The following is a 104,224-nucleotide window of genomic DNA, read 5'->3' as shown; positions in this document are numbered from 1 at the left end:
CAGGTTGGCCTCGCGGCTTCCCCCTTGCGTTTCACTACAGTTCTCGTCACTCATTCTGGTCACCACTTTTCAGGTGACTGGTTTTGGCCCATGCCGGGCACACTGGGAGCGAGCTTGCTCGCGATGGCGGTGTGTCAGTCAGCATCATTGCTGAATGTGAGACGGCAATCGCGAGCAAGCTCGCTCCCACATTTGTTTTGTGCGGGACCGAAAAATCGGGTTCGCCACCTCTTCTTGAAAAACTCCCCTCGATAGCTCTAGCTCAACACTTCCAATAAAAACGCCCCTGCTGACATTTCGTCTTTTCAGATTTCTTTGAAGATTTAGCTTGCGCGCTAAACATTAGCGCGATACATTCATCTCGCACTTACTTAGCGCGCAAACATTTAGCGCAAACAAACCAAACCTGAACGAGGCTTTCACCATGCAAACTCTCTACACCGCAATCGCAACTTCCACCGGTGGCCGTGACGGTCGTGCGGTTTCCAGCGACAACATCCTCGACGTCAAACTCGCCACCCCGAAAGAACTCGGCGGTGCCGGCGGCGCAGCCACCAACCCTGAGCAACTGTTCGCCGCCGGCTACTCCGCCTGCTTCATCGGCGCCCTGAAATTCGTGGCCAGCCAGACCAGGCGCAGCATCCCGAACGACGCTTCGATCACCGCCCATGTCGGCATCGGCCAGATCCCTGGTGGCTTCGGTCTGGACATCGACCTGCACATCAGCCTGCCGGGTCTTGAACAAGCCGACGCACAAGCACTGGTCGACGCGGCCCACCAGGTCTGCCCGTACTCCAACGCCACCCGTGGCAACGTCGATGTGCGTCTGCACGTAACCGTCTAAGCACTGACTACCCAGGCCCGAACAGGAAACGAACATGAACACTTTCAGCAAAGTCTTGACCGGTACTCTTCTCGCCTTGTCCATCAGCAACGCGTTCGCAGGTACCGGGGTTGAACACAACACCCAGGCATTCCTCGACGTTCTGAACGCCGGCACCGGCAAGCCGATGGAGCAAATGACGCCCGCCGAGGCCCGCGCCGTTCTGGTTGGCGCCCAGGCCGGGGTGAAGCTGATGCTGCCAAAAGCCGATGTCAGCCAGAAGACCATTCAAGTCGACGGCCAACCGATCAGCCTGACCATCGTCCGGCCGGCCGGGGTCAAGGGCGAGCTGCCCGTGTTCATGTTCTTCCACGGCGGTGGCTGGGTACTGGGAGATTTCCCGACCCACGAGCGGCTGGTACGTGACCTGGTGACGGGTTCGGGTGCAGCGGCTGTCTTCGTGAACTACACGCCGTCGCCGGAGGCGCATTACCCGGTGGCGATCAACCAGGCTTACGCGGCGACCCGATGGGTGGCCGAGCACGGTAAAGAGATCAACGTCGATGGCAAGCGCCTGGCGGTAGCCGGCAACAGTGTCGGCGGCAACATGGCGGCGGTGGTCGCGCTGATGGCCAAGGATAAGGGTACACCGGCGATCAGGTTCCAGGTGCTGCTGTGGCCGGTGACTGATGCCAACTTCGAAACGGCGTCCTATAACCAGTTTGCCGAGGGGCACTTCCTCACCAAAAACATGATGAAGTGGTTCTGGGACAACTACACCACCGACGCCAATCAACGGAACGAGATCTACGCCTCGCCACTGCGTGCGACCACCGCCCAGTTGAAAGGATTGCCTCCAGCGCTGGTGCAGACCGCCGGAGCCGACGTGTTGCGCGACGAAGGCGAAGCCTATGCCCGCAAACTGGATGAGGCCGGTGTGCCGGTGACCTCGGTGCGCTATAACGGCTTGATCCACGACTACGGTTTGCTCAACGTGGTGAGCCAGGTGCCGGCGGTACGTTCGGCGATGTTGCAGGCTTCGCAAGAGCTGAAGCAACACCTGAAGAAATAACACCGCCCCACCCTGTAGGAGCGAGCTTGCTCGCGATGGACTTGAAGGCGACGCGTTTCATCGAGAAATACGCGTTATCGTTAACCTCCATCGCGAGCAAGCTCGCTCCTACAGGGGGCGTGTTCCAGCAGGCACAAAAAAGCCCGACTCAATGGTCGGGCTTTTTCATTCCTCAAGCGGTGCTTATTTGGCACGGCCTTTGTAGGAACCGCCTTCGCGGGTATCGATCTCGATCATGTCGCCGATTTCGATGAAGTCAGCAACCGACAGCTCGGTACCGTTCTTCAGTTTGGCAGGCTTCATCACCTTGCCGGAAGTGTCGCCGCGAGCGGAACCTTCGGTGTAGTCAACCTGACGCACGATGGTGGTCGGCAGCTCTACGGAAACCAGACGCTCGTCGAAGAACACGGCTTCGCAAACGTCAGTCATGCCTTCTTCCACGAATGGCAGAACGGCTTCGATGTCTTCAGCGTTCAGCTCGTACATGGTGTAGTCGGTGGTGTCCATGAACGTGTAGGAATCGCCGCTGATGAAGGACAGGGTCGCTTCCTTACGGTCGAGGATCACGTCGTCCAGCTTGTCGTCCGCACCGTATACGGTCTCGGTCTTGTAGCCGGTCAGCAGGTTCTTCAGCTTGGTCTTCATGATCGCGCTGTTACGACCGGACTTGGTGAATTCAGCTTTCTGAACCAGCCAAGGATCGTTGTCGATACGGATCACGGTACCGGGTTTGAGTTCTTTACCAGTTTTCATTGCGAATATCCGAATTTGGATGGGATTTACAAAAATCTAGGCCGCATATCATATCCAATTTCCATAAAACTGTACCAGCGCCGTGGCAAGATCGGGCTGCAAGGCCTGTTCCAGACACCACGCTTCGGCGTGTTTTTCCAGCTCTGGCCAGTGTTTACGGGTGGATTGCCAGTGGTCGGCCATTTTTTCACCGGCGTTCCACGCCCGCCAGAGACCGCTGATCGCCTCCCGCGCAGGGTCCGAAAGCCCCTTTATATAGACCTCGAGGAAGGCTTCGAGTTTGTCCAGATGGATATCTTCTTCCTGCCGGTAGATGTGCCAGAGAAATGGCCGGCCGGCCCATTGAGCGCGCACAAAGGAGTCTTCGCCGCGCACGGCATTGAAATCGCAACACCATAGCAACAAGTCGTATTGGTCCTGGCGGACGAACGGCAGCACTTGCACGGTCAAGGCATCACGCACATGCACGGCACCGGCCGCCAGACCCTCCACACCGAGCCAACGCTCTACGTCGCCGAGAATCCGCCCTTCCGGCACCAGCAGATGAGTGGCCGAAGAATCGCCTGCCATCCCATCGAGCCAACTGGCCAGCCCGGTGTTTTCGTAGGCAAACAATGAGATCAACTGCGCACGGGGTGCACGATCAATCCCCAAACCGTGCAGGAATTCTCTTTGAGCCTGCGGGTTTTGCTGAAATTGCCGACGACGCTCAAGCAACCCGCGCTCACGTAACAACCCGCCGGTGCCCTTCTGGAACCCCGGGAAGAAAAAGAACTTCTGCACGTTTTTGTACTTCACCGAGGGCAAACCGTGGCAGCCGATCACCCAGTCTTCGGCACTCAGGTAATCGAGGTTCATCCACAGCGGTGTCTTTTCCCGTTCGGCCATGGCGTCCATATAGGCGCTGGGCAACTGGCAGGCAAATGCAGCAATCACCACATCGGCGGCTTCGGTCGGCGGCCATTCGGCGGGCCATTGGCGCACTTCGACGTCTTGTTGCCATTGCTGCGCGGCGTGGATGTCGATTTCCGGGCACAGGCGCTCGAACGCTCGCAGATCATCGACCCACAGGCGCACCACCACTCCATGCTCGGCCACCAGTTGCCGGGCCAGTCGCCAGGTCACACCGATGTCGCCGAAGTTGTCGACCACAGTGCAAAAAATATCCCAGCGGGTTTTCATTTCAGGCATTGCAGGCTCCCGTTGGCAAAGGCGCCGATTGTCCGCATAAATTACCCCGTGCAGAAGAGCCGACGGCGATTATTCTTCATGCGACAATCGCCACTCGCCAGTGACCTTTCGCCAGGAGGCAACCATGCCCCATCGCCCCACTCCGCGCCGTTCTTTCCCAATCAGCCTCAACGCCCTGCAACTGGCCGGCAGCATCGCCCTCGGCATGTGGCTGGGATTCATTGCCATTGCGCTGACCTGCTGGCTCGCTTCGCGCCTGCTTTTCAGCGAACAATTGGCATCTGTGGCGGCAGCTGTGGAACAACTGGCCAAACCACCGGTGGCAGCGCAACCGGTGCCGGACATTGCGCCACAGAGCCCGCTGTTCGAGCAATATGAAGAAAACCTGCGCAAGAACGAGCAGCAGCAACGGCTCGATCAGGCTCGTAACAGCGGTCGCAACCTGTCCAACCCAAGCTGTCAGTTCTGGCAGCAACAGGACCGGACCGCACCCAGCGAAAAAAGCCGCGCCAACGTCCTGCAATTCTGCGATTGAACATGAATAAGCACACCGTCCACCAACTGATTCTCGACAAGCTGCGGATCGATCTCGACATCGCCGAACGAGCCGCGCAAACCGCTTACGAAACGGCGACACATGAAGAAAACATCGCCGAGAACAAGTACGACACCCTGGGGCTGGAAGCCTCCTATCTCGCGGCCGGACAAGCCAGGCGGGTCGAAGAAATTCGCCAGTCGTTGAGCCTCTGCCAGAACCTGGCCCTGCGCCCGTATGACGATCAGCGGGGCATCGAAGTGGGCGCGCTGCTCGGGCTCGAGGATGAAAAGGGACGCGAACAATGGCTGTTTCTCGCCCCCGATGCAGCCGGATTGAAGGTCGATCTGGTGGGGCAGCTGATTACTGTCATCACCCCCCGCTCACCGCTGGGCAAAAGCCTGCTGGGCAAGTTCGAGGGCGATGAGGTGGAGATCATGGTGGCGGGCGCTCGGCAACAGTTCGCTGTCACCGAGGTGATTTGACCGGCAGGAAACGCTATCAGTGAACGGGCAGCTCGACGCCGTCGAACAGCTCTTCCAGTTCCTGCTTGTTGTGGCATTGAATGGCCTTGGCCATGACTTCGCGGGTCAGGTGCGGCGCGAACTTCTCGATGAAGTCGCACATGAAACCCCGCAGGAAGGTGCCGCGACGGAAGCCGATCTTGGTCACGCTGGACTCGAACAACTCACTGGCATCGAGCACGACCAGGTCGCTGTCGAGTTTGCTGTCGACGGCCATTTTCGCCACGATGCCCACGCCCAGCCCCAGGCGAACATAGGTCTTGATCACGTCGGCGTCGGCGGCGGTGAACACCACTTTGGGCGTCAGGCCGCGATGGCTGAACGCTTCGTCGAGTTTCGAACGACCGGTAAAACCGAACACGTACGTCACGATCGGGTACTCGGCCAGCGCTTCGAGGGTCAGTTTCGACAGTTTGGTCAACGGGTGCCCTTGAGGCACGACCACGCAACGGTTCCAGCGGTAGCACGGCATCATCACCAGATCACCGAACAGCTCGAGCGCTTCGGTGGCAATGGCGAAATCCACGGTGCCATCAGCGGCCATTTCGGCGATTTGCATCGGCGATCCCTGATGCATGTGCAGGGCAACGTCCGGGTATTGCTTGATGAAACTGCTGATCACCGGCGGCAACGCATAACGCGCCTGGGTGTGGGTGGTGGCGATCGACAGGGTGCCTTTCTTCTCGTTGGAGAACTCCTGGGCGATCTGCTTGATGCTTTCAACCTTGCGCAGGATTTCACCAGCGGTGGTGATGATGCGCTCACCGGCCGGGGTCACACGGGTCAGGTGCTTGCCGCTGCGGGCGAAAACCTCGACGCCCAACTCGTCTTCCAGCAGACGGATCTGTTTACTGATGCCTGGTTGAGAGGTGTAAAGACTTTGGGCTGTAGCGGAAACGTTGAGGTCGTGGTGCGCCACTTCCCAGATGTAGCGCAATTGTTGAAGCTTCATATGAATCCCTCAAAGCAGGTAGACGCCACGGGCATCAGCGACGGTATATAACTATATTAATGGCACGAAGAATAAATCTAGAACTTTTTTGTCAGATTGCCACTATTCGTGTTCTAGCGATCCCCTTGGCGACGACGTTGCACCAGGGGCACCATATAGACCGGCACCGTGGACAGTTGCAGCACACGGGCGGCGGTTCGTCCCAAAGGCGTTTCCGCACCCGCACCGTGGCTGTGACTTCCTACGATCAACAAATCCACGGAGAGTTTCTGCGCCTGGTCCAGAATCACCTGCGATGGGTCGCCCTGCAGCACCCGTACTGCCTGAATCCGCTCCAGATCGTGCTCCCCTTCATCCCCCAACTCCTCACGAAAACTGTCGAGCACCCGCTGCTCGATACTGGCAATCACGGTATTCAGGCCCTGGCTGTGAAATTCGTTCAGCGCCTGTTCATCGAGATAACTTTCCAGCACCGATTCGGCAAACAACCCCATGGGTTCAACCGCATGCACCACATACAAGTCGGCATTGAAGATCCGGGCCAGTTCCAGGGCATGCTGCATCACCACGGGCGCGTACAGGCCAAGGTCAGTGGCATACAGCATCGAACGAATCATATGACCTCCTCGACTGCCGACATGGCGGAGATTTGATTCAGCTTAGCAGTGCCTTGACGACTGCGACGTGCGGCGCAACGCATTGAACGCGGGGCTTAAACCTTTTGTTCGTTGCTTATGCCATGGGGCACATGACCGGTGGCGACGACTTCACGGGCCAATTCGCAGTGGCCGGCCTGATCGTCGAAAAACACGTCGGCCGCGAAGGCTTCGAGAAAGGCTGACTTGGTCAGGCCGCCGAGGAACAGCGACTCGTCCAGACGGATGTCCCACTCGCGCAACGTGCGAATCACTCGCTCATGGGCCGGTGCCGATCGTGCCGTGACCAGCGCGGTACGGATCGGACAGGCATCCTGCGGGAACTCACGCTGCAACAGATTGAGGGCGGCGAGAAAACCCTTGAACGGCCCACCGCGCAACGGCTCGCGGGCGGCCTCACGCTCGCTGGCCTGGAACGCCTCCAGACCACCGGCCTGATATATACGCTCCGACTCATCGGAAAACAGCACCGCGTCTCCGTCGAAGGCGATGCGCAATTCGTCGCTGGCCGCACGACTGGCACCGCCCGACAGAATGGTCGCCGCGGCGAACCCGGCGTCCAGTGCACTGCGTACATCTTCGGCGTGGGTCGAGAGAAACAGGTCGCAGCCAAAGGCCTTGAGGTAGGGATACGGACTGCGCCCGCCGACAAAGGCCGCACGGGAAATCGCCAGTCCATAGTGGTCAATCGAGTTGAACACCCGCAGCCCGGTGTCGGCGCTGTTGCGCGACACCAGAATCACCTCGACCCGGGCGCGGCCAAGGCTGTTGTTGAGGTTCAGAAGCTTTTGCACCAACGGGAAGGCATCTCCGGGCTCGAGGATTTCGTCTTCATGTTCGATCTGGTATTGCCGGTAGGCTTCGACGCCACTCGACAGGTAGACCTTGTGGCTTTCGCTCAGGTCGAACAGCGCCCGCGAAGAAATCGCCAGCACCAGCTTGTCGTCAATTGCCTTTGGCATGCCCTTCCCCCTCAGGTCGGTCGACTCAGGTGTTGCGTCGATCAATGAAACTCAAACTGCGATACAAGGCCTCGATGCGCGGCATCTCATACCCGGCCGCCTTTACCGCGGCCAAAGGCCGGGCGTAGATCGCGGCCAGTTCCAGCGGTCGCTTGTGCAAATAATCGTGGTACATGCTCGGCCAGTAGTCGGGCATTTTTTCGGTCACCATGAACAAGTGCTCGGCATACCCCGCCGGTATGTCGTGCCCACACGCGACGGCGCCTTGCACCACTTCAGCCATCAACGCCTTGATCAGTTCGCGACTGTCGGCATCGGCCATCAACGGTGTAGTGCTCGCCCCCAGCAACACCGAGAGACCGTTGTACGGGATATTCCAGACCAGTTTTTGCCAACGTGCCTGATGTAAATTCGCCATGGCCTGTGAGTCGAGGCCGGCGTTGCGAAACAGCCCGACACCCTCCTCGACAATCGCAGTGCGTGCCGGTCCGTCGGCGGGACCGCTGTGATAACCAATGTGCACTGCGCCCAGCGCCTGATGGGTAATGACACCCGGCGCCTCGCGATGGACGCAGATGTAGCAGAGCCCGCCGAGCACATGCAGCGAATCGGGGAGCAACTCGCGCAGGCTGTCTTCGACGTCCAGGCCATTTTGCAACAGCAGTACCCTGGCGTTCGGTGCCGCCGCTTGCAGGATGGCGGGTGCCAGCTCTGCATTGCTGGTGGTTTTCGCGCCCACCAGCAGCCAGTCGCAGAGCGGCATGTCTTGAGCGTTCGAATAAGCCTGCACCGGGTTCAGTTTCAGCGCACCGTGGGGCGCGCTATCGACTTGCAACCCGTGCTCGGCCACAGCGGAAAACTCGCTGCGCAGCAGAAAATGCACATCAAAACCGGCACGCGCCAGCATCACCCCATAGAAACCGCCGATTGCGCCGGTCCCGATAATGCCGATTCTCGGCCTGGCAACTGTCCCCATCATGGCAACTCCTCTGCTGTTCGACTCAACGCCTGGCGCACCGTCCGATTGAGCTCGGTGTCGGTCAGGCGCGATTTCAGTGCTCCGAAGAATTCGCCGTCGCGAACGACAAACAGCGCCGGCAAGTGAAAGACCTGATAACGCTCGACCACCCCGCCGTTGTTGCCGGCATCGATCCAGCACAGTCGATCGACTGCCAGATCGAGTGTCGGCAATTGCTCACGGGCAAAACGGCAACCGGCGCAGCCGACACTGGTGAAAATGACCAGCGACACGCCGCTCATCGCCAGCAGCCGTTGGTCGGCGTCAAAATCGGTCAGTTCCAATTCGACCACTATACTTGGGTGAACAATGTCAGATGGCCGACACATGGAGTCTGTGTTCATGGGACGTTTTATTCCTCACCCTGACGATGTGCCCGTTGAATTAACGTTGCTGAAACCTGAGTGTATTTCGCGACGACAGCTGCACACTATCAGTCTCGGGGGCATGGCTTGCAATTATCACCGCGCGTGGCGCTACGGCACGGCGCTGGAGGTACGCATGCCGACCGTGAACCCGGACATGCGCTACCTGGGCTATGTCGCCTGGTGCCTGCGGCGCAAACGCGGTTATCTGGTGGGCATCGCCTTTGTCGACGAGCAAACGCTGTTCAGCGCCCGAATGGGCGAGCAGGTGTGTCAGATCGAACGCTACTGCCGCCTGCACGACGCCCATGACGACTTGCAGGACATCCAGGCCCTGGCCCTCGAGTGGGTCCAGGAGCATGCCGACGAGTTCTCTCACGATTCGGTGCGCAAGGCTTTTGCGCAACCGGCGCTGGAATAGAGGCGTTCTTGATCGGTTTGCCCCTCGCGGCAGGGAAACTGACTGCAAAACCCCACCAAACCGGTGTCTGCCCATTGTCGAGCCACGGTGTAACGCGCTAAGGTTCGGCTTCCCGACGCGCTTAATTTGCTGTGCTCCGCCGCGCGGGTTCGCTGGCGGCCGGCACCCGTGACCTGACGAGTAAACGATGGCTGATTTACCGATCAACGACCTAAACGTCGCCTCCAACGAGACGCTGATCACTCCCGATCAGCTCAAGCGCGATATTCCCCTGAGCGACGCCGCACTGCGCACCGTCACCAAGGGCCGCGAAGTCATTCGCAATATTCTGGATGGCACCGACCACCGCCTGTTCGTCGTCATCGGGCCTTGCTCGATCCACGACATCAAGGCCGCCCATGAGTATGCCGAGCGCCTGAAGGTTCTCGCTGCCGAAGTGTCCGATACCCTGTATCTGGTCATGCGCGTTTATTTCGAGAAGCCACGTACCACCGTCGGCTGGAAAGGCTTGATCAACGACCCGTACCTGGACGACTCGTTCAAGATCCAGGACGGCTTGCACATCGGTCGCCAGTTGCTGCTGGACCTGGCCGAAAAAGGCCTGCCGACTGCCACCGAAGCCCTCGACCCGATCTCCCCGCAATACTTGCAGGACCTGATCAGCTGGTCGGCCATCGGCGCGCGCACCACCGAATCCCAGACTCACCGTGAAATGGCCTCCGGCCTGTCCTCGGCCGTCGGCTTCAAGAACGGCACCGATGGCGGCCTGACCGTGGCGATCAACGCCCTGCAGTCGGTTTCCAGCCCACACCGCTTCCTGGGCATCAACCAGGAAGGTGGCGTGTCGATCGTGACCACCAAGGGCAATGCCTACGGTCACGTGGTGTTGCGCGGCGGCAACGGCAAGCCGAACTACGATTCGGTCAGCGTTGCGCTCTGCGAACAGGCGTTGAACAAGGCGAAGATCAAGCCGAACATCATGGTCGATTGCAGCCACGCCAACTCCAACAAGGATCCGGCCCTGCAACCGCTGGTGATGGAAAACGTCGCCAACCAGATCCTCGAAGGCAACAAATCGATCATCGGCCTGATGGTTGAAAGCCACCTGAACTGGGGCTGCCAGGCGATCCCGAAAGACCTCGCCGACCTGCAATACGGCGTTTCGATCACCGACGCCTGCATCGACTGGACCGCGACCGAAAACACCTTGCGCAGCATGCATGCCAAGCTCAAGGATGTATTGCCTAAACGCGATCGCAGCTGATCGCTTTTAGCGGACACACAAAAACGCCGGACTGAATCCGGCGTTTTTTTATGCGTTCGTTTTACTGAAGGTCACTGGCTCAGCTTGGCCGCATGCCGCTGGTGACGCTCCATGTAGCGCTCGACGTAGGAGCACGATGGAATGACGGTGTAGCCCATTTCCTCCGCGTACTCCAGGGCCTTCTCGGTCAAGGCTGCCGCAATACCGTGACCACGCAACGCGTTGGGCACGAAGGTGCGATAGATATCCAGGGTCTGCTTCCCCAGATCCATATAGGTGAGATAGGCACGATGACCGTCCACAATGGTCTCGAACTGATGACCAGCCTGGTCATGGTGGATGGACAACGCCTCGCTCATCACTACTCCTCGCGGGTCTGGAATTCCGACCCCTACCTTACCGATGTTTTTCCGGCGAAGGAACATCTACGCCACCCCGTGCCTGAATGGACACCGAGAAGAGCTGCACCGAACTCGCGCTACCGGGCACGTACAAATAGTAGGCACCATTGACAGAAATGCTCAAGGTGCGCTCGTCATCATGCAGGTTGGCAGGTGCTGCTCCGGATCACGCAGGAATGGCTCGACCGAAGATCACTCCGGGTCGATAGCCTGAACATTGCCGGATGTTGAGACTAAGACGAGCGCCCATTGTTAAAGTCACCTGAACATCGAGAAAGATGTTGAGAGGCGCTACGCAAAGCCGAACAAAAGTGTAGACGAATCCATGTAGGCGGCTCTAGCCAGACTGGAGAAAGAGCGGTATGCCGAAGGAACTTTTTCTCACCAGCTGGCTCAGCCACGGGCCTTGCAGCTGGATGTTTTTTAATCAATTCAGTTAAAAGTTGCTCGAAAAAGAATCAACGCCTACAATTTTTTTTGCTTCTTGCGTCACGTCAGTTTTACTTACTACAAGTAATAGGTAGTATGTACGCCGGCTATTTCCTCAATCGGAGGAGATAGCTACTTAATAGAAAGTCCTTGAAGGGGAACACGATGAACAACGTTCTGAAATTCTCTGCTCTGGCTCTGGCCGCAGTTCTGGCTACCGGTTGCAGCAGCGCATCGAAAGAAACTGAAGCACGTCTGACCGCTACTGAAGACGCAGCTGCTCGCTCCCAGGCTCGTGCAGACGAAGCTTACCGTAAAGCTGATGAAGCTCTGGCTGCTGCTCAAAAAGCACAACAGACTGCTGACGAAGCTAACGAGCGTGCTCTGCGCATGCTGGACAAAGCTAGCCGCAAGTAATAATCCTTCGGGATTGTTATCAAGCCGATCCATTTTTTGGGTCGGCTTTTTTATTGCCCGGCGTTTCTCCAGGCAATAAAAAACCCGTCGACGCGGTCCGCGCCGACGGGCCCTTTACAAGCTTACTGCATCGGGTCGACCGGAGTGCTCGACACCATCGGTACGGCGTTGTTGCCCGGCACAGCAATCTCCACCGGCAGGCCGTCTTCAGCGGCAACCACATCACGCACCACATCCCAGTTCATGCGCAGGTTGTTAGTGATGTCTTCACGCTTGAGCATCGCGTTGATGACCGCGGTGTGCTTGTCGACCACCGACGGGTTGCCCTTGTCGTCCAGCGGCGTATGCGCCTCCAGATAGACCTTGCCGCCACTCAAACCAAACTTGTACGGATCGTTGATGATCCGCACCGACGTACCGACCGGCACCATGCTCGCCATTTCCAGCACGTTGTTGTTGAACATGCGGAAGCAACCGTGGCTGGTGCGCATGCCGATACCGAACTTCTTGTTCGAACCGTGGATCAGGTAGCCCGGTGTGCCCAGGGTGAACTTGAACGGCCCCAGCGGATTGTCAGGGCCGGCCGGCACGACGTTGGGTAGCGGATCACCGTCGGCTGCGTGTTCGGCCTTGATCGAAGCCGGAGGCGTCCAGGTCGGATTAGGTGTCTTGGCAATGATGCTGGTGTGGGCAATCGGCGAGCCCCAGCCTTCACGACCGATACCCAGCGGGAACGTGTACACCACGTTTTTGCCTTTCGGGTAGTAGTAGAGGCGGTATTCGGCCAGGTTGATCACGATGCCTTCACGCGGGCCTGGTGGCAGGATGAAGCGGGTCGGCAGGATGATTTCCGTGCCGACGCCTGGCAACCAGGCATCGACACCCGGGTTGGCCGCGACCATTTCCGTGTAGCCCAGATCGTAGGCGGTACCAAGGTCGGCGAAGGTATCTTCGTACTTGGCCTTGATCACCTGCACCTGGCCGATGATGTCTTCGCCGGGCGGTGGCAGGGGAAACTCCAATGCTGCAACGGGACCGGCCACCAAAAGGGCGGCAAGTGTCAGGCAGCGGGTGACGGCAGGAAAGCGCGACAACATCCGGAAAATCCTTCGCATGATCAACTGAGAGTATAAGCGCGCGATTGTACACCGCTGTCCGTTATTTCGGGGAGATGGCCCGATTGCAGGTTATGCAAGGCGATTTTTCGATTGTCCTCGCTCCCGTGTGGGGGTGAGCCTGCTCGCGATGGCTGTGTGTTGGGTGACGTGTTTTTTACGGGTGTACATATCCGTTTCTGCGGATGCGGTTACCTGTGGGAGCGAGCTTGCTCGCGATGGCGGCGTGGCAGGCTTTAACGCGGCGCGGATCAACGTTGGTAGAGGTGCCGATGGAGGTCGTCACAGGTTGACGGGCAGGCTCAGGGCGTGGGGGGGGCGTATCCGAGGCGGCCTACCGGCCGGCCTGGTTACCGGAGTCGTTCGTCTGTGATGTTCCTGGTCGACTGGCAGGCCGCTATCGCGAGCAAGCTCGCTCCCACAGGTGCTGAGTACATCTGTGAGAGATTGGTTGGCTGGCAGGCCGCTTTCGCTGGCAAGCCAGCTCCTACAGTGGATCAGCGTATGTCTGTGAGAGATTGGTCGGCTGGCAGGCCGCCTTCGCGGGCAAGCCCGCTCCTACAGTGGATCGGCGTATGTCTGTGAGAGATTGGTCGGCTGGCAGGCCGCCTCGACTCCCGACGGATCAAAGCTCAAACCGCAATTCAGGCCAGATCGGCGACGTACCCCGCTTCTGCGACTCAAGAATGGCCCGACACAACGAACACAACCGCTGGTCCTGAAACACCCGGCGATCGACACTCGACCAGCGCGGCTGTGCCGGCAACAGGCTGCCACACAAGGTGCGGTCAGCCGAGCCGCCCAACTCCAGTTGACGGGTCACCAGATGCACCCGCACTTCCTGGCAGGCGAACAGATCCAGCTGTTCGTCAGGCTCGATCAGTTGGTAGGCAAATAGTGACCAGGCGGGACGCGGCATCGGGGGCTCCAAATCGGGGGCGCCACCTTAGCCGAAAGCCTGCGTCTAGAAAAGTGTCATAACAGTGGTTTTAGAGTAGGCCAGACATTTTCCAGCAACTTGTCCTGGGCCCCGGCCGCCGGGTGTATGCCGTCAGCCTGCATCAAGTCCGGATGGCCACCCACGCCGTCGAGGAAAAACGGCACCAGCGGGATCTTTTTCTCATCGGCCAGGTTGCTGTAGACCTCGGCGAAGGCCTTGGTGTAGCGGGCACCGTAATTGGGCGGCAGTTGCATGCCAAGCAACACCACCTTGGCACCGCTGGCCCGGGAGCTGTCGATCATCGACGCAAGGTTTTGTTGCAAATTAGCCGGGGGCATTCCACGCAGGCCGTCATTGCCGCCCAACTCGAGGACAACCAGCTCAGGCTTATGCTCTGCAAGCAGCGCAGGCAGGCGTGCCTGGCCTCCCGCACTGGTGTCGCCACTGATGGACGCATTGATCACTTTATCGTCGAAACCCTCACGCTTGAGCCGCTGTTCAAGCAGCGATACCCACCCCACGCGGGTATCCAGCCCGAAACCGGCGCTGATACTATCGCCAACGATCAGGACTGTACCCGCCGCTGCGTTTTGGGCCATGCACATCAAGGCCAGGCCAGCACTCAAAAACCAGACACGCATCGGACTCTCCATGGGCGCAAGCATTCTCATCGCGAAGGACCTTAGCAAAGTGGTTCCCAGCGCGGAAGGTGAACTGACCATCCTGCACCAACTCAGCCTGGAACTGAACAAGGGCGACAGCCTGGCCATCGTCGGCGCTTCGGGTTCCGGCAAGTCCACCCTGCTGGGTTTGCTTGCCGGCCTGGACTTGCCGAGCAGCGGCGAAGTCACTCTCGCCGGGCAAGGCCTGAGCGACCTCGATGAAGACCAGCGTGCGCGCATCCGTGCCGAGCACGTGGGGTTTGTGTTCCAGTCATTCCAGTTGCTCGACAGCCTCAATGCCCTGGAAAACGTCATGCTGCCACTGGAGCTCGATGGCCGCAAAGACGCCCGCGAACGCGCCACCCAATTGCTGCAACGGGTGGGACTGGGCCAACGCCTGACTCACTCGCCGCGCCAACTCTCCGGAGGCGAGCAACAACGCGTGGCGATTGCCCGCGCGTTTGCCGCAGAGCCCGATGTGCTGTTCGCCGACGAACCGACCGGCAACCTCGACAGCCACACCGGCGAGCGCATCAGTGACTTGCTGTTCGAGCTCAACAAGGAGCGCGGCACGACCCTGGTGCTGGTGACTCATGATGAACGCCTGGCCCATCGCTGCCGGCGCCTGATCCGTCTTGAAGCCGGCCTGCTGGTCGCCCCTCTGGAGCCTTGATGGCACGTCTGCCGCTGTTGCGCCTGTTCAGTCTCGCTATCCGCCAATTGCTGCGCGACGCCCGCGCCGGTGAATTGCGCGTGTTGTTTTTCGCCTTGCTGGTGGCCGTGGCCGCCAGCACCGCCATCGGTTACTTTGGCGCGCGCCTGAACGGCGCCATGATGCTGCGCGCTACCGAGTTTCTCGGTGCCGACCTGCTGCTCGAAGGCAGTTCGCCTGCGCGCCCCGAACAAATCAGAAGCGGCACCGAACTGGGTCTGGAACACGCTCAGGTGGTGGAGTTCTCCAGCGTCATCGCCACCGATAACGGCATTCAGCTGTCCAGCATCAAGGCCGCCGATGACACTTACCCGTTACGCGGCAAATTGAAAAGCGCGCCCACTCCTTTCGCCACGGAAACAGTCGGTGGCGGACCGCAACCCGGTGAAGCCTGGGTCGAGGCACGCCTGCTGACCGCCCTGGACCTGAAGATCGGCGATAGCATCGATGTCGGCATGAAAACCCTGAAACTGGCGCGGGTGCTGACTTACGAACCCGATCGCGCCGGCAATTTCTACAGCCTGACGCCGCGGGTGCTGATCAACCTCGACGACCTTGCGGCCACCGGCGTGGTGCAGCCCGGCAGCCGGGTCAGCTACCGTGAACTGTGGCGAGGCAATGCTCAGGCACTCGAGACCTATCGGCAACTGATCAAACCGGGGCTCGCCGCCAACCAACGCTTGCAGGACGCCCGCGATGGCAACCGGCAGATCGGCGGCGCCCTGGGCAAGGCCGAACGCTACCTGAACATGGCCAGCCTGGTGGCGGTGTTGCTGTCCGGCGTGGCGGTGGCGCTGTCGGCAACCCGTTTCGCCACCCGCCGCTTCGATGCCAGTGCCTTGCTGCGCTGCCTCGGGCTGTCACGCCGGGAAACCATGGTGTTGTTCAGCCTGCAACTGACAGTGCTCGGGCTGCTGGCGAGCATCAGCGGCGCCCTCCTCGGCTGGCTCGCACAACTGGGATTGTTTGCCCTGCTGCATGACTTGCTGCCGGCCGACGTGCCTGCGGGCGGGCTGTTTCCGGCCATTGCCGGGATCGGCACCGGACTGGTGGCGCTGGCCGGTTTCGCCTTGCCGCCGCTGGCGGCCTTGGGTCGGGTTCCGCCATTGCGCGTGCTGCGTCGGGATATGCTGCCGATCCCTTCCAGCACCTGGATGGTCTACGGTGTAGCGCTGGGCGCCCTGGGCCTGATCATGTGGCGCCTGAGCCTGGACCTGGTGCTGACCTTTGCCCTGCTCGGCGGCGGCGTGATCGCAGCGCTGGTGCTGGGCGGCTTGTTGTTGCTGCTGTTGGAGAGTCTGCGGCGCATGCTCGCGCGTGCATCCTTGCCCTGGCGTCTTGGACTCGGGCAATTGCTGCGTCATCCGCTCGCTGCTGCGGGTCAGTCCCTGGCGTTCGGCCTGATTCTGCTGTCGATGGCGCTGATCGCCCTGCTACGTGGTGAGTTGCTGGATACCTGGCAAAACCAGTTGCCGAAAAACGCCCCCAATTACTTCGCCCTGAACATCCTGCCCGCAGATAAACAGGCCTTCACCGATCACCTGATCGCCGTGTCGGCGCAATCGGCGCCGTTGTACCCGGTGGTGCCGGGGCGCTTGATCAGCATCAACGGCGAGCCGGTGCAACAGATCGTCACCAAGGAATCGGCAGGCGATCGGGCGATCCAGCGCGACCTGAGCCTGACCTGGGCCGCGGACTTGCCGTCGGGCAACAAACTCACGGCCGGCAATTGGTGGAACGAACAAACGCCGGACGATGTTCCCGGCGTGTCGGTAGAAGGCAAGATCGCCGAAAGCCTGAAAATCAAGCTCGGCGACCACCTGATCTTCAGCGTTGGCGGGGTCAATCGCGAGGCGAAAGTCACCAGCCTGCGAGAGATCGACTGGGACAACTTCCAGCCGAACTTCTTCATGATCTTCCAGCCCGGCACCCTGAAGGATCTGCCGGCGACTTACCTGACCAGTTTCTACCTCGCCCCCGGTCATGACCAGCAGGTCGTCGACCTGTCCCGGGCCTTCCCGGCGGTGACGATCCTGCAGGTCGAAGCCTTGCTGGAGCAACTGCGCAGCATTCTCGCCCAGGTGACCCTGGCGGTGGAGTACGTGTTGTTGTTTGTGTTGGCGGCGGGGATGGCGGTGCTGTTCTCCGGCCTGCAAGCGACGCTGGATGAACGCATTCGCCAGGGCGCGTTGCTGCGTGCGCTGGGGGCGGAGCGACAATTGCTGGTCAAGGCGCGGCGCATCGAGTTCGGTTTGCTGGGCGCCGTCAGTGGTTTGCTGGCCGCACTGGGGTCGGAAGTGGTGAGTTGGGTGCTCTACCGCTACGCCTTTGATCTGCCGTGGCATCCGCATCCATGGCTGATGTTGCTGCCACTGCTGGGTGCCGTGCTCATTGGTGGTGCCGGGGTGTTCGGCACCCGTCGGGCGTTGAACGCCAGCCCGCTGACAGTCCTGCGCGAGGGTTGATAGACTCCTGTCATCCTCACCACAAGAAGCTGTCATGAGCCGTTACCGCCCTCCCCGCACTGCCGGCACCGCGCTGATCACCCCCGAGGGTGAAGCGCGGATGCGTGCCGAGTTCCATGAGCTGTGGCATGTACGCCGGCCCCAGGTTACCCAGGCTGTCAGCGAAGCCGCGGCCCAGGGTGATCGCTCGGAGAACGCCGAATACACCTACGGTAAAAAGATGCTGCGAGAGATCGACAGCCGCGTGCGCTTTCTCACCAAACGCCTGGAAGCGCTGAAAGTCGTCAGCGAGAAACCCAGCGATCCGAACAAGGTCTATTTCGGCGCCTGGGTCACGATCGAAGACGAGGATGGCAAAGAGTCGCGCTACCGCATTGTCGGGCCCGATGAACTGGACCTCAAGCTGGGCCTGATCAGCATTGATTCGCCGTTGGCCCGCGCCCTGATCGGCAAGGCACTGGACGCCGAAGTTCGAGTCCAGACACCGACCGGTGAGCAGTGTGTGTATATCGTGGCAATCGACTACCCATAAAACTCAACGGCGGGTGATCAGCCCCTGCCGGGCAACGCGGGTCAGTTGCCGGATCACTTCAGGAGCATCTTCGAGGCTGGGGGACTGAATCACTGCCAGATCGAAACTGTCGTCGGCGAAACGAACGAGCGACTCACCGTCTTCGACAAACTGGATCAGGAAGGCCGCTGGACCGCCGGTACGACGTGGCCAGCCATCGAGATAACGCAGGAGCGTCGGCTGATGTTTACCGCCAAGCAGGATTTTTGGGTTGCGCTGGGTGAGATGTGCCGTGATCGGCGCGGGACGTACAACGGGGTTTAGTGCATTCATTGTGTCGTGTCTCTGCCTCAAAAGTCTGCATGGCAGGTGAGAGGCAACACCGAACCAGCGCTTTAGCGGTATTTCGAAGCCTGTCCGGCTTCTATCGGCAACTGGATGAGTCACCTGGCGCCCCGCAAGTAGCTGTTTAAATCGGCGCATGGGCAACATCCTAGAGAAGCTGACTGGACAGTGTCAAGAATGACGCTCAACAAAAAAGGCCCGCACAATGCAGGCCTTTTTGTTGAGCCAGAGCGGTCAGCCGGCGATGACACGGTCCGCCGAGAGTTTGCCCGCACCTTCGATCAATACCGCGATACTGCCACCGAGCAACGCCAGGGCGAATTCATAACCGTTGTTGGCCATGAACAGACCATTGCTGATGTGCACCGAGAAAATCGCCACCAGCGACAGGAAGGTCAGGCCAAGCGCGGCCGGGCGAACCAGCAAGCCGATGATAAGGGCCAGGCCGGCGAAGAACTCGGTGCCGCCCGCCAGTGCCGCCATCAGGTAACCCGGTGTCAGTCCGAGGCTTTCCATGTACTGCGCGGTTCCAGCCAGACCATAGCCACCGAATGCCCCGAAGAGTTTCTGCGAGCCGTGGGCGGCAAAGACGATACCGACAACGATACGCAGAACCGTCAGGCCGTAGCCAGCGCGGGTAGACAGTACCTTGTTGATCAGAGTGCTCATGCTGTTTCATTCCTTGCAAGTGTGTGTTGGTTGGCCGCTATATTAATCAATTAATTGCATGTTAAAAGCGCAAAAAGCCCACCATTACAATCAGATTAGTTGATCATTTGCGTGAAGCAACCTTTTGCTCCTGAGGCTCCAACGACGCTCGCTCCCGGTCGAATGCCAGGTAATACTTGTTCACGCTATTAACATAGCTGACAGGCCCCATACCCACTTGCTCCATGGCAACGCGTTCGACCTGGAAGAACCACTGGTTGGGATTCAATCCTCGCCGCCGGGCTTCTGCGCGCATGCCCTGAACCCGCTCCGGCCCGATGTTGTAGGCTGCCAGCACGAAGGCCATGCGTTCGCGCTCGTTGAGTTTCGGGCTGGCAAAAAACTTGCGCCGGATCATCGCCAGGTACTTGGCACCGGCCTGCACATTGCCGTCTACGTCCTGAATATTGTTGACCCCCACCCGCTGCGCCGCAGCAGGCGTGATCTGCATCAGCCCGGTCGGGCCACCGCCACTTCGGGCGGCAGGTTGCAGGGCTGACTCCTTGAAGGCCAGCGCTGCCAGGTTCAGCCAGTCCATGCCCTGTGCATCGGCGTGTTTCTGCAGCACCGGACGAAGTTTCTCCAGGCGCTGCCGGTCCGCCTTGGCCAGTGGGTAGTGCACTTGATAGAGACGCCGATAGATCCGCAGGAACGCGGCGTCCTGATCCGACGGTTTTTTGTAGACGGTGAGGAAGCGATCGATGCTGGCCCGCAGCATCGAGGCATCGCGGCGCACGAACCAGAACTCTTCCCCCGGATCGCTGATGAGTACCTGTTTGTCGAAACGCAGCCTGGGCAGGATCTTGCCCCAGCGTTCGGCAATCGGCTGCTCGACGATGGTCAGGTGGAAGATCCCACCCTGCACCATCTCCAGCACATCCTCGACGGCAAGGCTCGGATCGACCCACTCGATTTTGACCGGTGGCAGTTTGTGCAGGGCAAGCTTCTGATTGATCTGGCTGACAGCATCCCCGGCGGCGCTGCCGGCGGGTAACGCCAGGGTCTTGCCGGAAAGCTGTTCAAGCCGTGTGTAGCCGCGCTCGCCCTTGATGCCCACCAGAACCAGCGGGATGTTGCTGGCAATCGGCTCGCTGGTGCTGACGGCGAAACCCGCTTGCAGATCGAGCAACTCGCCTGGCGCCACCAGATCGCCCTCCCCGCGCTGCAATGCGCCGAGCAATTGATCCTTGGCCTTGGGAATGATCTTGAGGGTGATCTCCTGGCCGTCACGGGCGTGGCCGTTGAGGTATTGCTCGAACGCTCTCAAGCGGTGATATTCGACCCCGATCGCCTGCCCCTGGACTTCGCCGGAACTGTTGCGGCTCTGGTTGACCAACACCCGCAGCACACGACTGCTGCGGATTTGCGCAAGGTCCCGCACCTCGCTGGCCGGTACGACTTGCAGTGGCCCGGGCAGACGCGCGACTGCCGACATCGGCAGTAGCAGCGAACAGCACAGCAGTAGCAAAACCGAGGGACGAATCATCCACTCTCCGGAAAGAATATGAGGCGCGCGTCAATGACGAATGGCATCAAGCGCAGCGACAAAACAGAGCGCCCAAGGCGCAGGCAACGTGTGAAAGACTGGCACAATGATGGCAAAACTACCAACCCGGCCTGCCCCTCGGCTCAAGAGACAGCGTTAACCCGTTGTAGTTCTTGGCTTTTCTTATAAATCCACGGCTCTGATATGCTTTCCGGCCTTTGGGCCGAGGTAGCACCATGCAACTCATCGATATCGGCGTCAACCTGACCAACCCCGTTTTTGCCGACAAACACCAGGCCGTACTCGACCGTGCCTATGCGGCCGGCGTGTGCCAACTGGTGCTGACCGGCACCAGTGTCGATGGCAGCGAACAGGCCCTGGAGCTGTGCCGGCAACTGGACGAAAGTGCGCAGCGCCTGTTCGCCACTGCCGGTATTCACCCTCACTGCGCCAGCGACTGGAACGCCGACAGCGCCCGACGGTTGCGCAGTTTGCTCAAGGAGCCGAATGTGGTGGCCGTGGGTGAATGCGGGCTGGATTTCAATCGTGACTTCTCGCCGCGCCCGCAGCAGGAAAAGGTCTTCGAAGAACACCTGGCCATGGCCGTCGAATTGCAGCTACCCGTTTTTGTCCACGAACGCGATGCCAGCCAGCGTTTGCTGGAGATCCTGCGCGACTTCCGCGATCAACTGCCGGCTGCCGTGGTGCACTGTTTCACCGGTGAACAGAAGGCACTGTTCGGCTATCTCGACCTTGATCTGCATATCGGCATTACCGGCTGGATTTGCGACGAACGCCGGGGCACGCATCTGCATCCGCTGGTCAAGGAGATCAAGCGTGGACGCCTGATGCTCGAAAGCGATGCACCGTACCTGCTGCCGCGCAGCCTGCGCCCCAAGCCGAAAAACGGGCGAAACGAGCCGGCGTACCTGACCGAAGTATTGCGTGAAGTGGCGCTGCATCGCGCAGAAAGCCAGGAAGATCTGGCGGCACACACTACAGCATGCGCACGGGCGTTTTATGGGCTGCCATTGATCTCCTGATAATCATAAATCCCTGTGGGAGCGAGCTTGCTCGCGATGACGGCAACACATTCGATACGGATGTGACTGACAAACCGCAATCGCGAGCAAGCTCGCTCCCACAGGTTTGAATTTGATCTGCATCAAGAATCAGCCACCTGAATACCGGCACAATGATGGCACCCTGCCAAAACTGTTTCCGCTATCAGAGAAGACCTCCATGGGTGCCTGGCTTAGCAATATTTCGCTGAAGTACAAATTCTGGGCGGTCAATGCCGTCGCCTTCGTCACCACGCTGCTGCTGGTGCTGTACGCGGTGCATCTCGAACAGCAGGCCCGCAGTCATGCCAACCAGGCTTCGGCCCAGGCCCAGGCCCGACTGCTCGAAGCCTGGCCCACAGGGCAGCCGCTGCCCAACGCCGCAAATCTGCTGACATACAATCGTGGCCAGGCGCCCACGCTCGGTGGGCAACCCCTGCCGGAACTGGCCGATACGAATGGCTGGGTCGAGATCAACGCGATGCCGCTGTTCGGTGACAACCCGTTGATGGGCGCCGAAGTCTTTTCCCGCATTGGTGGCCAGCAGGTGGCCGTGATTGCCCACGGCCCAAGTCTGAGCCAGGTGTTCAGCGAACGTTTTGCCAACTACGCGTTGGCCGTGCTCATCCTGATGCTGGCAATGCTCGGCGCATCGCAGTTATTGATCCGTTTCCTGCTCAGCCAGCTCAACACCTTGAAAGACGTCATGTTGCACGTGGAGAAAACCGGTGACCTGTCGGCCCGCGTGCCATTGGCTTGCAGCGACGAAGTCGGGCAAATGGCCAACGCCTTCAACGCCATGCAGGCCGGGTATCAACGAGTGGTCAACACCGTCGCCAGCACCGCCCGGCAACTGGATGACGGCGCCGCGCAGCTGGCGGCCAGCATGAATGAAGTGCGCCACGGCATGTTGGGCCAGCAAAGGGAAACCGATCAGGCCGCCACGGCGATCAACGAAATGACCGCTACGGTCTATCACATTGCCCAACACGCGGGCGCCACCCGTGACCTTTCACAATCGGCCGATACCTTGGCCGGCAGCGGGCAGGAGGTCGTGACTCGGGTGCAGCGGTCGATTGCCGGACTGTCTACCGGCGTCCAGCAGACCGCCGAGATGATTCAACGCCTGGCCGAGGACAGCCAGAAGATCAACGGCGTGGTCAACGTGATTCACAGCATCGCCGAGCAGACCAATCTGTTGGCACTGAACGCGGCCATCGAAGCGGCTCGGGCCGGCGAAATGGGGCGCGGGTTTGCGGTGGTTGCCGATGAAGTGCGCAACCTTGCCAAACGCGTGCAGGCCTCCACGGACGAAATCACCATCATGGTTTCGGCGTTGCAGGCCGGCACACGGGACGCGGTGGATTTCATGCAAGAGAGCTCGTTCAAGGCCGACGATTGTGTGCAACAGGCGCAAGACGCCGGGGCCGCGTTAGCCCAGATCACTGGCGCGGTGGCGCAGATGCGTGAAAGCAATACGCAGATCGCGGTGGCGGCCGAGCAGCAGAGTCAGGTGGCGCAAGAGATGAACCGGGCGGTGGTGAGCATCCGTGACGTGACCGAGAACACGGTGCAGCAGACGGTGACTTCGGCGACCACCAGCAATGAACTGGCGGCGTTGGCCGGGGAGTTGAGCAAGGCTATCGGTCAGCTGAAACTTTGAGGGCCTCTTCGCGGGCAAGCACGCTCCTACAGGGGAATGCATTTCAGGTGTAGGAGCGGGCTTGCCCGCGAAGAGGCCGGTACTGACAACCTCAATCCAGACCATGACACCTATCAAGCCAATAGCGAGCCTTGATTCGCCGCCAGCATTGACCGGGCCTATTCTTTATCACATGTGTTCAACATGGATCGAGGATCGGCATCATGGGCAAACGTCACCCCAACCTTCCCGCCTGGCAATGGCGAGCGTACCCGAACAATCATCAGCACCCGACCAATCTGGCGCTGCACCTGATCGCGGTGCCGTTGTTCATTGTGGCGTTTGTGCTGATTGTGTCCGGGGTGTTCAGCCTGACCCTTTCGAACATCGCCATCGGCGTGATCGGTGTAATTGCGGCGCTGGCCTTGCAACGCCACGGCCACAGCCTGGAGGCCCAAGCCGCCGAGCCATTCAGTGACCGCAAGGATGCGATATCGCGCTTGTTGGTCGAGCAGTTCCTGACGTTTCCGCGGTTCTTCCTCAGCGGTGGCTGGTGGCGCGCCTGGCGTGAGCGCCACCGCCGTCACTGATCAGGCAAACACCGTCACCGTCTGTCGGCTCATGGCGATCAACCGGCCATCCGCGCTCCACATTTTTGCGGCGGCATGCCCGTAGCCGTCGGCGGCGTACTCGGTTTCGACGAGGTATTTGCACCAGTCCAGGGTGTTCAGTTCCAGCAGCGGTTGCACGAATTCGATGGTCCAGGTCAGCGTGCTGCCCATCGCCGGCTTCTTCAAAAACGGCATCAGGGCCGGTGGCCAGGCGTCCACCAGCGCCAGGATATGCGCCTCGCTCAAGGCCTCTTCCTTTACGTCACCGCGCAAGCGCACCCAGCCGCCCATTTGCCGGGATGTACTACCGCTGAACGGCAGCCCGCCGACACTCCAGCGCATCGCCAGATGCCGCATGAATTCCGGGATGACGCCTTCGACAAAAGGCAACTCCTGACACTCGTCCCAGTGCTTCATTGCAGGTGCCGGTTCAGCGGCCACCGCCACTTCCGAGGGGCGTGAGGCGCCAAAACTGCCCTGGATCAATGTCACCACCTGCCCCTTCTGCATCACCCGGCCCAACACCTGGCTCACCGCCTTGCCTTCGCGCAGCACGTCGACTTCAAAACTGACCGGAACCTGGGGTTCGACCGGGCCGACAAAGGTGATTGCCAGCGAGCGCACCGGACGATCCGCTGGCACCCGGGCACGCATGGCTTCGTACTGCAGAGCGGCCACCAGGCCACCGAAACTGGCGCGCCCCTGAGCCCAGGAGGCCGGGATAGACAGCTCCCGCGGATAGCTGCGGACAGCGTCGAGCAGTTCGGAAAAGCGCATGAAAACCTCAGGGATCGGAGAAAGATGAAGGGATCTTAACCAGCCAGCGAAGGCTATACAGCACCTATTCCGGCCAAAAGTGCTGACAGAAGAGCCGAACAGGTCTCTCGCCGAACACATAACCCTGTAGGAGCGAGCTTGCTCGCGAAGACGGACTGACAGTCGACATCACTATCAACTGATGCGTCGCTTTCGCGAGCAAGCTCGCTCCTACAGTTTGTGTCTACTGCAGATTCAGGATTTGAAGCAATCGCGACTGAGTTTTTCCAGTACCCGGTCCGCACGCTGTTCAGCCTCGGCCATGGTAGTTTTCCAGACCGCAACACAGGGCTGCAAATCCGCTTCCCGTTCAGCCATGGCCAGCCATTGCACGCAATCGTGCCAGTCGCCCAGCGCGCCCTGTGCCGATTTCAATCGGGGCATGGCCGCTTTCGGCAAACGGTCCAGCTCGGGGTAAGCGTCGATGCCATAGCGCACGCGCTTGATCAGCAGGCGCAGCCGATGACGGTCGTGGGCCGGGTCGTGCAGTGCCTCGTCGAGTTTTTTCCACTGTTTGCCCAGGCGTTTGTCGATGCACTTGCGCAAGCCCTTGAGCAATCCCTGGCGCTGGGCGGCGCGCAGAAAACGCGGAAATGCATCGAGGACGATCAGCAATTGCGCCAGTTCAGGGCTGGCCGCCACGGCCGGGTAGGCCTCGGCCATTTGCGCCGTGCGTCGCCGCGCGGCTTGGGGTTGATGGTGCTGGAGCAGATACGCCGCCAACACTTCGCGATCACGTAACGGTGTAGTCAGGTCGCCCACCCGGGAGGCGGCCGCTTCCAGTTGTTCGACACCGGGCTGCCCGCGCAAGGGGCGCAACAGGCTGCGTAACCGACGCATGGTTGTGCGCAGATCGTGTAACGCTTCCGGGTCTGTACGGTCTTTCAAGCGGGCCTGACAGGCCAGCAGACGAACTTCCAGGCCCAGAACACGAGCCACCAACCGATCGATCATGGGGGTTCACTCCGTAAACAGTGCCATACATCACCTGTAGGCGCTGGCTTGCCAGCGATGGGGGCCTATCGCCAGCAAGCTGGCTCCTACAGGACTAGCAGAGTTTCTAGCGCCCCGCGCGCGACTCACGAATATAGAACCGGGCCTTCTCGGCTTTTTTGGTGCAGCCTTCGAACCCCTCGAATTGCTGCTGGGTCTTGGCCGCGGTCAGCAGCGACAAGGCCTTGGAGTAGCTGACAGTGCCGGCGAAACCTTCGGCCTTGGCCAGGTCCAGTTCATGCCATGCAGCATCCAGGTTACTACCGCAACTGTCGCGATAAGCGGTTTTGCCGGCACAACCGGCGAGCGCCAGGGCAATCAATGGTACGCAGATCCAGGCTTTCATCACTCACTCCTCAAAGATAGGTCAACTGTCGTGCAGGTAAGACGGTATGGCACCTGAAAAGTGCCGTTGGTCCGATGTGCAAACTATAGCCCTGACGAGAATAACCATGTGCCGCCATGGGGTGTCGAAAATACGACGCTCTTGCCCCATCGAACGATCATGGCGATTGAAGCATGCCCCTCGATAGGTGCATTGTTGAACCATTCGAACGAGGGCGATTCATGAAAAAGCGTGTCGCGCTGGTATTGGGCTCGGGTGGAGCCCGGGGTTATGCGCATATTGGGGTCATTGAAGAGATCGAGCGGCGCGGCTATGACATTGCCTGTGTCGCCGGTTGCTCCATGGGTGCGGTGGTGGGCGGGATCTACGCCGCCGGCAAACTCAATGATTACCGCGACTGGATCGAGAGCCTGGATTATCTCGACGTATTACGCCTGGTAGACGTCAGTTTTCGTCTGGGGGCGATTCGTGGCGAGAAAGTCTTCGGGCAAATCCGCAAGATCGTTGGCGAGATCAACATCGAAGACTTGCGCATCCCCTACACCGCCGTGGCTGCCGACCTGACCAACCAGCAGGAAATCTGGTTCCAGGAAGGTTGCCTGCATCAAGCCATGCGCGCCTCCGCGGCGATTCCCAGCCTGTTTACCCCGGTAATGCAGGGCAACCGCATGCTGGTCGATGGCGGCATTCTCAACCCGCTGCCGATCGTGCCGGTGGTGTCGAGCCATTGCGATTTGATCATCGCGGTCAATCTCAACTCCACTAACCAGCGCCAATATCAATTGCCGGTCATCCAGCGTCCGGCCGCCTTCAAGACCCGCTTCGACAGCCTGATCAACTCCCTCGGCTCGAAGCTGCCGTTCCGCCGCAAGCAGGCCGAGCAACTGTTGCTCCTCGAGCAGGAAGCCCTGAGGGCCGAAGGGGCAGACATCAATCCGTGGATCGAATCTGCCCAGCCCGAAGCGCAGCAACCCGCGGCCGCTCCGCAAACCGGTGGCGCGCCTCGCTCAGCCACCGGTTCGTTCATTATCGACAACGTCGGGCCGGCGTCCTTGCTGGATTTGATCAACCAGAGTTTCGAAGTGATGCAGACGTCGCTGGCGCAGTACAAGATTGCCGGGTATCCGCCGGACATCCTGATCAACGTGCCCAAACGCGTGTGTCGGTTTTTCGAGTTCTACAAGGCGCCGGAGCTGATCGCGCTGGGACGGGAGATTGCGCGGGATACGCTGGATCGGTATGAGAATGAGCAGAACTGAACGCCTGAAAGTTCTCGGGTGACTATCAGGGCCTCTTCGCGGGCAAGCCCGCTCCTACAGGGTTCGCGTCGTACACATGATTCGTGACCGACGCGGTCATTGTAGGAGCTGGCTTGCCCGCGAAAGCGCCAGATCAGTCACCACAAAATTTCAAAACTATTCACTCAACAACCGATACCCCACCCCAGCCTCAGTCACGATGAACCGTGGCCGGGTCGGGTCATCCGCCAGTTTCTGGCGCAAGTGCCCGACCACGATGCGCAGGTAATGAGTGTCTTCGGTGTGCGTCGGCCCCCAGATGTCCTTGAGCAATTGCTGCTGAGTGATCACCCGTCCGGAATGCCGCGCCAGTTGCGCCAGCACGGCGTATTCCTTGCGAGTCAGGGCGACCTCGACATCGTCGAGCAGCACTCGGCGATACGCCAGGTCGACCGTCAACGGACCAAAGGTCAGCGCCGCTTGTTGAACCTCGCCGACGGGTGCCTGGCGCAACAACGCACGAATCCGTGCCAGGAACTCCTGAATGCCGAACGGCTTGGTCACGTAGTCATTGGCACCGCCATCCAGGGCTTGGACCTTCTGCCCTTCACCGGCGCGCACTGAGAGCACCAGCACTGGCACCGTCGACCACTCGCGAAAATCGCGCAATACCTGTTGGCCGTCCATGTCCGGCAAGCCGAGATCGAGCACCAGCAAGTCCGGTTTGTTCAACGCGGCTTGTGCCAATCCTTCACTGCCGGTGCCGGCCTCCAGCACTTTATAGCCCTGTGAAGCGAGGCTGATGCGCAGGAATTTGCGGATTTGCGGTTCGTCGTCGATGACCAAAATGGTCGCAGTCTGGCTCATGAATTCACATCAACACAAAGAAGTGGCAAGAGAGTAGCGCAAGCACCATCAGGCTTCACTCTCGTATCCCGGCTGAGCCTGTAGCGGCAGGTGCAACGTGATGCAGGTGCCGCGCCCCTCGATACCGTCGGCAACGCTGATGCGCCCGCCATGGGCACCGACCATGCCCTGACAAATCGCCAGCCCCAACCCTGTACCCTGCCCGCCACGATCACCCCGCGCCGCGGTGTAGAACATGTCGAAAATCTTCGCCCGTTCCTCCTCCGGAATCCCCGGGCCCTCATCGCTGACCGAGAAAAACAGCTCACTTTCATCAGCCCCGGCGCGCAATTGCAAACGTCCGTGGGGTGGCGAAAACCGCGCGGCGTTTTCCAGTACGTTGACCAGTGCCTGTTCGATCAGCGCGGCATGGACGAACAGCAGCGGCAATTGCGCCGGTACTTCGGTACTGACCTGCAGCGACGCGAGTACCGCGCGCAAGCGATTGAGTGCACTGCCGACAATATCGGCCGGCGACACCCAGTCCCGCGCCAGTTTCAGCGCACCGTGGCCGAGCCGGGTCATGTCGAGCAGGTTTTGAATATAGCGGTCGAGACGTTCGGCTTCATCGCGGGTGCCTTCGAGCAACTCACGTCGATCCTCCAGCGGGATCGCCTCACCCAGCGCCAGCAGACTGTCGATACTGCCGCGCATGGAGGTCAACGGTGTGCGCAAATCGTGGGACACCGAAGCCAGCAAGGCGCTACGCAGTTGTTCGGTTTCGCCGTGCAGCCGCGCCGCTTCCAGATCATCGGCCAGTTGCGCCCGGGCCAGCGCCTGGGCCAGCGGCTGGCTCAGCGCGGTCAACAAGCGTCGGCGCTGGCCGCTCAGGGTCTGGCCTTCCCTGGCGCACACACCAAGCAACGCCAGCGGGCCGTCCTCCACCGACAACGGCCACCACCACCAGCGGCCGAACGGCAAGGTGCCGGTGCCTGCGCCCGCCGGTTGATCGTGCTGCCAGGCCCAATCGGCGGCGGCGCGTTCGGCTTCGGTGAACTCCAGGGGGCCACCGGTTTCGATTTTCCAGCCGTTTTGCCCGTCGCGATTGAGCAGACACAATTGCACATCGCTCCAGCCGTTGAGGTGCTGGGCGGCCGCGCTGACCACGGCCTGGCGGTCGGTGGCGGCGGTGAGTTTGCGCGACAGGTCGAGCAATTCGGTGGTCTCTTCCTGGGTATCGCGCAGTGCCTGCAATTGCCTGCGCTGGCGCGCCGCGAGGTTGCCGGTGAGGGCTGCCATCAGCAGGAAGAACAGCAGGGTCAGCACGTCTTCTTCGCGCTGGATGCTGAAAGAGAAATTCGGTGGAATGAACAGGAAGTCATAGGTCAGAAATGACAACGCCGCACAGGCCAGCGCCGGGCCGAGACTGCTGCGCACCGCCACCAGCAATACCGCCGCAAGGAACACCAGGGAGATGTTCGGCAGTGGCAGCACGCTCGCCACGGCCCAGGCCAAGGCGCTGGCCAGAACCGTCGCGACCGTGGCCAATGCGTAGTCGAACCAGACCAGTGAATGCATCGACCGCTGATGGGGTTGATGCGGTTGGTGATCGCTGTCGAGAACGTTGATCTCCAGCCCGCGCGCATTGCGCAGCAGCCGTGCTGCCAGCCCGCCACCGAACAGACGCCGGCGCAAACGCGGTCGGGACTGACCGACCAGCACCAGGCTGGCGCGGCGTTCGGCGGCATGCTGGATCAGGGTTTTCGCCACTTCACCGGCGCGCAGCAACACCACTTCGCCGCCCAGTCGTTCGGCCAGTTGCTGGGCGCTTTGCAGGCGCAGGCGCGACTGTTCGTCACGCACGCGGCCGTTGTCCACGTGCACCAGACTCCAGGGCAGGTGCCGCCGCTGGGCCACGCGGCTGGCATGACGCACCAGGCGCTCAGCCTGGGCATCGCCGTCGACGCCTACCAGCAATCGCCCGCGCACCGCTGGCGCCGCTTGTCCCAACTGACGATACCCTTGGGCCAGATCGTTATCGACCTGAGCTGCCGCAGTTTGCATCGCCAGCTCGCGCAGGGCCGTCAGGTTGGTCTGGGAAAAAAACGCGTCGATGGCCGCCCGCGCCTGCTCCGGTACATAGACCTTGCCATCGCGCAGTCGCTCCAGCAGCTCCCGTGGCGGCAAGTCGATCAGCAGCAGTTCGTAGGCTTCCTGCAACACCCAGTCCGGCAGGGTTTCGCGGACCTGCACGCCGGTGATGCCGCGCACCTGATCATTGAGGCTTTCCAGATGCTGGACGTTGACCGTGGTGTAAACGTCAATGCCGGCGGCAAGCAGTTCCTGAATGTCCTGCCAGCGTTTTTCGTGACGGCTGCCGGGGGCATTGGTGTGCGCCAGTTCGTCGACCAGCACCAGTTTCGGTTTGGCTTTGATCAGACCGTCGAGGTCCATTTCTTCAAGCAACACACCACGGTATTGCGAACGCACCAACGGCTGCTGCGGCAAGCCGCCGAGCAGGGCTTCGGTTTCGGCCCGGCCATGGGTTTCGACGACGCCGGCGATGACTTTCACCCCTTGGCGCAACTGGGTGTGGGCCGCTTGCAACATGGCGTAGGTCTTGCCGACACCCGGCGCGGCACCGAGAAACACTTTGAGCCGGCCACGACCATCGCGGGGCAGGTCTGCTAACAGCGCGTCGGCGCGGCCGGAGTTGCTCATTTTCGTTGCCTTGTCTGACTTGATATTTGGGTGTGGCATTAAAAGATCGCAGCCTGCGCCAGCTCCTACGCCAGATGGCGTACATCCTGCAGGAGCTGGCGAGGCCTGCGATTTTTGCTCTACAGGTTTTCCAGCGCCAGATTCAACTCAAGCACATTCACCACCGGCGGGCCTACCAGTGGTTGCTCGATGTGCGCGTCCAGCAGGTTTTGCAGTGTCGCTACCGGCAGGTTGCGCACCGTCGCGACACGCGCCAGTTGATAGGCAATCGCTGCCGGTGGCAAGTGCGGATCCAGACCGCTGCCGGAGGTAGTGACCAGCGCCAAGGGCACCGGCCCCTGGCTGGGCACCAGCAGTCTGCCGGCATCGTCGATGACCCGCGTGGCCAGCGCCGGGTTGCTCGGCGACAGGTTGCTGGCACTGCTCGACACGGTGGCAAAGGCACCGGCCGAAGGACGCGGATGGAACCAGGCGTCGCCAACGAAATCCTGGGCGATCAGCGAAGAGCCGCGGACCTTGCCCTCGGCATCACGCACCAGGCTGCCGTTGGCCTGATCCGGGAATACGACCTGGGCCACGCCGGTGACCACCAGTGGATAAGCGACGCCGGTGATCAGCGTCATCAGGAAGAGCAGGCTCAGGGCCGGGCGTATCAATGTGGACATCTCAAAATCCTCGAATTCGTAAAAACAACTGTAGGAGCGAGCTTGCTCGCGATGGATCTGAAGGCGCCGCGCTTTGTCAGAAATGGCGCGTTATCGTTAACGCCCATCGCGAGCAAGCTCGCTCCTACAGAGGGCGGTCAAACCAGATGCAACGCCGTCAACAGCATGTCGATGGCCTTGATGCCCACGAACGGCACCAGAATCCCGCCCAGGCCGTAGATCAGCAGATTGCGCCGCAGCAAGGCCGCCGCACTCGCCGCTTGAACCCGCACACCGCGCAGCGCCAGCGGAATCAGCACCACAATGATCAGGGCGTTGAACACGATCGCCGAGAGAATCGCGCTCTGCGGACTGCTCAGGTGCATCACGTTGAGCACACCCAGTTGCGGGTAGATCGCAGCGAACAGCGCCGGCAGGATCGCGAAGTACTTGGCCACGTCATTGGCAATGGAAAAGGTCGTCAGCGCACCGCGGGTCACCAGCAACTCCTTGCCGATCTGCACCACGTCCAGCAGCTTGGTCGGGTCGCTGTCGAGGTCGACCATGTTCGCCGCTTCACGGGCCGCTTGAGTGCCGTCGTTCATCGCCATGCCGACATCCGCCTGGGCCAGTGCCGGGGCATCGTTGGCGCCGTCGCCGCACATGGCGACCAGGCGACCGTCGTTTTGTTCGTGACGAATGCGCGCCAGCTTTTTCTCCGGCGTGGCTTCGGCCAGCACATCATCTACACCCGCCTCAGCGGCAATGGCAGCGGCGGTCAACGGGTTGTCGCCGGTGACCATGACCGTACGGATTCCCAACTTGCGCAGCTCGGCGAAACGCTCGCGGATACCGGGCTTGACCACGTCCTTGAGGTGGATCGCGCCAAGTAACGCGCCATCCGCACACACCAGCAACGGGGTGCCGCCGCTTTGGGCAATCTTGTCGATTTCACGGGACAAGGCCGGTGCCAGATCAGCACGCTTGAGGCCAACGAACGCCAGCAACGAATCCACCGCGCCTTTGCGGTACACGCGCCCCAGATAGTCGACACCGGACAGGCGGGTTTCGGCACTGAATGGCACGGCTGTCAGCATCTGAGCGCAGGGTTCCGGTTGCCGATGAATGCCACGCAGGTACTCGACGATCGACTTGCCTTCCGCAGTGTCATCGGCCAGCGAAGCCAGCAGTGCGCCTTCGGCCAGTTCCCTGGCTGTCACACCTGGTGCGGCATACACCGCCGAGCAACGCCGGTTACCGAAGGTGATGGTGCCGGTCTTGTCCAGCAGCAGCACGTGCACGTCCCCCGCCGCCTCCACCGCTCGACCGGACTTGGCGATCACGTTCAGCCGCACCAGGCGATCCATCCCGGCGATACCGATGGCCGACAGCAAACCGCCGATGGTGGTCGGAATCAACGTGACCAACAGTGCCGCCAGGAACACCAACGGCAGGCTGCCGTTGGCGAAGCGGGCGAACGGTTGCAGGGTCACGACCACCAGCAGGAAGATCAGGGTCAGGCCGATCAGCAGGATGTCGAGCGCCACTTCGTTCGGGGTTTTCTGCCGTTTGGCGCCCTCGACCAAAGCGATCATGCGGTCCAGGGTCGACTCACCGGGGTTGGCGGTAATCTTCACCAACAGCCAGTCAGACACCAGCCGCGTGTTGCCGGTGACGGCCGAGCGGTCGCCACCGGACTCACGAATCACCGGCGCCGATTCACCGGTAATCGCCGCTTCGTTGACCGCCGCGATGCCTTCGATCACCTCGCCGTCACCGGGGATCATCTCCCCGGCTTCGACGCGCACCACATCACCTTTGCGCAGGCTGGCGGCGGGCACCACCTGAAAGCTGCCGTTGCCGGTCTTGCGCCGGGCGCTGAGGCCTTCGCTACCGGCCTTGAGGCTGTCAGCGCGGGCCTTGCCGCGACCTTCGGCCAGGGCTTCGGCGAAGTTGGCGAACAGTACGGTGAACCACAGCCACACAGCGATTTGCGCGGCGACGAAGGTCGGCACGGCCGTGTCGGGCACGAAGCACAGGACGGTCGTCAGGATCGCGGTCAGTTCGACCACCAGCATCACCGGCGCACGTTGCAACTGCCGAGGGTCGAGCTTGACGAAGGCTTGCACCAGCGCCGGGCGCCAGAGGGCCGAGATTGCGGTTTTCGGTTGCTCCGCTGCCTTGACGGCGGCAGGCTTGATTGCAGGCATATTCATGATGGTTTCCTTAGAATCCCATGCTCAGATGTTCCGCGATTGGTCCCAATGCCAAAGTCGGCAGGAAGGTCAAACCACCCACCAGCAAAATGGTCACGGTCAGCAAGGTCACGAACAATGGACCGTGGGTCGGAAAGCTGTTTTGTCCGATCGGCGCGGTTTTCTTCATCGCCAGGCTGCCGGCCAGGGCCAGCACCGGGAGGATGTAGCCGAAGCGACCGATCAACATGCCCAGGCCCAGCATCAGGTTGTGGAAGGGGGTGTTGGCGCCGAAGCCACCGAAAGCCGAACCGTTGTTGGCACTGGCCGAGGTGTAGGCGTAGAGCATCTGACTGAAACCATGAGCACCGGGGTTGCTCACGGCGGCCACCGGGCCTGGCAGGCTGGCGGCGATCGCGCCGAGCACCAGTACGCCAATCGGCATGACCATCAGGGTCAGCACCAGCAATTGCACTTCTTTGGCCTGCAATTTCTTGCCGAGGTATTCCGGAGTACGACCGATCATCAGGCCGGCGAGGAACACCGCGATCAACACGTTGAGCAACATGCCGTAAAGCCCGGCGCCAACACCGCCGAAGATCACTTCGCCGACCATCATGTTGACCAGCGCCACCATGCCGCTCAGTGGGTTGAGGCTGTCGTGCATGCCGTTGACCGAACCGTTGGACGCGGCGGTGGTGGTCACCGACCACAGTACCGTGGCGGTAGTGCCGAAACGTGCTTCCTTGCCTTCCAGCGGCGCGGTCTGTTCGACAGCGACGTTGTTCAACGCCGGGTTCGGCTGGTATTCAGCCCACAGCGAGGTCGCACCACCGATCAGGAACAGCGCCAACATGCAGGCGATGATCGCGCGGCTCTGGCGCAGGTCCTTCACGTAATGGCCAAAGGTGAAGACCAGCGCGGCGGGGATCAGAATGATCGACGTCATTTCAAACAGGTTGCTCCACGCCGTCGGGTTCTCGAACGGATGCGCCGAGTTCACGCCGAAGAAGCCGCCACCGTTGGTGCCCAGTTGCTTGATCGCAATCTGACTGGCCGCCGGGCCAAGGGGAATGACCTGGTCGACGCCTTGCACCGTCACCGCATTCACATACTGCGCGAAGGTTTGCGGCACGCCTTGCCAGACCAGATACAGCGCCAGCAGCAGGCACAGCGGCAGCAGGCCATAGAGGGTGGCGCGGGTCATATCGACCCAGAAGTTGCCAAGCGATGCCGTGGATTGGCGACCGATGCCGCGGCACAGCGCAACCAGTACGGCCAGACCGGTGGCGGCGCTGACGAAGTTCTGCACAGTGAGGCCGACCATCTGGCTCAGATAACTCAGCGACGCTTCGCCGCTGTAGGACTGCCAGTTGGTGTTGGTCATGAAACTGACGGCGGTGTTGAACGCCTGCGTCCACTCCTGGCCCGGCAGATTCTGCGGGTTCAGCGGCAAGTGGCCCTGGAGCATCAGGATCGCGAACAGCAGCACGAAACCCGCGAGATTGAAGGCGAGCAAGGCCAGCGCGTACTTCTGCCAGCTCTGTTCGGCCTGTGGATCGACGCCGGCCAGACGATAACAACCGCGCTCGACCGGGCCGAGAATCGGCGTCAGCCAGGTGCGCCGCCCTTCCATCACCTTGTAGTAGAAGCGCCCGAGAAACGGCGCCGGGACCAATACCAGGGCGAAAAACCCGAGGACCAGCCAATAGTCATAACTGTGCATAGCCGCTCCTGGTTCAGTCCGTGCGCAGCAGCGCAATCAACAGATAAATGAACAGCCCCACTGCCAGCAGCAGTGACACCCCGTCCAGAACGCTCATGGAAGTTCTCCGTGTTACGGCGTATTGCCGCGTGTGGAGTCATTGTCGGAAAGGAGGCTGTAAAGGAACGAGACCGAGGGTGCACACGGGGCATAAAGAATGCGTAAAAAGTGGGTTTACGCAGGGATTACAGGGTGCGGGAGGATGCTCCGGTGCGCAGAAAACCGGACGTGTTGTAATTAGTGCTCCAAATTGTGCGCCAGAGTAGTGAGTGACGACTGCAAGTCGTGGATAATCCAGCCTGATTGGCGCGACGCAACCCTACGGGGTCAAGAACTCTTGCACCTCCCCGCTCGCGCCTGCAAGCTACCGCCATTCGCATTACTGAAAAAGGCTGGCCCAACGTGCGTATCCTTATTACCGGCGGAGCCGGTTTCATAGGCTCGGCCCTTGTCCGCGAGCTGATTCGACACACTGAGCATGAAGTGCTCAACCTGGACAAACTGACCTATGCCGGCAATCTCGAATCGCTGACCAGCATTGCCAACGACACTCGCTACGAGTTCGTTCAGGCCGATATCGTTGATCAGGCGACCGTCAGTGCAGTGCTGGCGCGTTTCCGGCCTCACGCGATCATGCACCTGGCAGCAGAGTCCCACGTCGATCGTTCCATCGACGGGCCATCGGAATTCATCCAGACCAATATCGTCGGCACCTACAGCCTGCTCGAAGCCGCCCGCGCCTATTGGCAAGCCCTGCCGGAGCCAGAGAAAAGCGCCTTTCGCTTTCATCACATTTCCACTGACGAGGTATACGGCGACCTGCACGGTGTCGACGATCTGTTTACGGAAACGACGCCCTACGCGCCGAGCTCCCCCTACTCCGCCAGCAAGGCAGCGTCCGACCACCTGGTCCGCGCCTGGCAGCGAACCTATGGCTTGCCGGTGCTGCTGACCAATTGCTCGAACAATTACGGGCCGTTCCACTTCCCCGAGAAACTGATTCCGCTGGTCATTCTCAATGCCTTGGCCGGCAAGCCGCTGCCGGTATATGGCAATGGCCTGCAAGTGCGCGACTGGCTGTTCGTCGAAGATCACGCCCGGGCACTGCTCAAAGTGGTGAGCACCGGCACCGTCGGCGAGACCTACAACATAGGCGGGCACAACGAGCAAAAGAACATCGACGTGGTGCAGGGCATCTGCGCCCTGCTTGAAGAACTGGCACCGCACAAACCTGAGGGCGTTGCGCACTACGCCGACCTGATCACGTTTGTCCAGGATCGCCCTGGTCATGACCTGCGCTACGCAATCGATGCCAGCAAGATTGAACGCGAACTGGGCTGGGTGCCCGAAGAGACCTTCGCAACCGGCCTGCGCAAAACCGTTCAGTGGTACCTGGACAATATGCAATGGTGCCGCCGCGTTCAAGACGGCAGCTATCAGGGTGAACGCCTTGGCGCCATCAATCCCAAGGAGCGGCTTGCATGATGAAAGGTATCGTTTTGGCGGGTGGCTCGGGCACGCGCCTGCACCCGATTACGCTCGGCGTGTCGAAACAGCTGTTGCCGGTCTACGACAAACCAATGATCTACTATCCGGTGTCGGTGCTGATGCTGGCCGGCATCAAGGATATTCTGCTGATCTCCACTCCGCAGGATCTGCCGCAGTATCGCAATCTGCTGGGTGACGGCAGTCAGTTCGGGGTGAACTTCAGCTTTGCCGAGCAGCCATCACCGGATGGTCTGGCCCAGGCGTTCCTGATTGGCGAAGAGTTCATTGGCGATGACCCTGTGTGTCTGATCCTGGGTGACAACATCTTCCATGGTCAGCACTTTGGCGAACAATTGCAGAATGCGGCAAAACGCTCCTGCGGCGCCACCGTGTTCGGATACTGGGTCAAAGACCCCGAGCGCTTCGGTGTCATTGATTTCGACAGCGACGGCCGTGCTCTTTCGATCGAAGAAAAACCGAAAAAGCCGAAATCCAGTTATGCCGTGACCGGCCTGTATTTCTACGACAACGATGTGATCGAGATCGCCAAGGCGGTGAAACCTTCGCCTCGCGGCGAGCTGGAAATCACCGACGTCAACAACGTCTATCTGCAACGTGGCGATCTGCAGGTCGAGCGTTTTGGTCGAGGTTTTGCCTGGCTCGACACCGGCACCCACGATAGCTTGCTCGAAGCCTCTCAATACGTGCAAACCATCGAACACCGCCAGGGCCTGAAAGTAGCCTGTCTCGAAGAGATAGCCTATGAAAACGGCTGGATCAACCGCGAACAGTTGCTGGAGCGCGCCCGGTACTTCGGCAAAACCGGATATGGCCAGTACCTGGCCAAATTGGCGGGGGAAGAGCAATGAACCTGTGCGAGCCCGACTTGCCCGGTAACGAGACGGAGCTGCGCCCGTGAAAATACTCGTCAATGGCCGGCACGGTCAGGTTTCACATGAGTTGCAACGACGACTGGGGACTGTTGGCGAACTGATCGTATTGGGTCGCGATCAGCTCGATCTCGCGCAACCCGATCAGATTCGCCGTCAGGTGCAAAACCTCCGACCCGACCTGATCATCAACGCCGCGGCCCATACAGCGGTTGATCTGGCAGAAAGTGAACCGCTATCAGCCTTTGCCATTAACGCGACCGCTCCGGGCATCCTCGCCGAAGAAGCGCTGGCTCTCGACATCCCGCTGATACATTACTCCACGGACTATGTATTCGACGGGACGAAAGCCGGACCTTACAACGAGGACGACACGCCCAATCCGCTCGGGGTGTATGGCAAGAGCAAACTGGCCGGTGAGCAGGCCATCAGGAACGTGCAAGGTAAACACCTGATCCTGCGTACCAGTTGGGTCTATTCAACTCATGGCCGTAACTTTCTGCTGACAATGCAACGTTTGCTGCAAGAAAAACCGGAGTTACGTGTAGTCGCCGATCAAATCGGAGCACCTACCTGGGCCGGCACAATCGCCAACAGCACCCTTGCCCTGATTGAACACTGGCAGGCGAACGAAGTTACCAACTGGGGTACCTATCACCTGACCGCTCAAGGTGAGACCTCCTGGTTTGGCTTCGCCCAGGCAATCGGCGAAGCACTGCGACAACGGGGCAAGCCCTGCGCCAACCTGATTCCGATCCCGTCCAGCGACTACCCGACACCCGCCGCCCGACCGCTCAACTCGCGCCTGGATTGCAGCCGCTTGCAGCGCGATTGGGGTGTCAGTCAACCTGACTGGCAAACGGCGTTGCGCGAGTGCCTCACTCTGCAAGCCTGAGCATCAACCGCTGCCCGCACCTGAATTGAAATACCAAACCTGCGCTTTACGGCGGTGTCGGGCAGCGGGCTTGCGGGTTTGCTCGCGAAAGCGGCATTCAAACCCGCGCCGCCCCTGACTGATGCACAAAATTCGCGCATCCTGTGGCGAACATCCCCGATACGACGCCTTTCATCCCATTACGACGCACCATCGTGAAATGGCACGTCCACTGCACTGGCCTCCCCCGAGCTTTCCAAACCACTCAGGGAGCAAAAACATGAACACACAACTCAAGCCCACGCTGGGCACCTTGCACTTGTGGGGCATTGCGGTAGGGCTGGTGATTTCCGGAGAGTATTTCGGCTGGAGCTATGGCTGGGGCGTGGCCGGGACATTAGGTTTTCTGGTGACCTCGTTCATGGTCGCCACCATGTACACCTGCTTCATCTTCAGTTTCACCGAACTGACCACCGCCATTCCTCACGCCGGCGGTCCCTTTGCCTACAGCCGTCGCGCCTTTGGCGAAAAAGGCGGGTTGATCGCCGGGCTGGCGACACTGATCGAATTCGTCTTCGCCCCGCCAGCGATTGCCCTGGCCATCGGCGCCTACCTCAACGTGCAGTTTCCAGCCCTGGACCCGAAACACGCGGCAGTCGGCGCCTATATCGTGTTCATGGGCCTCAACATCCTCGGCGTGAAACTGGCGGCGACCTTCGAGCTGGTGGTCTGCGTGTTGGCGGTCGCCGAATTGCTGGTGTTCATGGGCGTAGTCGCGCCAGCGTTCAGCTTCAGCAATTTCGCCCTCAATGGCTGGGCCGGTTCCGACGTGTTCGGCGCCCCGGCGCTTGCCGGGATGTTCGCGGCGATCCCTTTTGCCATCTGGTTCTTCCTTGCCATCGAAGGTGCAGCCATGGCCGCCGAAGAAGCCAAGGACCCGAAACGCACGATCCCCAAGGCTTACATCAGCGGCATCTTGACCCTGGTGTTGCTGGCGATGGGGGTGATGTTCTTCGCCGGTGGCGTCGGTGACTGGCGCACCCTGTCAAACATCAACGACCCACTGCCGCAGGCAATGAAAACCGTGGTCGGCGAAAGCTCGGGCTGGTTGCACATGCTGGTATGGATCGGCCTGTTCGGCCTGGTGGCGAGCTTTCACGGAATCATTCTTGGCTACTCACGGCAGTTCTTCGCCCTCGCCCGGGCCGGTTACCTGCCCGCGTCCCTGGCCAGATTGTCGCGCTTTCAAACCCCGCACCGGGCAATCGTCGCCGGCGGTGTCATCGGCATTGCAGCCATCTACAGCGACGGCGTGATCAACCTCGGCGGCATGACACTGACCGCTGCGATGATCACCATGGCCGTGTTCGGCGCCATCGTGATGTACATCATGAGCATGCTCAGCCTTTTCAAACTGCGTAAAACCGAGCCGAACCTGGAACGCACCTTCCGCGCCCCGTGCTACCCCCTGGTGCCGTTCATTGCATTGATGCTGGCGGTGGTGTGTCTGGTGGCGATGGCCTGGTTCAATACGTTGATCGGTCTGATCTTTCTGGGCTTCATGGTGGCAGGTTTCGTGTACTTCATGCTCACCGCGCAATTGCGCGCCAATGCGCCGGCGGATGCGATGTTGACCGGACATTAAAAGCGTTCGAGTGAACCTTGAACAACAGGCATAGAATGGGGGTGATAGCGACGGAACTGCGATGAAACCCCATCACTCAAAATGATATGTACGATCGGTTGGCGAACCCTCGTCAACCCGCCTGCTTTTCAAGGAGAGTCCTATGCCCTGGTATGCCTGGCTGATAATGGTCGTTGCCATCGGCTCGATCGTTGGTGGTCTGATGCTGCTGCGCGACACCGCCAACAAGGTCGAACTGACCGAAGAGCAACGCAAGCGCGTCGCCGAACGCAATGCGCAAATGGACGCAAAGGAAGCGCAGGACCGCTGACTGAAAACCCCGCCTGTAACGGCGGGGTTTGTTTTTTTGTGAAGTATCCTTAAATCAAAATCATGCAGCTTTGTAGCCATATCGAAGCATCTGCATGCTTTTTAGAAGTAGAAGTACAGTCACCATGCAATTTTCATTGGTTAATATGGGCCGCATTGATGCGGAGATATCAGATGCGTTACTCGCAGGACCATAAAGCCCAGACCCACCAACGCATAATCAGAGAAGCTTCAGCGCGATTCCGACGCGACGGTATCGGCGCAACCGGGCTGCAACCCCTGATGAAGGCACTGGGTTTGACCCACGGTGGCTTTTACTCACACTTCAAGTCCAAAGACGAGCTGGTGGAGAAAGCCTTGCAAGAGGCTGGCGCACAAGTCGACCAGCTGTGCGCGCAAATCTTCGCCGAGGAACACCCACTCGAAACCTTCATCGACACCTACCTGTCCGAATGGCATCAAACCTCGCCTCACGAGGGCTGCCCGCTGCTGACCATTTCTTCGGAACTGGGGCTGCGTGGTCAACCGAGCCCAACCAGCGACGTCGTGCTCCAGGCACGACTCGATCAGATCCAGCACACCCTTGACGGAGAGTGCACCGCCGAGCGCAGCATCGTCATAATGTCGACGCTGGTCGGCGCCTTGCTGTTATCGCGCAGTGTCGCCGACGCCGAGTTTGCCCAACGGATCCTCGACGTCGCACGCGATCACCTCAAACGTTCACAGGATTAATCCTGCCAACGCTTGAACAGCACACTGGCATTGACCCCGCCAAATCCAAAGCCATTGGAGAGCGCGTATTCGATGGCCATTGGCCGCGCTTTGCCATGAACGATGTCGACACCTTCAGTGGCAGGGTCCGGGTTCTCGAAATTGAGCGTCGCCGGTGCGACCTGGTCACGGATCGCCAGCAGTGTAAAGATCGCCTCGATCCCCCCCGCTGCACCAAGCAAATGCCCGGTCGCCGACTTGGTCGATGTCACGGCAATGCCGTTTTGCGCACCGAACAACGCCTTGATTGCCGCCAACTCACCGAGATCACCCACCGGAGTCGAAGTTGCATGAGCATTCAGATGCTGAACCTGAGCCGGTGAAACACCAGCCTGTGCCAATGCCAACGACATCGCTCGCCGCGCACCACTGCCATCCTCGGGGCCGGCGGTCAGGTGAAAGGCATCGGCGCTGGTGCCGTAACCGACCAGTTCCGCCAGGGGCTTGGCGCCCCGGGCCAGCGCATGTTCCAGAGACTCGATAACCAGCAGCCCGGCCCCTTCTCCCATGACAAAGCCATCGCGACCACTGTCGAAAGGTCGCGAAGCGCGCTCAGGCGTTTCGTTGTAAGCGCTGGACAAGGCACGAGCAGCCGCAAACCCGGCAAGGCTGACCCGATCGATTGCTGCTTCCGCACCACCGCACACCGCGATATCCGCCTCACCCGCGCGAATCAGCCGCGCCGCATCGCCGATAGCCTGAACCCCGGCGGCACATGCCGTGACCGGCGCGCCCAATGGCCCCTTGAAGCCATGCTGGATCGACACATGACCTGCCGCGAGGTTGACCAGAAATGAAGGGATAGTGAAAGGAGACAAACGTTTCGGACCACGGTTATCGGTGGTGCGCACCGCGTCAGCAATCGCACCAAAACCCCCTACGCCTGAACCGATGATGGTGGCTGTGCGCTCCTGGCCGATGACGTCCAGCGCTTGCCAGCCGGCCTGCTCCAGCGCCTGACGCGCGGCTTCCATGGCGAACAGGATGAAGCGATCCATTTTCTTCTGTTCTTTGGGTGGGGTTGCAAGGTCCGGATCGAACCCTGCCTCAGGATCATCAGCCAGCGTCTGCACCGCCCCCCCAACCTTGGCCGGCAGATCGGCAACCACCTCTTGCGCAAGATTGCGCAGCCCGGAACGCCCGGCCAGCAGCCGCTCCCAGACCGCTTCGACACCGCACCCCAGCGGCGACACCAGGCCCATGCCCGTTACAACTACACGACGATGATTCATACCGCTATACCTCAGTCTATTAGGGGCGTTTCATTTGTAACCCGCAGCGGCATTAGTTTTGGAACCATTGGGGGCCATCACATGGCGTGCCGCAACAAAGGCATCCCGGTCGGCGGCATCAGGTAGTGGAGCAATGGTGACCAACTCGCCCTGATCCAAGACCCGAAAATACCACTTCGACCATCTCGCCCGCGTCGATGACTATCTTGGTCGGAATCTGCGAAGCATCCATACCGGAGCGCTCCCGGATTTCGGTTGCGCGTAAATCGCAACGATACTGGAAGAAGCACCAGTGATGAGGGCGGTGCCTTGGGACTGAATGGACGTCATGACTTGGCTCCTGGGAGATGCCAGAGGGTTAGACAAGTGAATGAATCTCAGCCTGCCTGGACGAGCTGCGGGTTTATTATACACATAATTCAACATAGCATATTACGGTCGTAATTTTTCAATTGCCGACAGAAGTCAAAACTCGCTGCAGCCACCAAAAATTAAAAAAGGCCGGTCAATGACCGGCCGCCAAGACGCATTTACAATGCTTGGTTCAACCGGGACTTCTCGCGATTCTTATCTGGAAGGGCCTTGTCGATACCCTTCACTTCGAACAACTCGTCGGACACAAACGGACCAATACTTTCGCGATACGCAACAATCGCCAGAGCTCCGGTCTCCCCCTACACCGGTTAACTCACGCCGTAAAGTCGGCGCATCGGCCCTGCCAAGATCCGATATGCCGGATTGAGCGTTCGCTGAAGCCGTCCATCACCACCGCAACCTTGGCAGATCCGGGCTCGCTGCAGGCTCTGCCTTGGCGGTAAAAGAGGCACTGGTAAGCAAGGCAAAAACCTGGGAGTAGAAATAACCCGTACGCATAAATGGCGCTCCATGACATCGGTTGAAGAAGCAGTATTCCAGAAGCTGCTCCTCAAATCAGGCGCCGTGGCAGAATGTCAAGAATGTGTCTGTTGCGAAAAATGAAACAATCAAAGGCCGAGATGAATAAGTTTGACCAGATAAGATTTTGTCAATGCAAACACCGGAGCTGGCAGTACGATTCCAGCAGCTGCGTGATGAGCGAAGAGTGTCTCGACAAAATTTATTTAAATCACCAATCTTTTCGAATAAATTATCCAGCAATAGTAGAACATTAAATACAAACAGATAGTTTAACTATAAGAGTCGCATACAACTTCTTGAGAACATGCATTATCAATAGGTCAATGACACGATTGAAACCAGGTAGCGCTCCGTGAAAAGGCAGTGGATGGAACTGACTCCGCCCCTTTAGCGTTGCTAAAATGGCTCATTGATTGCCGGGGCACCAACCGTCGCATCTTCCAGGCAGCAAGTTTGGTCAGCCACGGCAGAAACCACAGCTTCCGCCGATCGGTTAGAACTGGAGGACCTTGACTGTAGACAGGGCATTGAAAAAACGTGAAAATCGGCAGCTGCATTATGACCTGCTGCGAAATCTCAATAAATGACTGCGAAGAAAAATATCAGCGCTCTATCCTCTCCAGTGGCTGCGAGTGCTGCAGCCATCATCGGTCGATTTCTCCTGCTTGGTACGGGGGCCCTGACCGGAATGCTACTGCCACTCACTATGAAGCAAGAGTCCGTGGGCTTGTTTTTTCTGTGCCAATCCATAATAGCAGCGCTTGCCACTTTGGGTCAGTTAGGTTTAAGCATTACAGCTCCAGCTATTATCTCCAGAGCCATCGGTGATAAAGACACTGCCAGGATAAAGCAAACTTTACGACGCACTTTAATCATTGGATGCTCAGCGGCAAGTCTGTTCGCGGTTACTTTTTTGATAACTCTAACGGTACTGGAAAACCTGTTGCACTCAGAGTTGACAGGCGCGCTGCAAAAATTAGCACCACTTATCTCTATCAGCATGATGCTAGCTGCCACGGTAACTTTACTATCCGAGCAACACCGGGTTTTAGGACACTTTGTTCAGGCGAGTTTCCTGGTGGTTGGTACTGGTGTCGCCAGCGCTGCTGCCGTCATTATTGCCTGGCAGTCAAAGATAACACTTTCATTGGACACCCTTCTCTTTTCGGGAGTTCTTGGTGTTTTATGTACCGCATTACTGGGTGGATATTCCCTGTGGCGCTGGCATCATACTCATGATGGGGAAACCAAAGAAACTGTAAGATATTCCGAAATACTGTGGCAAACCCTACCTAACCTTACCACTACAAGCGTGCTATTTATCATAGCTCAAGCAGACTTGTGGATCATCGTTTTATTTGGCAGCACCGCTGACGTAGCAATCTATGGCCTGGCATCACGGCTTGCTATCTTGGTGATAATCCCCTTGGCAGTAGTCAATACAGTCATCGCACCATCAATTGGGCGTCTGTGGGTTCGACGAAAAAAACGTTACTTGCAAAAAGTGATGGGTATCGGTGCGGGTGTAGCAACGGGAATGGCAATCACGGGCTATCTGCTATTTGCCATTTTAGGCCAACTCATTATTGCGATAGCTTGGCCAGAAGAGTATTCAGAAGCTTACTTTCTATTTATCATTCTCGGCTTCGCTCAAGTTATTCAGACCTTCGCTGGAACCGCCGGCATGGTCTTGGTCATGTTGCAAAAACAACATATCACCATGCGAATCTCTATTGTCAGCGGTGTACTGATGATCGTCGGGGGAAGTGTGGCATTCATATACTTTGGCATAATTGGATTAGCTATCGTTTATAGCTCGGGCAGTATTATTCAGTCAGCCCTGATGATTCACTATGTAAATCGAATATTCAACTTGAAAACAACCGCCAACTTTAAATCAACAATCAAATTCAGCCAATCCTATTTTCACTAAGAGAATCCACATGGACGATAAAATGACGACACTGCCGAAAGTCACTATTGTCATTCCCACGTACAATACTGCTCGATATTTGCTGGATGCTATTGATAGCGTCAAAAAACAAACGTATCAAAATATCGAACTGATTGTGGTTGATGATGGATCAACCGATGACACTCCGAATTTGCTGAAGAATCATCCTGCTCAGTTTACGCATTTCAGACAAGAAAATGCTGGACAAAGCGCTGCCATGAATTTCGGATGGAAACAAAGTTCCGGCGATTTGTTGGGTTATCTAAGTGCCGATGACAGATTACACCCTACTGCAATCGAGACGATTGTCTCGCGAATGGCGTTGTCACCTGAAGCAGTATTGGCATACCCGGATTTTTGCGTAATCGACGAAGACTCGAATTATGTTAGAACCATTACAGCCCCCGAATATTCTGAAAATCTGCTCATTGCCAATTTCCAATGTTTACCTGGTCCAGGCGCACTATTCAAACGGACAACATGGGCGCTAGTAGGCGACTGGAATACTGGGTTAAGAAACATTCCGGATATGGACTTTTTTTTACGTTTTTGTCAACACGGCCCATTCATCCGCGTCCCAGAGGCGCTAGCAGATTTTCGCATTCACTCTGGGTCAACTACCTATAATCCCTCCAGTGCGCAACGTTCAGATGAGCCTGTTACTGTTATTAAAGATTTTTATAATACAGATGGCTTGCCAAAAAAGTTTCTTCGCTGGAAAAAAAGGGCTATGGCAAACGCCTATCTGCTGTCAGGATTCATGCACGGTTTTTCCGGCCGCTACCTCATCAGTTTAAAGCAGATGTTTCGGGCCGCAATACTAAGCCCCTCATCAATATTTTCTCGCAAGATGATCAGCTACGTAATCGGTATTTGTAGATCCGGATCGGTAAAAAAATGAACAAGATCCCAGAAGGCTATCTTGATAATAAAGCGACAACAACATGGATTGTCGCCACAGCGACTTTACTTAGCATATGGGCAGGCTTCTATTACCCAGGCATGATCGCTTTATTTGCAACTTATTGCGCACTGAGCATCACCATAATATATGCCACAATTAAAAATCGACCGAAAAGCTACTTCATATTTTTTCTATTTTCTTTTTTGACTTTAGGTTGCTGGGCAAAAATCACTTTACACTTGCTCATTGGAAACAATTTCATTGAGCCTATAGGAGGCTTCGATGAATCGCCAGCCGCATGGAACAACGCCATTGTTGTATTGATCACAGCATTTAGCGCCCTGCTTGCCTGCTACTTCATTGTAGTGGCCGGCCTGCAAAAAACAAAAGAACCAGAAACCAATATAAACACAAAGCTCTTATCAATACTTTTGGGCATGGCAATTATCTTCACAATTGTCTCTCTGGTTTTTAACTATTACTATTCGATTATAAAAGTTGGACACGAACCAACTTTAAAGCTAAATAGTTATATTTACGTAGTCTTTTCCTTCATGGTCGCCTGGGGAAACTCTATTGCTCTTTTTACCTTGGCTTACTGGTTGGTAAAAAGCGGAAAATTAACTCCGAACATGCTTTTTTATATCGTCATTATTGAGGGTGCACTGACATCAATTTCGATGGGCAGTCGTGCACAAATGATCCTTCATGTTTCGGCCCCTTTTATTGCTTACCTGATACAAGGGAGAAAATTAGAGTGGAACATATCAAAAATTGGCTGGATAAAGATTTTTTCGACGACCGCTTTATTGTTTGCATTTTCGATAATTTCCGTATCAGTCGACCGCCTTTCTTCGTTTGCAAAGGCAGTACCTTATGCAGAAAAAACCATCGTGAAAGGAAATCTGGAAGAATCCGGGACGTCGTTGAAATCATCCGAAAAAGCTTCAAGACACGACGTCACCCCAGAACCATACGTAGCCCCGCTTCAACTGTCACTCGAACTGAAGTTCAAACGAATCGCAAACGAATTGAGCAAGCTAATCGTAGACCGATGGGTTGGCGCTGAAGGAGTCTTAGCAGTAACGAGCAATCATCATCTGAATTTAGATCTTTTTATGAGAGGCTTAAAAGAAAATCCAGCACAAGGCACACAAGCAATATATCAGCGAATGTCTGATGCGCAGTATGAAAGATTAGAAAATTTTACATTCATGACAATCCCTGGTCCTATAGCGGTACTGTATTACAGCGGCAATCATCTCGTGCTTTTTGTTGGCATGGCACTATTATTCTTCTTGGGTTATAGCATCGAGCTTGCCGCTAAACGGTTACTGAATAATGTAATGACAAGTGCTACTATTGGCGTTGGAATGGCATACTTGACAGTGCAAATCAATTTCCCTAGAGCGTTTCTATTTTTCGCGATTGAGATAACCGCTTTTCTAATAGGGTTAATCATGCTGAGACGGATGCTAAATAAACAAAAGCATCCCATCAACTCTTTACATCAACAAGCACTCTAATTATCCTGAGTAAAATCTTCAAAATAATCGACCATACCAGTTACAATTACATGCCAACTATAATGGTCGATTATAAACGACTTAAGTCGTTGTCCTTTAAGCTTCAAATCGTCGATCTCTGAAAACATGACCTCAAGCCCTCCACTGATACCAGCGGCTGTCGGCTCGACTACTCTTCCCCCGTTGATCGCCTGTACTTCGTCAAAGCCACATGTATTTGTCAGCAATACCGGCAAACCTGTGATTCCTGCTTCCAGAGCAACAAGCGACATGGCTTCCGATCTGGAAGGAATGACAAGCATCAATGCATGTTGATAAGCTTCATTCCGTTGGGCCTCATTGAGAAATCCAATAAAATGAACCTGATGAGCTATGTCATGACCAACCAAAGAGGCCTCGAGCTCGGCTTGCATTCCGAAGTCTGGCCCGGCAAGCACTAAAGGATAATGGTGGGCTGCCTTTGTAGAGAGATAGGCTTTAATAAGCAAATCAGGGCCTTTGACAGGGGCAAGCCTACCCATAAATAAAATATACGGTTCTTCAGGCAGATTCTGCAGTGTACGTATTGGGGTTAACGCGGGCTCCGTCACCCCATTCGGAAACACCGGGATACCATCTGGCAAAAAGCCTGTAACCTCTGCAATCAGTACTCGCTCTAACTGAGTAATTGCAATAAACCCCGACGCCCTTTTTATAAGTGATTTACCAAGCAACAAATGAAACAGTTTCTTAACTGGGCCAGGCTTTCCGATGGAAGCAAATTCACCCGCGGGACAAAGTACATAAGGAGTCCGCGCGATCCAGGCGAGGAAGCCGGTAATAATGCTCAACAAATTCCAATAGCCCATGATATGGATAATGTCAGCGGACTTCACCGCTTTCCACAGACGCATAAAATTGACCAAAGGGATTGGAAAGTGCTGACCAACTTTTCCAGTAATGTAGGTTTTAACACCTCGATTATTAAATTCTGATTGCCAGGAATCACCGGACATCGCGATGACTTCACAACGGCAGCCTTTATCCGCAAGGGTATTGGCTAAATGCCTTGTGCGTTCCGCAGTCCCTCCCCCACGCTGTGCATCAAGAGAAATATTAATCAATAAAACATTCATACCGTAGCCCTCAAGTGACTCAAGTAACCTTTAAGGCGCTCGGTGAACAGTGCAGAATCTGGCAATCCAAGTTGCAACAGTCGATCTTCCCGGAAGCGACGCATTGGATCAGTATTACTAATCCCCCTGGCATTTAATACTAAACGCAGCACTCGCGAGGGGAGGTAAGGAATATGCAATACTGCAGTACGATTAAATATTTCCAGCAAACAATCCTGAAGATAAGCGAAATTATTATTAGCGTCAGCATCTTCAGTCACTACAATAATTTCCCCCTGAATTATTGGTGCCGCCGTTGTAACAAACAATAAAACCTCGACTACTTTTTCAACGCTGACCAAATGCATTCGCCGCGCGCCGTACAATGAACGGCGTAATGCGAGTTTCCAGCCAGGCGCACTCGAAACCTCCCTTACGAATGAAACAACATTTAATCCCCCGACACCAAATACCGCACCAAGGCGCAAAATCAAGGTTTCGAAATGCTCGGCATTGACAGCGCTCACAAACTTCTCGGCAGCGGCATGCTCACGCTCATAAGGCGTGATAGGCACGATCTGTGAAGCCGAAGTACAAATGCTGTCCTGGCTTGCGCCAAAAACGTCAATACTTGAAACATGGATATAGCGTTTAACACGCGCATTGCCACAAGCGCGCAAAATATTCTTGATCGCTGACAAGAACCATCCGGCACCATCTGGCCGCAGCAAATTCAAAACGATGCTGCCACTATTCAAAATTTTCTCTAACGACGCGCTATCTTCCAAGTCAAAATGTCGAACCTGTATAGGCGATTCTGTTAACCAGGATGGTTCCTTTCGATGGACCGCGAAAATAATTTCGAACTCTTTGCTGCAATCAACTAAAGAATTGAGTAAATGCTGTCCAACAAAGCCAGTTCCACCTATCACCACGATACGCTGCATAATGGTAGCGTGGACTTCGCTTTCAGTATCACTTATCTCAAGATTCAAGATGACTCACTCCCTAAATGCACACACAATTCAGGCCCTAGTATTCGAACCAATGCCTTCAAAAATATAAAACAGCTTAAAAATATATAATATACCAATCCTGCAGGCCTATTCTGCTCACCACGAATCCTGGCTTACTTCCAGTAACATCCGTAATATAACCGGCTTAACGATCAAGACGTCGTTGCTCGTAAATCCAATCCACTATCTCTCCTTGAGGGGTGTATCCATGGACTGTTTCTCTCAATAATTGTCGAACGAGGGAGTAATCATCCTCATCAAGCGCTGCAAGCAAATGCGTCAGTTTGACCTTGAGGACATCCCAGGCCAAATAATCTTCGTGAGCACTCATGATCATCGGGTGTTGAGTTGCAACTACATTGTCACCAATCAGCAGTTCTTCGTAGAGTTTTTCTCCAGGGCGTAACCCAGTAAACTCAATGGAGATATCACCGTGCGGATTTTTTTCTGTACGAACACTTAAACCTGACAGATGAATCATTCTCTCTGCCAGTTCAACAATTTTTACCGGTTCGCCCATATCCAGCACGAAAACATCACCTCCCATCCCCATAGAGCCCGCCTGAATAACCAGTTGCGCCGCCTCTGGAATGGTCATGAAGTAGCGAGTGATTTTAGGGTGAGTAACTGTGAGCGGGCCACCTGATTTTATTTGCTTGTGAAATAATGGTATCACCGAGCCGGAAGAACCTAAAACGTTCCCAAAACGAACCATCGTAAATCGGGTTCGATTGACTCTAGGTATGCTTGCAGTGTCATCAAATAGTACTGGTGCTGATTCCTTGCTGAGAGCTTGAAGCGTCAGTTCGGCAAGACGCTTAGTGCTACCCATGATATTTGTAGGCCGAACAGCTTTATCCGTCGAAATCAATACAAAATTAGTCACATTTGCCTGGATTGCTGCTTGAGCCGCATTCAGTGTACCTATTACATTATTAAGTACACCCTCGGCAATATTATGCTCGACCATCGGAACGTGTTTATAAGCCGCAGCATGATAGACGGTCGCTACACGCCACGTTGACATCACATCCAGAATTTTAGCCTTATCACGAACCGATCCAAGGATCGGAAGAATTTTCGTAGACAACGACTCCCGAACAATTCGTTGCTCAAGCTCCGATAAAATACTGTAGAGATTAAACTCACTATGCTCGAGCAATAAGAGGACCGTAGGTTGCAATGACAATATTTGCCGACACAACTCAGAACCTATAGACCCACCAGCCCCGGTAACAAGTACAACCTGTTGCTTGATGCAATGTTCGAGTAATTCATGCTGGGCAGAAACTACGTCACGCCCCAATAAATCGGCGATATCTACTTCTTGAATATCATCGACCTTTACGCGCCCGCTTGCCAAATCCATGAAACCTGGGACAGTACGAACATGAAGGGGATATCCCTCCAGAAAACCAAGTATTTCTCGCCGACGTCCACGAGATGTGGAAGGTATCGCCAATAATATTTCCTGCACACCCGTAGCTTCAATCATTTCCTGGATGTGCTTTGGTTTATAAACTTTCAGGCCAGAAATAACTCGGCTGGCAATACCTCCATCGTCATCGATAAAGGCAACCGGACGCATGACTCGCCCCATTCGCAAAGCTGCAACAAGCTGATTTCCGGCAGCTCCAGCGCCATAAATAGCTACCTTAGGTAATCCGTTATCCCGGTTAGTGAAGGGAACATGTTGCGCTGCGGAAAACCAATCACCGAGGAAGTATTGACGCATAAACAGTCGAAGGCCGCCGACCATGACCAGGCTTAGCCACCAATAATTGAAAATTATTGACCGCGGTACAATATTCTGATGGTTGCTATACCAATACATAACAACGCCGAGAATTAACGATGACAAACTTACCGCTTTGATGATCGCAATAAGAGCATCATTACCAAAATAGCGCGTGACCGTACGATACATTCCAAATTGAAAAAAAAGTGGAATTGCTATAAACGGCGCGCTCAAAAAAAGCCAGAGATGCTGAGTGAACGGGTTGACCATCTCATCGATGCCTAACCGGACAACAAACCCCATCCATAGGGCTAGCCACACCAACGCAACATCAGCAGTAACCTGGATCAGTCGTTTACTGCGGCGCGGAAGACCTAATAACAAAGCCCGGAATCTATCCATAACCTCTTCGAACTCTCCTCCACACCAATTTTTATGACGCTTAGAATGCGTTCATTCCCGTACGGCTATCATTTTACACCAGTAAGGGTCGAACATCCGGGTCAGGTCTGAATTTTTCTTTCTCGCCCGGATGAAACACCTTGGCCAGGACGGCCAATGGAAGATAAGCAATTATATGGCCCACAATGCCATATCGCCATCTTGGCCTGAGCGCACCAAAATATGATTCAGTTGCTTATCCGGCTCAGCAACTGCACGACTCATTTTAATAAGTTCGCGTCGAACATCAACCAGATGTCATAACCTTGGGCACTCAACTGCCCCTTAATAAAGTCCGGTTTCAATAAACGCTCTTTGATACCAGACACATCCAGAAGGACCGCCAAAGCGGAACTATTATCAGGAGCACAATCCAGTCCGGTACCTGACTCAACGATCACGCAGGTCCCTCTCCTCGAAAGGCTGTCATGATTGGGCAACCGGCAGCAAGATGTGATTGGACTTTACTGAATAGTGCGCAGGGCATATCCCCCACCACTTAAACCAATCAAAAAAACCGGGAAATTCTCAAATATTTCTGACATCCAGCCCACAGAACGCCGCGCCGACAATAACAAATCATAAAAATAGTGATTATTTTGTTCTGCACCTGTACCCACTCAAGCACACCACCGCTGCCAAAAGTTAATATTTTCTTGCAATTTTAACAACCCGACAGCATCTATCATCGCGTCCGCAGACTATGCGGCACAAACAGTTCCAGCAAATACCACACCAAGTTACATCTCATTGAAAAGCGAAGCAAAGCAAAGCCAACAGACGCTTCCCTCCTATACTATCGGGAAGCTGCGCTATCTACCGAACTGAAAAAATTGCAGATATAACAAATCGAAAACGATTTACCCATACCTCGAAAAACATCATTAAACCGTCAACCGAACACTCATCTCTTTATAATTTACTTGGCTGACGCCCGAGACACCTTCCTACCCCTAAGCAATAGCCAATACAATAGGGGTCCCAATACCATCCCTGCCAACAACGACAGCACTACAATTACCGACACGGGCAATGCAGGCCCCGTCCATCCAAGAAACACCATCGAAATGGCTTGTTGATTTTCCAGGACGAACACCAGGACCACTAAAATTAATAGCAACAACAAAACCGCAAGAACTACGCGTTTGATATTAGGCATTGGTAACAACCCAAACTCCATTCACTATCACGACACTTCCTCCTCATCCTCATTCACCCGGTCACGCAACTCCTTGCCGGGCTTGAAATGCGGAACGAACTTGCCATCGAGACTGACAGACTGACCTGTTTTCGGATTGCGCCCCACGCGCGGCGCGCGATAGTGCAATGAAAAACTGCCGAAGCCGCGGATCTCGATGCGATCGCCGGTGGCCAGGCATTGGGACATTTGCTCAAGCATGGTCTTGATGGCCAGCTCCACATCCTTTGATGAGAGCAGTCCTTGATGGGTGACAATTCGTTCGATCAACTCCGACTTCGTCATATTTTTCCCTTCTTTTTCAAGCAGCTAGATCAGCGCTTCAAAGGTTTTAGCACGCCCGGACGATTTTGAACAGCCCATTGTATTTACCGCATTCTCTCTCTGCATGAGCGTCCGATACAGAAGCCGCCGCGCGCCGGCACCCTGCTCAGCTACAGAGAACCAACATGGTCCGTGTCAATAAACCCGCAGGATTGAAGCCAAAAAAGTATTCTTCTTCATGCCAGGCATCGTCGGACCTTGCCACCACCTTGCAACCGTCCCCCCCTTACATTCCCTATCGACACGCTTTTGACACCTCCCCCACCCCGATCCCGGTCCCGAGCAATCGATCTCGACGTGACTGATCCCGCGTACCGCATGGGTCCTTGCACTAGTCGCACAACCCGCCAATATCAGTACGGCAATCACGAAAATGAGCCTTTTCATTCACATCTTTATGCCAAGACCTTCGCCTGAGCGTCGTTCGCCTTCAGGCATAAGACTAGCTGCAAATAAACGACTGATCCGATTAAAGAAAGAGACAATCTGAAGAGCCTTGGGTTTCTGCAATCCTCCCTGGGAACCAATATCCTGTTCAACCCGAGTGGTAGCACAGGAGCATCAGTAGCTAGTGGCCTGTCGCGCAGGTTCTGGACTACTTTTGGAGCGGCAAGGCCATCGTTTCGTACGCTACGCCGATGATGCGAACATTTATGTGCGCAGCCGTTGTACCAGTGAGCGAGTGATGGCTGGCGTCCAACGGTTCTTGAGGCAGCGTCTGAAACTGATGCTGAACCAGGAAAAGAGCCAGGTAGCCGGGTCAGGGATGCGTGACTAAATTCAGCACAGACAATGGCCGCGCAGCGGAAAGATCAACGCGGAGCTTGTTTACGCCGACGGTACCGGTAAGGTCGGTCCTCCTTGCGATACGGAAAAGGTAGCTTCGGCCGCAGCCAAGAAGGCTGAAGCGCAGAAGTAGCCCAAGCGATCCCGTGCCAGGGACGGCTGGTGTGTTGTCGCAGACCAGTCTCAAAGCTGATAGCATGCCGGACTTATGAGTATATGTTCACCTAAAGAACGACTGGCAATGACTTTGGCCAAGGTAATACGCTGTGCATCGCCGAAACGGATTACGTTGGCGGGGTTGGCCCTGGTTTAGATTTCTTCCTCTGCGCTAGGCTTGTCTTTGATAGAGTAAGCAGCTGCAGCTTGGAAAACGGCAGATCAGAAAGCAAGAGATTGTAGTATCCAGGATATGGACGTGATTGATGCGGTCCCAAAATCCGTAAGAGATCAAGAGGGATGCCTAATCAAAGCAGGCTCGTGCTCTTGGACTCAGCAAAACCGATCTGACATGTCCTGTGCGACAGCTTCTCTGGATATAGTGGGGGTGATCAAGCAGGAAAGTTACGACAGGGTATGCATCGTGGAGCTCACCCGAGCTAAGCGAGACTCGATTGCGGCAAGCACCAAGTAGATCCCGAGGGCCCAGCACACTTGCCGGCTATCGGCTTAGCATTTCAAGGAAATCAAGAATGTATTCATCATTCATCAATCGTGGCCGTCCCTTGCTTGCCCCTGCTTTAGCGCTGTGTTCATGGATATCTTTGAATCCGTACTTTTTATGGGGCTCCAGTAGGCATATTGCATTTGCCGGACTAACGGCTGGCGTCATTGCGGTGCTCGCGTTTATCGCTGGTGACAGGCCACGTAAAAGTGAAATGATCGGCTTTGCCATGATGGCAATTTTTATAGTCTACATAAGCTTGCTCCCCAAAACGGACGGAGGCTTTACACGTTGGTATTTCGTTCTGCCGACTATGCTGGCGCTTTTCGTATTCGAAGACAGTCGAAGAGCCGAGCTTATAAAAGCATTTTCGATTATCTTCGGGTTGAGCTTGCTGCCAGGTATTTTGGTATCGATTGGCTCCATTCTCGGGCTTCAAATCAGCTTTGATCACAAGCCGCTTCTAAACCCTGTAATGGCCACAGCGGGGGGCTATTATCTGAATGTGCCCGGTGTGCTATTGCTTGGGAATAACGTGATGTCGCTTCCATGGGGCGGAGCGATCTTCCGTTTGTGTGCGGTTTATGATGAGCCGGGGATGGTGGGTACCGTTTCAGCATTTCTGCTCGCAGCCCATAGATTCCGGATCAGGTCCACAGCCACCATCCTGCTTTTCGTAGGCGGGTTGCTCTCGTTTTCTTTAGCGTTTGCAGTGCTGACGGTCGCCGGTTTTGCTGCTCGGCTGGTGCTGACCCGATCGGCCAGAACCTTGGCGCCTCTTGCTCTGAGCGTAGTTGTGGGGCTGCTTGCCGCAGGAGTCATCAAGCCAGATTCTTTTCACACAGAAACGAATGCGAAAGGCCCTCGAGTCGAAGTCACTACATCGGCGCCTGGCTTGACAAGACCATTGTCTTCTCCTCCGGAGTTAGTTGCTAGCCTTCCAGAGACGCAGCCATCAGACGCTTCGGAAGTGAAAAACACCACTGTATTACCGGTCTCAACCTTGCGTCAGACTCAATATATAAACAATAGATCGCTTCCTGAAATGCAAAAACTGATCAATGACTATTGGTCTTCAGGTTTTAAGACTCTTATGTTCGGGGTAAGCTCTGACGCTAGCGTAACGTTTGGTGGAGTCTCTCAAGTGGTAACGAGAATATTCACGGACTTTGGGATCATCGGAATGATCCTTTTTGCAGGTTCTATGACTTTGCTTGCTATCGCACTTCTGCGTAGAGCTGATTCTCCGAAATGGGCATTACTGTTTTTCGCGCTGTTCCTGTTTAGTATATATCAGCGGCCAATTGTCTGGATGCCTTACGCGTTCACGCTGTTCATTTGTTGTCCGGTATTAGCTGCAGTTAACGTAAAAAAACGAATCAGCGTTACTTAAACGTTATGACTTCATAACAGCTTCAATCTCAACATGACCCGCTACGGCGGGTTTTTTTATGCCTGGAGAAAAGCATGGGCAGTGGCAACCGGTTTAGTTGCGCAAGGCGGGATGCCCGGACGCGTACCGAAATACGCACCCTGGATATAGCGCATAAGAAAAATGCCCTCATCTTGCGATGAGGGCATTTTCTTTAACTAGCCAGCAGATCGCAAGGTTTTCACACCGCCTGCAATGATCGGCCTTTTTCGTTCAATTACACACTTAGTTCAATTCGATCCTCTCGCGATTCCTGTCCAGAAGCGCTTTACCGATCCCCTTCACTTCCAGCAATTCATCTACCGACGCAAATGGCCCATTACTTTCACGATATGCAACAATCGCTTTGGCTTTGGCCTCGCCTATACCCGACAGTTCACGCTGCAGCGTTGCTGAATCGGCACTATTAAGATCGATTTTGCCCACTTGCTCCTTGGCAGCCACATCCAGTACCCGAGGTGCTTCGAGCACCTCGGGACTGCTCGCTGGAGCAGCGAAAGTAACGGCGGGAACACTGGTGAGAAGGGCAAAGACCAGAGAGTAAAAATAGCCTATACGCATGATTGAAGCTCCATGACGGCGTTTGAGAAAGCAGCTTTTCCGAAGCTGCTCCTCAAACTTAGGCTATGTAATTGCACTGTCAAAAATATGTACATTGCAAAATATTAAACAATCAGGGCTCGAGGCGCCGCTGCTGGTAGATCCAGTCGACGATTTCACCATCCGGGGAGTAGCCGCTAACCGTGTCGCGCAACAACTGGCGAACACGAGCATAATCGTCTTGATCAACGGCGCGGAGCAATTCGCTCAGTTTGACCTTCAGCACATCCCAGGACAGGTAGTCCTCGTTGGCAGTCATGATCATCGGGTGCTGAGTGGCAGCCACGTTGTCACCGATCAACAATTCCTCATAAAGCTTTTCACCCGGACGCAGCCCCGTGAACTCGATTGAGATGTCGCCATGCGGGTTTTTTTCCGAACGGACACTCAAACCAGATAAATGGATCATCTTCTCGGCGAGCTCGACAATCCTGACAGGCTCCCCCATATCCAAAACGAAGACATCACCGCCTTGCCCCATGGAACCCGCTTGAATAACCAGTTGTGCGGCTTCGGGAATGGTCATGAAGTATCGAGTGATCTTTGGGTGGGTGACCGTCAGCGGCCCCCCCGACTTGATCTGTTTGTGAAATAACGGAATGACCGAACCGGAGGATCCCAGAACGTTTCCAAACCGAACCATCGTGAAGCGCGTCTTGTTCACCCGAGAAACGTTGGTTGTGTCACCAAACAATACCGGCGCCAACTCTCGACTGAGCGCCTGCAGCGTCATCTCGGAAAGACGCTTGGTACTGCCCATTACATTGGTAGGCCTCACGGCCTTGTCGGTCGAAATCAATACAAAGTTGGAGACACCTGCCTGAAGTGCGGCCTGGGCTGTATTGAGCGTGCCAATCACATTGTTGAGCAGACCTTCGGCAATATTATGCTCGACCATTGGCACGTGCTTGTAGGCTGCGGCGTGATATACCGTATCCACGTGCCAGGATTTCATCACATCGAGAAGTTTTTCCTGGTTGCGCACGGACCCCAGGATTGGCAAAAGACGGATCGATAATGCCTCTCGTGCAATTCTCTGTTCCAGCTCGGACAATATGCTGTAGAGATTGAATTCACTATGTTCAAACAATAAAAGTGTCGTGGGCCCGAGCTCCAGAATCTGACGGCAGAGTTCGGAGCCGATGGAGCCTCCGGCACCCGTGACCAGAACGGACTGCCCCTTGATGCAGTGCTCAAGTAACTCCCCCTGGGCCGGAACAGCGTCACGACCGAGCAGGTCAGCAATGTCTACCTCCTGGATGTCGTCGACCTTGACCCTGCCACTGGCCAGATCCATGAACCCCGGGATACTCCGAACATGCAGAGGGAAACCTTCGAGAAAACCAAGAATCTCGCGGCGGCGACCACGATTGGACGACGGGATGGCAAGGAGAATTTCCTGAGCGCCCGTATTGTCGATCATTTGCTGGATATGTTTAGGCTTATAGACTTGCAGCCCTGAAATAACCCTGTCGGCAATCCCGCTATCATCATCGATAAAGGCAACAGGTCGCATGACCCTCCCCATTCGCAAGGCGGTAACGAGTTGATTGCCCGCGGCCCCGGCACCGTAAATCGCAACTTTTGGCAATCCGTCATCCCTGTTCGTGAACGGGACATGCTGAGCTGCGCTGAACCAATCACCCATAAAATACTGGCGCATGGCCAAGCGTAATCCCCCGATCATGATCAGACTCAACCACCAGTAGTTGAATATGATCGAGCGGGGAACGACGTTCTGATGATTACTGTACCAGTACACCAGGACACCGAGGATCAGAGACGATAATGTGACAGCCTTGATAATGGCAATAAGTGCATCATTGCCGAAATACCGCATCACCGCACGGTACATGCCAAAGCGAATGAACAAAGGAATTGCCACGACAGGCGCGCTGACAAAAAGCCAGACATGCTGAGTGAGGGGATTGATCATCTCGTCCAGCCCCAGACGCACAACAAACGCCATCCACAAGGCAAACCAGACCAGAAAAATATCAGTCAATACCTGCAAAATGCGCTTATGTCGTCTTGGCAGACTTAATAAATTTGCCCGAATCTTATCCATAACCCCTCTAAACACCTCTCGAAGCCCTTAGCATTGATACAACAACTACAGCTTTTGGTATCGCTTGTGGACCAGGCATTGCGTGATAGCCAGAGCAACCATCACGCATTACGCGCGACTTCCAGCTCGCCAGCGTGGAATTTGAAAGCCAGTGCCACCAACGGCACATAGGCCAGAATCAATCCCGTCGCACCATCCAGGTACCGCATGACGACCAGAACAGCGACCGGTAATAACCACAACAAATTGATAGCGGCTATTGCAACCGTGACCACACGATGGCTGCCGAATTTCCGTGAAGCGTACTGGTATCCATGGCTGCGATGTGCCTCGTAGACCTTGTCACCACGCAACAGGCGGCGCAGCAGGGTAAAGGTAGCGTCAACAATGAAAACGCCCAACAGGACAAGCCATGCCCACAGGAACACCGGGGCAGTCCATGCGGCGTGCAGGGCCAACACCGCCAGTACCATGCCTAGAAAACCACTCCCGGCATCGCCCATGAAAATACGCGCTGGCGGGAAATTCCAGACGAGGAAACCGAGTACGGCCATTGTCAGCGCAAACGGGGGAATGGAGAGACTCGGATGACCGCCAATCCAATACACCAGACAAGCGCCGACACAGGCGCAAATCGCTTCGACACTCGCCAGACCATCAATACCATCCATAAAGTTATAGAGGTTGAGCATCCAGACCAGAAACAAAGCCCCGATGACATAACCAAACCATCCCAGGCTTATTTCGTAACCGAACACATTGATCGGGGCCATGCCGCCAATCCAGAACAATGCCCAGATGGCACCAGCGAAATGCGCCAGCAGGCGCCACCTGGCAGCAATGTGTCCGTGGTCGTCAAGAAACCCTATGACTGCAATCCACCCACCGGCTCCAAGCAGAGCCAACGCCATGGGCCAAGCCATGTCATCTGCCCAGACAAGTGCCGGTAACGCAATCAGAAAACTCAGGACGATGGCCACACCTCCACCGCGCGGTGTCGGGACCGAATGTGAACTTCGCGAATTCGGAATATCTATCAAACTGCGTGCCAAGGCATATTTGCGCAATGCACCCGTGGCCAAAAATGAAACACCAACCACAGCAGTCAACAACCAAATTGTGTTCAAAGATCAACTTCCTGAAACAGCCAAAATCAATTCTGCAATTGAACCAGCACTGTCGTTAGCCAGCTTATCGCTGCCTGTCCTTGTAGTAGTTCGCAGCCGCCACCAGAGCATCATCGACGCTGACGGGAGGAGACCAGCCCAGCAGTTTTCGAGTTTTGCTTATATCGACCTGCAACGACCCGCAAAGCCGTTGCGATAGAGCCTGTTTGCCTAAAAGCTGCGCCCCACGCTCAAGCAGCACACTCGGAACAGGCAACAACCGTGCAGGCTTGCCCAGCGCTTGCCCCATGCGCCTCAACAGCTGCGTAGTGGACAGATCTTCCCCATCACTAACAAGGAAAATCTGATTAGCTGCAGCCGGGTGGCGAATACAGGTCGCTATCAAATCAACAAGATTGTCGAGCGCGACCAGACTGCGTCGATTATGGATAGCCCCGAATGGCAGCGGCACCCCTTTGTCCAGCCAGCGCATCATGTTCAGGAAATTAGCCCTTACACCCGGGCCGTAAACGAGCACGGGACGTATGATCACGACCTCCATCCCTGAATCGTTCGCGATTTCGAACAACCCCTGCTCGGCCTCCATTTTTGAAACGCCATAGGGGTCCGCTGGTGCGGGTGGAGCATCTGCAAGATAAGGTTTATTGAGGGGCGTACCTTCACCATTCACCTTGATCGAGCTGATGAACACAAAACGTCGAACCCCCTGGCCAGCCGCCTGCCGGGCAAGATTGAGTGTGCCTTCGACATTTACTTTGCGAAACGCCACAAGCGGATCGGACTCGGTGTCATTCATCACATGGACACGCGCCGCGCTGTGAATGACGACCTCCACCCGATCCAGCGCCTGGGACCAATCGGCATCACTTTCGAGCCCGACGGTTTGAATAGTTGTAACGCGCGCCGGACAGTCAGGCAGGGCATGCCCGCGAATGGCGACCACCGGCTCCAGATCTTCAGAAGCCGCTAACCGGCCCAGGACTGCACGACCTACGAAACCGGTGGCACCCGTCAACAAAACACGCATTTTCAAACCTCGACGCCGCTCAGGGTTTCGACCAGACCGTACGGTTGATGTAGTCGGTATAACTCAATACGACCCGAACCACCTGCTTGGACACTGGACCCGCCTGGTAATCCCTGACCACAGGGATGACACGCCGATCACGATCATGCTGACTGGTCACCACACGTACGGCATCAAGAACGCCATCCACTTTCAGGCCACTCATAATGAGTGTCCCTTCGTCCATCCCCTCCGGACGCTCATGTGCATTACGGATGGTAATGGCAGGCAAGTTCAGCAGAGAGGCTTCTTCTGTGATAGTGCCACTATCGGACAGGACGCAAAATGCCGACATTTGTAGCTTGATGTAGTCAAGCAGACCGAACGGCTTGGAAAAGCGGATCAACGGGTGATCCAGCGATTCGCCTATCGCCTCCAGACGCTTGCGGGTGCGGGGGTGAGTGGAGACGATGATCGGAAACTTATACTCGTCAGCCAAGGCTCGCAGCGTCTTGAGCAAATCCCGGAGGTTTTCCGGCGTATCGACGTTTTCCTCTCGGTGAGCGCTGACGATGAAGAATTTATCCTGCTCCAGCCCTTCTCGAACCAGCACGTCGGAGGTGAGAATTTTCGGCATGTAGTAGTCGAGCACTTCCTCCATATGCGAACCGGTCTTGATGATGGTTTCAGGACGAATCCCTTCAGCGATCAGATAACGCCGAGCATGCTCGGTCAGAACCATATTGATATCGCTCAGGTGATCGAGCACCTTGCGATTCAGTTCCTCGGGAACTCGCTGATCAAAACAGCGATTGCCGGCTTCCATATGGAATACCGGTATCTTGCGGCGCTTGGCGGCAATGACTGCCAGACAGGTATTGGTATCGCCATAGAGCAGAAGCGCGTCCGGCTTTTCAACCTCAAATACTTCATCCGCCTTCGAAATCACCTCGGCGATGGTCTTGGCAGCCGTATCACCGGCGGCACCCAGAAAGTAATCAGGCTTTCGAATTTCAAGATCATCGAAAAATACCTGATTCAATTCGAAGTCGTAGTTTTGGCCGGAGTGGACCAACACATGATTGACTTGCTTATCCAGCTCTGCAATGACACGACTCATCTTGATAAGTTCTGGTCGCGTGCCGACCAGCGTCATGACCTTAAGCATCAAGTTTCTCCTGAATGTATTCCAGATTCAAAAGAACTTTCTTCACGCCTTCAACATCGAGACGATCGGTATTATGCGAGGTGTAGTCTTCAAGATCGGAAATCTCCTGCTCACCCTCAACAAAGAACTTCTTGTAGTTCAGGTCGCGATTGTCAGCCGGGATTCGATAGTAACGCCCCATGTCTTCGGCTTTGGCCATTTCTTCACGGGAAATCAGCGACTCGTAGAGTTTTTCGCCATGACGGGTGCCAATGACCTTGACAGTATTGTCACGAGAGAACAGCTCCTTGAGCGCTTGCGCCAGGTCCGCAACTGTCGAGGCAGGTGCTTTCTGAACGAAAATATCGCCTTGCTCGGCATGCTCGAAAGCGTGCAGCACCAGGTCGACGGAGTCCTCCAGCGACATCAGAAAGCGGGTCATGTTCGGATCGGTGACAGTCAGCGGTTCGTCATTTTGCAATTGGTTGATAAATAAAGGAATCACTGACCCGCGCGAGGCCATGACATTGCCGTAACGAGTGGCGCAGATCACAGGTCCCGCTGCCGGAATCATACGCGACCTGGCCACCATCAGTTTTTCAGCCATGGCCTTGGAAATACCCATGGCATTGATTGGATAAACAGCCTTGTCGGTACTTAGCACGACAACGCGCTTGACACCCGAAGCAATCGCCGCGTTCAGAACGTTTTCGGTACCGATGACGTTAGTACGCACGGCTTCCATAGGGTAGAACTCGCAGGAAGGCACCTGTTTCAATGCGGCCGCGTGAAAAATGTAATCCACGCCGACCATCGCCTGATCAAGGCTATCGCGATCGCGAACATCACCGATATAGAACTTCACCTTGTCGTTCGACAGGGCAATGCGCATATCTTCCTGTTTTTTTTCATCGCGGCTGAATACGCGAATTTCTTTTACGTCAGTATCAAGAAAACGCTTCAACACCGTATGACCAAATGACCCCGTGCCGCCAGTGATCATCAAAATTTTATTATCAAACATAACTACCGTCCAAAACTTGATTGTATTTAATGATCAACGCGATGCGCGCATTGACTTGACCAATTCCAACCATGAAGGTGGAGCGTAACCGGTCGCCGATTGGAATTTTGACGAGTCCAGCGAACGATTGATAGAAAGATCACTGTCAGCGACGATATCGATTTCCTTTTCATAAACTTCTGCCACCAATTTCAGCAGAGACAACTTATCAATGGGTGCCACCGATACATGATAAAGGCCCTTGAGCTCCGGGTTCGGGATCACATAATCTCGAATGACACGCGCCAGCTCCACGGTAGGAAGCCCCGAAAAAATGGCCTTTTCGTAGCCCTTGACAGCCCCCTTCTGGGATAGAAACCAATCCACCAGCGAGTATTGGCTTCCGAGTTCGTGACCGATGATTGAAGTCCGGAGGGTGACTGCATTCGGCTGGGAATGAAGCTCGCCAATGTACTTGGACTTGCCGTAGAGATCCTCCGCATCGGAGATATCCTCTTCAGTGTAAAGCCCTTTGCGTCCGGAAAACACGCAGTCGGTACTGATGTGAATCAATCGAGCGCCAGACAGTTCGCACAACTTGGCAATGCGATGCGGCAACATGGCATTGATGGGAAGCGCTGAAAGGGGATCCTTGGCATCGGCCAGCTGCTTGATCAGGCCGACGCAGTTGATGACGACATCAGGCTTGACCCGTGCCAGCACCGAAACCAGCGAGTCCTGGTCCAGCACGTCCACGTTGCTGATTAACGAACTGCGAGTTTCGTCTGAAAAGTATTTTGCGCCACCCGGGTTACGTAAAGTGCCCCACACCTCAAAGCGCGGGTTTCCATGGAATTGCCTGAACACCGTGCTACCCAGCATCCCGGTGACCCCTAACACTAGAACTTTCATTTTGAGCTACCTTTCAATTCATTGATCCTGGTACAGAGGATTTCGACAAGACGCTGGCTTTGACGCTCCATTTCGAAATGCTCGAGGTAGTACGCCCTGCCCGACTGCCCCAATGATTCCCGTTCATCCGAACTCATGTGGAAAAGTTGCTCAATGCACCTGGCCATGCCTTCGGCATCTTGCGCCGGGCTCGTCAGGCCTGCATTGGCCTCTTGAATGATCCGAGCCCCTTCACCATCCAGCGCGGCGACAATCGGCCTTCCCGCTGCCAGGTACGCCTGGACTTTACTGGGAATGGTATAGGAGAACGCCTCATCTTGCTTCAACGTCACCAACAATCCAGTGGCACGACTGAAAAAATTTGGCATTTCACTTGCCGGAAACCGACCGGCGAGGACCAGGTTGTCCAATGATCGGGATTTTTTCTGGCTTTCGATCCAGCTCAGCATGCTACCGCTGCCGACCAACACAATTCGGAGTCTGGATAGATGTCGAAGCCTGTCCGCTACCTCAACCAAGGTTTCGACCGATTGTGCGGTCCCCAGATTGCCGGCAAAAACGAGACAGAAATGGTTTTCGAGCTCAGCAAGCAGCGATGCAGGAATCCGAGTATCTTCCGAGCCTGGCGGAGTATCCTGATAGCAATTTGGGTAATACACGACCTTGCCGGGGTCAGCATAGCGAGCAACCGGTTCCCGGAATGCCCTCGACTGAACGAGTAAAGTGTCAACGCAGGCGTAAATGCCTCTGACGACCCACCCTACCACGCGCAAGAGCGATTTATTCCGGATGAATCCCGTCGCACTCAAGCTCTCCGGCCAGAGATCCTGGACCCATACTGCCAGATGACTCTTGAGTTTCCATTTCAAATAGATGGCAGGAATGACTGACGTAATCGGGGAAGGTGCAAACACAAAGATCGCGTCATAACTCTCACCCTTTACAGCGTCCGGGTAAAATTTCAGTCCATTTACGATATAGGACAAATAATTCAGTATCAGGTTTTTTGCGCCCGAAGAGCCGCGAGGTCTAAGTGGCGCACGGCATACGCTAACGGTCGTTTCGTAACTTTCTTCCTGATATCCGCAAGCCTGGTAACCGTCGAACACAGCGCCATCCGGATAATTCGGCTTGCCGGTAAGAACTTTTACAACGTGCCCCTGGGCAGATAAGCTCTTGACCAGATCATTGATAATAAAAGATTCCGGCCAGAAATACTGTGACACCACGAGAACTTTCATTTATCAGACACCCACCTTGTGTAACTTAGCCAACACCAGCAACTCGGACCACTTTTTTATTGAGGTGCCTTTCCATTCAAACCTGTCACTTTGCGCGACTGTCGCAACGGCCAACTTTTTCAAGAGCTCGAAACTTGTTAAAATTCCTGTCAGCACCGGACCTATGTCTCGGCAATCAAACGATGGAAAATAAACTGCTGCGTCCGCTCCAAACTCCGGCATAACATTAGAACAAGTCATCGGCCGACCTGAAGCGAGCACATCAAGAGGGATGTTTGGGCAGTTCTCGCACGACAAGGCAAAGAGATTCAGTTGAGCGTGGTGATACAACTGAAGAGGTTCCTGACAAGAAATAGCGCCCAGTAGCAGGCCCCGATCTTTCAGGCCTGGCGTTGCAATCAGAGCCTTTAGGCGCTCAGCTTCTGGCAGAGTTGTTTCCCCGACAAGAATCAGCGAAAACCTTTCGCAAAGCTCCCTGGATAGCTCCGCGCAAGCATTGGCCACTTGAAAATGGTGTTTGCAACCTTCAAATCTCGATACATATAAAATGCACTCTTTCCCGGGAAAAAAGTCCGAACGAACGGCACTTTTACCCCATGCCAAAAACACAGAGCCAATTCCATGATGGATAGCAATGGAGCTTTCAGACTTACTCAGCAACTCGATGATACTTCGTGCATAGCTTGAAATAAATATCATCAGACCAGCTTCAGATATGCTCTTGAGCATAATGAGATTCAACAACCAGGTTCTGAGTCGCTGCAACCCCAGCGATAAACTTTTTCGTACGCAAAAATCAAACGAAATCATGTTTCGAAGCATCATCGCAACCTTGTAACTTGCTAGTGCACGAGTGCCCACTACTCCCCCTGAACAAAACAGCACGGCAGTCCCTCTATCACTTCTCTCAGTGGTCCATGCATCCATTGCGCCAGCGGCATAGAAAAGCCCGCCTCTGCTCTATCAAAGAACGAGGTAGGTACATATCTCTTAAGCAGTTCGCGAAGCGGCCATTTCTCTCGACGCCATTTTTGATCAACTGCTCTGAAGACAAAAAAACGCCTGTTACGCGACTCGATGATCGAGCAAGGGTACCCGGGTTTCGAGACTCGCGCTCTTGGCACCACAGTCGACCTTTACCAGCAGATCATCCGGCAAGCACTGAGAAACATCCCATCGGCGCATTTCTTCGATCTAATCGTCCATCGACTCCCAAGAGACGTCGCCCTGATCTTGACCGTCAATACCCGGCACCACATTGCCTGCAGGTTGCCATTGCAACTACATTTGCGCCAGAAAACCTCAACAAATAAAGCCAAAACAGCAATGAGTTCCCGCCTCAACGAACGCGCGCAGGATACCGCATCATCGCATCAGCTGAACACCAGAAAAAAACCCCAATAAAATCAACGTTCAACTTACCACCGCCCTAGTACTGATCCTCAAGGCATAAGCAGACTTCAGAGGTTTTAGTACGCCGGCATGATTTGAACAGCCCGATTTTTGCCATCCTTTCCCCCAACCCAAAAATGCTTGATTTCTGAAAGGCGCAAGACCTCTGACGGTTACCATCTCATCGACAAATCACCAACATAGTGCGCGTCAGGAAACCTGCGGGATTGAATCCAAAGAGGAAGCTCTCCTCCTCTTCCTTGATATCATCAGATCTCGTTACAACTTTGTAGCCTGCCCCTCTGCACTCTTTGGCCGCACGTTTGTAACACTTATCCCATCTCGAACCGAGCCCCGAACAATCGACCTCTATGCCGCTAACCCCGTGCACTACGTGAGTTTTGGCATTGGTGGCACAACCCGCTAGCGCCAGCACCGCTACTGCGACAATGAGTTTGTTCATTCACGTCCTTTTGCCAGAAAGCCCACCGGGCGATCATTAGTCTCAGGCTAAAGACTAGCTGCAAATAAGCGCTTGATCCGACTAAACAATCAGACATTTTTTCGCCACCATTGGTTCACCACTCGAGCCGCTAAAGCCTGGCGCGATTCACCAAAATCCAGGCACAAAAAAAGGGCGACCGAAGTCGCCCTTTTTTACAGAAAGTCAGAACTTAGTTCTGTTTTTCCATTTGTGCACGCAGCAGGTCACCCAGAGTGGTGGCCACAGGAGCATCAGTAGCTACTGGCTTGTCGCGCAGGCTCTGAATTGCTTCTTTCTCGTCTTCAACGTCTTTCGACTTGATCGAGAGCTGAATTACACGGCTCTTGCGGTCAACGCTGATGATCTTGGCTTCTACTTCTTCGCCTTCTTTCAGAACGTTGCGCGCGTCTTCAACGCGGTCACGGCTGATTTCGGAGGCTTTCAGAGTCGCTTCGATATCGTCGGCCAGAGTGATGATGGCGCCTTTAGCGTCAACTTCCTTCACGATGCCTTTAACGATGGCGCCTTTGTCGTTCTCTTGAACGTACTCGGAGAACGGATCGCTTTCCAGTTGCTTGATACCCAGGGAGATGCGCTCGCGCTCTGGGTCAACCGACAGGATAACGGTGTCCAGCTCGTCGCCCTTCTTGAAACGGCGTACGGCTTCTTCGCCCACTTCGTTCCAGGAGATGTCGGACAGGTGAACCAGACCGTCGATGCCGCCGTCCAGACCAATGAAGATACCGAAATCGGTGATCGACTTGATGGTGCCGGAGATTTTATCGCCCTTGTTGAACTGACCAGAGAAGTCTTCCCATGGGTTGGACTTGCACTGCTTGATGCCCAGGGAGATACGACGACGCTCTTCGTCGATGTCCAGAACCATGACTTCCACTTCGTCGCCGACTTGTACGACTTTCGAAGGGTGGATGTTCTTGTTGGTCCAGTCCATTTCGGAAACGTGTACCAGACCTTCAACGCCTTCTTCGAGCTCAGCGAAGCAGCCGTAGTCGGTCAGGTTGGTTACACGCGCGGTAACGCGGGTGCCTTCCGGGTAACGGGCTTTGATAGCAACCCATGGATCTTCACCCAGTTGCTTCAGGCCCAGGGAAACACGATTGCGCTCGCGATCGTACTTCAGAACCTTGACATCGATCTCGTCGCCAACGTTGACGATTTCGGAAGGATGCTTGATACGCTTCCAGGCCATGTCGGTAATGTGCAGCAGGCCATCGACGCCACCCAGATCGACGAATGCGCCGTAATCGGTGAGGTTCTTGACGATACCTTTGACTTGTTGGCCTTCCTGCAGGGATTCCAGCAGAGCTTCGCGCTCGGCGGAGTTCTCGGCTTCCAGGACGCTGCGACGGGAAACGACAACGTTGTTGCGCTTCTGGTCCAGCTTGATGACCTTGAATTCCAGCTCTTTGCCTTCCAGGTGCGTGGTGTCGCGCACTGGACGGACGTCAACCAGAGAACCTGGCAGGAACGCACGGATGCCGTTAACGTCGACAGTGAAGCCGCCTTTAACCTTACCGTTGATAACGCCCTTGACCACTTCTTCGGCTGCGAAGGCTGCTTCCAGAACAATCCAGCATTCAGCGCGCTTGGCTTTTTCACGGGACAGCTTGGTTTCACCAAAGCCGTCTTCAACCGAGTCCAGAGCAACGTGAACTTCGTCACCGACGTTGATGTTCAGTTCGCCAGCGTCGTTGTAGAACTGCTCAAGCGGGATGAGTGCTTCAGACTTCAGGCCAGCGTGAACGGTTACCCAGCGAGCCTGGTAATCGATATCAACGATAACACCGGTGATGATGGAGCCTGCCTGAAGGTTCAGGGTTTTTAGGCTTTCTTCAAAGAGTTCCGCAAAGCTTTCGCTCATTTTAATTCCTGTTGATGAGGGCGAAGAATACGCCCATCTCCACACCCCAGACGGTGTGGGTTAGTTTCATTTAAAAGAAGCCACCGCAGGACTATGACTGGTCCCCTGCGGCCTTCTTGGTCACCCGGCGATATCGCGAATGGCGATCTCGCTCATGATGCGTTCCAGCACCTGGTCGATGGATAATTCCGTGGAATCCAGCTGTATGGCGTCAGCCGCCGGTTTGAGCGGGGCTACCGCTCGCTGGGTGTCACGCTCATCGCGTGCACGTATCTCATCTAGCAGACTCGACAGACTAACACCCTCGACTTTGCCCTTCAACTGCAAATATCGGCGGCGCGCCCGCTCCTCGGCGCTGGCGGTCAGAAAAATCTTCAGCGGCGCGTCAGGAAAAACCACGGTCCCCATGTCGCGACCATCCGCCACAAGACCCGGCGCTTCCTGAAAAGCTCGCTGGCGCTGCAGCAGCGCCTCGCGTACAGCCGGCAGCGCAGCCACCTGGGAAGCGCCGGAACCGACGCTTTCGGTACGAATGACATCGCTGACTTCATCACCTTCCAGAATGATGCGTTGCAACTGACCTTCCGTCGCCGCGATGAACTGCACATCCAGATGAGCGGCGAGTTTCTTCAGCAGCTCTTCATTGGTCAGGTCGACACCATGGTTATGCGCGGCGAAGGCCAGCAGTCGGTACAACGCACCGGAGTCCAGCAGGTTCCAGCCCAGGCGCTTGGCCAGAATCCCGGCTACCGTGCCCTTGCCCGAACCGCTTGGCCCATCGATGGTGATGACCGGTGCAATGCTGATCACGACTGCGCCTCTTGTGCCACACGAATACCGACCTGTGCGCACAGCGCCAGGAAGTTCGGGAACGATGTCGCGACGTTGGCGCAATCATGAATGCGGATCGGCGCACTGGCGCGTAGCGAGGCAACGCTGAATGCCATGGCGATACGGTGATCGCCATGACCGTGCACTTCACCGCCGCCGATCTGGCCGCCGTCGATGATGATGCCATCCGGGGTGGGTTCGCACTTGACGCCCAGCGCCAGCAAACCATCAGCCATGACCTGGATGCGGTCCGACTCCTTGACCCGCAGCTCTTCGGCGCCACGCAACACGGTGCGCCCTTCGGCACAGGCCGCGGCGACGAACAGCACCGGGAACTCGTCGATCGCCAGCGGAACCAGCGCCTCGGGAATCTCGATACCCTTGAGTTTAGCTGCACGTACGCGCAAGTCAGCTACTGGTTCGCCACCCACTTCACGCTGGTTTTCCAGGGTGATGTCGGCGCCCATCAGGCGCAGGATGTCGATCACGCCGGTACGGGTCGGGTTGATGCCGACGTGTTCGAGCACCAGCTCCGAACCTTCGGCGATCGAGGCGGCCACCAGGAAAAATGCCGAGGAAGAGATATCACCCGGGACTTCAATGTGGGTCGCGGTCAGTTTGCTGCCGGACTCGACCGATGCGGTAGCACCGTTGACGGTTACCGGGTAGCCGAAACCGCGCAGCATGCGCTCGGTATGGTCGCGGGTCGGCGCAGGCTCGGTAACCGTGGTCTTGCCTTCGGCATACAGGCCGGCCAACAGCAGGCAGGACTTAACCTGGGCACTGGCCATCGGCATGGTGTAGGTCAGGCCCTTGAGCTTGTTGCCGCCACGAATGGTCATCGGTGGACGACCCTCGGCGGCGGTTTCGATCACGGCACCCATTTCACGCAGCGGATTGGCCACGCGATTCATCGGGCGCTTGGACAGCGAAGCGTCGCCGGTCAGGGTGCTGTCGAAGTTCTGCGCGGCCAGCAGGCCGGACAGCAGACGCATCGAAGTACCGGAGTTGCCCAGATAGATCGGGCCCGGCGCCGGCTTCAGGCCATGCAGGCCGACACCGTGAATGGTCACGCGACCGTGGTGCGGGCCTTCGATGACGACGCCCATGTCACGGAATGCCTGCAAGGTCGCCAGGGCATCTTCGCCCTCGAGGAAACCTTCGACTTCGGTGACGCCTTCAGCCAGGGAACCGAGCATGATCGAACGGTGGGAAATCGATTTGTCACCTGGTACGCGAATCCGACCGGACAGGCGGCCACCAGGTTGAGCCAGGAAAATCAGATCGTTGGAATTCATAGCGTCCACATAGGCCCTGCGGGCCAGGATTTTACTGAAATGCTCGCGGGCAACCCGGGCGCGAGTGAATACGCCCAACAATTGGTGCCCATCCCCTGCATCGACCGCGTCGCGCAAGGCGTCGAGGTCGCTGCGAAATGTATCGAGTGTGCGCAGGACAGCTTCGCGGTTGGCGAGGAAGATGTCGTGCCACATGACCGGGTCGCTTCCGGCGATTCTTGTGAAATCGCGGAAACCGCCCGCAGCGTAACGGAAGATCTCAAGGTTTTCATTGCGCTTGGCCAGTGAGTCGACCAAACCGAACGCCAGCAAGTGTGGCAGATGGCTGGTCGCCGCCAAGACTTCGTCGTGACGTTCGACCTGCATGTGCTCGACATCGGCGCCCAATTCGCGCCACAAACGGTCGACTACCGCCAGGGCTGCCGGATCGGTTTGCGCCAGCGGCGTGAGGATCACTTTATGGCGACGAAACAGTTCGGCATTGGAGGCTTCCACCCCGCTCTGCTCGGAACCGGCAATCGGGTGCCCCGGCACGAAGCATGACGGCATACTGCCGAATGCTTCGGTGGCCGCACGCACCACATTGCCCTTGGCACTGCCGACATCGGTCAGGATCGCCTGCCCCAGGTCCATGCCTGCCAGACGCGCGAGCACTTTTTCCATGGCCAGGATCGGCACCGCCAGTTGAATGACGTCGGCACCCTGACAAGCAATGCCCAGGTCTTCCTCACAGCGATCCACCACACCCAATTCGACCGCGAGTTTGCGCGATTGCGGATCGAGATCGACCCCGACCACTTCGCGGCATAGGCCGCTCTCACGCAAACCCTTGGCAAACGAACCGCCGATCAACCCGAGACCGACCACCACCAGGCGACCGACCACAGGTTCAGCAGATTGCAGCGCAATGACATCAACCACGAGCCAGAACCTTGGTCAGCGCCTCGAGGAAGCGGCTGTTCTCTGCCGGCAGACCAATGGTGACGCGCAGGTGATTCGGCATGCCGTAGTTCGCCACCGGACGCACGATCACGCCTTCACGCAGCAAGCCCTGGAACACCGGGGCCGCGACTTGACCGAGATCGACGCAAATGAAATTGCCTTTGGACGGGATCCAGCTCAGCCCCAGCTCACGGAAACCGCTTTCCAGTTGCTGCATGCCGGACTCGTTCAACTGACGGCTTTGCGCGAGATACTCTTCATCCTTCAACGCTGCACAGGCCGCAGCCAGGGCCAGGCTGTTGACGTTGAACGGCTGGCGTACACGGTTCAGCACGTCCGCGACTACCGCCGTGGACAAGCCATAACCCACGCGCAGCGCCGCCAGGCCATAGGCCTTGGAGAAGGTGCGGGAAACCAGCAGGTTCGGATAAGCCGCCAGGAAGTCCAGGCCATCCGGCAGATCGCTGCCTTCGGCGTACTCGATGTAGGCCTCGTCCAGCACCACCAGCACATGCTCCGGAACATCCTGCAGGAATTCGTCCAGCGCCTCGGCGTCGAACCAGGTCCCGGTCGGGTTGTTCGGGTTGGCGATGAACACCACTCGGGTGTTGGCATCGATCGCCGCCAGCATGGCAGGCAGGTCATGCCCCCAATCCTTGGCCGGAACCACCCTGGCCTGCGCGCCGACCGCCTGGGTGGCAATCGGGTAGACAGCGAACGCATGCTCGCTGAACACGGCATTCAGGCCCGGCGCCAGATAGGCGCGCGCTACCAGCTCAAGAATGTCGTTGGAGCCATTGCCCAGCGTCACTTGATTGAGCTCGACACGGCACTGCTCGGCCAGCAGGGTCTTGAGCGCAAAACCGTTGCCGTCCGGATAACGGGTCAGCTCGACCAGCGCATCGCGGATGGCCGCCAGCGCCTTGGGGCCGGCGCCCAGCGGGTTTTCGTTGCTCGCCAGTTTGACGATGCTGGCGGGATCGAGATCCAGCTCGCGAGCCAGTTCGTCCACGGGTTTGCCCGGAACGTAAGGCGAAAGTTGTTGCACGCCCGGCTGCGCCAGAGCGAGGAAATTGCCACTCATTTGCTACCGCCCCTTAGAGAACTGCTTTCGGGTAGGAACCCAGCACTTTGAGTGCCACTGCTTCCTGACTGATCTTTTCCAGCACACTTTTGACCAGCGGGTCGCGGTGGTGGCCGACGAAGTCGATGAAGAACACGTAGGTCCACTTGCCGCTGCGCGACGGACGAGTCTCGATTCGCGTCAGGTCGATGCCATTGTCGTGGAACGGCACCAGCAACTCGTGCAGCGCACCCGGCTTGTTGCTCATGGAAACGATGATCGAGGTCTTGTCGTCGCCAGTCGGCGGCACTTCCTGATTACCGATCATCAGGAAGCGCGTGGAGTTATCCGGGCGATCCTCGATCTTATCGGCCAAACGGGTCAGCCCGTACAGATCGGCCGCCATGTCACCGGCAATCGCCGCCGAGTTCCACTCGCCCTTGACCCGCTTGGCCGCTTCGGCGTTGCTGGACACCGCCACGCGCTCGACATTCGGGTAGTGGGCGTCCAGCCACTTGCGGCACTGGGCCAGGGACTGGGCGTGGGAGTAGATGCGGCTGATGCTGTCGGTCTTGGTGTTTTCACCGACCAACAGGTGATGGTGGATACGCAGCTCGACCTCGCCGCAGATCACCATGTCATGTTCCAGAAAGCTGTCGAGGGTGTGGTTGACCGCGCCTTCGGTGGAGTTCTCCACCGGGACCACGCCAAAATTCACCGCACCGGCCGCCACTTCACGGAACACTTCGTCGATCGCCGCCATCGGCTTGCTGATCACCGCGTGACCAAAGTGCTTGATGGCCGCAGCTTGGGTAAAGGTGCCTTCAGGGCCGAGATAAGCCACTTTCAGCGGCTGCTCGAGCGCCAGGCACGAAGACATGATTTCACGGAACAACCGCGCCATCTCTTCGTTGCCCAGCGGCCCCTGGTTACGCTCCATGACACGCTTGAGCACCTGAGCTTCGCGCTCAGGACGATAGAACACCGGCACTTCGCCTTCGGCCAGCGAGGCCATCTTTACTCGCGCGACTTCCTGGGCGCAGCGCGCACGCTCACTGATCAGCTCCAGGACCTTTTCGTCCAGGGCATCGATGCGCAGGCGCAGTGCCTTGAGTTCTTGCTCAGACATTAGCCGTGTTCCTTCTCGAACTCTGCCATGTACGAAACCAGCGCGTTGACGGCGTTGATGTCGACGGCGTTATAGATGGAGGCGCGCATGCCACCCACGGAACGGTGCCCCTTGAGGTTCAACAGGCCACGCTCGTCGGCACCCGCCAGGAACGGCTTGTCCAGACGATCATCCGCCAGACGGAATGGCACGTTCATCCACGAGCGATCCGGCTTGTTGATCGGGTTGCTGTACAGGCCACTGGCATCGATGAAGCTGTACAGCGTGCGCTGCTTGACTTCGTTGAGCTTGCCGATGGCCTCGACGCCGCCCTGCTCTTTCAACCACTCGAACACCAGGCCGGACAGGTACCAGGCCAGAGTCGGCGGGGTGTTGTACATCGAACCGTTATCGGCCGCGACCTTGTAGTTGAGCATAGTCGGGCACAGGGAACGGGCGTTGCCCAGCAGATCTTCGCGAACGATGTTCACGACGATACCACTCGGACCGATGTTTTTCTGGGCGCCGGCGTAGATCATGCCGAAACGCGAAACATCCACCGGGCGCGACAGGATGTCCGAGGACATGTCAGCGACCAGCGGAACATCACCGGTTTCCGGAATCCACTGGAACTCCAGGCCGCCGATGGTCTCGTTCGGCGCGTAGTGAACGTAGGCTGCGTCTTTCGACAGCGTCCACTCGTTCTGGCCGGGAATGGCGAAATAGTCGTAAGGCTTGGCGGTGCCGGCAACATTGACGTGGCCATAGCGCGAAGCTTCTTCGATGGCTTTCTGCGACCAGATACCGGTGTCGATATAGTCGGCCGAGCCGTTTTCCGGCAACAGGTTCAGAGGAATCTGAGCGAATTGCTGGCTGGCGCCACCTTGCAGAAACAGCACTTTATAGTTCGAGGGGATATTCAGCAGATCACGCAGATCCTGCTCGGCCTTGGTGGCAATGGACACGAACTCATCGCTGCGATGGCTCATTTCCATGACCGACAGGCCCTTGCCGTGCCAGTCGAGGAGTTCACCCTGGGCGCGCTGCAGGACAGCTTCGGGAAGCGCCGCGGGACCGGCACAGAAGTTATAGGCTCTCTTGCTCACATCCAATCTCGCTCTGATTTGGTGGTATTACGCAATAAATCGCAACATCAATCGACACCCTGCAGGAGAGAGCTTGCTCGCGAAAAACCTGAGAACGCCGCGGAATGCCAGGCCTCCCGCGTTATCGTTAACGTCCATCGCGAGCCAGCTCGCTCCTACAGAAGGGACATAATTATTCAAAGGGACAAACAACAAGGGGGCGAATTTTCATCCGCCCCCTGCATACCCGCTTATTCCTGCGGTTCTTCGTCAGCGGCGGCGTCGAGTTGCTGGTCTTCGGCAACGTCGTCGATCACGACTTCACCGACAAACCCTTCACCCTCTTCACCTTCCAGCTCTTCGCCCTCGACTTCCGACGGCTCCTGAACCCGCTCCAGACCGACCAGCGTTTCATCGTTGGCCAGTTTGATCAGGGTCACGCCCTGGGTGTTACGACCCAGGCTGGAGACTTCGTCGACACGGGTGCGCACCAGGGTGCCCTGGTCGGAAATCAGCATGATTTCCTCGCCGTCGAGCACTTGTACCGCGCCGACCAGACGGCCGTTACGCTCGTTGCTGACCATGGCGATAACACCCTGGCCGCCACGCTTGTACTCAGGGAACTCGGTGATCGCCGTGCGTTTGCCGTAGCCACGCGCCGAAGCGGTGAGGATCTGGCTGCCTTCTTCCGGGATCAGCATGGAAATCAGCTTCTGGCCTTCCGGCAGGCGCATGCCGCGCACACCGCGGGCGGTACGGCCCATGGCGCGAACGTCGGACTCCTTGAAGCGCGTAACTTTGCCGCCATCGGAGAACAGCATGACTTCACGCTCGCCATCGGTGATGGCCGCAGAAATCAACACGTCGCCTTCGTCCAGCTCCAGCGCGATCAGGCCGACGCTGCGTTGACGGCTGAAGGATTCCAGCGGGGTCTTCTTCACGGTGCCGTTGGCGGTGGCCATGAAGATGTAGTGACCTTCGGTGTATTCCTCGACCGGCAGCATGGTGGTGATGTACTCACCATCATCCAGCGGCAGCAGGTTGACCAGCGGACGCCCACGGGCAGCGCGGGACGCTTCAGGTATTTCGTAGGTCTTCAGCCAGTACACCTTGCCCTTGCTGGAGAACAGCAGCAGCGTGGTGTGGCTGTTGGCAACCAGCAGGTGAGCGATGTAGTCCTCATCCTTGACGCCGGTTGCCGACTTGCCTTTACCGCCACGACGCTGGGCCTGGTACGCAGCCAGCGGCTGGGTCTTGGCGTAGCCACCGTGGGAAATGGTCACGACGCGCTCTTCTTCCGGGATCATGTCACCCAGGGTCAGGTCGAGACGGGCGTCGAGAATTTCGGTACGACGCACGTCGCCGTACTCGGCGCGAATCACTTCCAGCTCTTCGCGGATCACTTCCATCAGGCGCGTGGCGCTGTTGAGGATGCGGATCAGCTCGCCGATCTGGTTGAGGATCTCTTGATACTCGGCCAGCAGCTTTTCGTGTTCCAGACCGGTCAGGCGGTGCAGACGCAATTCCAGGATGGCTTGCGCCTGTTCTGGCGACAGGAAGTACTTGCCCTCGCGCAGACCGTATTGCGGATCGAGGTTTTCCGGACGGCACGAGTCGGCACCGGCACGCTCCACCATCGCCACCACCGCGGAGGATTCCCAAGGGGTGCTGATCAGCGCTTCCTTGGCTTCCGACGGCGTTGGCGATGCCTTGATCAGGGCGATGACCGGGTCGATGTTCGACAGGGCAACCGCTTGACCTTCAAGGATGTGACCACGCTCGCGCGCCTTGCGCAGTTCGAACACGGTACGGCGGGTAACCACTTCGCGACGATGACGGACGAAGGCTTCCAGCAGATCCTTGAGGTTCAGGATCCGCGGACGGCCGTCGATCAGCGCGACGATGTTGATACCGAACACCGCTTGTAGCTGGGTCTGGGCGTAGAGGTTGTTGAGGATCACCTCAGGCACTTCGCCGCGACGCAACTCGATCACCACGCGCATACCGTCCTTGTCGGACTCGTCGCGCAGTTCGGTGATGCCTTCAAGCTTCTTCTCTTTGACCAGCTCGGCGATCTTCTCGATCAGACGCGCCTTGTTCAACTGGTAAGGGAGCTCGGTGATGACGATCTGCTGGCGGCCACCGACCTTGTCGATGTCTTCGATCATCGAGCGGGCGCGCATGTAAATGCGCCCGCGACCGGTGCGGTAGGCTTCGATGATGCCGGCGCGACCGTTGATGATCGCGGCGGTCGGGAAGTCCGGACCGGGGATGTATTGCATCAGTTCATCGACGGTCAGCTCCGGGTTGTCGATGAGCGCCAGGCAACCGTCGATGACTTCACCGAGGTTGTGCGGCGGAATGTTGGTCGCCATGCCCACGGCGATACCGCTTGAGCCGTTGACCAGCAGGTTGGGAATACGGGTCGGCATGACCGCCGGGATCATTTCGGTGCCGTCGTAGTTCGGCACCCAGTCCACGGTTTCCTTGTGCAGGTCGGCCAGCAGCTCGTGCGCCAGCTTGGTCATGCGCACTTCGGTGTATCGCATGGCCGCAGCGTTGTCGCCGTCCACCGAACCGAAGTTGCCCTGGCCGTCTACCAGCAGGTAGCGCAGGGAGAATGGCTGCGCCATCCGAACGATGGTGTCGTACACCGCGGTATCACCGTGCGGGTGATACTTACCGATCACGTCACCGACAACACGGGCAGATTTCTTGTACGGCTTGTTGAAGTCGTTGCCCAGCTCGCTCATCGCGAACAGCACGCGCCGGTGCACGGGCTTCAAGCCATCGCGCGCATCCGGCAGTGCCCGCCCGACAATTACGCTCATCGCGTAGTCGAGGTAGGACTGCTTCAGCTCGTCTTCGATATTGACCGGGAGGATTTCTTTGGCCAGTTCGCCCATGAGAAGCCTGATTCCTTTTTCTGGTGAAACTTCGTCACATCCATATGGGACCAACGAAGCTCGCCGATACAGGCTGAGTGCCATGCATCGACTTACGACAAATCAACGAGTTATGCCATGGATCTGCGCAGTACGGGTCGCCACTTCGGGCAACCCTGGAAACCGCCGGATGTTATCACAAGAGCCGCCACGCACCTATCCCCCAGATGCGCATGGAGAGTAGTTAGTTGACCGGTGACAGGCTTGAAGGGGACGAGAGGGGCTTAGAGCTGTGTTGAATGGAGAATTTGTGGCCGATTCGGGTTGGTTCATTGGGTTTGACGGCCCCATCGCGAGCAAGCTCGCTCCCACAGGTTTTGTGCGCACCGCAAACACTGTGGGAGCGAGCTTGCTCGCGATGGCGATTCCTCAGACGCCGACGATAATCAATGCAGACGCTTGCGGCACATCAACTGTGCCATTTTCGCGGTATCCGGGCGCTCGACGATGCCTTTTTCGGTGACGATCGCATCGATCAGGTCTGCCGGCGTCACGTCGAACACCGGGTTGAAGGCATCGACGTCAGCCCCGACGCGCTTGCCACCAACCTCCAGCAACTCGCGACCATCACGCTCTTCAATCGGAATGTCATCGCCGCTGGCCAGGTTCATGTCGATGGTCGAACTCGGCGCCACCACCATGAAACGCACGCCGTGGTGCATGGCATTGACGGCCAGTTGATAGGTGCCGATCTTGTTGGCCACGTCGCCATTGGCGGTGATCCGGTCAGCGCCGACGATGACCCAGGTAGGGCCTTTGGTCTTCATGATATGCGCCGCGGCGGAATCGACATTGAGGGTCACGGGAATGCCTTCGTTGGCCAGTTCCCACGCGGTCAGCCGCGAACCCTGCAGCCATGGGCGGGTTTCATCGACATACACCCGCTCGACCATACCCTCGATGAAAGCCCCACGAATCACCCCCAGCGCCGTACCAAACCCGCCCGTAGCCAGCGCGCCGGTGTTGCAGTGGGTCAGGATCGCCTGGGCGTTGCCCTGATGCTTGCGGATCAGGTCGACACCCAGTTGCGCCATGGTCAGGTTGGCTTCGCGATCACTTTCGTGAATGGCGATGGCCTCGGCCTCCAGTGCCTCCAGCGGATCGGCATTGTCTTTCAGGCGATCGAGCCGGTCGTGCATGCGGCCCAGTGCCCAGAACAGGTTTACGGCGGTAGGACGGGAGTCGGCCAGCAGTGCAAAATCTTCCTCCAGTGCTGCGTACCAGTCACCACCTTCGGCAATCCGGGCACGGGCCGCCAGTACGATGCCATAGGCCGCACTGATACCGATCGCCGGTGCACCGCGCACCACCATCGAGCGAATGGCCTCGGCCACGCCAGCGGCGCTGGTGTAGGCAATCCAGGTTTCCTCGAACGGCAAAATACGCTGATCCAGCAGATGGAGAGCGTCATCACGCCAATCGATGGCCTTTACCTTTTCCGCAGCCAACAGTCGATCGCGCATCCCTCACCCCGCACTCATGAACAAAAGCCGCCGATTATAGCGATCCCCCCGCGAAGACGCTCGGGTATACTTCGCCATCCTATACAAAAAGCACTGGAACCGACCCTCGATGCCGAACACTGCCGCTGCGCTCGACCTGTTATTGCTGCCGACCTGGCTGGTACCCGTCGAACCCGCTGGTGTTGTCCTCAAGGAGCATGGCGTGGGCATCCGTGATGGACGCATCGTGTTTATCGGCCCACGTTCTGCTGCACTGAAGCTTAACGCAACCGAAATCCGTGAATTGCCCGACATGTTGCTCAGCCCCGGCCTGATCAATGCCCACGGGCACGCGGCGATGACACTGTTCCGAGGCCTGGCCGATGACCTGCCATTGATGACCTGGCTGGAAAACCACATCTGGCCCGCCGAGACCAAATGGGTCGATGAAGATTTCGTGCGCGACGGCACCGACCTTGCCATCGCCGAGCAAATCAAAGGCGGCATCACCTGTTTCTCTGATATGTACTTCTTCCCCAAGGTTGCCAGCGAGCGCGTGCACAACAGCGGCATTCGCGCACAGATCGCGATTCCGATCCTCGATTTCCCGATTCCAGGCGCCGGTACGGCGGACGAAGCCATTCGTCAGGGCGTTGAGCTGTTTGGCGATCTCAAGCACCACGAACGCATCAAAATCACCTTCGGTCCCCATGCCCCCTACACCGTAGGCGACGAGAACCTGGAAAAAATCCGGATGATCGCCGAGGAACTGGACGCTTCGATCCACATGCACGTGCATGAAACCGCCTTCGAAGTACAGCAATCGGTGGAGCAGCGCGGTGAACGGCCACTGGCCCGACTGGCGCGCCTGGGGTTGCTGGGGCCGCGCTTCCAGGCGGTTCACATGACCCAGATCAGCGAGGAGGACCTGGCACTGCTGGTAGAAAGCAACAGCAGTGTGATTCATTGCCCGGAGTCGAACCTGAAGCTGGCCAGCGGGTTCTGCCCGGTCGAGCGTTTGTGGCAGGCCGGGGTCAATGTCGCGGTCGGCACTGATGGCGCAGCCAGCAACAATGACCTGGACCTGCTCGGCGAAACCCGCACCGCGGCCTTGCTGGCCAAGGCTGTCGCCGGCTCGGCGACTGCACTGGATGCCCATCGTGCCTTGCGCATGGCCACCCTCAACGGGGCCCGGGCACTGGGTATCGAGGCCGAAACCGGCTCACTGGAAATCGGCAAAGCTGCGGACATGGTCGCGTTCGACCTCTCCGGGCTGGCCCAGCAACCGGTCTACGACCCGGTTTCGCAGCTTATATACGCCACTGGCCGGGACTGCGTGAAACACCTTTGGGTTGCCGGCAAGCAGTTGCTCGACGACCGCCGCCTGACACGCCTGGATGAACAACAGCTTGGCTCTGTCGCCAAGGCCTGGGGCCAGCGCATCAGCGGCCGTACCGAATCGTAAGCACCCTGGAACGCCATCCGGGGCAACAGGATTTTTCAAGTTTTAGAGGACTAGACCATGAGCAACGTCGACTACGCCGAAATCGCCAAATTCGAAGCCCTGGCTCATCGCTGGTGGGACCGCGAAAGCGAATTCAAACCGCTGCACGATATCAACCCGCTGCGAGTCAACTGGATCGACGAACGCGTCAACCTGGCCGGCAAGAAAGTCCTCGACGTCGGTTGCGGCGGCGGCATCCTCAGCGAAGCCATGGCTCAGCGCGGCGCGACCGTGATGGGTATCGACATGGGTGAAGCGCCGTTGGCGGTCGCGCAGTTGCATCAGCTGGAGTCGGGCGTCAACGTCGAATACCGGCAGATCACCGCCGAAGCCCTGGCCGAGGAAATGCCCGAGCAGTTCGACGTGGTCACCTGCCTGGAAATGCTTGAGCACGTGCCAGACCCGTCGTCGGTCATCCGCGCCTGCTTCCGCATGGTCAAGCCCGGCGGCCAGGTGTTCTTCTCCACCATCAACCGCAACCCGAAAGCGTATCTGTTCGCCATCGTCGGCGCCGAATACATCATGAAGTTGCTGCCGCGTGGCACCCACGACTTCAAGAAATTCATCCGCCCGTCCGAACTCGGCGCCTGGAGCCGCATGGCCGGCCTGACCGTCAAGGACATCATCGGCCTGACCTACAACCCGCTGACCAAGCACTACAAACTGGCGGCCGACGTGGACGTCAACTACATGATCCAGACCCTGCGCGAGGAGTAAGCCGATGCCAATCAGAGCAGTTCTTTTCGACATGGACGGCACCCTGCTCGACACCGCGCCGGACTTCATTGCGATCTGTCAGGCGATGCGTGCCGACCGCGGCTTGCCGCCGATGAACGACAAGCACATCCGCGACGAGATTTCCGGCGGCGCCAAGGCGATGGTCGCGGTGACCTTCGCCATGGACCCGGAATCGCCGGGGTTCGAAGCGTTGCGCCTGGAGTTCCTGGAGCGCTACCTCGTAGGCTGCGCCGTTCATAGCAAGCTGTTCGACGGCATGGGCGAACTGCTGGCGGACATCGAGAAGGCCAACCTGCTCTGGGGCGTGGTCACCAACAAGCCACTGCGATTCGCCGAGCTGATCATGCAACAGCTGGGGCTGGCCGAGCGTTCGGCACTGCTGATCTGCCCGGATCATGTGAAAAACAGCAAACCGGATCCCGAGCCGCTGATCCTGGCCTGCAAGATGCTCGACCTGGACCCGGCCAGCGTGCTGTTCGTAGGTGATGACTTGCGCGACATCGAATCGGGACGCGATGCCGGCACCAAGACTGCTGCGGTGACCTTCGGTTATATCCACCCGGACGATAACCCGCGGCATTGGGGTGCGGATGTAGTGGTCGACCATCCGCTGGAGTTGCGCAAGGTGCTCGATAGCGCGCTTTGCAGCTGCTGAGCCAGGTAGCTTGACATGGGCACCTGCTTTTGTGGCGAGGGAGCTTGCTCCCGCTGGGTCGCGAAGCGACCCCTCTGCCTATGCTGCGCCTTATCGGGAACCATTATTAAAAGATTACGACTGCTTCGCAGCCGAACGGGAGCAAGCTCCCTCGCCACAGGTCCGATGCAGGTCTTTGAAGAGGTTTTTTATGTTTGATTATTCCGCTCGCCCCGAACTGCTCAAGGATCGGGTCATTCTGGTCACCGGTGCAGGACGCGGCATTGGCGCCGCAGCGGCAAAAACCTACGCGGCCCACGGCGCAACTGTGCTGCTGCTGGGCAAGACCGAAGCCAACCTGATCCAGGTCTACGACGAAATCGAAGCCGCTGGCCATCCACAACCGGCGGTGATTCCGTTCAACCTCGAAACCGCCCTGCCTCATCAATACGATGAGCTGGCGGCGATGATCGAAAGCGAATTCGGGCACCTTGACGGCCTGCTGCACAATGCTTCGATCATCGGCCCGCGCACGCCGATCGAGCAGCTGTCCGGCGAAAACTTCATGCGAGTCATGCAAGTCAACGTCAATGCCGTGTTCATGCTCACCAGCACTCTGCTGCCGCTGCTCAAACTGTCGAAAGATGCCTCGGTGGTGTTCACGTCCAGCAGCGTCGGGCGCAAGGGACGTGCGTACTGGGGCGCTTACGGCGTCTCCAAATTCGCCACCGAAGGCCTGATGCAAACCCTGGCTGACGAAGTCGACACCGTGGCCCCGGTACGCTCCAACAGCATCAACCCGGGCGCTACCCGCACCAGCATGCGCGCCCAGGCTTACCCGGGTGAAAATCCGCTGAACAACCCGACGCCCGAGGAGATCATGCCGGTCTACCTTTACCTGATGGGCCCGGACAGCACCGGTATCAACGGCCAGGCGTTCAACGCCCAGTAGCGACCGTACGTCGCTTTTTGGTGCCGCGCCGACTTCCTGTCGCGGCACTCGAATACACGCCCGGCACCTGTCAAACAAACGTCGCACACTGCGTTGCACAAGTAATAGACGAAGCACAACCCGTTGATTTAATACAAATTTTATTCATGTGAACCGAGTGGCACGACTTTCGCTCTAAATTTGCTCAGACACGCAACGTGAAAGCGGACGGGAAGAAGCTTGAGTGCGGCGATTACTTATCTCCTACAAAGCAGATTAAACTTGTACGAAATGTCCTACGGGACTGACGGACCAGTACGACGCGCAGCCTAAGCCGCTCTCACCCTGCTTGTAAGACAGCCTTACCGCTTAGGGGCGCACGCCTTATGAAACCACCTTCCCAGACCAACGCAATTGACTTCGACAGCGCCAAATTGCAGCGCCTGGGCTTTGGTCAGCAGCCGCCTCTTCTGACAAGGCCTGTCAGTCTTGCGCAATTGCGCCAGCAACTGAGCCTGCAGCTGCAAACCAGTCTGGAGCCGCAACGCATTCTTGGGACCTTCTATCGCGAGATTCAGCGATTGGTGCCGCTGGACGCCTTGTGCTACCTGCACAAGAGCAGTGACTTGCGTCTGGAGTTCGGCCAACGCGGTCACCATTCCATCAGTTACAGCCTCAGCCACGAAGGCGAACACCTGGGTGAGCTGATTTTCCGCCGCAATCAGCGTTTCACCGAACAGGAACAGGGCAATCTGGAATCACTGCTGGCCGCCCTGCTTTTCCCGATGCGCAACGCACTGCTTTACCGTACCGCCACCCAAAGCGCACTGCGCGACCCGCTGACGGGCACCGGCAACCGCATCGCCATGGACCAGACATTGCAGAGGGAAATCGAGCTATCCCGGCGCCATCTGCAACCGTTATCGGTGCTGATGCTGGACATCGATCATTTCAAGCAAGTCAATGATACCCACGGCCACAGCACAGGTGATGACGTGCTCAAGGCGGTCGCTGCCTCGATCAAAAAGCAGCTGCGCAACGTGGACATGGTGTTCCGTTATGGCGGTGAAGAATTCCTGATCCTGCTGTCGAACACCAGCCGCGAGGCGGCGGCCATGGTCGGTGAGCGACTGCGTTTGGCAGTGCAGTCGCAAGAGTACCTGGCCGATAGTCATATGATCGTGCTGACAGTCAGCCTCGGCTGTTCGACACTGTTACCTGGCGAGTCTGCCGAAAGCCTGTTGCGACGGGCAGACAGCGCGCTGTATGTGGCCAAGCGCGAAGGTCGTAACCGACTGGAGATGGCGGGCTGATAATGCAGGAGCGAGCTTGCTCGCTCCTGCAATGGTTTTTCAAACAGCGATTGAATCAGCTTTCAGCCAGTGCCATCCGCTCACGCGCGACCGGTACCCGCTCTGCGTGCTCCAACTGCATGCAACGCTCGAGAAACAGGTACATGTAGTCGTAGCTCTTGCACACCGCCTGGCGCAACTCCACCTGCAGGGATTTGCTCGGGTTGGTGCCCGCCAATGTGCAAATGATTTCCAGGGCTTCCCATGGATGGGCATCGTCGTACTGGGCATGCATCTTCAGCCACTTCATCGCTCGCTTGCGATCTTCCTCGGGGAACGAGGCGGCGTAGATACCGTTGGAACAAACGACCGCCGACCATTCCCCGGTCGCCCCTTCGATGGCGTAGTTGGTAGCGGCAATCGCAACGATCAGCGAGTCGGCTGAACTGGTGTGCCAGCACCAATGGCTCAAGGCGTGAAGCTCCGGTGCAACCTGCTGTGCCTGCAGGTCTTCCAGGCTGACGCCGTGCGCGCGACTCCAATGCACCCAGTAATCGGCGTGGTTCAATTCGACGCGGATATTACGCATCAGCCAGCGACGGGCCATGTCTTCGCCGGGATGACGGGCAAAGCGTGTCTTGGTGAGGTTTTGTGCCATATACAACGCGAACTGTTCGACCACCGGCCAGCCACCGATCAGGTATTGGCGCATGGTCTTTGCACTGAGTTTGTTGTCTCGCATGCGTTGGTACAGTTCGTGTTCGACAACCCGGCGCTTGCTCTCGCTGCAATCCTGGATCAGGCGCTGGGCCCAGGCAGGGTAACTTGCAGCTTCCATGAGTGGTCCGGTTCGGTTGAATGTGTCGATCACTGTCGAGCTCCTTTTGATTGTGATTGTGAGACCGGCAGGAGTTTCAACGGAACGTGCCAGGGGCCTTGAACAACAGCGGCTGGGGCCTGGCAGGACGACTTAGCAGGCTATCAAAGGTAAACAAATGCGGGCGTTCAATCACATACCCTTGAGCGTAATCCACCCCGATCTCCAGCAATGCCTGCTCGATCTGAGGCGTTTCGACAAACTCGGCAATCGTGCGCTTACCCATGACATGACCGATGTGATTGATCACTTCGACCATGGCGCGGTTGATCGGGTCGTCCAGCATATCCTTTACGAAACTCCCATCGATCTTCAGGAAGTCTACAGGCAAATGTTTCAGGTACGCGAATGAGGACATTCCGGCACAAAAATCATCCAGTGAAAAATAGCATCCTAAGCCTTTGAGTTCATTAATGAATCGAATGGCGCTGCCAAGATTTGAAATAGCACTGGTTTCAGTAATTTCAAAACAAATCATTTCAGGCGGAATCGAATACGTCACAAACTGTTCGCGCAGGAAGTCCAGGAACGCCTCATCCCCGATCGTCGTGCCTGACAGATTGATTGCACACATGGCCAGCGGCCCATGGTGTGACTCGGCCCGGCATTGGGCAATGATCTTGAACACGTTCTGCACCACCCAACGGTCCAGCGAACTCATCAGGCCATAGCGTTCAGCTGCCGGAATGAAGCTGTCGGGCAAGATCATCCGCCCGGCTTCGTCATGCAATCGCAGCAGAATCTCGATATGCCCGCCACCCGGTTCGACATGACCCAAGGGTACAATTTCCTGGGCGTACAGACAGAAGCGGTCCTCCTCCAGCGCCATGTGCAAACGCTGCACCCAGGCCATTTCACCGAAGCGCAGGGACAATTCCGAGTCATCCGGATGATAGACCTGGACCCGGTTCCGGCCCTTTTCCTTGGCCATGTAGCACGCCATGTCGGCAGCACGCAGCGAGGCTTCGAGCGTCGTCGGATTCTGCGCAACATGGACCAGCCCGATACTGACAGTGGCCACGAAAGGCCGGCCCTTCCAGACAAAATGCAGATTTTGCACAGTCTGACGCAGGCTCTCGGCAATTTTCTCCGCCGCTTCCGGTGCGCAGTTTTCCAGCAGGATACCGAACTCGTCGCCACCAAGGCGTGCCAGGGTATCGCCTTCGCGCAACCCGGATTGCAACAAGGCACAGATATGCCGCAACAGTTCGTCGCCCGCCGCGTGACCGCAGGTATCGTTGACCAGCTTGAACTGATCCAGATCGAGGAACATCAGGGCATGGCGACCCGAATGGCGGGTCAGGTTGTGCAGCGCCTGCTCCAGGCGATATTCGAATTCGCGGCGGTTGGCAAGCCCGGTCAAGGCGTCATGGGTCGCCTGCCACGACAGATTGGCGATGTATTGCCGCTCCTGGGTCATGTCATGCAGCACCAGCACCGTGCCGCTGACTTTGCCCGCATTGCGGATCGGCGCCCCCACCAGCGTGACCGACACCGTGCTGCCGTCCAGACGTTGAATCAACTTGGAGTGCTCACTGCCGCCACTGAGTTGGCCACTCAGAATATGTTCGATCAGGGTGAAACCGTCGGTCTGCGCATTTTCATCCAGCAGGTTGAACAACGCCGCCAGCGGCAACCCTGTCGCCTGCTCGGCCTTCCAGTGGGTCAATGCCTCGGCCGCCGGATTCATGTAGGCAATCGCACCGGAGACATCCGTGGTGATCACGCCGTCGCCAATCGATTGCAGAGTGATCTGCGCCCGTTCTTTCTCCAGTTGCAGCGCATCGGCGAAGGCATGGCGCTGCTTGAGCAGTTTATGGGTGCGCATCAAGGCCAATACAATCAAGCCCAGGGCGGTGGCGAGGTTGATCACCAGCAACAGTCGCAGAATCATCCGCGAGCCTTCGCCCAGGGCATCGCTGAAGGCCTTCGCCGCCGGTGTCACGCTTTCGTTGATGACGAATATCTGATCCTTCCAGCGCCTGATATCGGCATCGGTGGCCTGCCTGTCGGTGATGCGCTGATGCATCTGCCGCGCAATGGCATCGAGTTGCACCAGATACGTGTCCCCCACCATCCAAAGGTCGATGGCTTTCTGGTGGTAACTGAAGTGCCGGAAATTCAGGTACAGCCAGATCACACTGGTGATGTCATCCGGATGGTTGCCGCCCTTGAGGATAGCTACACGTGCCGCCTTGATGTCCGGCGGCCGATGATCCAGCGCCACACGCAATTCATGCCCGCCCTGAGGCACGGAAATGGCGTTCTGGTATTTATGAAAAATCGCTTCGTCGCCGCTGTCGGCGTAGAGATTGAGGTAATAGATGGCGTCTTTCTGGCCCTTGGACCACAGGCTCTCCCCGGCGACATAACCGCGAACAGCCGACAGTACATAAAGGCTGAGACCGCCCAAGAGGGCCTGAAACACCACTACGGCGATAAATGGCCAGACAATGCCCAACAGCCGTGGCGTTCCGAGAGTCCGCTTTTGATTCATGAGGTCCCTTGCGTTAGCACTGCTTGCTCGTCTTCCGGACGAAATCGCTACAGCTAGACTAGGTTGCGATCCCGATCCCGGCAAGCGACAAGCTTTGCCCGAAGGGAACATCGCGGCCGCTGAGTTCGGTCGCGATCATGTTTTACCGTATTGGATCGGCGGCTCGCTACAACTGCTGCAAATGCCCATACAGCTTGGCGTATAACCCACCCTCGGCGATCAGTTGCTGGTGGTCGCCGTCCTCGGCAATTTGCCCGCCGTCGAACACCAACACACGATCGGCTTGTTTTACCGCCGAAAGACGGTGGGCAATGATCAGCGTGGTGCGATTGCTCAGGAACCGCGCCAGTGCCTGATGCAGGTTGTATTCGGTGGCGGCATCGAGCGCGGAGGTGGCTTCATCGAGGATCACCACTTTGGGCTCGGCCAGGACCATCCGGGCGATGGCCAGGCGCTGGCGCTGCCCGCCGGACAAACGCACGCCGGAGCGCCCGACGATGCTGTCCAGGCCACTGGGCAGATCCCGGACCGTGCCGTGCAATTGGGCGATTTCCAGTGCCTGCCAGCAGGCCTCGTCACTGCGTTCGCGGCCCATGGTCAGGTTGGCGCGAATGGTGTCGTTGAACAGCGCCGGATGTTGCAGGACTACGGCGACATTTTCCCGCACGGTTTCCAGGCCGATCTCCTGCTGGGTAGAACCACCAAAACGAATGGTGCCCGCCAGCGGCGTATACAAGCCCAGCAGCAGTTGCACCAGCGTGCTCTTGCCGCCGCCACTGGCACCGACGATTGCGACCTTTTCGCCGGGGGCGATGGACAGGTTCATCTGGTTCAAGACCAGTTCATCACCGTAGCCGAAACTCAACCCCTGCACTTCCAGCCCGACCGTCTCGCGACCACTGAACGGGTCGACTCCACCCGAGTACTCAGGCTCATCGGCGCGGGACAGCAGTTCGTTGATCCGCGACAGCGCACCATCGGCTGCGTAGTAGGCATATTGCAGGTTCAGCAGTTGTTCCACCGGACCGATCATGAACCACAGGTAGCTGAACACCGCGAGCATCTGGCCGATTGAAAGGTCGGAAAACAGTACGGTAAGCATCGCCGCGGCCCGGAAAATATCGATGCCGAACTGGAACAGCAAGCCGCTGGCGCGGTTCGACGCATCGGTTTTCCATTGCGAATTCACCGCGTAGTCGCGCACGTCCCGGGCGCGCTGCCCCAAGCGACCGAGGAAAAAACCCTGGCGGTTGCCGGCGCGAACTTCCTGGATCGCATCCAGCGTTTCGGTCAGCGCCTGGGTGAAGCGCGAAGTGCTGTCGTTCTCGAGTTTCTTCAGGTGCTTGACCCGCTTGCCCAATTGCACCGTGGCGTAGATCACCAGCGGGTTGAACAGCAGAATCAGCAGCGCCAGTTTCCAGTGCATCCACATCAGGATGGAGGCGGTGCCCACCAGGGTCAGCATGGCCACGAGGAAACGGCTGAGGGTTTCACCGACGAATTTGTCCAGTGTGTCCAGGTCAGTGACCAGATGCGTGGTCACCGAGCCGCTGCCCAGGCTTTCGTATTCACCCAGCGAGATACGCTTGAGCCGTTCGATCAGGCGTATGCGAATGCGATAGACGATGTCCTTGGCCAGCCCCGCGAACAATTTCGCCTGCACTACGTTGAACATCAGCGCCGCGCAGCGCAGGGTCAGGGTCACCAGCAGCATCAGGCCGATGTAGCCCGCGGCTTTCTGCCAGCCTTCAGGCAGCGCGAGGTTCATGATCTTCAGCGCCGCATCACCGTGCCCCAGCAACACCTCGTCCACCAGCAATGGCAGGAGCAAGGGAATCGGCACGCTGCACAAGGTCGCCAGCACGGCCACGCCGTTGGCGATCCACAGGGATTTCTTGTGATACAGGGCCAGGCGGCGGATTTCTGCCCAGCTCAGACGGTCGACACGTTTAGCGCTTGCAACATCATCGGGCAGGTCATGCACAGGCAGCACGCTCCAGCCAGCGGCCGAGCAGCGCAGACAACTCGCTCAATGGCTGATAGCCGTTGGTCAACAGCGCCAGTTGGCCGTTACGCTCAGCCAGCAGGGTGGGGAAACCGGCAATGCCCAGGTCCTGGACCCAGGTGAAATCAGCTGCCGTCGCGGTGTGCATATCGGCGCGGTCAAACGCGGCGGCGAATTCGATGCGCGGCAGACCGGCCTGTTCGGCCAGCTCCACCAGAACGCTGGCGCGGGTGACGTCGCGTCCTTCGGCATAAAATGCTTTTTGAATCAGCCCGAGCAGTTTCCAGGCACAATCCGGCGCCAGTGTGCGCGCCGTCACCAGTGCCCGGCAGGCAGGTTCGGTATCGTAGACAAAGCCATCGGGTAACGCGCCTTCAAGCTTGAAGGGCTGGCCGGTGGCCTCGGTGACCGCCTGCCAGTGTTCAAGGATGTAGCGTCGGGTCGTCGGTTCCAGCGCCGCACCGCTACCGGTGCGCAAACCTCCCACGATCAGATGCACATCCACACCCGCGGCTTGCGCCTGCTCGACCAGTGCGTTGGCCACCGGGGCAAACCCCCAGCACCAGGAACACATCGGGTCCATCACATAGAGCAGGCGCGCAGACATGGTTCAGGCCTCGGAGGATGCTTGCTTGTAGTTGTAGCCGATCGGATGAGGCTGGTTACGGGCCTTGGCCAGTTCGATCTGCTTCTGCCGGTCGATGGCACTGCGACGGGTCTTCTCACTCAGCTTATCCCAGCAATGCGGGCAACTGATGCCGGCCACGTAATGCTCGGACGCGCGGTCTTCCACGCTCACCGGCGTGCGGCAGGCATGACATTGATCGTAGTCGCCTTCGCTCAGGTCGTGACGAACGGTCACGCGGTTGTCGAACACGAAGCAGTCGCCCTGCCACCTGGTTTCTTCCTGCGGCACCTCTTCGAGGTACTTGAGGATGCCTCCCTTGAGGTGGTAGACCTCGTCGAAGCCTTCGCTGAGCATGTAGCTCGACGCCTTCTCGCAGCGGATGCCGCCGGTGCAGAACATCGCGACCTTCTTGTGCACGGCCGGGTCGAAGTTGGCTTTGATGTAGTCGGGAAATTCGCGAAAACTGGTGGTTTTCGGATCGATGGCGCCTTCGAAGGTACCGATCGAGACTTCGTAATCGTTACGGGTGTCGATCAACAGCACTTCGGGGTCGCTGATCAGCGCGTTCCAGTCCTGCGGATCGACGTAGGTGCCGACCTTTTTGTTCGGGTCCACGCCTTCCACGCCGAGGGTGACGATTTCTTTCTTGAGCTTGACTTTGGTGCGGTAGAACGGCTGATCATCGCAGTACGACTCTTTATGGTCGATGTCGTCCATGCGCGGGTCGTTCTTGAGCCAGGCCATCAGCCCGTCGATGCCTTCGCGGCTGCCGGACACGGTGCCGTTGATGCCCTCTTCGGCGATCAGCAGGGTGCCTTTGATGCCGTTGTCGACCATCGCTTGCAGCAGGGGCTCGCGCAGGGCGACGTAATCTTCCAGGGTGACGAACTTATACAGTGCCGCCACGACAATCTGTTGTGTCATGGGTAAATCTCCAGGTGGCTACCCTCGTAAGGGGTGAACCGGATGCGAAAAAAAACGCGCCGGGTTAGCAGCGCGTTGGGCATTCTAACAAATATTTGCAGCGTTAGTGTTTGCTGCCGCCGGCACAGGTCGGCGAGGCCGGGGCTGCGTCGATCCGGGCCCATTCCTCTGGCGTGTAGGTATGCAGCGCCAACGCATGAAACTCGCCCATCAGCTCGCCGAGCGTGCCGTAGACCTTTTGGTGACGCTTGACCCGGTTCAGGCCTTCGAACTGTGCGCTGACCACCACGGCCTTGAAGTGAGTCTGTAACCCACGGCTGTGCATGTGGCTCTCATCCAGCACTTGCAGATGCTCGGGCTGAAGCAGGGCCAGCGTCGATTCGATGCGTTGTTGCATGGTCATACCGAACTCCGGCTCAAGGCTTTTTCTTGGCTGGCGCAGCCGCGTCTTTCGGCGTCAGCTCGGCAGTCATGTCAGCCAGCAGCTTGTTGACCACCGGCACCGCGCTTTCCAGCTTGGCCTGGGTCATCTGGGCCGATTGCTGGGTCAGCTGGGGCATTTTTTCCAGGACTTTCTTGCCCAGTGGCGACTGGTAGAACGCAACCAGGTCCTTGAGCTCGGATTCGCTGAAGTTGGTGGTGTAGAGCTTGATCATGTCCGGTTTCAGCTTGTTCCAGCCAATGGCCTGGTCCAGAGCGGCGTTGGCCTTGGCCTGGTAGGTTTCCAGCACGGCCTTTTTCGACTCAGGGGCTTTGGTCTGTTCGAAACGCTGGGCAAACATCTGCTGTACTTGCATGTACACCGGGGTGCCCAGTTTGTCAGCGTGCGCCATGGTCAGGAAAGCCTCGGCACTGGCGTTATGGCTGGCGGTGTCGGCAAGAACCTGGCCGCTGGCGCAGACCAAAGCAACGGCGGTACAGATGGCACGAAGACGAGTCATCGAGTTTCCTTTTCTAGCTGGCGAGGTCAGACCCCAAGGGCATCCATTCTGCGCCTAAAAAAGTCTGTCGCTCAACCCCAAGCCTTGTCGCGCCTGATTTAGAGGGCTTCAATGGCTGAAATCGAGACAGATGGAACCCCGGCCATCGATCTCGGCCTAAACTGCGCAATCGGACCTACAGGAGTGAGCAAGATGAGTCGTATCGAAACCGACAGCCTCGGTGAGGTTGAAGTCCCGGATGAGGCCTACTGGGGCGCTCAGACGCAACGCTCGCTGATCAACTTCGCCATCGGCAACGAACGCATGCCGCTGGCGGTGTTGCATGCCCTGGCGCTGATCAAGAAAGCCGCGGCACGGGTCAACGATCGCAACGGCGACGTACCCGCCGATATCGCCCGCCTGATCGAGCAGGCGGCCGACGAAGTGCTCGCCGGCGACCACGACGACCAGTTTCCATTGGTGGTCTGGCAAACCGGCAGCGGCACCCAGAGCAACATGAACGTCAACGAAGTGATCGCCGGTCGCGCCAACGAACTGGCCGGCAACCCCCGTGGCGGCAAGTCCCCGGTGCACCCCAACGATCACGTCAATCGCTCCCAGAGTTCCAACGACTGCTTCCCCACCGCCATGCACATCGCAGCCGCACAGGCGGTGCGGCAGCACTTGCTGCCGGCGATCAGCGAACTGTCCGGCGGACTGGCCGAGCTGGCCGCCCGCCACATGAAACTGGTCAAGACCGGTCGTACCCACATGATGGATGCGACTCCGATCAGCTTCGGTCAGGAAATCTCGGCGTTCATCGCGCAACTCGATTACGCCGAACAGGCGATCCGCAGCGCCCTGCCCGCAGTCTGCGAGCTGGCCCAGGGCGGAACGGCCGTCGGCACCGGGCTCAACTCACCCCACGGCTTCGGTGAGGCCATCGCCGCAGAATTGGCCGCCCTCTGCGGCTTGCCGTTTATCACCGCACCCAACAAGTTCGCCGCACTGGCCGGCCATGAGCCGCTGACCACGCTATCCGGCGCGCTGAAAACCCTCGCCGTGACCCTGATGAAAATCGCCAACGATTTGCGCCTGTTGGGTTCCGGTCCCCGCGCCGGCTTCGCCGAAGTCAGGCTGCCGGCCAATGAACCGGGTAGCTCGATCATGCCGGGCAAGGTCAACCCGACCCAGTGCGAAGCCTTGTCGATGCTGGCCTGCCAGGTGCTGGGCAACGACGTCACCATCGGCTTTGCGGCCAGTCAGGGCCACTTGCAGCTGAACGTGTTCAAACCGGTGATCATCCATAACCTGCTGCAATCGATCCGCTTGCTGGGCGACGGCTGCAGCAACTTCCAGCAGCATTGCGTGGCCGGCCTGGAGCCGGATGCGCAAAAGATGGCTGAACACCTGGAACGAGGCCTGATGCTGGTGACGGCGCTCAACCCGCACATTGGCTATGACAAATCGGCGCAGATCGCCAAGAAGGCCTACAGCGAAGGGCTGACCTTGCGCGAGGCGGCGTTGCAGCTGGGGTATCTGACCGATGAAGAGTTCGATGCATGGGTAAAGCCGGAGAATATGCTGGAGGCCGGGGCCAAGGGCTGAATCTGTAGCGCCTGACAGGCCGTCATCGCGGGCAAGCCACGCTCCCACAGATTTCGAGTCGTTCATCAATTTTGTGGACGACGCAAAACCTGTGGGAGCGTGGCTTGCCCGCGATGAACGATGACGCGGTCTAACTGGCTACCATCCGCACCTTCCGCGCCTTCAACCCGGCAATCAACGAAGGCCCCAACGCCACCAGCGCCGACCCCAGCACCACCAGCACTGCGCCGCCATATCCCAGACCATTGATCGTCTCGGCATGCACATAGTCGGGCCACAACCACGCCGCCATGGCAACCGCCACAAAGGTCACCAGCGGCGTGATGGCCAGCGTTGCGCTGACCCGGGAGGCTTCCCAATGGGCCAGGGCCTCGGCAAACGCGCCATAGGCAATCAGGGTGTTGAGGCAGCACGCCAGCAGCAACCAACCCTGCAACGGGCTCAATTGCAACGCTTCGAGCGGATGCACCCACGGCGTCAACAGCAGCGCGCAAAACAGGTAGATCACCATCATCACCTGCAGCGAATTCCACACGGTCAGCAATTGCTTCTGCCCCAGGGCATAGAAGGTCCAGACCGTGGACGCCAACAGCACCAGCAGCACGCCGGCGGTGTAGTCGGTCAGCGACGTGAGCAGTTCACTCAAGCGCTGGTTGAAAAACAGCGCAAAACCGATCAGCAATACCAACAGCCCGATCCCCTGCCCCAGGCTGAACCGCTCCTTGAACACAAACAGACTGGCGATCAGCAGCATGATCGGCCCCATCTGCACCACCAGTTGCGCCGTACCGGCGCTGAGCAGGTTCAGGCCCATCAGATACAGCACATAGTTACCGACCAGGCCGAGCACCGCCATCAGTACCAGCCAGCCACCACGAGGACCTAGCACTTTGCGGCTGGGCAGACGCCCGGTGGCCGTCAGGTAAACGAACAGGCAGCCGCCAGACACCAACAGGCGAAACCAGGTCACCGTCACCGGGTCCATCACCAGCAGCACTTGCTTGAGCTTGATCGGCAGGATTCCCCACAACAACGCGGTCAACAAGGCCAGGAACAGACCGTAACCCCAGCGACCCGATGAAATGTGCATGTGAACCCCAACGCCAACTGACAGGAGCCGTCATTCTAGGCTCGCAACGGTGGCGTACACAGGCACAGTTTGGGTCTGGCCGCGAATGAAACTGTGCAGGTCGTAATCTTTGAGGGGGATTTTTTACAACCGTGGCGCGCCCATCGCGAGCAAGCTCGCTCCCACAGGTTTGGTGGCGTACACGACATTTGTGATCGCAGCTGAACACTGTGGGAGCGAGCTTGCTCGCGATGGCTATCTGACTGACAACGAGAAAAATCGAGTCTTACCGCACCGCTTCAAACAACCCGGTTGCCCCCATCCCGCCCCCCACGCACATAGTGACGACGCCGTAACGCAGGTTGCGTCGCTGCAATTCACGAACCAGATGCCCGACCTGGCGCGAGCCGGTCATGCCGAACGGGTGACCGATGGAAATCGAGCCGCCGTTGACGTTGTACCGGGCGTTGTCGATTTCCAGGCGGTTGCGGCTGTACAGGCACTGCGAGGCGAAGGCTTCGTTGAGTTCCCACAGGTCGATGTCGCCAATCCGCAAGCCTTTGGCCTTGAGCAGTTTCGGTACCGAAAACACCGGGCCGATGCCCATCTCGTCCGGTGCGCAACCGGCCACGGTAAAACCGCGAAAGAACGCTTTCGGCTTGAGCCCCAGTTCCAGCGCTTTTTCCAGGCTCATCACCAGGGTCATTGACGCGCCGTCAGACAGTTGCGACGAGTTGCCGGCCGTGACCGAGCCATCTTCGGCGAACACCGGTTTCAACCTGGACAGACTGTCCAGGGTGGTGTCCGGGCGGTTGCAGTCATCGCGGTCGACGATGCCGTCGAGGATCTGCACCTGACCGGTGTTTTTGTCTTCGACGCGATACTTCACCGCCATCGGCACGATCTCATCAGCGAACAACCCGGCGGCCTGCGCCTGCGCGGTACGCTGCTGGCTTTGCAGCGCATACAGGTCCTGCTCTTCACGACTGACGCCGTAGCGACGCGCGACGATTTCAGCCGTCTGGCCCATCGGAAAGTAAATGCCCGGCACCTGCTCCTTGAGCAGCGGGTTGATCAGGTTGTCGGTATTGACGCTCTTCATGGTCAGGCTGATGGACTCGACACCGCCGGCGACGATGATGTCGCTGTAACCCGAAGCGATCTGGTTGGCGGCAATGGCGATCGCCTGCAAGCCCGAGGAGCAGAAGCGGTTGAGGGTCATGCCGGCCGTGCCGATGCCCAGGCGCGACAGCACCGCGACATTGCGCCCGATATTGAACCCCTGGGCGCCTTCGTTGGAGCCGGCGCCAACGATGCAGTCCTCGACGCTCGTCGGATCGATACCGGAGCGTGCCAACAGTGCATCGACACAGTGTGCCGCCATGTCGTCCGGGCGGGTCATGTTGAATTTGCCGCGAAAGGATTTGGCCAGGCCGGTCCGCACGCTGTCGACGATCACCACTTCACGCATGGCATACCTCATTGTTGTTATCGGTTGAAAGTGGGCCGAGCATATGTCCAGCGCTTCACCGACCGCGACAATCATTCACCTCGCGTATGCGTAACCATCGCCTCAATCCTTGTCCTTACGCTTCTTGCTCTCATGCCGGTCGGATTTTTCGAAAGCCTCCTCCAGTGCGCGATTGATGGTGCGCAAGACTTTGACCCGTGCCCAGCGCTTGTCGTTGGCTTCCACCAGGGTCCATGGCGCAATCTCGGTGCTGGTACGGTCGACCATGTCGCCAACTGCCGCGCGATAGTCATCCCACTTTTCACGGTTGCGCCAGTCGTCTTCAGTGATCTTGAAGCGTTTGAAGGGAGTCTTTTCGCGCTCCTCGAAGCGCTCCAGTTGCGTTTGTTTATCGATGGACAGCCAGAACTTGACCACGATCACCCCGGCGTCGGTGAGCTGTTCTTCGAAATCGTTGATTTCACCGTAGGCACGCAGCCAGTCCGCCGGGCTGCAAAAACCTTCAACGCGCTCCACCAACACCCGGCCATACCAGGAACGGTCGAACACCGTGAACTTGCCCCGCGCCGGAAGGTGCCGCCAGAAGCGCCACAGATACGGTTGCGCCCGTTCTTCTTCGGTGGGCGCGGCAATCGGCACGATGCTGTACTGGCGCGGATCGAGCGCTGCCGCCACCCGACGGATCGCCCCGCCCTTGCCCGCCGCGTCGTTGCCCTCGAACACCGCCACCAGTGCATGGCGGCGCATGCGTTTGTCACGCATCAACCCGGAAAACCGCGCCTGCTCGGTGATCAGCTGTTCTTCGTAATCTTCTTTGTCCAGGTTCAGGGTCAGGTCCAGGCTGTCGAGCAGGTTCACTTGATCGACGCTGGGGAACACTGGCGCGGCGCTGACCTTTTCCGGATGGATCGTCGGCCGCTGCAATGCGCCGTGCAGGCCCGCCAGCAGAATCCGCCCCACGGCCAGACTGCGATAATGCGCATCCGCCCCGGCGATCACATGCCAGGGTGCATAGTCGCGGCTGGTGCGGCGCAGCACCCGCTCACCATACTTCACGAACCTGTCGTAGGTTTGCGACTGCTGCCAGTCCAGCGGGCTGATGCGCCAGCTGTGCAGCGGGTCGTCGGCCAGCGCCTTGAGTCGCGCCTTCATTTGCTTCTTGGAGAGGTGAAACCAGAACTTGAAGATCAGCGCACCTTCATCGCAGAGCATCTTTTCCAGGCGCTCGGCGCCGTTGATCGCCTGGTCCAGGCGCGGATCCTTGAACTCGCCATGGACCCGCCCCTGCAGCATCTGGCTGTACCAGTTGCCGAAGAAAATCCCCATGCGCCCCTTGGCCGGCAGCATCCGCCAGTACCGCCAGGCCGGTGGCCGCGCCAGCTCTTCGTCGGTTTGCTGATCGAAGGTGCGCACCTCGATCAGGCGCGGGTCCATCCACTCGTTGAGCACCTTGATCGTCTCGCCCTTGCCCGCACCTTCGATGCCATTGATCAAAATGATCACCGGAAAGCGGCGTTGCTGCTTCAATTCGAATTGCGCTTCGAGCAACGCTTCGCGCAGGGCCGGGACTTCGGCGTCATAGGTGTCTTTGTCGATGGCGTGACCGATTTCAGCAGATTCAAACATGAGCGGCTCCCTTCCAGATGTGACCAAGACTAGCGGACGGACCTATTCTGCGGGAAAGAAATCCATTCATGGAGCAGATACGAAACCTGTGGCGAGGGAGCTTGCTCCCGCTCGGCTGCGAAGCAGCCGCAAACTGGCAGATCTGTTCCCAACGCAGATTTGCAAACGTTGGGACAGCTTCGCTGTCCAGCGGGAGCAAGCTCCCTCGCCACAAAAAGCCTCACCATGTCATCGATTTTCGATGACATGGTCAGTGCATGCCTTGCCACGGATCAAGCACCGCGCCATCGATCGGATAGAATGACGGCCTTGCCGTTGCCGAGCCTGCCATGAAACCTGAATTGCCCCACGCCCAACTCGACTGGGATGACCAAGGTCGTCCGTATTCGCGACTGTTCGACGATGTGTATTTCTCCGACCAGTCGGGGCTGGACGAAACCCGCCATGTCTTTATCGAGCAGAACCGCTTGGCGGAACGCTTTGCTGCCTTGCCCGAGGGCGGGCGCCTGGTCATCGGCGAAACGGGGTTCGGCACCGGGCTGAATTTTCTGTGTGCCTGGCAGGTGTTCGAACAACACGCGACGGCCGGAGCGCGGCTGCATTTTGTCAGCGTCGAAAAGTACCCGTTGAGCCCGCCCGACTTGCAACGTGCCCTGGCGCTGTGGCCGGAGCTCAAGGTGTTTGCCGATCAATTGCTGGCGCAGTACGTGGCGATCCATCAGGGTTTTCAGCGCCTGACGCTGGATAACGGTCGCGTGACCCTGACATTGCTGATCGGCGACGCACTGGAACAACTGCCGCAACTCGATGCCCGAATCGACGCCTGGTTCCTCGACGGTTTCGCTCCGGCGAAGAACCCCGACATGTGGACCGCCGAACTGTTTGCCGAACTGGCGCGCCTGGCCGCTCCCGGTGCATCCATCAGCACCTTCACCAGTACGGGCTGGGTGCGGCGCTTGCTCAACGCCGCCGGTTTCAAGATGAAACGCACCCCAGGCATCGGCCACAAATGGGAAATCCTGCGCGGCGAGTTCCTCGGCTCGCCCCAGGACGTGCCCGCCCCGGTGCCCGATAAGCCCTGGTTTGCCCGCCCGGCTCTACTGACCGGCGAACGTCGGGCACTGGTGATCGGGGCCGGGCTGGCCGGTTGCGCCAGCGCCGCCAGCCTCGCCGCGCGGGGCTGGCAAGTGACATTGCTGGAGCGTCACGCCGATATCGCCCAGGAAGCCTCGGGCAACCCACAGGGCGTGCTGTACCTGAAGTTATCGGCCCATGGCACGGCGCTGTCGCAAATGATCGTCAGCGGGTTCGGTTACACCCGACGGCTGCTCGAACACTTGCAACGGGGCCACGACTGGGACGATTGCGGCGTGTTGCAACTGGCCTTCAATGCCAAGGAAGCCGAGCGCCAGGTGCAATTGGCACAGGCGTTTGCGCCGGACTTGCTGCACCTGCTGGATCAACCCGAGGCACAGGCCGTGGCCGGTATCGGGTTGGCACACGGGGGTCTGTTTTATCCCGAAGGCGGCTGGGTCCACCCACCGGCGCTGTGCCAGTGGCAGGCCGCGCATCCACAAATTCAATTGCTCACCCATCGCGATGCGCTGGAGCTGCGCAAGGTTGATGATCAGTGGCAAGCCTGGAACGGCGAGCGTCTGCTCGCCAGTGCACCGGTGGTGGTGCTCGCCGGCGCAGCCGAAATCCGGCGATTCCCCGAGAGTGCCCAGTTACCGCTCAAACGCATTCGCGGGCAAATCACCCGACTGGCGCAAACCCCGCAAAGCCAGGCCCTGAGCACCGTGGTGTGTGCCGAAGGCTATGTCGCCCCTGCGCGTTTTGGCGAACACACCCTGGGGGCCAGTTTCGACTTCAAGAGCGATGACCTGACGCCGACCACGGCAGAGCACCTGGGCAACCTGGCCATGCTCGAAGAGATTTCCCACGATCTGGTCGAACGTCTACAGGCCGACAAACTGACGCCTGAAAGTCTCCAGGGTCGCGCTGCATTTCGCTGCACCAGCCCTGACTATTTGCCGATCGTCGGTCCATTGGCCGACACCCGGGCGTTCGCTCAGGCATATGCCGCGCTGGGCAAGGATGCCCGGCAGGTGCCGGACGCCGAATGCCCATGGCTTGACGGTTTGTATATCAACAGCGGCCACGGCTCGCGCGGCCTGATCACCGCACCCTTGTCCGGGGAACTGCTGGCGGCGTGGCTGGACAACGAGCCCCTGCCGTTGCCCAGAAGCGTGGCCGAAGCCTGTCACCCCAACCGGTTTGCCTTGCGGCGCCTGATCCGGGGCAAGTAGTCGAAACAGCAGCCGAAGTCGCTCTCACCGGGCGACTCGGCCGTGGCCAGTCGCGCATATAACTCATTGATCTAAAACTCCCCTTACCGAGGAGGGTCACTTTCTGAGTACCCGCCGTTTTGGCGCGGTATCGATTGACCCTCCCCAACGGAAAAACCGGTAAGGAACTTATGTGCGGATTAGCTGGCGAGTTACGTTTTGATCATCAACCTGCAGACCTTGCAGCCGTTGAACGAATCACCCATCACCTGGCTCCTCGCGGCCCCGACGCCTGGGGTTTTCATAGCCAGGGGCCGGTTGCCCTGGGCCATCGGCGCCTGAAAATCATGGACCTGTCGGACGGCTCGGCGCAGCCGATGATCGACCCGCAACTGGGCTTGTCCCTGGCCTTCAACGGGGCGATCTACAATTTTCCGGAACTGCGCGCCGAACTTGAAAGCCTGGGATACGCCTTCTACTCCGGTGGCGACACCGAAGTGCTGCTCAAGGGCTATCACGCCTGGGGTGAAGCCTTGCTGCCGAAACTCAACGGCATGTTTGCCTTTGCCATTTGGGAGCGCGATGCCCAACGCCTGTTCATCGCCCGCGACCGACTCGGCGTGAAACCGTTGTACCTGGCGCGCACCGGCCAGCGCTTGCGCTTTGCCTCGGCGCTGCCGGCATTGCTCAAGGGCGGCGACATCAACCCGATCCTCGATCCGGTGGCGCTCAATCACTATCTGAACTTCCACGCCGTGGTCCCGGCACCGCGCACCTTGCTGGCGGGCATCGAAAAACTGCCGCCGGCCACCTGGATGCGCATCGAAGCCGATGGTCGCACCGAGCAGAAAACCTGGTGGACCCTGCCCTACGGCCCTCACGCCGATGAGACGGATCTGACCCTCGAAGACTGGCGCGACCGCGTGCTCGACAGCACCCGCGAAGCGGTAGCCATTCGTCAGCGTGCGGCGGTGGACGTCGGCGTGCTGCTGTCCGGTGGTGTCGATTCCAGCCTGCTGGTGGGCCTGTTGCGGGAAGTCGGCGTGGACAATCTGTCGACCTTCTCCATCGGCTTCCAGGATGCCGGTGGCGAGCGCGGTGACGAGTTCCAGTATTCGGATCTGATCGCCCGGCACTACGACACGCAGCACCATCAACTGCGCGTCGACGAAAAGGAAATCATCGAACAACTGCCCGCCGCGTTCCGTGCCATGAGCGAACCGATGGTCAGCCATGACTGCATTGCCTTCTACCTGTTGTCCCGGGAAGTGGCCAAACATTGCAAAGTGGTGCAAAGCGGCCAGGGTGCCGATGAACTGTTCGCCGGCTACCACTGGTACCCGCAAGTGGACGGTGCGAACGATCCCTATGCCGCGTACCGCGAAGCGTTTTTCGACCGCAGCTACGACGACTATGCCGCCACCGTACAACCGAAATGGCTGACCGCCAATGACGCCGCCGGTGACTTCGTCAAAACCCATTTCGCCAAGCCAGGTGCCGACGCGGCGGTGGACAAGGCCTTGCGTCTGGACAGCACAGTGATGCTGGTGGACGACCCGGTCAAACGCGTCGACAACATGACCATGGCCTGGGGCCTGGAAGCGCGCACGCCATTTCTCGACTACCGCCTGGTGGAGCTGTCGGCACGGATTCCGGGGCGTTTCAAACTGCCGGACGGCGGCAAGCAAGTCTTGAAAGAAGCCGCGCGCCAAGTGATTCCCAGTGAAGTGATCGACCGCAAGAAAGGTTACTTCCCGGTTCCGGGCCTCAAGCATTTGCAGGGCGATACGCTGGAGTGGGTGCGCGAGTTGCTGCTCGATCCCAGCCAGGATCGCGGCCTGTTCAATCCCGCGATGCTCGACCGTCTGCTGACTGACCCACAGGGACAACTGACGCCATTGCACGGCTCGAAGCTGTGGCAACTGGCGGCTCTTAACCTGTGGCTCAGCGAACAAGGAGTCTGACCGATGAAACCTCATGCCACAGCGATCAGCCAACGCCTGTTGCGCGGCCAGTCGCCCTCCTACGAACGCCTGCAGGCACGCCTGGCCGAAGACGGCAGTGCGCTCGGCGCGGCACCGATTGCCGTGCATTGCGGCTGGGGCCGCTTGCTGATCGGCCACACCTTCGCCGATGCCGCGAGCCTCGCCGAGGAGTTGCTCAACGAACAGCCCGGCGAACGGGACATTGCCCTGTACGTCGCCGCGCCCCAGCAAGTGCTGGGGCTGGAGCCGACGCAGCTGTTCCTCGACCCGTCCGATACCTTGCGTCTGTGGTTCAGCGACTACCGCCCGGCGACCCGGGTGTTTCGCGGTTTCCGCATTCGCCGCGCGCAAAGCGATGCCGACTGGCAAGCCATCAATCAGTTGTATCAGGCGCGCGGCATGTTGCCGGTCGATGCCACCCGGCTCACTGGGCGCCACTTGGGCGGTCCGGTGTACTGGCTGGCCGAAGACGAAGACAGCGGCGCGGTCATCGGCAGCGTCATGGGGCTCAACCACCACAAGGCCTTCAACGATCCGGAACACGGCAGCAGCCTGTGGTGCCTGGCGGTCGATCCGCACTGTGCGCGGCCGGGCGTCGGTGAAGTGCTGGTACGGCATTTGATCGAGCATTTCATGAGTCGCGGGCTCGCTTGCCTCGACCTGTCCGTACTGCACGATAACCACCAGGCGAAAAACCTTTACGCCAAGCTCGGTTTTCGCAACCTGTCGACCTTCGCCATCAAGCGCAAGAACGGCATCAATCAGCCGCTGTTTCTCGGGCCCGGTCCGGAAGCCGCGTTCAACCCATATGCACGGATCATCGTCGAGGAAGCGCATCGTCGTGGCATTGATGTGCACGTCGATGA

93 protein-coding genes and 4 pseudogenes (1 of these 97 running past the window's edge) are annotated in these 104,224 nt (G+C 57.7%); 34 read left to right on the top strand and 63 right to left on the bottom strand.

The features are described 5' to 3' along the window. The first annotated feature begins 424 nt into the window (after positions 1-424). Positions 425-844 carry an organic hydroperoxide resistance protein gene (locus tag KGA81_RS09720; RefSeq protein ID WP_056727109.1) on the top strand — a complete coding sequence of 140 codons (420 nt, stop codon included), beginning with the start codon at positions 425-427 and terminating at the stop codon, positions 842-844. Between the two features lie 34 nt (positions 845-878). Beyond that, positions 879-1,895, top strand: coding sequence for an alpha/beta hydrolase (locus KGA81_RS09715; RefSeq protein WP_223545640.1), 1,017 nt, complete (start codon positions 879-881; stop codon positions 1,893-1,895). Positions 1,896-2,078: 183 nt separating this feature from the next. Here the strand turns inward: KGA81_RS09715 and KGA81_RS09710 are convergent, their stop codons facing one another. Further along, positions 2,079-2,648: an elongation factor P gene (locus tag KGA81_RS09710; RefSeq protein WP_223463739.1), complete on the bottom strand. Its 570-nt coding sequence runs from the start codon at positions 2,646-2,648 to the stop codon at positions 2,079-2,081. Between the two features lie 48 nt (positions 2,649-2,696). Further along, positions 2,697-3,839 carry an elongation factor P maturation arginine rhamnosyltransferase EarP gene (earP, locus tag KGA81_RS09705; protein WP_223545639.1) on the bottom strand — a complete coding sequence of 381 codons (1,143 nt, stop codon included), beginning with the start codon at positions 3,837-3,839 and terminating at the stop codon, positions 2,697-2,699. 124 nt (positions 3,840-3,963) lie between these two features. Between earP and KGA81_RS09700 the strand changes: the two genes are divergently transcribed. After that, positions 3,964-4,374: a hypothetical protein gene (locus KGA81_RS09700; RefSeq protein WP_223545638.1), complete on the top strand. Its 411-nt coding sequence runs from the start codon at positions 3,964-3,966 to the stop codon at positions 4,372-4,374. A gap of 2 nt (positions 4,375-4,376) precedes the next feature. Further along, the gene (locus KGA81_RS09695; protein WP_223545637.1) at positions 4,377-4,859 is read left to right on the top strand and encodes a transcription elongation factor GreAB; all 483 of its coding nucleotides are present in this window, start codon (positions 4,377-4,379) and stop codon (positions 4,857-4,859) included. A gap of 16 nt (positions 4,860-4,875) precedes the next feature. On the opposite strand, the gene cysB is transcribed toward KGA81_RS09695, so the two are convergent. The 5 genes from cysB to KGA81_RS09670 form a co-directional block, all read right to left on the bottom strand. Further along, entirely contained in the window at positions 4,876-5,850 is a 975-nt protein-coding gene (gene cysB / locus KGA81_RS09690; RefSeq protein ID WP_150726283.1) for an HTH-type transcriptional regulator CysB, read from the bottom strand. A 113-nt stretch (positions 5,851-5,963) separates the two neighbouring features. Next, complete coding sequence (locus KGA81_RS09685) at positions 5,964-6,467, bottom strand: universal stress protein (RefSeq protein ID WP_223545636.1); 504 nt, start codon at positions 6,465-6,467, stop codon at positions 5,964-5,966. 95 nt (positions 6,468-6,562) lie between these two features. Next, positions 6,563-7,468 carry a 5'-nucleotidase gene (locus KGA81_RS09680; RefSeq protein WP_223545635.1) on the bottom strand — a complete coding sequence of 302 codons (906 nt, stop codon included), beginning with the start codon at positions 7,466-7,468 and terminating at the stop codon, positions 6,563-6,565. 25 nt (positions 7,469-7,493) lie between these two features. Continuing rightward, on the bottom strand, positions 7,494-8,447 hold the full coding sequence (locus tag KGA81_RS09675; protein WP_223545634.1) for a putative 2-dehydropantoate 2-reductase: 954 nt from the start codon (positions 8,445-8,447) through the stop codon (positions 7,494-7,496). Continuing rightward, entirely contained in the window at positions 8,444-8,830 is a 387-nt protein-coding gene (locus KGA81_RS09670) for a thioredoxin family protein (RefSeq protein WP_223545633.1), read from the bottom strand. Before KGA81_RS09670 ends, KGA81_RS09675 begins: the two co-directional genes overlap by 4 nt. On the opposite strand from KGA81_RS09670, the gene KGA81_RS09665 reads away from it, so the two are divergent. Together KGA81_RS09665 and KGA81_RS09660 are read left to right on the top strand one after the other, a co-directional pair. Then, the gene (locus tag KGA81_RS09665) at positions 8,829-9,272 is read left to right on the top strand and encodes a PilZ domain-containing protein (protein WP_223545632.1); all 444 of its coding nucleotides are present in this window, start codon (positions 8,829-8,831) and stop codon (positions 9,270-9,272) included. The two genes, KGA81_RS09670 and KGA81_RS09665, sit on opposite strands and share 2 nt — an antisense overlap. A gap of 187 nt (positions 9,273-9,459) precedes the next feature. Then, positions 9,460-10,536 (top strand): 3-deoxy-7-phosphoheptulonate synthase, encoded by a 1,077-nt coding sequence (locus KGA81_RS09660; RefSeq protein WP_007983549.1) that lies wholly within the window; start codon positions 9,460-9,462, stop codon positions 10,534-10,536. Between the two features lie 71 nt (positions 10,537-10,607). Here KGA81_RS09660 and KGA81_RS09655 read toward each other — a convergent pair whose 3' ends face one another. After that, positions 10,608-10,895: a GNAT family N-acetyltransferase gene (locus tag KGA81_RS09655; protein WP_223545644.1), complete on the bottom strand. Its 288-nt coding sequence runs from the start codon at positions 10,893-10,895 to the stop codon at positions 10,608-10,610. 636 nt (positions 10,896-11,531) lie between these two features. On the opposite strand from KGA81_RS09655, the gene oprI reads away from it, so the two are divergent. After that, positions 11,532-11,783, top strand: coding sequence for an outer membrane lipoprotei OprI (oprI, locus tag KGA81_RS09650; protein WP_003199355.1), 252 nt, complete (start codon positions 11,532-11,534; stop codon positions 11,781-11,783). 122 nt (positions 11,784-11,905) lie between these two features. Here the strand turns inward: oprI and KGA81_RS09645 are convergent, their stop codons facing one another. The 3 genes from KGA81_RS09645 to KGA81_RS09635 form a co-directional block, all read right to left on the bottom strand. After that, positions 11,906-12,880 (bottom strand): L,D-transpeptidase family protein, encoded by a 975-nt coding sequence (locus KGA81_RS09645; RefSeq protein WP_223545631.1) that lies wholly within the window; start codon positions 12,878-12,880, stop codon positions 11,906-11,908. Between the two features lie 643 nt (positions 12,881-13,523). After that, the gene (locus KGA81_RS09640) at positions 13,524-13,817 is read right to left on the bottom strand and encodes a hypothetical protein (protein WP_003226812.1); all 294 of its coding nucleotides are present in this window, start codon (positions 13,815-13,817) and stop codon (positions 13,524-13,526) included. A 56-nt stretch (positions 13,818-13,873) separates the two neighbouring features. Then, positions 13,874-14,479: an arylesterase gene (locus tag KGA81_RS09635; protein ID WP_223545630.1), complete on the bottom strand. Its 606-nt coding sequence runs from the start codon at positions 14,477-14,479 to the stop codon at positions 13,874-13,876. 10 nt (positions 14,480-14,489) lie between these two features. On the opposite strand from KGA81_RS09635, the gene KGA81_RS09630 reads away from it, so the two are divergent. Genes KGA81_RS09630 through greB form a run of 3 tightly spaced genes read left to right on the top strand, consistent with a single transcriptional unit; the run spans position 14,490 to position 18,209 of the window. Beyond that, positions 14,490-15,173 carry an ABC transporter ATP-binding protein gene (locus KGA81_RS09630; RefSeq protein WP_223545629.1) on the top strand — a complete coding sequence of 228 codons (684 nt, stop codon included), beginning with the start codon at positions 14,490-14,492 and terminating at the stop codon, positions 15,171-15,173. After that, entirely contained in the window at positions 15,173-17,677 is a 2,505-nt protein-coding gene (locus KGA81_RS09625) for an ABC transporter permease (RefSeq protein WP_223545628.1), read from the top strand. Before KGA81_RS09630 ends, KGA81_RS09625 begins: the two co-directional genes overlap by 1 nt. A 34-nt stretch (positions 17,678-17,711) precedes the next feature. Further along, a complete protein-coding gene (gene greB / locus KGA81_RS09620; protein ID WP_115947228.1) occupies positions 17,712-18,209 on the top strand; it encodes a transcription elongation factor GreB in 498 nt (165 codons plus the stop codon). Positions 18,210-18,212: 3 nt separating this feature from the next. Here greB and KGA81_RS09615 read toward each other — a convergent pair whose 3' ends face one another. From KGA81_RS09615 to KGA81_RS09605, 3 genes are all read right to left on the bottom strand, one after another. Next, a complete protein-coding gene (locus KGA81_RS09615) occupies positions 18,213-18,521 on the bottom strand; it encodes a class I SAM-dependent methyltransferase (protein WP_223545627.1) in 309 nt (102 codons plus the stop codon). Positions 18,522-18,767: 246 nt separating this feature from the next. After that, positions 18,768-19,202 (bottom strand): DoxX family protein, encoded by a 435-nt coding sequence (locus KGA81_RS09610; RefSeq protein WP_223545626.1) that lies wholly within the window; start codon positions 19,200-19,202, stop codon positions 18,768-18,770. 103 nt (positions 19,203-19,305) lie between these two features. Then, entirely contained in the window at positions 19,306-20,727 is a 1,422-nt protein-coding gene (locus tag KGA81_RS09605) for a transglycosylase SLT domain-containing protein (protein WP_223545625.1), read from the bottom strand. Between the two features lie 236 nt (positions 20,728-20,963). On the opposite strand from KGA81_RS09605, the gene KGA81_RS09600 reads away from it, so the two are divergent. The 3 genes from KGA81_RS09600 (at position 20,964) to KGA81_RS09590 (ending at position 24,020) form a co-directional block, all read left to right on the top strand. Then, positions 20,964-21,770 carry a TatD family hydrolase gene (locus KGA81_RS09600; protein ID WP_223545624.1) on the top strand — a complete coding sequence of 269 codons (807 nt, stop codon included), beginning with the start codon at positions 20,964-20,966 and terminating at the stop codon, positions 21,768-21,770. 199 nt (positions 21,771-21,969) lie between these two features. Further along, positions 21,970-23,451 carry a methyl-accepting chemotaxis protein gene (locus KGA81_RS09595; protein ID WP_223545623.1) on the top strand — a complete coding sequence of 494 codons (1,482 nt, stop codon included), beginning with the start codon at positions 21,970-21,972 and terminating at the stop codon, positions 23,449-23,451. A 203-nt stretch (positions 23,452-23,654) separates the two neighbouring features. Next, the gene (locus KGA81_RS09590) at positions 23,655-24,020 is read left to right on the top strand and encodes an Mpo1-like protein (protein WP_223545622.1); all 366 of its coding nucleotides are present in this window, start codon (positions 23,655-23,657) and stop codon (positions 24,018-24,020) included. Here the strand turns inward: KGA81_RS09590 and KGA81_RS09585 are convergent, their stop codons facing one another. The 3 genes from KGA81_RS09585 to KGA81_RS09575 form a co-directional block, all read right to left on the bottom strand. Next, the gene (locus KGA81_RS09585; protein WP_223545621.1) at positions 24,021-24,818 is read right to left on the bottom strand and encodes an acyl-CoA thioesterase; all 798 of its coding nucleotides are present in this window, start codon (positions 24,816-24,818) and stop codon (positions 24,021-24,023) included. Positions 24,819-25,052: 234 nt separating this feature from the next. Continuing rightward, positions 25,053-25,811: a CHAD domain-containing protein gene (locus KGA81_RS09580; RefSeq protein WP_223545620.1), complete on the bottom strand. Its 759-nt coding sequence runs from the start codon at positions 25,809-25,811 to the stop codon at positions 25,053-25,055. Between the two features lie 106 nt (positions 25,812-25,917). Next, the gene (locus KGA81_RS09575) at positions 25,918-26,196 is read right to left on the bottom strand and encodes a hypothetical protein (RefSeq protein ID WP_034150181.1); all 279 of its coding nucleotides are present in this window, start codon (positions 26,194-26,196) and stop codon (positions 25,918-25,920) included. Positions 26,197-26,417: 221 nt separating this feature from the next. Between KGA81_RS09575 and KGA81_RS09570 the strand changes: the two genes are divergently transcribed. After that, the gene (locus KGA81_RS09570) at positions 26,418-27,455 is read left to right on the top strand and encodes a patatin-like phospholipase family protein (RefSeq protein WP_223545619.1); all 1,038 of its coding nucleotides are present in this window, start codon (positions 26,418-26,420) and stop codon (positions 27,453-27,455) included. Positions 27,456-27,611: 156 nt separating this feature from the next. Here the strand turns inward: KGA81_RS09570 and KGA81_RS09565 are convergent, their stop codons facing one another. From KGA81_RS09565 to kdpF, 6 genes are all read right to left on the bottom strand, one after another. Further along, positions 27,612-28,301, bottom strand: coding sequence for a response regulator (locus KGA81_RS09565; protein ID WP_223545618.1), 690 nt, complete (start codon positions 28,299-28,301; stop codon positions 27,612-27,614). Between the two features lie 48 nt (positions 28,302-28,349). Then, positions 28,350-31,001 carry a sensor histidine kinase gene (locus KGA81_RS09560; RefSeq protein ID WP_223545617.1) on the bottom strand — a complete coding sequence of 884 codons (2,652 nt, stop codon included), beginning with the start codon at positions 30,999-31,001 and terminating at the stop codon, positions 28,350-28,352. Positions 31,002-31,120: 119 nt separating this feature from the next. Continuing rightward, positions 31,121-31,666 (bottom strand): potassium-transporting ATPase subunit KdpC, encoded by a 546-nt coding sequence (gene kdpC, locus KGA81_RS09555; RefSeq protein ID WP_223545616.1) that lies wholly within the window; start codon positions 31,664-31,666, stop codon positions 31,121-31,123. A gap of 137 nt (positions 31,667-31,803) precedes the next feature. After that, positions 31,804-33,861, bottom strand: coding sequence for a potassium-transporting ATPase subunit KdpB (gene kdpB, locus KGA81_RS09550; RefSeq protein ID WP_223545615.1), 2,058 nt, complete (start codon positions 33,859-33,861; stop codon positions 31,804-31,806). A 10-nt stretch (positions 33,862-33,871) separates the two neighbouring features. Next, positions 33,872-35,566, bottom strand: a complete 1,695-nt coding sequence (gene kdpA, locus KGA81_RS09545; protein WP_223545614.1) for a potassium-transporting ATPase subunit KdpA — start codon at positions 35,564-35,566, stop codon at positions 33,872-33,874. A gap of 13 nt (positions 35,567-35,579) precedes the next feature. Beyond that, positions 35,580-35,663 carry a K(+)-transporting ATPase subunit F gene (gene kdpF, locus KGA81_RS09540; RefSeq protein WP_223545643.1) on the bottom strand — a complete coding sequence of 28 codons (84 nt, stop codon included), beginning with the start codon at positions 35,661-35,663 and terminating at the stop codon, positions 35,580-35,582. Positions 35,664-36,007: 344 nt separating this feature from the next. Between kdpF and rfbB the strand changes: the two genes are divergently transcribed. The 6 genes from rfbB to KGA81_RS09510 all read left to right on the top strand — a co-directional run bounded on the left by rfbB (position 36,008) and on the right by KGA81_RS09510 (position 41,543). Then, the gene (gene rfbB / locus KGA81_RS09535; RefSeq protein WP_223545613.1) at positions 36,008-37,090 is read left to right on the top strand and encodes a dTDP-glucose 4,6-dehydratase; all 1,083 of its coding nucleotides are present in this window, start codon (positions 36,008-36,010) and stop codon (positions 37,088-37,090) included. Beyond that, a complete protein-coding gene (gene rfbA, locus KGA81_RS09530) occupies positions 37,087-37,962 on the top strand; it encodes a glucose-1-phosphate thymidylyltransferase RfbA (RefSeq protein ID WP_223545612.1) in 876 nt (291 codons plus the stop codon). The genes rfbB and rfbA overlap by 4 nt, the downstream gene beginning before the upstream one ends. A 46-nt stretch (positions 37,963-38,008) precedes the next feature. Beyond that, positions 38,009-38,878, top strand: a complete 870-nt coding sequence (gene rfbD, locus KGA81_RS09525) for a dTDP-4-dehydrorhamnose reductase (RefSeq protein WP_223545611.1) — start codon at positions 38,009-38,011, stop codon at positions 38,876-38,878. A gap of 259 nt (positions 38,879-39,137) precedes the next feature. Beyond that, positions 39,138-40,502, top strand: a complete 1,365-nt coding sequence (gene eat, locus KGA81_RS09520; RefSeq protein WP_223545610.1) for an ethanolamine permease — start codon at positions 39,138-39,140, stop codon at positions 40,500-40,502. A gap of 142 nt (positions 40,503-40,644) precedes the next feature. After that, positions 40,645-40,812 (top strand): DUF2897 family protein, encoded by a 168-nt coding sequence (locus KGA81_RS09515; RefSeq protein ID WP_223545609.1) that lies wholly within the window; start codon positions 40,645-40,647, stop codon positions 40,810-40,812. 173 nt (positions 40,813-40,985) lie between these two features. Further along, positions 40,986-41,543 (top strand): TetR/AcrR family transcriptional regulator, encoded by a 558-nt coding sequence (locus KGA81_RS09510; protein WP_223545608.1) that lies wholly within the window; start codon positions 40,986-40,988, stop codon positions 41,541-41,543. Here KGA81_RS09510 and fabF read toward each other — a convergent pair. The 3 genes and pseudogenes from fabF to KGA81_RS09495 form a co-directional block, all read right to left on the bottom strand. Next, a complete protein-coding gene (gene fabF / locus KGA81_RS09505; RefSeq protein WP_223545607.1) occupies positions 41,540-42,814 on the bottom strand; it encodes a beta-ketoacyl-ACP synthase II in 1,275 nt (424 codons plus the stop codon). The genes KGA81_RS09510 and fabF overlap by 4 nt on opposite strands. A 30-nt stretch (positions 42,815-42,844) precedes the next feature. After that, positions 42,845-43,070, bottom strand: a pseudogene (locus tag KGA81_RS09500) (SDR family oxidoreductase); the annotation flags it as partial. Positions 43,071-43,344: 274 nt separating this feature from the next. Next, positions 43,345-43,687 (bottom strand): annotated as a pseudogene (locus KGA81_RS09495) (ComEA family DNA-binding protein). 607 nt (positions 43,688-44,294) lie between these two features. Here KGA81_RS09495 and KGA81_RS09490 point away from each other — a divergent pair. From KGA81_RS09490 to KGA81_RS09480, 3 genes are read left to right on the top strand one after another with little or no spacing between them, the layout of a single operon-like run. Next, the gene (locus KGA81_RS09490; RefSeq protein WP_223545606.1) at positions 44,295-45,644 is read left to right on the top strand and encodes a lipopolysaccharide biosynthesis protein; all 1,350 of its coding nucleotides are present in this window, start codon (positions 44,295-44,297) and stop codon (positions 45,642-45,644) included. Positions 45,645-45,654: 10 nt separating this feature from the next. Beyond that, a complete protein-coding gene (locus KGA81_RS09485) occupies positions 45,655-46,566 on the top strand; it encodes a glycosyltransferase (protein WP_223545605.1) in 912 nt (303 codons plus the stop codon). Then, positions 46,563-48,095, top strand: coding sequence for a hypothetical protein (locus tag KGA81_RS09480; RefSeq protein WP_223545604.1), 1,533 nt, complete (start codon positions 46,563-46,565; stop codon positions 48,093-48,095). Before KGA81_RS09485 ends, KGA81_RS09480 begins: the two co-directional genes overlap by 4 nt. Here the strand turns inward: KGA81_RS09480 and KGA81_RS09475 are convergent. The 7 genes and pseudogenes from KGA81_RS09475 to KGA81_RS09440 form a co-directional block, all read right to left on the bottom strand. Beyond that, positions 48,092-49,210 (bottom strand): glycosyltransferase, encoded by a 1,119-nt coding sequence (locus KGA81_RS09475; protein ID WP_223545603.1) that lies wholly within the window; start codon positions 49,208-49,210, stop codon positions 48,092-48,094. The two genes, KGA81_RS09480 and KGA81_RS09475, sit on opposite strands and share 4 nt — an antisense overlap. Further along, positions 49,207-50,184, bottom strand: coding sequence for an NAD-dependent epimerase/dehydratase family protein (locus KGA81_RS09470; protein ID WP_223545602.1), 978 nt, complete (start codon positions 50,182-50,184; stop codon positions 49,207-49,209). Before KGA81_RS09470 ends, KGA81_RS09475 begins: the two co-directional genes overlap by 4 nt. 166 nt (positions 50,185-50,350) lie before the next feature. After that, positions 50,351-52,345: a polysaccharide biosynthesis protein gene (locus tag KGA81_RS09465; protein ID WP_223545601.1), complete on the bottom strand. Its 1,995-nt coding sequence runs from the start codon at positions 52,343-52,345 to the stop codon at positions 50,351-50,353. A 260-nt stretch (positions 52,346-52,605) separates the two neighbouring features. Then, positions 52,606-52,785, bottom strand: coding sequence for a hypothetical protein (locus tag KGA81_RS09460; protein ID WP_223545600.1), 180 nt, complete (start codon positions 52,783-52,785; stop codon positions 52,606-52,608). A 63-nt stretch (positions 52,786-52,848) separates the two neighbouring features. After that, on the bottom strand, positions 52,849-53,004 hold the full coding sequence (locus KGA81_RS09455) for a hypothetical protein (RefSeq protein WP_223545599.1): 156 nt from the start codon (positions 53,002-53,004) through the stop codon (positions 52,849-52,851). A 566-nt stretch (positions 53,005-53,570) separates the two neighbouring features. Beyond that, positions 53,571-53,867 carry an integration host factor subunit beta gene (gene ihfB / locus KGA81_RS09445; protein ID WP_108215432.1) on the bottom strand — a complete coding sequence of 99 codons (297 nt, stop codon included), beginning with the start codon at positions 53,865-53,867 and terminating at the stop codon, positions 53,571-53,573. A 145-nt stretch (positions 53,868-54,012) separates the two neighbouring features. Further along, positions 54,013-54,293 (bottom strand): annotated as a pseudogene (locus tag KGA81_RS09440) (hypothetical protein). 214 nt (positions 54,294-54,507) lie between these two features. On the opposite strand from KGA81_RS09440, the pseudogene KGA81_RS09435 reads away from it, so the two are divergent. Both KGA81_RS09435 and KGA81_RS09430 read left to right on the top strand, forming a co-directional pair. After that, positions 54,508-54,663, top strand: a pseudogene (locus KGA81_RS09435) (group II intron reverse transcriptase/maturase); the annotation flags it as partial. 718 nt (positions 54,664-55,381) lie between these two features. Further along, a complete protein-coding gene (locus tag KGA81_RS09430) occupies positions 55,382-56,746 on the top strand; it encodes a hypothetical protein (protein ID WP_223545597.1) in 1,365 nt (454 codons plus the stop codon). 264 nt (positions 56,747-57,010) lie between these two features. Here the strand turns inward: KGA81_RS09430 and KGA81_RS09425 are convergent, their stop codons facing one another. The 20 genes from KGA81_RS09425 to mtnA all read right to left on the bottom strand — a co-directional run bounded on the left by KGA81_RS09425 (position 57,011) and on the right by mtnA (position 80,382). After that, a complete protein-coding gene (locus tag KGA81_RS09425) occupies positions 57,011-57,346 on the bottom strand; it encodes a ComEA family DNA-binding protein (protein ID WP_223545596.1) in 336 nt (111 codons plus the stop codon). A gap of 112 nt (positions 57,347-57,458) precedes the next feature. Further along, entirely contained in the window at positions 57,459-59,453 is a 1,995-nt protein-coding gene (locus KGA81_RS09420) for a polysaccharide biosynthesis protein (RefSeq protein WP_223545595.1), read from the bottom strand. 101 nt (positions 59,454-59,554) lie between these two features. Next, entirely contained in the window at positions 59,555-60,580 is a 1,026-nt protein-coding gene (locus tag KGA81_RS09415) for an MraY family glycosyltransferase (protein WP_223545594.1), read from the bottom strand. A 64-nt stretch (positions 60,581-60,644) separates the two neighbouring features. Continuing rightward, entirely contained in the window at positions 60,645-61,607 is a 963-nt protein-coding gene (locus tag KGA81_RS09410; protein ID WP_411736548.1) for a UDP-glucose 4-epimerase family protein, read from the bottom strand. Between the two features lie 19 nt (positions 61,608-61,626). Beyond that, positions 61,627-62,754 carry a non-hydrolyzing UDP-N-acetylglucosamine 2-epimerase gene (gene wecB, locus KGA81_RS09405; protein ID WP_223545592.1) on the bottom strand — a complete coding sequence of 376 codons (1,128 nt, stop codon included), beginning with the start codon at positions 62,752-62,754 and terminating at the stop codon, positions 61,627-61,629. Continuing rightward, positions 62,747-63,757, bottom strand: coding sequence for a polysaccharide biosynthesis protein (locus KGA81_RS09400; protein WP_223545591.1), 1,011 nt, complete (start codon positions 63,755-63,757; stop codon positions 62,747-62,749). Before KGA81_RS09400 ends, wecB begins: the two co-directional genes overlap by 8 nt. 33 nt (positions 63,758-63,790) lie before the next feature. Further along, positions 63,791-64,648: a dTDP-4-dehydrorhamnose reductase family protein gene (locus KGA81_RS09395; protein WP_223545590.1), complete on the bottom strand. Its 858-nt coding sequence runs from the start codon at positions 64,646-64,648 to the stop codon at positions 63,791-63,793. Further along, entirely contained in the window at positions 64,645-65,889 is a 1,245-nt protein-coding gene (locus KGA81_RS09390; protein ID WP_223545589.1) for a glycosyltransferase family 4 protein, read from the bottom strand. The genes KGA81_RS09395 and KGA81_RS09390 overlap by 4 nt, the downstream gene beginning before the upstream one ends. A gap of 3 nt (positions 65,890-65,892) precedes the next feature. Next, entirely contained in the window at positions 65,893-66,750 is an 858-nt protein-coding gene (locus KGA81_RS09385; RefSeq protein ID WP_223545588.1) for a glycosyltransferase, read from the bottom strand. Continuing rightward, positions 66,750-66,968 (bottom strand): asparagine synthase-related protein, encoded by a 219-nt coding sequence (locus KGA81_RS30195; protein ID WP_411736550.1) that lies wholly within the window; start codon positions 66,966-66,968, stop codon positions 66,750-66,752. The genes KGA81_RS09385 and KGA81_RS30195 overlap by 1 nt, the downstream gene beginning before the upstream one ends. Further along, on the bottom strand, positions 66,955-67,074 hold the full coding sequence (locus KGA81_RS30190) for an asparagine synthase-related protein (RefSeq protein ID WP_411736547.1): 120 nt from the start codon (positions 67,072-67,074) through the stop codon (positions 66,955-66,957). The genes KGA81_RS30195 and KGA81_RS30190 overlap by 14 nt, the downstream gene beginning before the upstream one ends. A 388-nt stretch (positions 67,075-67,462) precedes the next feature. Next, on the bottom strand, positions 67,463-67,744 hold the full coding sequence (locus KGA81_RS09375; RefSeq protein WP_223545587.1) for a hypothetical protein: 282 nt from the start codon (positions 67,742-67,744) through the stop codon (positions 67,463-67,465). A gap of 211 nt (positions 67,745-67,955) precedes the next feature. Next, the gene (gene rpsA / locus KGA81_RS09370) at positions 67,956-69,647 is read right to left on the bottom strand and encodes a 30S ribosomal protein S1 (RefSeq protein WP_204934185.1); all 1,692 of its coding nucleotides are present in this window, start codon (positions 69,645-69,647) and stop codon (positions 67,956-67,958) included. Between the two features lie 120 nt (positions 69,648-69,767). Next, positions 69,768-70,457 carry a (d)CMP kinase gene (gene cmk, locus KGA81_RS09365; RefSeq protein ID WP_223545586.1) on the bottom strand — a complete coding sequence of 230 codons (690 nt, stop codon included), beginning with the start codon at positions 70,455-70,457 and terminating at the stop codon, positions 69,768-69,770. Continuing rightward, complete coding sequence (locus KGA81_RS09360; RefSeq protein WP_317850781.1) at positions 70,454-72,661, bottom strand: bifunctional prephenate dehydrogenase/3-phosphoshikimate 1-carboxyvinyltransferase; 2,208 nt, start codon at positions 72,659-72,661, stop codon at positions 70,454-70,456. Before KGA81_RS09360 ends, cmk begins: the two co-directional genes overlap by 4 nt. 28 nt (positions 72,662-72,689) lie before the next feature. Continuing rightward, positions 72,690-73,802, bottom strand: a complete 1,113-nt coding sequence (hisC, locus tag KGA81_RS09355) for a histidinol-phosphate transaminase (RefSeq protein ID WP_223545584.1) — start codon at positions 73,800-73,802, stop codon at positions 72,690-72,692. A gap of 13 nt (positions 73,803-73,815) precedes the next feature. Next, positions 73,816-74,910, bottom strand: coding sequence for a prephenate dehydratase (gene pheA, locus KGA81_RS09350; RefSeq protein WP_108215413.1), 1,095 nt, complete (start codon positions 74,908-74,910; stop codon positions 73,816-73,818). Beyond that, positions 74,910-75,995, bottom strand: a complete 1,086-nt coding sequence (gene serC, locus KGA81_RS09345; RefSeq protein WP_223545583.1) for a 3-phosphoserine/phosphohydroxythreonine transaminase — start codon at positions 75,993-75,995, stop codon at positions 74,910-74,912. Before serC ends, pheA begins: the two co-directional genes overlap by 1 nt. A 230-nt stretch (positions 75,996-76,225) precedes the next feature. Beyond that, entirely contained in the window at positions 76,226-78,880 is a 2,655-nt protein-coding gene (gyrA, locus tag KGA81_RS09340) for a DNA gyrase subunit A (RefSeq protein ID WP_223545582.1), read from the bottom strand. Positions 78,881-79,305: 425 nt separating this feature from the next. Beyond that, positions 79,306-80,382, bottom strand: coding sequence for an S-methyl-5-thioribose-1-phosphate isomerase (gene mtnA, locus KGA81_RS09335; RefSeq protein ID WP_223545581.1), 1,077 nt, complete (start codon positions 80,380-80,382; stop codon positions 79,306-79,308). A 109-nt stretch (positions 80,383-80,491) separates the two neighbouring features. Here mtnA and KGA81_RS09330 point away from each other — a divergent pair, with 109 nt between their 5' ends. The 5 genes from KGA81_RS09330 (at position 80,492) to KGA81_RS09310 (ending at position 85,481) form a co-directional block, all read left to right on the top strand. Continuing rightward, positions 80,492-81,826 carry a TRZ/ATZ family hydrolase gene (locus KGA81_RS09330; protein ID WP_223545580.1) on the top strand — a complete coding sequence of 445 codons (1,335 nt, stop codon included), beginning with the start codon at positions 80,492-80,494 and terminating at the stop codon, positions 81,824-81,826. A 57-nt stretch (positions 81,827-81,883) separates the two neighbouring features. After that, complete coding sequence (gene ubiG, locus KGA81_RS09325; protein ID WP_007985381.1) at positions 81,884-82,582, top strand: bifunctional 2-polyprenyl-6-hydroxyphenol methylase/3-demethylubiquinol 3-O-methyltransferase UbiG; 699 nt, start codon at positions 81,884-81,886, stop codon at positions 82,580-82,582. Positions 82,583-82,586: 4 nt separating this feature from the next. Then, the gene (mupP, locus tag KGA81_RS09320; protein WP_223545579.1) at positions 82,587-83,258 is read left to right on the top strand and encodes an N-acetylmuramic acid 6-phosphate phosphatase MupP; all 672 of its coding nucleotides are present in this window, start codon (positions 82,587-82,589) and stop codon (positions 83,256-83,258) included. 190 nt (positions 83,259-83,448) lie between these two features. Next, positions 83,449-84,189, top strand: a complete 741-nt coding sequence (locus KGA81_RS09315; protein WP_223545578.1) for a YciK family oxidoreductase — start codon at positions 83,449-83,451, stop codon at positions 84,187-84,189. 365 nt (positions 84,190-84,554) lie between these two features. Then, positions 84,555-85,481 carry a GGDEF domain-containing protein gene (locus KGA81_RS09310; protein ID WP_223545577.1) on the top strand — a complete coding sequence of 309 codons (927 nt, stop codon included), beginning with the start codon at positions 84,555-84,557 and terminating at the stop codon, positions 85,479-85,481. A 55-nt stretch (positions 85,482-85,536) separates the two neighbouring features. On the opposite strand, the gene KGA81_RS09305 is transcribed toward KGA81_RS09310, so the two are convergent. The 7 genes from KGA81_RS09305 to KGA81_RS09275 form a co-directional block, all read right to left on the bottom strand. After that, the gene (locus tag KGA81_RS09305) at positions 85,537-86,298 is read right to left on the bottom strand and encodes an iron-containing redox enzyme family protein (protein WP_263293277.1); all 762 of its coding nucleotides are present in this window, start codon (positions 86,296-86,298) and stop codon (positions 85,537-85,539) included. Positions 86,299-86,374: 76 nt separating this feature from the next. Then, on the bottom strand, positions 86,375-88,834 hold the full coding sequence (locus tag KGA81_RS09300) for an EAL domain-containing protein (RefSeq protein ID WP_223545575.1): 2,460 nt from the start codon (positions 88,832-88,834) through the stop codon (positions 86,375-86,377). Positions 88,835-89,000: 166 nt separating this feature from the next. After that, positions 89,001-90,818 carry an ABC transporter ATP-binding protein gene (locus KGA81_RS09295; RefSeq protein WP_223545574.1) on the bottom strand — a complete coding sequence of 606 codons (1,818 nt, stop codon included), beginning with the start codon at positions 90,816-90,818 and terminating at the stop codon, positions 89,001-89,003. Continuing rightward, positions 90,811-91,413: a DsbA family protein gene (locus tag KGA81_RS09290; RefSeq protein WP_223545642.1), complete on the bottom strand. Its 603-nt coding sequence runs from the start codon at positions 91,411-91,413 to the stop codon at positions 90,811-90,813. Before KGA81_RS09290 ends, KGA81_RS09295 begins: the two co-directional genes overlap by 8 nt. A 36-nt stretch (positions 91,414-91,449) precedes the next feature. Continuing rightward, the gene (locus tag KGA81_RS09285; RefSeq protein ID WP_223545573.1) at positions 91,450-92,391 is read right to left on the bottom strand and encodes a rhodanese-related sulfurtransferase; all 942 of its coding nucleotides are present in this window, start codon (positions 92,389-92,391) and stop codon (positions 91,450-91,452) included. 103 nt (positions 92,392-92,494) lie between these two features. Beyond that, the gene (locus KGA81_RS09280) at positions 92,495-92,794 is read right to left on the bottom strand and encodes a BolA family protein (protein WP_008048982.1); all 300 of its coding nucleotides are present in this window, start codon (positions 92,792-92,794) and stop codon (positions 92,495-92,497) included. Between the two features lie 13 nt (positions 92,795-92,807). Continuing rightward, positions 92,808-93,332: a DUF2059 domain-containing protein gene (locus KGA81_RS09275; RefSeq protein ID WP_150672654.1), complete on the bottom strand. Its 525-nt coding sequence runs from the start codon at positions 93,330-93,332 to the stop codon at positions 92,808-92,810. 192 nt (positions 93,333-93,524) lie between these two features. Here KGA81_RS09275 and KGA81_RS09270 point away from each other — a divergent pair, with 192 nt between their 5' ends. Then, positions 93,525-94,919, top strand: a complete 1,395-nt coding sequence (locus KGA81_RS09270) for a class II fumarate hydratase (RefSeq protein WP_223545572.1) — start codon at positions 93,525-93,527, stop codon at positions 94,917-94,919. A 130-nt stretch (positions 94,920-95,049) separates the two neighbouring features. On the opposite strand, the gene KGA81_RS09265 is transcribed toward KGA81_RS09270, so the two are convergent. The 3 genes from KGA81_RS09265 to pap all read right to left on the bottom strand — a co-directional run bounded on the left by KGA81_RS09265 (position 95,050) and on the right by pap (position 99,085). After that, positions 95,050-96,009 (bottom strand): DMT family transporter, encoded by a 960-nt coding sequence (locus KGA81_RS09265; protein ID WP_223545571.1) that lies wholly within the window; start codon positions 96,007-96,009, stop codon positions 95,050-95,052. 265 nt (positions 96,010-96,274) lie between these two features. Continuing rightward, positions 96,275-97,459 carry a thiolase family protein gene (locus KGA81_RS09260; RefSeq protein WP_223545570.1) on the bottom strand — a complete coding sequence of 395 codons (1,185 nt, stop codon included), beginning with the start codon at positions 97,457-97,459 and terminating at the stop codon, positions 96,275-96,277. Positions 97,460-97,561: 102 nt separating this feature from the next. Then, on the bottom strand, positions 97,562-99,085 hold the full coding sequence (gene pap, locus KGA81_RS09255; RefSeq protein WP_223545569.1) for a polyphosphate:AMP phosphotransferase: 1,524 nt from the start codon (positions 99,083-99,085) through the stop codon (positions 97,562-97,564). Between the two features lie 329 nt (positions 99,086-99,414). On the opposite strand from pap, the gene mnmC reads away from it, so the two are divergent. The 3 genes from mnmC to ngg form a co-directional block, all read left to right on the top strand. Beyond that, positions 99,415-101,394, top strand: a complete 1,980-nt coding sequence (gene mnmC, locus KGA81_RS09250; protein WP_223545568.1) for a bifunctional tRNA (5-methylaminomethyl-2-thiouridine)(34)-methyltransferase MnmD/FAD-dependent 5-carboxymethylaminomethyl-2-thiouridine(34) oxidoreductase MnmC — start codon at positions 99,415-99,417, stop codon at positions 101,392-101,394. 170 nt (positions 101,395-101,564) lie between these two features. Further along, positions 101,565-103,337, top strand: a complete 1,773-nt coding sequence (locus KGA81_RS09245; RefSeq protein ID WP_223545567.1) for an N-acetylglutaminylglutamine amidotransferase — start codon at positions 101,565-101,567, stop codon at positions 103,335-103,337. A 3-nt stretch (positions 103,338-103,340) separates the two neighbouring features. Next, positions 103,341-104,224, top strand: the 5' portion of a protein-coding gene (ngg, locus tag KGA81_RS09240; RefSeq protein ID WP_223545566.1) for an N-acetylglutaminylglutamine synthetase. Its footprint extends 865 nt past the window's final position; 884 of the gene's 1,749 nt are visible here — the first part of the coding sequence; its start codon is at positions 103,341-103,343; the stop codon falls past the right edge of the window.

The sequence above is a fragment of the Pseudomonas sp. A-B-19 genome, from assembly GCF_019947515.1.
Lineage (GTDB): Bacteria > Pseudomonadota > Gammaproteobacteria > Pseudomonadales > Pseudomonadaceae > Aquipseudomonas.
This window is presented reverse-complemented; position numbering and strand designations above follow the sequence as displayed.

Coding starts and splice junctions, on each gene's coding strand:
- kdpB (WP_223545615.1), bottom strand. CDS start 33,861: ATGAATATGCCTGCAATCAAGCCTGCCGCCGTCAAGGCAGCGGAGCAA.
- ubiG (WP_007985381.1), top strand. CDS start 81,884: ATGAGCAACGTCGACTACGCCGAAATCGCCAAATTCGAAGCCCTGGCT.
- KGA81_RS09605 (WP_223545625.1), bottom strand. CDS start 20,727: ATGATTCGTCCCTCGGTTTTGCTACTGCTGTGCTGTTCGCTGCTACTG.
- KGA81_RS09675 (WP_223545634.1), bottom strand. CDS start 8,447: ATGATGGGGACAGTTGCCAGGCCGAGAATCGGCATTATCGGGACCGGC.
- eat (WP_223545610.1), top strand. CDS start 39,138: ATGAACACACAACTCAAGCCCACGCTGGGCACCTTGCACTTGTGGGGC.
- KGA81_RS09430 (WP_223545597.1), top strand. CDS start 55,382: ATGTATTCATCATTCATCAATCGTGGCCGTCCCTTGCTTGCCCCTGCT.
- KGA81_RS09395 (WP_223545590.1), bottom strand. CDS start 64,648: ATGAAAGTTCTAGTGTTAGGGGTCACCGGGATGCTGGGTAGCACGGTG.
- KGA81_RS09260 (WP_223545570.1), bottom strand. CDS start 97,459: ATGCGTGAAGTGGTGATCGTCGACAGCGTGCGGACCGGCCTGGCCAAA.
- KGA81_RS09660 (WP_007983549.1), top strand. CDS start 9,460: ATGGCTGATTTACCGATCAACGACCTAAACGTCGCCTCCAACGAGACG.
- KGA81_RS09575 (WP_034150181.1), bottom strand. CDS start 26,196: ATGAAAGCCTGGATCTGCGTACCATTGATTGCCCTGGCGCTCGCCGGT.
- KGA81_RS09410 (WP_411736548.1), bottom strand. CDS start 61,607: ATGCGTGTTTTGTTGACGGGTGCCACCGGTTTCGTAGGTCGTGCAGTC.
- KGA81_RS09290 (WP_223545642.1), bottom strand. CDS start 91,413: ATGTGTTCCTGGTGCTGGGGGTTTGCCCCGGTGGCCAACGCACTGGTC.
- KGA81_RS09265 (WP_223545571.1), bottom strand. CDS start 96,009: ATGCACATTTCATCGGGTCGCTGGGGTTACGGTCTGTTCCTGGCCTTG.
- KGA81_RS09720 (WP_056727109.1), top strand. CDS start 425: ATGCAAACTCTCTACACCGCAATCGCAACTTCCACCGGTGGCCGTGAC.
- pap (WP_223545569.1), bottom strand. CDS start 99,085: ATGTTTGAATCTGCTGAAATCGGTCACGCCATCGACAAAGACACCTAT.
- KGA81_RS09270 (WP_223545572.1), top strand. CDS start 93,525: ATGAGTCGTATCGAAACCGACAGCCTCGGTGAGGTTGAAGTCCCGGAT.
- KGA81_RS09330 (WP_223545580.1), top strand. CDS start 80,492: ATGCCGAACACTGCCGCTGCGCTCGACCTGTTATTGCTGCCGACCTGG.
- KGA81_RS09665 (WP_223545632.1), top strand. CDS start 8,829: ATGGGACGTTTTATTCCTCACCCTGACGATGTGCCCGTTGAATTAACG.
- KGA81_RS09710 (WP_223463739.1), bottom strand. CDS start 2,648: ATGAAAACTGGTAAAGAACTCAAACCCGGTACCGTGATCCGTATCGAC.
- gyrA (WP_223545582.1), bottom strand. CDS start 78,880: ATGGGCGAACTGGCCAAAGAAATCCTCCCGGTCAATATCGAAGACGAG.
- oprI (WP_003199355.1), top strand. CDS start 11,532: ATGAACAACGTTCTGAAATTCTCTGCTCTGGCTCTGGCCGCAGTTCTG.
- wecB (WP_223545592.1), bottom strand. CDS start 62,754: ATGCTTAAGGTCATGACGCTGGTCGGCACGCGACCAGAACTTATCAAG.
- KGA81_RS09510 (WP_223545608.1), top strand. CDS start 40,986: ATGCGTTACTCGCAGGACCATAAAGCCCAGACCCACCAACGCATAATC.
- KGA81_RS09490 (WP_223545606.1), top strand. CDS start 44,295: ATGACTGCGAAGAAAAATATCAGCGCTCTATCCTCTCCAGTGGCTGCG.
- KGA81_RS09280 (WP_008048982.1), bottom strand. CDS start 92,794: ATGACCATGCAACAACGCATCGAATCGACGCTGGCCCTGCTTCAGCCC.
- KGA81_RS09610 (WP_223545626.1), bottom strand. CDS start 19,202: ATGAGCACTCTGATCAACAAGGTACTGTCTACCCGCGCTGGCTACGGC.
- cysB (WP_150726283.1), bottom strand. CDS start 5,850: ATGAAGCTTCAACAATTGCGCTACATCTGGGAAGTGGCGCACCACGAC.
- kdpC (WP_223545616.1), bottom strand. CDS start 31,666: ATGTCCACATTGATACGCCCGGCCCTGAGCCTGCTCTTCCTGATGACG.
- KGA81_RS09285 (WP_223545573.1), bottom strand. CDS start 92,391: ATGACACAACAGATTGTCGTGGCGGCACTGTATAAGTTCGTCACCCTG.
- KGA81_RS09560 (WP_223545617.1), bottom strand. CDS start 31,001: ATGAGCAACTCCGGCCGCGCCGACGCGCTGTTAGCAGACCTGCCCCGC.
- KGA81_RS09465 (WP_223545601.1), bottom strand. CDS start 52,345: ATGGATAGATTCCGGGCTTTGTTATTAGGTCTTCCGCGCCGCAGTAAA.
- KGA81_RS09275 (WP_150672654.1), bottom strand. CDS start 93,332: ATGACTCGTCTTCGTGCCATCTGTACCGCCGTTGCTTTGGTCTGCGCC.
- fabF (WP_223545607.1), bottom strand. CDS start 42,814: ATGAATCATCGTCGTGTAGTTGTAACGGGCATGGGCCTGGTGTCGCCG.
- KGA81_RS09695 (WP_223545637.1), top strand. CDS start 4,377: ATGAATAAGCACACCGTCCACCAACTGATTCTCGACAAGCTGCGGATC.
- KGA81_RS09475 (WP_223545603.1), bottom strand. CDS start 49,210: ATGAATGTTTTATTGATTAATATTTCTCTTGATGCACAGCGTGGGGGA.
- KGA81_RS09375 (WP_223545587.1), bottom strand. CDS start 67,744: ATGAACAAACTCATTGTCGCAGTAGCGGTGCTGGCGCTAGCGGGTTGT.
- rfbA (WP_223545612.1), top strand. CDS start 37,087: ATGATGAAAGGTATCGTTTTGGCGGGTGGCTCGGGCACGCGCCTGCAC.
- KGA81_RS09630 (WP_223545629.1), top strand. CDS start 14,490: ATGGGCGCAAGCATTCTCATCGCGAAGGACCTTAGCAAAGTGGTTCCC.
- KGA81_RS09715 (WP_223545640.1), top strand. CDS start 879: ATGAACACTTTCAGCAAAGTCTTGACCGGTACTCTTCTCGCCTTGTCC.
- KGA81_RS09420 (WP_223545595.1), bottom strand. CDS start 59,453: ATGGATAAGATTCGGGCAAATTTATTAAGTCTGCCAAGACGACATAAG.
- KGA81_RS09515 (WP_223545609.1), top strand. CDS start 40,645: ATGCCCTGGTATGCCTGGCTGATAATGGTCGTTGCCATCGGCTCGATC.
- KGA81_RS09565 (WP_223545618.1), bottom strand. CDS start 28,301: ATGAGCCAGACTGCGACCATTTTGGTCATCGACGACGAACCGCAAATC.
- mtnA (WP_223545581.1), bottom strand. CDS start 80,382: ATGCGCGATCGACTGTTGGCTGCGGAAAAGGTAAAGGCCATCGATTGG.
- ihfB (WP_108215432.1), bottom strand. CDS start 53,867: ATGACGAAGTCGGAGTTGATCGAACGAATTGTCACCCATCAAGGACTG.
- KGA81_RS09640 (WP_003226812.1), bottom strand. CDS start 13,817: ATGCCGCGTCCCGCCTGGTCACTATTTGCCTACCAACTGATCGAGCCT.
- rpsA (WP_204934185.1), bottom strand. CDS start 69,647: ATGAGCGAAAGCTTTGCGGAACTCTTTGAAGAAAGCCTAAAAACCCTG.
- KGA81_RS09655 (WP_223545644.1), bottom strand. CDS start 10,895: ATGAGCGAGGCGTTGTCCATCCACCATGACCAGGCTGGTCATCAGTTC.
- kdpA (WP_223545614.1), bottom strand. CDS start 35,566: ATGCACAGTTATGACTATTGGCTGGTCCTCGGGTTTTTCGCCCTGGTA.
- KGA81_RS09635 (WP_223545630.1), bottom strand. CDS start 14,479: ATGCGTGTCTGGTTTTTGAGTGCTGGCCTGGCCTTGATGTGCATGGCC.
- KGA81_RS09425 (WP_223545596.1), bottom strand. CDS start 57,346: ATGCGTATAGGCTATTTTTACTCTCTGGTCTTTGCCCTTCTCACCAGT.
- KGA81_RS09590 (WP_223545622.1), top strand. CDS start 23,655: ATGGGCAAACGTCACCCCAACCTTCCCGCCTGGCAATGGCGAGCGTAC.
- KGA81_RS09600 (WP_223545624.1), top strand. CDS start 20,964: ATGCAACTCATCGATATCGGCGTCAACCTGACCAACCCCGTTTTTGCC.
- KGA81_RS09670 (WP_223545633.1), bottom strand. CDS start 8,830: ATGAACACAGACTCCATGTGTCGGCCATCTGACATTGTTCACCCAAGT.
- mnmC (WP_223545568.1), top strand. CDS start 99,415: ATGAAACCTGAATTGCCCCACGCCCAACTCGACTGGGATGACCAAGGT.
- KGA81_RS09580 (WP_223545620.1), bottom strand. CDS start 25,811: ATGATCGATCGGTTGGTGGCTCGTGTTCTGGGCCTGGAAGTTCGTCTG.
- KGA81_RS09685 (WP_223545636.1), bottom strand. CDS start 6,467: ATGATTCGTTCGATGCTGTATGCCACTGACCTTGGCCTGTACGCGCCC.
- KGA81_RS09615 (WP_223545627.1), bottom strand. CDS start 18,521: ATGAATGCACTAAACCCCGTTGTACGTCCCGCGCCGATCACGGCACAT.
- KGA81_RS09485 (WP_223545605.1), top strand. CDS start 45,655: ATGGACGATAAAATGACGACACTGCCGAAAGTCACTATTGTCATTCCC.
- greB (WP_115947228.1), top strand. CDS start 17,712: ATGAGCCGTTACCGCCCTCCCCGCACTGCCGGCACCGCGCTGATCACC.
- KGA81_RS09680 (WP_223545635.1), bottom strand. CDS start 7,468: ATGCCAAAGGCAATTGACGACAAGCTGGTGCTGGCGATTTCTTCGCGG.
- KGA81_RS09400 (WP_223545591.1), bottom strand. CDS start 63,757: ATGTTTGATAATAAAATTTTGATGATCACTGGCGGCACGGGGTCATTT.
- KGA81_RS09315 (WP_223545578.1), top strand. CDS start 83,449: ATGTTTGATTATTCCGCTCGCCCCGAACTGCTCAAGGATCGGGTCATT.
- kdpF (WP_223545643.1), bottom strand. CDS start 35,663: ATGAGCGTTCTGGACGGGGTGTCACTGCTGCTGGCAGTGGGGCTGTTC.
- KGA81_RS09390 (WP_223545589.1), bottom strand. CDS start 65,889: ATGAAAGTTCTCGTGGTGTCACAGTATTTCTGGCCGGAATCTTTTATT.
- KGA81_RS09700 (WP_223545638.1), top strand. CDS start 3,964: ATGCCCCATCGCCCCACTCCGCGCCGTTCTTTCCCAATCAGCCTCAAC.
- KGA81_RS09595 (WP_223545623.1), top strand. CDS start 21,970: ATGGGTGCCTGGCTTAGCAATATTTCGCTGAAGTACAAATTCTGGGCG.
- KGA81_RS09645 (WP_223545631.1), bottom strand. CDS start 12,880: ATGTTGTCGCGCTTTCCTGCCGTCACCCGCTGCCTGACACTTGCCGCC.
- KGA81_RS09585 (WP_223545621.1), bottom strand. CDS start 24,818: ATGCGCTTTTCCGAACTGCTCGACGCTGTCCGCAGCTATCCGCGGGAG.
- KGA81_RS09570 (WP_223545619.1), top strand. CDS start 26,418: ATGAAAAAGCGTGTCGCGCTGGTATTGGGCTCGGGTGGAGCCCGGGGT.
- earP (WP_223545639.1), bottom strand. CDS start 3,839: ATGCCTGAAATGAAAACCCGCTGGGATATTTTTTGCACTGTGGTCGAC.
- KGA81_RS09300 (WP_223545575.1), bottom strand. CDS start 88,834: ATGAATCAAAAGCGGACTCTCGGAACGCCACGGCTGTTGGGCATTGTC.
- KGA81_RS09310 (WP_223545577.1), top strand. CDS start 84,555: ATGAAACCACCTTCCCAGACCAACGCAATTGACTTCGACAGCGCCAAA.
- KGA81_RS30190 (WP_411736547.1), bottom strand. CDS start 67,074: ATGCGCCGATGGGATGTTTCTCAGTGCTTGCCGGATGATCTGCTGGTA.
- KGA81_RS09245 (WP_223545567.1), top strand. CDS start 101,565: ATGTGCGGATTAGCTGGCGAGTTACGTTTTGATCATCAACCTGCAGAC.
- KGA81_RS09480 (WP_223545604.1), top strand. CDS start 46,563: ATGAACAAGATCCCAGAAGGCTATCTTGATAATAAAGCGACAACAACA.
- mupP (WP_223545579.1), top strand. CDS start 82,587: ATGCCAATCAGAGCAGTTCTTTTCGACATGGACGGCACCCTGCTCGAC.
- KGA81_RS09625 (WP_223545628.1), top strand. CDS start 15,173: ATGGCACGTCTGCCGCTGTTGCGCCTGTTCAGTCTCGCTATCCGCCAA.
- hisC (WP_223545584.1), bottom strand. CDS start 73,802: ATGAGTGGCAATTTCCTCGCTCTGGCGCAGCCGGGCGTGCAACAACTT.
- pheA (WP_108215413.1), bottom strand. CDS start 74,910: ATGTCTGAGCAAGAACTCAAGGCACTGCGCCTGCGCATCGATGCCCTG.
- KGA81_RS09305 (WP_263293277.1), bottom strand. CDS start 86,298: ATGGAAGCTGCAAGTTACCCTGCCTGGGCCCAGCGCCTGATCCAGGAT.